Genomic DNA, 115,343 nt, shown 5'->3' on the forward strand with positions numbered 1-115,343 from the left:
GCGCCGGCGTTCGGCGAGGGAGGACTCGACGTGGTCGATCATCCGGTTGAGCGCGGCACCGACCTGGCCGGCCTCGCTGCCGGCGTCGGTGTCCCGGGAGGGGACGCGGGTGAGGCCGGTGACCTCGCCGCGGTCCAGCGGGATGCGGGAGACCTCGACGGCCGTGGCGGCGACCCTGCCCAGAGGGCGCAGTTGGCGTCGTATCACGACCGCGGAGACGACCCCCGCGACGGTCAGGCCGGCGGCCGCCACGCCCGCCTCGACCAGGACCAGTCCGCTGATCATGTCCTGTACGTCGTCCATCGGGAGGCCGGCCAGGACGCGGACGCCGTTGTCGTCCAGCGCGGTGACGCGGTACGCGCCGAGGCCGGGGACGGTACGGGTGTGCTTCGAACCGTCGGTGGCGATGCCCGCCAGGGCCCCCCGCTGGGCCGCGGTCAGCGCCAGCGGTGCCTTGTCCTGGCCGACCAGCGCCCCGGCGACGATCGCCCCCTTGTCGTCCAGGCGGGCGGCCAGCATGCCGGCGGGTTGGCCGTTCTCGTGCAGGAACCCGAGGTTCGTGTCGAGCGTCGGGTGGATCGAGGCCCCGCCCAGGCTGCGTTCGGCGGCGTCGCCGACCCGGTCGTCCAAGTTGTCGAGCAGATAGGCGCGTTGGGCGAAGACCGTGGTGAGCGCCATCGCGGCGCACACGACGACGAGTGTGGCGGTGATGTAGAGCAACAGGCGCGTGCGCAGGGAGCGGACACGCGGGCGGGCGGTCATCTGCCGTTCTCCGTGGGCCTGATGGCGTACCCCATCCCTCGTACGGTGTGGATCATCGGCGCCCGGCCCTTGTCGATCTTCCGGCGCAGGCTGGAGATGTAGACCTCGACGAGGTTGCCGCCGCCGTCGAAGGAGCTGCTCCACACCTGGTCGAGGATCCGGTCCTTGCTCAGCACCTGGCGTGGGTGGTTCAGCATCAGCCTGAGCACGTCGAACTCCTTGGCGGTGAGCTGGATCCGCGTACCGGCGCGGTGCACCTCGCGGGTCTCCTCGGTCAGGACGAGGTCGCCGAGGACGTGTACGGGATCGTCGGCGCGGCTGTGTCCGGTGCCGGCCCGGCGCAGCAGGCCGCGCAGCCGCAGCACGACCTCCTCGAGGGAGAAGGGCTTGGTCACATAGTCGTCGGCGCCGTTCTCGAGGCCGTCGATGCGGTGCTCGATCGCGTCGCGGGCGGTGAGCATGAGCACGGGGAGCTTCGGGTTCTCGTACCGGAGGCGGCGCAGTACCTGGATGCCGTCCAGGTCGGGCAGCATCCCGTCGAGCACGACGGCGTGCGGGGCGCAGTCCCGGGCGATGCGCAGCGCGCTTCGCCCGTCGGCGGCCGGGTAGGGCCGCCAGCCCGCCTCGGTGACGGCGACGGACAACAGCTCGGTGAGCCCGGGCTCGTCTTCGACGACGAGCACACGGACCCGACCGGTTCGGGACGCAGAGGTGCCTGACATGTCTCGATACTGTCCCGGTCCGCTGGGGGAACCCTGTGTTCCACCTGAGCATGGGTGATGACCTGGGAGATCCCGGCACGGAAACGACGAAGGCCGCACCCCCGGCGAACCGGGGGCACGGCCCTCAACTGCCTTGCCGTACCGCCTACTTGCGGATCAGGCTGCGCAGCACGTACTGCAGGATGCCGCCGTTGCGGTAGTAGTCGGCCTCACCGGGGGTGTCGATGCGGACGACCGCGTCGAACTCGACGCCCGTGTCGGTGGTGACCTTGACCGTGGCGGGGGTGGTGCCGTCGTTCAGCTCGGTGATGCCGCTGAAGGAGAAGGCCTCCTCGCCGGTCAGGCCGAGGGTCTCGGCGGACTGGCCCGCCGGGTACTGCAGCGGGATGACGCCCATGCCGATGAGGTTGGAGCGGTGGATGCGCTCGTAGGACTCGGCGATGACGGCCTTGACGCCCAGCAGCGAGGTGCCCTTGGCCGCCCAGTCGCGGGACGAGCCCGAGCCGTACTCCTTGCCGGCCAGGATGACCAGCGGGGTGCCCTGCGCGATGTAGTTGCGCGAGGCGTCGTAGATGAAGGCGACCGGGCCGCCCTCCTGCGTGAAGTCGCGGGTGTAGCCGCCCTCGGTGCCAGGCGCGACCTGGTTGCGCAGGCGGATGTTGGCGAACGTGCCGCGGATCATGACCTCGTGGTTGCCTCGGCGCGAGCCGTAGGAGTTGAAGTCACGACGCTCCACACCGTGCTCGGTGAGGTACTTGCCGGCCGGGGTGTCGGCCTTGATCGCACCGGCCGGGGAGATGTGGTCGGTGGTGACCGAGTCGCCCAGCTTGGCCAGGACGCGGGCGCCCGCGATGTCGGAGACCGGGGTGGTCTCCATCGTCAGGCCCTCGAAGTAAGGGGGCTTGCGGACGTACGTCGACTCGGCGTCCCACTCGAAGGTGTTGCCGGTGGGGATCGGCAGCGCCTGCCACTGGGCGTCGCCGGCGAAGACGTCGGCGTAGGACTTGTTGAACATGTCCTCGCCGATGGCGTTGGCCACGACGTCGTTGACCTCGGCCTCGGAGGGCCAGATGTCCTTCAGGAAGACCGGGTTGCCGTCCTGGTCGGTGCCCAGCGCGTCCTTGGTGATGTCCACCTTCATGGAGCCCGCGAGGGCGTACGCGACGACCAGCGGCGGGGAGGCCAGGTAGTTCATCTTGACGTCGGGGTTGATCCGGCCCTCGAAGTTGCGGTTGCCGGAGAGGACCGAAGTCACGGCGAGGTCATGGTCGTTGACGGCCTTGGAGACCTCCTCCGGCAGCGGGCCGGAGTTGCCGATGCAGGTGGTGCAGCCGTAGCCGACGAGGTTGAAGCCGACCTTGTCGAGGTAGGGGGTCAGGCCCGCCTTGTCGAAGTAGTCGGTGACGACCTTGGAGCCCGGGGCGAGGGTGGTCTTGACCCACGGCTTGCGGGTCAGACCCTTCTCCACGGCCTTCTTCGCGACGAGCGCGGCGGCGACCATGACGTACGGGTTCGAGGTGTTGGTGCAGGAGGTGATGGCCGCGACCGTCACCGCGCCGTGGTCGATCTCGTAGGTCGAGCCGTCGGGGGCCGTGACCGTGGTCGGGCGGGTCGGTACGCCGTTGGAGGAGGCCGGGGAGTCGGAGGCCGGGAAGGACTCCTTGCCCGCCTCGTCGTCCTCGGCGACGTAGTTGCGGACGTCCTGCGCGAACTGCTGCGAGGCGTTCGCGAGGACGATGCGGTCCTGCGGGCGCTTCGGGCCGGCGATCGAGGGGACGACGGTCGACAGGTCCAGCTCGAGCTTCTCGGAGAAGTCCGGCTCGGCCTTCGGGTCCAGCCACAGGCCCTGCTGCTTGGCGTACGCCTCGACGAGCGCGACCTGCTGCTCGTCACGGCCGGTCAGACGCAGGTACTTCAGGGTCTCGTCGTCGATCGGGAAGATCGCGGCGGTGGAGCCGAACTCCGGCGACATGTTGCCGATGGTGGCGCGGTTGGCGAGGGAGGTGGCGGCCACGCCCTCGCCGTAGAACTCGACGAACTTGCCGACGACACCGTGCTTGCGCAGCATCTCGGTGATCGTGAGGACGAGGTCCGTGGCGGTGGTGCCGGCGGGCAGCTCACCGGTCAGCTTGAAGCCGACGACGCGCGGAATGAGCATCGAGACCGGCTGGCCGAGCATCGCGGCCTCGGCCTCGATGCCGCCGACGCCCCAGCCCAGCACACCGAGGCCGTTGACCATGGTGGTGTGCGAGTCGGTGCCGACGAGGGTGTCGGGGTACGCCTGTCCGTTGCGGACCATGACCGTACGAGCGAGGTGCTCGATGTTGACCTGGTGGACGATGCCGGTGCCGGGCGGGACGACCTTGAACTCGTCGAAGGCGGTCTGACCCCAGCGCAGGAACTGGTAGCGCTCCTTGTTGCGGCCGTACTCCAGCTCGACGTTCTGGGCGAAGGCCTCGTTGGTGCCGAACTTGTCGGCGATGACGGAGTGGTCGATGACCAGCTCGGCCGGGGCCAGCGGGTTGATCTTCGCCGGGTCGCCGCCGAGCTCCTTGACGGCCTCACGCATGGTGGCGAGGTCCACGACACAGGGCACGCCGGTGAAGTCCTGCATGATCACGCGGGCCGGCGTGAACTGGATCTCCTGGCTGGGCTGCGCCTGGGAGTCCCAGCCGCCGAGGGCGCGGATGTGGTCGGCGGTGATGTTCGCGCCGTCCTCCGTGCGGAGCAGGTTCTCCAGCAGGACCTTGAGGCTGTACGGCAGTCGGGCCGAGCCCTCCACCTTGTCCAGCCGGAAGATCTCGTACGACTCGTCGCCCACCTGCAGCGTGCTGCGGGCGTCGAAGCTGTTCGCCGACACGACAGTCTCCTTCATTGATGTGCGCGTACTCACCACACGCCGACACTTTGCGGCTACCGCCGCGTGGTGCCGCCACGGCATCTTGGCCGATCCGCTAAGGTAGGGCTAAGTTAGGTAACCCTTACCGGGGTGGCGGCTGCGGTGCTCCTCGGCAGTTATCTCGATGTCGAGATAACTCTAGTACATGAGGCCGGGATGGTCATGCCCGGCCTCCTCATTCACTGCGCCCCGACGACTCCGGCCGCCCCACCCGCACGACCGGGCCCGCCAGGCGATTATCCGGCCGAACGGGACGTTTGGCGCGGGCGGGACGAACCATTCGCACACCGGGGCGGAATCGGGCCCATCAGTGCGCCGAGTCGGGGTATCCGACCTGAGCGGGGGAAGTCCGACCGCCACGAAGGGAGACACCCATGCCGCTCACCTTCCGCAAGAGTTTCCGGATCCTCCCCGGGGTGCGCCTGAACATCAACCGGCGCTCCTGGTCCCTGACCACCGGCGGCAGGCACGGCCCCCGGCACACACACAGCAGCTCGGGACGTCGTACGACATCGATGGATTTGCCCGGACCCTTCGGATGGCGGCGCACCCGTACCGCGAGGCGGCGTTGACGGCCCGTCACCCGAATGGACCCCCCGGACGGGCCCCATCTCATATCTGAGATAGCCTCAAGCTCATGGCAGACGACTACCTCGTACGCATCGGCAAGCTCATCCGTGACGCGCGGCAACACCGTGGCTGGACACAGGCCCAGCTGGCGGAGGCGCTCGGCACAAGTCAGAGCGCTGTCAACCGCATCGAGCGCGGCAACCAAAACATCAGCCTTGAGATGATCGCTCGAATCGGCGAGGCCCTGGAAAGCGAAATCGTCTCGCTGGGCTATGCGGGCCCGATGCATCTGCGGGTGGTCGGCGGTCGCCGGCTGTCCGGGGCCATCGACGTCAAGACGAGCAAGAACGCGTGCGTCGCGCTGCTCTGTGCGTCCCTGCTCAACAAGGGGCGCACGGTGCTGCGCCGGGTGGCGCGGATCGAGGAGGTCTACCGGCTGCTCGAGGTGCTGAGCTCGATCGGTGTGCGGACGCGGTGGATCAATGACGGCGTCGACCTGGAGATCGTGCCGCCCGCCGAGCTGAACATGGCGGCGATCGACGCCGATGCGGCCGTACGGACGCGGTCCATCATCATGTTCCTCGGTCCGCTGCTGCACCGTATGGACCGCTTCAAGCTGCCGTACGCGGGCGGTTGCGACCTGGGCACGCGGACCATCGAGCCGCACATGATCGCGCTGCGCCGGTTCGGGCTCGACGTCACCGCCACCGAGGGGCAGTACCACGCCCTGGTGGACCGGGCGGTGCGGCCCGACCGGCCGATCGTGCTGACCGAGCGCGGGGACACCGTCACCGAGAACGCGCTGCTGGCCGCCGCGCGGTCCGACGGCGTCACCGTGATCCGCAACGCGTCCTCCAACTACATGGTCCAGGACCTGTGCTTCTTCCTGGAGGCGCTCGGCGTCCGGGTCGAGGGCATCGGCACCACGACGCTCACCGTGCACGGCGTGCCGGACATCGACGCCGACGTGGACTACTCCCCCTCCGAGGACCCGGTCGAGGCGATGAGCCTGCTGGCGGCCGCGGTGGTGACGGAGTCGGAGCTGACGGTGCGTCGGGTCCCGATCGAGTTCCTGGAGATCGAACTCGCCGTCCTGGAGGAGATGGGCCTCGACCACGACCGCACGCCCGAGTACTTCGCGGACAACGGCCGTACGCGACTGGTGGACCTCACCGTCCGGCCCTCCAAGCTGGAGGCGCCGATCGACAAGATCCACCCGATGCCGTTCCCCGGCCTGAACATCGACAACGTCCCGTTCTTCGCGGCCATCGCCGCCGTCGCCCAGGGCAAGACCCTCATCCACGACTGGGTCTACGACAACCGTGCCATCTACCTCACGGACCTCAACCGCCTCGGCGGGCGCCTCCAACTCCTCGACCCGCACCGCGTGCTGGTCGAGGGCCCGACCCGCTGGCGCGCCGCCGAGATGATGTGTCCGCCCGCGCTGCGACCCGCCGTGGTCGTCCTGCTGGCGATGATGGCGGCCGACGGCACGTCCGTACTGCGGAACGTGTACGTCATCAACCGCGGTTACGAGGATCTCGCCGAGCGGTTGAACTCGGTGGGGGCGCAGATCGAGATCTTCCGGGACATCTGACAGCCCTTCGGCGAAGTGTCGCCGCACCCCATTCGACCTGTATGGATGCAGGTCCGGAAGGGGCGCGGCGGCACCTCTGGCACTTCTCTGGGACCTTGCGCCGAGAGCGAGTTGCTCCCGGTCGCCTCGCACGTCGCCCTCACCCCGGTCCGGGGCTTCGGCATGCGCACGGCCGAGACGCACGTCCGTCTCTCGTACGCCGCCTCAACCGATGACCTTCACGAAGGCGTCACCCGGCTCAGGGCGTTCGTAGCCGCGCTCCAGTAGGGCGGCCCGTCAGCCGTCCTTGCGTACCGCGGCGTCGAGGAGGGGGCCGAGTTCCCGGGCCACGGTCGTCAGGGCACGGACGTCCTGCTCGGCCCGGGCGATGAGAATCGCCCCCTCCAAGGCACTGATCATGAGCGTGGCCAACGCTTCGGCGCGCTCCTTCGGCACGCCCATCTCCGTCAGGGCGTGGGCGACCGAGCCGCTCCAGGTGCCGAAGGCGGCGGAAGCGGCCTCGCGCGTGGCCACGGTGGACTCCGCGCAGTCCACCGTGGCGGCGGCCACCGGGCAGCCGCCCGCGAAGCCGACGGCCGCGTACTCGTCGGTCCACTGGCGCACCATCTCGGCGAACAGCCCGCTCGGCGTCGGCTCGGACAGCGCGGCGAGGAAGCGGGTGACCCGGTTGCCCGCGTACCGGCCCGCCCAGCCGACGGCCTCGTTGACCAACTGCTCCTTGCCGCCCGGGAAGTAGTGCTGCAGCGAGCCGCGCGGCGCCTGTGCGTGGACGGCGACCTCGCGCATACCGGTGGAGCCGACCCCGTCGCGCCGGATGAGCTGCGCCGCGCTGAAGACCATGCGCTCGCGCGGCCCACGTCCGGACACCACTGTCGCCGCCATCCTCGACCTCCGTCACCGTTCCGTGGGCTTTCCGGAGTCCACTCTATGACCGCCGTCATGGAGTGGACTACTATGACCGCTGTCATGATCAGCGGTAACAGGGTCGGTCCGGCCCTGCCGCGGGGACAGAAACGGCGGTACATCGTGGCGTACGTGGGTTTCGTCGGCCTCGGGATCATGGGGCAGCCCATGGCGCTCAACCTCGCTCGTGCGGGAACGCCCCTCGTGGTCTGGAACCGCACGCCCTGCCGATGTGAACCCCTGCGCGCCGCCGGAGCCGAGGTCGCGGCAGACCCTGCCGAGGTCTTCGACCGGGCCGACGACGTCGTGATCCTCATGCTGGCCGACGAGACGGCCGTCGACGCGGTACTGGGCCGTGGCACTGCGGACTTCGCCGCGCGGGTCGCCGGACACACCGTCGTCCACATGGGCACGACCTCGGCCGAGTACTCGGGCAGCCTCCAGGACGACATCCGGGCCGCGGGCGGAAGGTACGTCGAGGCCCCGGTCTCCGGTTCCCGGGTCCCGGCCGAGCAGGGGCAGTTGGTGGGAATGCTGGCGGGGGACGCCGATGCCGTGGAAGCCGTACGACCCCTGCTCGCCCCCATCTGCCGGGAGACGTTCGGCTGCGGTGCGGCCCCGGGCGCCCTGCTGATGAAGTTCTCGGTGAACCTGTTCCTGATCACGCTGGTCACCGGGCTGACCGAGGCGTTCCACTTCGCCGACCGGAACGGACTCGACCAGCGCCTGCTCCGGAACGTCCTGGACGCGGGACCGATGGCCAGTTCCGTTTCCCGGGTGAAGGCCCCCAAGCTGGTGACCCGTGACTTCACCGCTCAAGCGGCGGCCGCGGACGTACTGAAGAACAACCGGCTGATCGCGGAGGCCGCCCGCAAGGCCGGTCTGGCCTCCCCCCTCCTCGACATCTGCCACACCCTCTACGACGAGACCGTCGCACGGGGCCACGGCGGCGAGGACATGGTGGCCGTACTGCGCGCACTGGAGGCCAGGACCGACGGCGCCGCACCGCCCGACGCCGTCACGCCCCCTGCGGAGGACCACGTATGAGCTGGACGATCGAGCGGCACGGCCGAGTCGCCGTCGTGACGATGACGACCAACCCGGTCAACGCGCAGAACCGCGCCTTCTTCGCCGACCTGCACGAGGCGTTCGACCGCCTCGAACGCGACCACGCGCAGTCCCCCGTCGTCCTGACCGGCACCGGCGCCCGGTTCTCCGCCGGCCTCGACCTCGGCGAGCACTTCCCTCTCTTCGCCGGCGACCCGGCGGCCGTCGCCGCCTGGTTCCAGGAGTACCGGGCGACGAACATGCGGCTGTTCACCTACCCGCGCCCGACCGTCGCCGCGGTCAACGGGCACGCCTTCGCCGGAGGTCTGATCACCGCCGCCGTGTGCGACTACCGGGTGGCCGTCACCGACGGGTCGGCGCGGTTCGGGCTCAACGAGGTACCGATCGGCATCCCGATGCCCGCGGTGTACGTCCGTATGCTCGCCCACGCCTGGGGCGACCCGGTCGCCGCCCGCACCTGCCTGCTCGGGGAGATCTTCACCCCGGATCAGGCGCACGCGCTGGGCATGGTGCACGAGCTGACTCCGGCCGGGGAACTGCTGGAGCGCGCCGTCGCCGTCGCCGAGAAGACACCCGAGGACTGCATCGAGCAGTACGCGTTCACCAAGCGGGCCTGCCAGGCCGCCGCCCTGCGTGACATCGCCGAACTCGCCGACCCGCTCGACGCCGAGCTTCCCGCCGGGATGACGAGCGAGCAGGCCCGGCACGCGCACCGGCGCTACTGGCAGGAACTCAAGGGCCGCCCCGCGCAGTGGTGAGCCGGCGACACCTGGCGCACGGGAGAGGAATGCACACCAACTCGCCTTATAGGGACGTCCCTCTCACCCGAGCAGGTGACTCACCGGCCGGCCTCCGTAGTGAACAGTGGGACCGTCCGTGGTGAGCTCGCTCAACCCGAGGCCGGCTCGTGTGCCCACCACGACGGGACGGAAGTCCCGGTCTGCGGGAATCCCACCGCCTGCGCCGGTGGGTGCCTCGACGAGGAACCGCCCCTCGGCATCGGACCAGCGCAGCGACGTGAACGTGAACTCGCCCTGCTCGTGGCCGAATCCGTCACCGGCGTCGTCGTACAGGTCGAACCGGCCGTCGGCGCCCGGATACACACGGACCTCCAGCGGAGCGTCGGGCACCTCGTCGGCGTAGGAGACCACGGGACCGAGCGGAAGCACCGAGCCGGCCCGAACGAAGACGGGCATCTGCTCGAGCGGGGCCGCGGCATCGATGGTCCGGCCCCCGGTGTGCCGCTCGCCCGTCCAGAAGTCGTACCAGTCGCACCCGGCGGGAAGGTAGACCCGCCGGGTCCGTGTGGAGTCGGTGATCGGCGTGGAACCCGGGCCGAAGTACATGGGTTCGGTCACGGGGCAGATCATCAGCGCGGGCCCGATCATCAGCTGGTCGTCGATGTCGAACACGGCAGGATCGCTGCGGAAGTCGAAGGCCAGCGCACGCATGCCGGTATAGCCGCGGTGGGCCTCCCAGCCCTGGAGTGTGTAGAGGTACGGCAGCAGTCGGTAGCGCAGATGGATGAAGGCGAGGATCGTCTCGTAGGTGGTGTCGCCGACGTCTCCGAAACGCCAGGGTTCACGCGGGGTGTCGGTGCCGTGCGAGCGGAACATCGGCAGGAACGCGGCGAATTGGAGCCAGCGGACGTAGAGCTCGCGGTATCCGAGGTCGTCGCAGCCGTCGGGGAAGTCCCCGCGCCAGAACCACTGTTCCTTGCGGTCGACGAAGAACCCGCCGATGTCGCAGGACCAGCGGGGGTTGCCGGTCATGCAGAAGTTGAGCCCGTCGGCGATCTGGGCGCGCAGCGTGGCCCAGGTCGCGGTGACGTCTCCCGACCAGGTGACCGCTCCGTAGCGCTGCTGGCCCGGGCTGCCGGAGCGGGTCAGGATGACGGGGCGCCTGTGCGGGTCGGCTCCGCGCTGGCCCTCGTACAGGCCGCGGGTGTGCATCAGCGCGTAGGCGTTGAGGTGTTCGGCGTCCAGATACTTCTTGCTCTCGTCCGTGTTGATACGGGCCCGGGTGGCGGCGTCGGGTTTCACCGTGCCGTTCCAGTCCGCTTCGAACGGCTCGGTGCAGTCGGCCCACCAGGCGTCGACCCCGAACCGGAAGTACCCCTCGTCGGCCTGCTTCCAGTAGAGCTTCCTGGCATCCGCGCTGAAGGCGTCGTAGGTGGCGTCGTTGCCGAGCAGGTGTCCCTGTTCCCGCATCTCGACCTGGTCGGGTCCGTCGTTGTGCATATCGGGCCAGACGGAGACCATCAAGCGGGTGTTCAACTCGTGCAGGTCCGCGCAGAGTTGACCCGGATCGGGATAGCGGGTCGGGTCGAAGCCCTTCTGCCCCCACTGCTCTCCGGTCCAGCTCTTCCAGTCCTGCACGACGCAGTCGAGGGGGATGTTCCGCCGCCGGTGTTCGCGGGCGATCTCGACGAGTTCTTCCTGGGAGGCGTAGTGCTCCTTGGACTGGAAGTAGCCGAGCGCCCATCGGGGCAAGGGCGGCACCTGACCGGTCAGCGCCCGGATGCGCCCGATGATGTCGTCGATCTCCGGGCCGAGGACGAAGTAGTAGTCCAGCTCGTCGTCGGTCTCGGTCCAGAAGCGGGTTCCGTCCGGGCCGTCGGCGAACGAGGCGTATGCGCAGCTGTCCCAGAGCATTCCGTAGCCGGCGGTGGAAACGATGACCGGGGCGGCCACCTTCAGGTTCTGCTGGTACAAGTACTGCTGGTGTCCTCGGTAGTTGAGGATGCCTTCCTCGTGCTGGCCCAGGCCGTGGATGGCCTCTCCTTCGGCGAGTTCCAGGCGCAGCGTGGTCGAGTACGCCGTACGGTCCACGACGCGCGGTACGGAGTCGGCCACCGCCTTCGGTCCGTCGGGTCCCTGCACGTTCGTCATGTGCGTGTTCGCGGCGCGGAGGGGGCGGTGGACGTCGATCTCTTCCAGAGTTCTCGTCTCCGCTCCGTCGTGCGGTTCGCGCACCAGCAGCCGGTCCGAGCTGTCCGTCCAGGTGAACGCGCCGCTGAGGGCGTCGATCCTGAGCCGCAGTGCGGGCGTCGAGACGAGGAGTCCGCCGTCGACTTCGGCCACGTGCGGAGCGGTGGCGGGTGCCGGGAGGACCATGAGGCTCTCGGCGGTGCCGAAGCGGTCCCGCCGCGTCTGTACCACCCGCATGATCTCGGGGCCCAGGACCTGGATCTTCATCCGCCCGGTGTCCGTGAGGACGACGACTGCGTCGGCTTCGACGCGGTAACTGGTCACGAACATCGAGGTACTTCACTCCTTGGTGGCGCCGGCCAGCATGCCGGACACCAGGGCTCGCTGGGAGAAGAGGAACACCAGGAGCACGGGCAGGACGGTGACGAGGGCGGCCAGGGCGAGTTCCGGACGCATGATCTGGTTTCCGAGGCCGGCGGAGGTGTTGAAGGCCGATGACGAGGTGAGCAGGTTGTTCAGCCCCACCTGGGCCGGGTACTGCGAACTGTTCGGCAGCATGACGAACGGCAGGAAGAAGTTGTTCCAGTTGCCGACGAAGTTGAAGAAGCCGACCAGTGCGACGACCGGTTTGGCCAGCGGCAGGGCGATGAGCCGGAAGACCTGCCACTCCGAGCAGCCGTCGATCCGCGCGGCGGCCAGCAGGTCGGCAGGGATGTTGGAGGAGAAGTAGATGTAGGTGAGGTAGACCCCGAACGGGAAGAACGAGAAGGGCAGGATGACCGACCAGATCGTGCCGTCCAGATGGACCGCGTTGATCTCGAGGTACAACGGCAGGACCAGCGCGGCCGAGGGCATCAGCATCACCAGCAGCGTGATGGTCAGCAGCAGCCGGCGGCCGATGAACCGGGTGAGTGCCAGGCCGTATCCGGCGGGGATGCCGGTGACGAGGGTGATGGCCAGCGCGCCGAAGGTGTAGAGGGCGGAGTTCTTCAGCCAGTCGAGGATGGCCCCGTCCTGGAAGCCGTACAGGTTGTGCCAGGTGTCGGCGAGCCCGCTCAGGGATCCGAGGGAGAACGGGGCGCCGCGCAGGATCTGGCCGTCACTCTTGGTCGGCGCGAGCAGCAGCCAGATCACCGGCAGCACGAAGAACAGCAGGAAGAAGCCCAGGACGATGATCCATGCGGCGCGGTCGGCCAGGCCCATCGGGCGGATCCGCCGCGATGTCGTGGGACGGCGAGGTCCTGTGCGGGGCTCGGCGGCCGTGCGCCGGGCCCGGTCGGCGGAGGGGGTGAGCGTCATGACGGCCTTTCAGTCCCGGTCGAACAGCCCGGCACGGAAGACGACGAGTGCCGCGCAGCCGAGCCCGAGGAGGAGCAGGTCGACGGAGAGCGCCGCGGCGCCGTTGAAGTCGCCCGCCTGGAAGGCGTACTGGTAGGACAGCTGGTTGGGTGACCAGCTGTCGGGGATCATGCCCCAGCTCGCGGTGGAGACCAGTTGGGGTTCGACGAAGAGCTGGGTGCCCGCCGCGAAGGCGAGGATCAGCATGTACGCGATCCACTTGGTGAGCATCGGGATCTGGATGCGCAACGCGATCTGAAGGGTGCTCGCGCCGTCGATCCGGGCCGCCTCCAGGATCTCGTCGGGGATGTTGTTGAGCGCCCCGTACATGATCACGATCCAGCCGCCTGCCCCGGTCCAGAAGGCGATGACGGTGAAGAGCACCGGCAGATGACCGGGGGAGATGACCTGGGCGAGGGTGTGCCAGCCGAGGGCGTCCAGCAGCCATCCGACCGGGCTGGAGGCCGGGTCGAGCAGGATGAGCCACAGCAGCACACTCGCCACCCCGGCGAGCGCCCCCGGCAGATAGAAGAGGAACCGCAGGGCGGAGGAGCTCCGGCGCATCCGGCCGTGCAGCATCAGGGCGAGCAGCACGACCAGGACCATCAGCACGACCAGCCAGACCAGCAGGTACAGCCCGATGTGGGCGAAGGCCGGGCCGAACCGGTAGTCGGCGAAGGTACGGGTGAAGTTGCCCAGCCCGACGAACTGGCCGCGGGAGTTGGACAGGGCCAGCCAGAGGGCGTAGCCGGTGGGCAGGACACCGAAGGCGAGCAGCAGGACGACGTAGCCGGAGACGAAGAGGTATCCGGCGCGGCCGAGCGGGTTGCGGGCGCTGCGGTCGCCCCGCTTCGGTCGGACGGCGCCGCGCTTCGGCCGTACGGCGGGGAGGGCGGAGGGGGCGGTCATGGGGTCACCTCACCGCCCGACGGTGTAGCCGAGGGACTTGGCCTTGTCGGTGATGGCGGTCTGCCAGTCGCCGAGCGTGCCGGTGAGCGACTTCCCCGAGTTGAGAGCGGGGACGACGGTCGATGCGTAGATCGCCTCCTGGCTGTACTGGGTGGCGGACCAGCCCGGCCACACCCGCTCGGCGGCCTGCTGGAGGACGGGGCCTATGTCACCGGCGAAGTAGCCGGTCGTGGCCTGGTTGGCGAGCCAGGCAGTGGCGGCCGTCTTGTAGGCGGGGTAGGTGCCGGCGGTGGCCTGGTAGTCGTTGGAGGTGGTCATCCAGGTGACCAGGTCGGAGGCCGCCTTGAGGTTCTTGCTGTGGGAGGAGACGAACCACAGGCCACCGCCGACGTTGCCGGTGTAGTTCGTGGTGTCGCCGGCGAACTTCAGGGGGGCGGCCGCCGCGATCCGGCCCTTGGGGGTCTTGAAGGTCGAGTTGAACAGCACCTGGCCGTACCAGGACGGGCCCGGCAGCATGAGCACCTTGGCGGCCTTGTTCTTGACGAAGCCGGCGCTGAAGACGGTGTCCTTGGAGACCGACCCCTTGGCGATCAGACCGTCGAGCAGCTTGGCCATCCGGGTGCACTTGGGGTCTTCGAGGTTGACGGTGACCTTCTTGCCGCTGGTCACGGTGCTCGCGGGACACTGGCTCGCCCAGAAGTACACCTCCGGGGCATAGGAGTCACCGGCGGTGCCGACCAGATAGCCCGGATGCTCCTTGGCGACCTTCTCCCCGAGAGCCTGGTACTCCTCCCAGGTCGTCGGGACGGTGTATCCGAAGGAGTCCATCAGCTTCTTGTTGTACCAAAGGACGTTCTGGGCCAGGTCGTTGCGAACGCAGTAGGTCTTGCCGTTGAAGACGCATGGGTCCAGGGCGCCGTCGGCGAAGCCACTGAGAGTGGTCTTCGGGATGATGTCCTGGCTGACGGGGGCGGCGTAGGGCGTCTTGCCCTGGGAGGCCCAGGTGCCGTCGTTGACGTTCGCGGTGAAGGCGACGTCGGGCCAGCCGCTGCCGGTCCGGTCGAAGAGCTGCACCTTGGTCTGCAGGTCGTTGGCCCCGTTGGCGTCGCCGCTGTACGTGACGATCTTCAACTTCACGTCCGGGTGCGCCTTCTGATAGGCCTTCACGCCCGGTACGCGGGTGGCGTCCGCCCAGACCGTGATCTCACTGCCCGCTTTCTGGGGCATGGGCGAGAACTTCGCGGCGGCCCCGTCGGCCGAGGGGGTGGGATCCGCGCTGGCGCAACCGGCCAGCGAGAGCAGGCACATGACGCCGAGAGCCGCGACGGCGCCTGTGACACGTGGACGAGAGGAGTGCGGGCGGGACGAGTGCGGACGGGAGGAGTACCGAACACCGTTGTTCATGGCTGACCTCGTTTGCGCTGGATTGCCGGGCGATCGTGCGTGATGAGGTTCGTGGGCGGGGACGCCGGGTGGTCATGCCTTGGGCGGGGTGACCGTCTCCGCGTCGACGTACGGCCGGAGCACGGCCGGGTAGTCGAGTCCGGCGGGCAGCGCGACGCCGGGGCCGGTGGGCGCGTGGACGATGCCGTCGGCGTCGATGCCGCTCTCCCGGCTGATGGGGTTTCCCATCACCAGGGACTCGTAGTACGTCGTGTTGGAGATGGCCATGCACAGGTGCCGGTTGGGGATCTCGGGTCCGTGCACCTCGGCGCGCAGCCGGAAGGCGTCGGCCAGGTGGGCGGTGCGCATGGCGCCGGTGAAGCCGCCCCGCAGTTGGGTGGAGGCGCGGACCCCGAAGGTGGCGGCGCCGGCCTGGATGAAGTCGGCGGAGTTCATGTGCGCCCCGTCGGAGGTCTCGGCGACGAGCAGGGGCACCCTCACCGCGTTCGCCAGGCGCTGGTACGCGGTGACGCTGAACTCGCGCATCGGTTCCTCGTACCAGAGGTATCCGGCATCGGACAGCGCGTTGCCGACATGGATGGCGTCGGGCAGATCGAAGCCCGCGGAGCCGTCGAACATCAGCGGGATGTCGTCGCCGACATGCTCGCGCAGCGCCACGGACAGCTTGGCGTCGCGTCGCGCATCGCCCCAGGCGTGCAGCTTGATGGCCGGGTAGCCGAGCTCCAACGCCTGGTCGGCGATGTCCAGATACTCGGCGACGGAGGAGTAGGTGACGGTGGAGGCGTACGCGGGGATGGAGGTGCGGTAGCCGCCCAGCACCTCCCAGGTGGGCCGGCCCGCGAGGCGCCCCGCCAGATCCCACAGTGCCGTGTCGACGAGACCGAGGAGGTACAGCGGCAGCTCCTCGATACGGTCCAGCTCCCACAGCCGGTGCCAGAGCCATTCGCGCCTCAGCGGGTCCTGACCCACCAACTCCTCGCGCAGCACCCGGTCCAGCAGGTCCGCCAGCATGACGGCGGAGCCGCGCCGCGGGCTCATCGCCACACCGTCGACCCCCTGGTCGGTGCGGATGTGCAGCACGGCGGCCTCGCCCGCCGGTGGGCTGCCCCTCAGCCCGTGCCGCCAGACGAACGGCGGGTCGGCGGCGGGTACCCGGATCGGATAGCTCGCGACATCGGTGATGCGCAACGGTGTCCCACCTCACAGAGAAGCCGAAAATGCGTTGGAAACATAATTCGTCATACGAATGTCGTCAAGGGATATGCAGCTAGAATGCGGGCACGCATCGGAGCGGAGGGGCGGTCGCCATGACGGACACGGGCACGGACACAGGCACGGACAGCGGAGGCGGTCCACCCGTGTTGCAGCCCTGGACCAGGCGCCCGGCCCGGCTGGCACACGCCGTCGTGGAGGCACTCGCCGACCGGATCGTGGCGGGCCACTTCCCTCCCGGCTCGGCGCTGCCCATCGAGCCCGACCTGTGCGAAACCTTCGGGGTCAGCCGCACCACCGTCCGCGAGGCGGTCAAGGCCCTGGAGGCCAAAGGGCTGGTCCGCGCAAGACAGGGCTCCGGAACCACAGTCACACCGCAGGAGAACTGGAACCTTCTGGACCCCGTCGTACTGGCCGCCACCTTCCAGCACGACGACCAACTCGTGGTTCTCGACCAACTCGTCGGCGTGAGATCGGCATTGGAGTCCCAGATGGCCGCCCAGGCGGCGATCCTGGCGACGGAGGACGATCTCCGCGCCATCGAGGAGCTGCTCGTGCGGCTGGACGGGGAGACCGCGACCCCGCACCGCTTCATCGAGACGGATCTCGTCTTCCACGGTCGGATCATGGAGGCGTCCCGCAACCGGCTCGCGAGCTCCATCGTCCGCAGCGTCCACACCCAGGCCCGGACCACCACCCTGTACAGCGGCGCACCCGACACCCGCGCCTGTGAGCTGGCCAACACAGAGCACCGGCAGTTGATGCAGCACCTTCTCGCCCGGGATTCCGAGGGGGCCGCGCAGGCCATGACGTCACACATCGAGGACGCCTGGCAGCGCCGCCGCTCACCGGCCGGCCGTCGGCCGACCTCGTAACCGGCGGACCGGGCAAGTTACTGCACAGTACCTATTGCCGCAATTCGTATGACGACTAATGTAACCGCCGTTTCGTTTCGGCCACTGGAAGGTGCCACGTGCGGTTCACACGTTCATTTCCCTCGCCCCAGGGCCGGGCGAGCAGAGCCTGCCTGACAGCGATCGCTGCCCTCGCCACGGTGACCGCGACGGCGCTGGGCCAGGCGACGCCCGCCTTCGCGGCGCAGACGGCGATCCTCCACGTCTCGCCACACGGCCACGGCACCGGCTGCTCAGCGGCCCACCCTTGTTCGATCGAGCAGGCCAAGGCGAAAGTGCGGACCCTCAACTCGAACATGAGGGCCGATATCGTCGTCCAACTCGCAGGCGGTACCTACCGGCTCTCCGCGCCGCTGACCTTCACCCGGGCCGACTCCGGCAGCAACGGACACACGGTCAGGTGGCAGGCCGCGCCCGGCGCCCGCCCCGTCATCTCGGGGGCACAGAAGGCCACCGGCTGGACCCGGCACGACCCTGCGAAGAACATCTGGAAGGCCAAGGTCGGCACCGGTTTCGACATCCGTCAGCTCTACGTCGACGGCGTACAGGCCACCCGCGCCCGCACCCAGCTGAACCGCGCCGACCTGACCTCCGACGCCAACGGCTACACGTTCACCAGCGACGCGCTGAAGTACCTCAACAGCCTGGCCGATCCCGGCCGTACCGAGATCGACGCCCTCGGCTCCTTCACCAACCGCTACTCCCCGGTGGCGGACATCAGCGACGGCGTCATCACCATGAAGCAGCCGGCCTGGAACAACAACACCTTCGGGTACGACACCATCGGCAACCCCTTCAGGCAGGGGCCGCTGTACATCGAGAACGCGTACGAGTTCCTGGACACAGCGGGCGAGTGGTACCTGAACACCCGCACCGGGACCCTGTTCTACAAGCCCCTCCCCGGCCAGAACATGTCCACCGTCGACGTGGAGATGCCGAGGCTCGAGTCGCTCCTGTCCGTCGGCGGCACCTACCAGGCCCCGGCGACCCACATCACCTTCTCCGGCCTGCAGTTCTCGCACACCAGCTGGCTGCAGCCGTCCACCGGCCAGGGGTACGCCAACCAGCAGACCGGCGCGTTCGTCTACGGCGACTGGCAGCGCCCTTCGGACGCGCTCGGCTCCTGCCAGTACGGCTGCAAGCTCTTCGAGGCGACCCGTCCCCACTGGCACCAGATGCCGGCCGCCGTCCAGGTGTCGGCCGCCTCCCACATCAGCTTCACCGGCAACCGGTTCACCCAGCTGGGCCAGGTGGCCCTCGGCATCGGCAACGACGCCAACGCGCACGCCACGGGCGTCGGCCTCGGCGCCGACACCGTCAGCGTGACCGGCAACGTCTTCACCCAGGGCGCGGGCGGCGGTGTCGTGGTCGGCGGTCTCCAGGCCGACGCCCATCACCCCAGTGACCCCCGGATGACCAACCGGAACATCACCATCAGCAACAACGTGATGCATGACCTCGCGCTGGACTACCGCGACATGACGGCCGTGCTGGTCACCTACGCCACCGACTCGACGGTCTCCCACAACGAGATCTACGACATGCCCTACACCGGCATCGCGATCGGCTACGGCTGGGGCACCAACGACCCAGGCGGCAGCCAGGACTACGTCAACCGCGGGCTGTACGACTTCCAGCCCGTCTACAGCACCCCCACCACCCTGAAGAACCTCAAGGTCACCGGCAACTACCTGCACGACGTGATGCGGACGATGGACGACGGCGCCTGCATCTACACGCTCTCGGACGGGCAGGGCACCCGCATCGACCGGAACTACTGCGCCGACAACAGCGGCCACTACGGCATCTATCACGACGAAGGATCACGCGACTACACCGACATCAACAACGTCTTCCGCGACACCGGCGACTGGGACCACGAGAACTCCAACTCCACCAACAACACAGGCGCGCTCACGGTGACGGACAACTGGACGAGCAACCCCTCCATCAGCCTGACCGACGGGCAGCGCGGCAACACCGTGACCGGCACCGTCGTCGTCAGCGACGGCAACTGGCCCAGCGGCGCCAAGCGGGTCATGGAGAACGCCGGCGTCCACCCCGAGTGACCCGCCCGGCAGGTCCGGGGCGTGGCCGGGCTGGGGACATCCGAGTCGCACGCGCACGCCTCCGTGGCGCCGGGCACCCTTTGGTGGGCCCGGCGCCACAGCTCGTTGCGGAGGGTTTTGTTCTACAGAACCTTGACGCCCTGCCGCTCTTCTGTAGAGGATTCCCGTATCGGTACCCCTGCGGCGCGAGGAGGCGCTCAGCATGGTGGTGGTGTCCTTCGACCGAGATCCGGACACATACCGGCACTGGAAGCTGCGGACCGACGGGCCGGTCGCCTGGCTGGAGCTGGACGTCGACGAGCAGGGTGGTCTGGTTCCGGGGTACGAGCTGAAGCTCAACTCCTACGACCTGGGCGTCGACATCGAGCTGTACGACGCGCTGCAGCGGCTGCGCTTCGAGCACCCCGAGGTGCGCTCGGTGGTGGTGACCAGCGCCAAGGAGAAGGTCTTCTGCGCCGGGGCGAACATCCGGATGCTCGCGGCCTCCCCGCACGCGTGGAAGGTGAACTTCTGCAAGTTCACCAACGAGACCCGCAACGGCATCGAGGACGCCTCCGCGCACTCGGGGCTCACCTTCATCGCCGCCGTCAACGGCTCCTGTGCGGGCGGCGGTTACGAACTCGCGCTCGCCTGCGACCGGATCCTGCTGATCGACGACAACTCCTCGTCGGTCGCACTGCCCGAGGTGCCGCTCCTCGGCGTGCTGCCCGGCACGGGCGGGCTGACCCGGCTGACCGACAAGCGCCGCGTGCGCAAGGACCTGGCCGACGTCTTCGCCACCCGCAGCGACGGCGTCCGGGGCAAGACGGCGGTGGACTGGCGGCTGGTGGACGAGGTCGTGCCGCGCCGGGACTTCCGTACGGTCGTCGCGCAGCGAGCCGTCGAGGCGGCGGCACGCAGCCCGCGCCCGGACGACGTGCGCGGTATACAACTCGCTCCACTGAAGCGGGAGTTGAGCGAGGACGCCATCGTCTACCGGCATGTGCGCGCCGAGTTCGACCGTCCGCTCGGCCTCGTCCGCATCACCGTACGCGGACCTTCCGGGGACGCGCCCGCCGACGCCGCGGCGCTCCACGAGCAGGGCGCCGACGGCTGGTTGCTGGCTCTCACCCGGGAACTCGACGACCTGATCCTGCGCCTGCGGGCCAACGAAGTCGAGCTCGGCACCTGGGTGTTGCGGACGGAGGGCGACCCCGGGCTCGTACTCGCCCATGAGCGGTCGGTGTCGGGTGCGGCGGCGGACGGGGACTGGCTCGGCAACGAGATCCTGCACTACTACAAGCGCACTCTGAAACGCCTCGACGTCACCAGCCGCAGTCTCGTCGCGCTCGTCGAGCCGGGCAGCTGCTTCGCGGGGCTGCTGACGGAGCTGGCCCTGGCCTGCGATCTGCAGTACATGCTGGACGGGCCGCCGGTCGAGGATCCCGACAGCGACGCCCGCGCCCAACTCGCGCTCTCCGAGGCGAACTTCGGCACCTTCCCGATGGGCAACGGCCTGTCCCGTCTCCAGTCCCGGTTCTACGGGGACGACGGCCACCTCGACTGGCTGCGCCGGGAGGCGGGGCAGCCCCTGAGCGCCGCCCGGGCCCGCGAGCTCGGCCTCGTCACCGACGCGCCCGACGACATCGACTGGGAGGACGAGGTCCGTCTCGTCCTGGAGAACCGGGCGGCGCTCAGCCCGGACGCGCTGACCGGGATGGAGGCCAACCACCGGTTCGTCGGCCCGGAGACCATGGAGACCAAGATCTTCGGCCGGCTCAGCGCCTGGCAGAACTGGATCTTCGTACGGCCGGGCGCATCAGGTCCGGAAGGCGCGTTGCGCCGCTACGGCACCGGGCAGCGGGCGGTCTACGACCGGAAGCGAGTGTGATCCGATGGCCACGGACATCGACTACGACGCCAAGATCCCCAACAACGTCGGCCTCGCCGACGACCGCCGGCTGCAGCGCGCGCTGGAGGGCTGGCAGCCCAAGTTCCTCGGCTGGTGGGGCGAGATGGGCCCGGCGCTGGAGAACCACGGCGTCTATCTGCGCACCGCCGTGTCGGTCGGCCGCGACGGCTGGGCGCACTTCGGCCATGTCAACGTGCCGGACTACCGGTGGGGCATCTTCCTGGCCGAGCCGGCTCCCGACCGACGCGTCGCCTTCGGCGAGCACCGGGGCGAGCCCGTCTGGCAGCAGGTGCCCGGCGAGTACCGCGCCGAACTGCAGCGGCTGATCGTCGTCCAGGGCGACACGGAGCCGGCCTCCGTCGAGCAGCAGCGTCTGCTCGGGCGCTCCGCGCCCAGCCTGTACGACCTGCGCAACCTCTTCCAGGTCAACGTGGAGGAAGGGCGGCACCTGTGGGCGATGGTCTACCTGCTGCACGCCTACTTCGGCCGGGAGGGCCGCGAGGAGGCCGAGGCGTTGCTGCACCGCAACTCCGGCAGCCCCGACGCGCCGCGCATCCTCGGCGCGTTCAACGAGGAGACCGCCGACTGGCTCGCCTTCTACATGTTCACGTACTTCACCGACCGGGACGGCAAGTACCAGCTCGGGTCGCTCAGGGAGAGCGCCTTCGATCCGCTGTCGCGGACCTGCACCTTCATGCTGAAGGAGGAGGCGCACCACATGATGGTCGGCACGACGGGTGTCGACCGGGTGGTGATGCGGAGTGCTCAACTGGTCCGGGAACACGACACGTCGGACATCGCCGCGTGCGGCGGCATCCCGCTCGACATCATCCAGAAGTACATCAACTTCCACTACACGGTCTCCCTGGACCTCTTCGGCAGCGAGACCTCCACCAACGCGGCGAACTACTACACCGCCGGGCTCAAGGGCCGCTGGCAGGAGGAGCGGCGGACAGACGACCACCAACTCACCGAGGACGGCGTCCTGTTGGACAAGCCGGACGGCGACGGCACCTGGTCGGTCGACGAGGTGCCCGCGCTGCTCGCCCTCAACCTGGACCTGCGCGACGAGTACATCGCCGACTGCCGGACCGGCGTCAAGCGCTGGAACCGCATCCTGGACGAGCACGGCATCGGCTTCCGGCTGAAGCTCCCGCACCCCGGCTTCAACCGCCATGTCGGCCTCGCCGCCGGTCACCACGTCACCCCCGACGGCACGATCGTCGACGAGGAGACCTGGGAGGCGAGCCGCCACCACTGGCTGCCGACCCCCGATGACCTGGCGTTCGTACGGTCGTTGATGCAGCCGGTGTACGAGCGGGGGAAGATCGCGAGCTGGGTGGCGCCGCCGGTGAACGGCATCAACGGCAAACCGTTCGACTACGAGTACGTCCGACTGGTGTGAGGCGGTCCGGATGCCCGAGGTGTTCAACGCGGCCGACTGGCTGGTCGACCGGCAGGTGCGAGAGGGCAACGGCGGCCGCACGGCCGTCGTCACCCCCACCCGGAGCCTGACCTACGAAGAGCTGTCCGGCGAGGTCCGCCGGGCGGCGGCCGGGCTGCGTGCCCTCGGGGTACGGCCCGAGGAGCGTGTCCTGTTCTGCATGGCGGACGACGTCGGGCTGTTCGCCGGCATCCTCGCCGCCTTCCGCATCGGCGCGGTGGCGGTGCCCGCCTCGACCATGCTCACCGGACCGGAACTGGGCAGGCTGGTGGCGGACTGCCGTAGCCGAGTGGTGCTGGGATCGGCGGAGTTCGCGCCCGTGGTGCGGGCGGCCGTGCGGGAGGCCCCGGAGGTCGAGCACGTCCTCCTGACCGAGGAGGACCGGCGGCAGCCGCTGGACGCGGGCACGGACGAGGCGCCGTATCCCACCTGGCCGGACTCCCCCGCGCTGTGGCTGTACACCTCGGGCACCACGGGCACCCCCAAGGCGGCCATGCACCGGCACGCCGACATCGCTCTCGTGGCGGAGAACTACGGGCGGCAGGTGCTGGGCATCGGGCCCGACGACCGCTGTCTGTCGGTGGCCAAGCTGTTCTTCGCCTACGGCCTCGGCAACTCGATGTTCTTCCCCCTGGCCGTGGGCGGAACGGCCCTGCTGGAGCCCGCCCGGCCCTCGCCCGCGCTGTTCGCCGAGCGGGCGGCGACCGACCGGGCCACCGTCCTGTTCGGCGTGCCCGGCTTCCTCGGGGCGCTGCTCGCGAGCCCGGACGTACCGGACGACGCGTTCGCGACCGTACGGGTCGGCGTCTCGGCCGGGGAAGCGCTGCCGGCGCGGATCTACCAGGGGATGCGGGACCGGTTCGGCGTGGAGGTCCTCGACGGGATCGGGTCGACGGAGATGCTGCACATCTTCGTCTCCAACCGGCAGGGGCGGGTCCGTCCGGGCTCCTCCGGCGAACCTGTTCCGGGGTACGCCGTGGAACTGCGGGACGCGGAAGGCCGCGTGGTGGTGGGCGAGGGTGTGCCCGGCGAGCTGTATGTGCGCGGGGAGTCGGCCGCCGTCGGCTACTGGTGCCGGGCCGAGACGACGCGTCAGGTCTTCCTCGGCGACTGGGTGCGCACCGGCGACACCTACGTCCGCAACGGCGACGGCACCTACACCTGCATGGGCCGCACCAACGACCTGCTCAAGGCGGGCGGCATCTGGGTCTCGCCCGCCGAGGTCGAGGAACGGCTGCTGGCCCATCCGGACGTGGCCGAGGTCGCCGTGGTCGGCGCACGCGACGCGGACGGCCTGGACAAGCCGGTCGCGTGCGTGGTGCCGAGAGCCGGCCGCGAGGTCGACCCGGACGCCCTCGTCGCCTGGTGCCGCGAGGGTCTGGCCGCCTTCAAACGCCCGCGCGCCGTCATCGGACTGCCCGAGCTGCCCCGTACGCCCACCGGCAAGATCCGCCGCAACGTGCTGCGCACCATGGTGCGCGACGGCTCCCGGGCCGAGGCCCCCGCGTCCGAGGAGGCGCTGTGATCGACGGCGAGACCGTGGTCGACACGCATGTCCACGTCCCGAGGCTGTCCACACTCAAGCCGGCCTGGTTCGAGTGGGCGCAGACCTTCGGCCGCGGCCATCCGTGGCGCGACGCCTACGACGAGCGCGGCGATCCCGTCCCCGAGCGGCTGGACGCCCTGCTGGAGTCCGAGGGCGTGGACCGCGCGCTGCTGTTCTGCGAGTACAGCCCGCGCGCCACCGGCATCCAGCCCATCGAGGACCTGCTGCCGATCGTCGCGCACAACCCGGTCCGCTTCCGTCTGGTGGCGAACGTCAACCCGCACCTGCACCATCCGGTCGCGGCCGAGGCCGAACGCCAGCTGGGCCTGGGTGCGGTCGCGGTCAAACTGCACCCCGTGCACGGCGGTTTCGACCCGGCCGACAAGGAGCTGTATCCGCTCTACGCCCTGTGCGCGGAGCGCGGCGTCCCGGTGATCGTGCACTCCGGCACCTCCAGCTTCCCCGGCGCCCGCGCCCGGTACGGGGATCCGCAGCTGCTGCTCGACGCCGTGGAGGACTTCCCGGACGTGCAGTTCGTCTTCGCGCACGGCGGGCGCGGCTGGTGGTACGACACCGCGGCGTTCCTCGCCCTGGCCCGGCCGAACGTCTGGCTCGACCTCGCCGGTCTGCCGCCGCGCAGACTGCCCGAGTACTACGCCCGGTTCGACCTGCCGAGGCTGGCCGCACGGTGGATCTTCGGAACGGACTGGCCGGGGGTGCCGGGCACGTCCAACAACGTAGCTGGGCTACGGCAGTTGGGGCTGCCCGAGGAGACTTTGCGGGCGGTGCTGTCGGGCAACGCGGCGAAGGTGTTTCCGGGGTTGGGGATCTGAAGGTTTTCGGGGCAACGGCACAGGCGCGCTCAGCCCTCGAGTTCCTTCCATCGCCGCTGGGCCGCCGTGCTCCACTCGGCGTGCCTGCCGTGGAAGAGTTCCGTCGCCCTGGCGCCGCTCCAGCCCGCGGGCAGCAGCTTCGGGGGGAGCCGCGGGTCGAGGAAGGGGAAGCGGCGCCACTCGTGCACCAGCCTGGTCAGGTCGTGCAGGACGGCGTCACCGTCGGCCGGACGCAGCCCCGTGAACTCGTCGACGAACGCCTCGTACCGGTCCTCCACCTCGCTCAGGTCCCAGGCACGGGCGACCATGGCCGCCTCGCTGCCCACGGCGCCGTAGGTCGCGGTGAAGGACATCGCGCCGTCGGCCAGTCCGAGTTCCTTGAGGACGCCGAGCGCCTCCCCCTCCCGGTCGGCGCGGGGCGTGATCCACACGCCGGGTTCCGGGGAGCCGAAGCCGGCCCAGCTGAGCCGGGTGCGGACGCGGTGCCGCAGGTCCCGCTTGGGCTCCGGCACCGAGACGAGGACCACCAGCCAGGTGCCGTCCCAGACGCGCTCCCCGCTGCCGAAGTCGTAGATGCGCTGCGCGCCCTCGGTCAGCAGCCGCCGCCCCGGCGGGGTGAGGGACCAGCGCACCCGGCGGCCCACCCGCTCCGAGGCCAGCCAGCCCTCCGCGGCGGTCCGGGCGAGCGACTGACGGGCCGACTTCTCCTCGACGCCGAACAGCGCGAGGGCCTCGACCAGCGCCGACGTCCACACCGGCCGGCCGCTGGGCAGGACGTACTCGCCGAGGACGGTCATCAGCAGCGACCGGGCGCTGGTGTCGCCGACCTCCCGACGCCTGCTGACCACCGGCCGTGCGGACGTGTCCTTCGCCATGCCCCGTCACTTCCCTCGCTGCCGGTCCGCGACCACCGGGTCCGTGACCACCGGTCCTTCTACACAATATCTTGTCGCTGCGCGAGCTCTCAGTAGAGTGTCGGCGAGGGGTGCGACCTGTTCACGGAGGGCCGGGGTGAGCGCGGTGCGCGCCGCCGACCACCCGGTGCGGCGGCGCGACCGAGCGGCGGTCAGTCCTTCTTGAGGGTGACCTCGTGCCGCTGTACGGCGTGGAAGCGGGGCAGGGGCAGGATGCCGTGGAAGCGGAGTTCCGTGACCGTGGCCTCCACGCTGACCCTGCCCGGGGCGATGGCCGGCGACGGCGTGCTCGTGTTCTCCCAGCGGTGCTTGGCGCCGTCGCACACGGCGATGGTGCCGCCGACGCCCTGGACCACGGTCACGGAGCTCGGGCTGATGGAGGAGCTCGTCGAGCTGTGGCTCACGGACGCGCTGACGAAGGCCGGGCCCGTGTTCTCGACGCAGCGGTAGGTGCCGGTGAGGGTGACGGTGCCGTCCTCGGCGATGCGGCCGGTCGGGTCGACGGTCACGCTCTCCTGCGGGTCCACGGCCACGGTGTCGTGCGGGGCCGCGGCCGCCGGAACGGCGGGAGCGGCGAGCAGGAACAGCGCGGCACCGGCCGCGAGGGCCAGGGCGGGACGCTTGGACATCGGAAACCTCCTGTAGGTGGGGCTTCCTGTGGTACCCGGCAGGCGGGCCCCTGGCCGTGACCGTCACCCACTCGGTGGCGAGTCCGCATCGACGGTCGTGGAACCGTCCGGGTGTTGTCCGCGTGTTGTCACGCTTCACGACCGGCCGTTCCGATGAGTTCGCGACGGGAGGATGGTCTTATCCACAGGGACCGAACGGACGGCCCCGACCGACGTGGAGGTGCGCCATGTGTTCCCACCAGTCTTCGACCCCGTCCTTCGACGGCAACCTCGTGCACGTCGTCGCCGCCCACCCCGAGCAGGGCTGGAGCCTCTTGTGCGACGGCGCGATCATGTTCGACGACACGGGTGAGCTGACGCCCGACGGCCAAGCCGTCGGGCCGCACCGGGTGCCCGTCGAGCGACTGGCCATCGCCGCCTGATCGCACGGGCCCTAGGGCAGTACGGCGAACCCGTCGAGTTCCACCATCGCCTTTTCGTCCCACAGGCGTACGACCTCCACGACCGCCATCGCCGGGTAGTCACGGCCCGCCAACTCCCGCCAGAGACGGCCCAGTTCGGGAGCCAGGGTGCGGTATGCGGCGACGTCGGTGGTGTAGACGGTGACGCGGGCGAGGTCGGCGGGGGTGCCGCCGGCCGCGCGCAGGGCGGTGAGCAGGTTGGTGAGGGCTCGCTCGAACTGCTCGGGCAGGGTGTCGCCGGTGACCTTGCCGTCGGCGTCGAGGGCGGTCTGGCCGGCGAGAAAGACGACGCGGCTGCCGGTCGCGACGACTGCGTGGGAGAAGCCGGTGGGCGGGGAGAGGTCGGGCGGGTTGACGCGCTCGGTGCTCACTGCGGTGCCTCCAGGTCGGCGTACAACTCCTTGGCGATGATGCCGCGTTGGACCTCGCTCGCGCCCTCGTAGATACGCGGGGCGCGCACCTCTCGGTAGAGGTGTTCGAGGAGATGGCCGCGGCGCAGGGCTCGGGCGCCGTGCAACTGGACGGCCTTGTCGACGACATACTGCGCGGTCTCGGTGGCGATCAGCTTCGCCATCGCCGCGCGCTTCGGGACACCCGGGGCACCTTCGTCGTACGACGCCGCCGCCGCGTACACCATGAGGCGGGCCGCGTCGGTGCGCAGCGCCATCTCGGCGACCTGGTGGCCGACGGTCTGCAGATCCTTCAACTTGCCGCCGAACGCGTCCCGTTGGGCGGTGTGAGCGAGGGTCGCGTCCAGTGCCGCCTGTGCCATGCCGACCGCGAACGCGCCGACGCTGGGGCGGAACAGATTGAGCGTTCCCATGGCGACCCGGAATCCACGGTCGAGCTCACCGAGCACGTCGTCCGCCGTGACGGGTACGGCATCGAAGTCGAGGGCGCCGATGGGGTGCGGCGAGAGCATGTCGAGGGCCGTACCGGTGAGCCCCGGGCGATCGGCCGGCACGAGGAAGGCGGTCACGCCACGGGCGCCGGCGCCGGGGGTGGTGCGGGCGAAGACGGTGTAGAAGTCGGCCTCGGGCGCGTTGGAGATCCAGCACTTCTCCCCGGTGAGGCGCCAGCGGGAACGGCCGTCGGGGTCGGCGGTGACGGGGGCGGTGGAAGGCGTGCCGCCGGGCTCTGCACTGGACGACACGGCGGAGCGCGAGCCATCGGGTCCGATGGCTCGTGGGTCGGCAGACCCCGTCTCCGGATCCGCGTGCAGGTCCAGGGCGGCCGCGTCCGAGCCCGCTCCCGGCTCGCTCAGGGCGAAGGCGGCCACCGCCGTGCCGTCCGCGACCCGGGGCAGCCAGCGCTCGCGCTGGGCCGGCGTGCCGTGCGCATGGACCGGATGGGCGCCCAGCCCCTGCAGCGCGAGCGCCGTCTCCGCCTCCGTGCAGGCATACGCGAGCGACTCCCGCATCAGGCAGAGGTCGAGGGCGCCGGAGGTGAACAGGCGGGCCAGGAGGCCCAGTTGACCGAGCTCGGCGACCAGCGGGCGGTTGACGTGACCCGGTTCGCCCTTCTCCGCGAGCGGGCGCAGCCGTTCGGCCGCGAGGGTGCACAGTTCGGCACACCAGGCGGTTTGTGCCGGATCGAGCGAGAATGCGGGCATTGCTGGTCCCCTCTCTCGGCAGGTCCCCACGACGTTATCGCGCACCGTTGACTGTCGTCACCAACACGATACGCTCGACACGCGAGCCCACCACGACGCCCAAAACGGCAAGGGGGCGCACCGCCATGAACGTCTCGGCCCACGTCGACACCTTCGCGCGCGACCACCTCCCGCCGCCCGAAGACTGGCCAGAACTTCGGTTCGACCTGCCGGAGCTCCGTTACCCCGATCGGCTGAACTGCGCCGCCGAACTCCTGGACCACGCCGACCCGGGCCGCCCGGTGTTCCACACCCCCGCCGGCCCTTCCTGGACGTACGGCGAGCTCCGCGCCCACGTCGACCGCCTCGCGCACATCCTCACCCGCGACCTCGGCATCCTCCCCGGCAACCGCGTCCTGCTGCGCGGCCCGACCACGCCCTGGCTCGCGGCCTGCTGGCTGGCCGTGCTGAAGGCGGGCGGGGTCGCCGTCACCGTGCTGGCCCAGCAGCGGCCGCACGAGCTGGCGGTGATGTGTGACATAGCACTGGTCCGGCACGCGCTGTGCGACATACGGGCCGTCGACGACCTGGCGAAGGCCGAGATTCCCGGACTGCGGATCACGACGTACGGCGGCGACGCCCCCGACGACCTCCTGCGCCGCACGGCGCCCGACACCCCGTATCCGACCGTCGCCACGGCGGCCGACGACGTCGCGCTGATCGCGTTCACGTCCGGCACGACCGGTCGCCCCAAGGGGTGCATGCACTTCCATCGTGATGTGCTCGCGATAGCCGACACCTTCGCCAAGCATGTGCTGCGACCCCGTGCGGACGACGTCTTCGCGGGCAGTCCCCCGCTCGGTTTCACCTTCGGACTCGGCGGGCTCGTCGTGTTCCCGATGCGGTTCGGCGCCAGCGCCCTCCTGCTCGAACAGGCCCACCCCAAACAGCTGTTGCCGGCCGCCGCCGAGCACCGGGTCTCCGTCCTGTTCACCGCCCCGACGGCCTACCGCGCGATGCTCGACGAACTCGACGCGTACGACATCTCGTCCCTGCGCCGCTGCGTGTCCGCCGGCGAGAACCTGCCCGCCGCCACCTGGCAGGCCTGGTACGAGCGGACCGGGCTGCGGATCATCAACGGCATCGGCGCCACCGAGCTGCTGCACATCTTCATCTCCGCGGCCGACGAGCACATCAGGCCCGGGACGACGGGCGTGCCCGTACCGGGTTGGCACGCGCGCATACAGGACAAGAACGGAGAGCCCGTGCCCGACGGGGAGCCGGGGCTGCTCGCCGTCCGCGGGCCGGTCGGCTGCCGCTACCTCACCGATCCGCGGCAGCGCGTCTATGTGCGCGACGGCTGGAACGTCACCGGCGACACCTATGTCCGCGAGAGCGACGGCTACTTCCGCTATGTCGCCCGCGCCGACGACATGATCATCTCGGCCGGGTACAACATCGCCGGACCGGAGGTCGAGGACGCCCTGCTGCGGCACCCGGACGTGGTGGAGGCGGCCGTCGTGGGCCGGTCCGACGAGGCGCGCGGGCAGGTGGTCGTGGCCTACGCCGTCCTCAAGGAGGGCGCCGAGCGGGACGCCGAGTCCCTGCGCGGCTTCGTCAAGTCCGAACTGGCGCCCTACAAATGCCCCCGCGAGATCGTCTTCCTGGACGCGCTGCCGCGCACGGCGACCGGCAAGCTGCAGCGCTTCAGGTTGCGCACCGAACGGAACGCCGAAGGTGCCGTCGAACGTGACACCGAAGGTGACCAGCACTGATGCCGACGACCTAAGATGATCAACGTGTCCGACCAGCATGCACCACGGTCTCTCATCGTCACGCTCTACGGCGCGTACGGCCGCTTCGCGCCGGGCCCCGTGCCCGTCGCCGAACTGATCCGGCTGCTGGCCGCGGTCGGCGTGGACGCGCCCTCCGTGCGCTCCTCGGTCTCCCGCCTCAAACGCCGCGGGCTGCTGCTGCCGGCCCGAACGCTGCAGGGCGCGGCCGGGTACGAACTGTCCACCGACGCCCGCCAGTTGCTCGACGACGGCGACCGGCGCATCTACGCCACGGCGCCGCCCGAGGACGAGGGCTGGGTACTCGCCGTGTTCTCGGTGCCGGAGTCGGAGCGGCAGAAGCGGCATGTGCTGCGTTCGCGGCTGGCCGGACTCGGCTTCGGCACGGCGACGCCCGGGGTGTGGATCGCTCCCGCCCGGCTCTACGAGGAGACCCGGCACACCCTCCAGCGGCTGCGCCTCGACCCGTACGTCGACCTGTTCCGCGGCGAGCACCTCGGGTTCGCGGCGACCGGGGAGGCCGTCGCCCGCTGGTGGGACCTGGCCGCGATCGCCAAGGAGCACGAGGCGTTCCTCGACCGCCACGCGCCCGTGCTGCACGAGTGGGAGCACCGGGTGGACACCCCGCCCGAGGCGGCCTACCGCGACTACCTCCTCGCCCTCGACTCCTGGCGCCACCTCCCCTACGCCGACCCCGGCCTGCCCGCCCGGCTCCTCCCCGAGGACTGGCCCGGCGTCCGCTCGGCCGGCGTCTTCCGGGACCTGCACGAGCGGCTCAGGGACGCGGGGGCCGAGTTCGCTGGCGTGTGACCTCAGCCACATCAGATGTCACTCACGCAACCCTCAGCTTGTTCTGTCCCTCTTCTCAAGTTTCTTACCTAGCGTTCGGCGGGCCGTCGCCAGGTAAGGAATGAGGACTGTTGCGCATGACCACCACGGCAAGGGCTCAGGGAGCCACCGTCTGGCTCACCGGACTGCCGAGCGCGGGCAAGACGACCATCGCCCGCCTCCTCGGCGAACGCCTGAAGGCCGAGGGACATCGCGTGGAGGTCCTGGACGGCGACGAGATACGCCGCTTCCTCTCCGCGGGCCTCGGCTTCTCCCGGGCGGACCGCAACACCAATGTGCAGCGCATCGGCCTCGTCTCCGAGGTCCTCGCGCGCAACGGCGTGCTCTCCGTCGTCCCCGTCATCGCGCCGTACGCGGACAGCCGTGAGGCGGTACGCAAGCGGCACGAGGCCAGCTCGACGCCGTACATCGAGGTGCATGTCGCCACCCCGGTCGAGGTGTGCAGCGAGCGGGACGTGAAGGGGCTGTACGCCCGGCAGGCCGCGGGGCAGTTGCGGGGGCTGACGGGCGTCGACGACCCCTACGAGCCGCCGGCCGACCCGGACCTCGTACTGCCGACGCAGCTCCAGACGCCCCCGGAGTCGGCGGACGCCGTGCACGCGGTGCTGGCGGAGCGGGGGCTGGTGTGAGCGCGACGACCACCGGCTTCACGCTCTCCCACCTGGACGCGCTGGAGTCCGAGGCGGTGCACATCTTCCGCGAGGTGGCGGGCGAGTTCGAGCGGCCGGTGATCCTCTTCTCCGGCGGCAAGGACTCCATCGTCATGCTGCACCTGGCACTGAAGGCCTTCGCTCCCGCGACCGTCCCCTTCTCGCTGCTGCATGTGGACACCGGACACAACTTCCCCGAGGTGCTCGAGTACCGGGACCGTGTGGTGGCCGCACATGGGCTGCGCCTCCATGTGGCCTCCGTACAGGACTACATCGACCGCGGTGTGCTGCGCGAACGTCCCGACGGGACCCGCAACCCGCTGCAGACCCTGCCGCTCACCGAGAAGATCCAGGCCGAGAAGTTCGACGCCGTCTTCGGCGGCGGACGCCGGGACGAGGAGAAGGCCCGCGCCAAGGAGCGGGTGTTCAGCCTCCGCGACGAGTTCTCGCAATGGGACCCGCGCCGCCAGCGGCCCGAGCTGTGGAACCTCTACAACGGCCGGCACGCGCCCGGCGAGCACGTCCGCGTCTTCCCGCTGTCCAACTGGACCGAGCTGGACGTGTGGCAGTACATCGACCGCGAACGGATCGAACTGCCGGAGATCTACTACGCCCATCACCGCGAGGTCTTCCGGCGGGGCGGCATGTGGCTGACCGCCGGTGAGTGGGGCGGGCCCAAGGACGGCGAGACCGTCGAGAAGCGGCAGGTGCGCTACCGCACGGTCGGCGACATGTCCTGCACCGGTGCCGTGGACTCCGAGGCCGACACCATCGCCAAGGTGATCGCCGAGATCGCCGCCTCCCGGCTCACCGAGCGCGGCGCGACGCGTGCCGACGACAAGATGTCCGAGGCCGCGATGGAAGACCGCAAACGCGAGGGGTACTTCTAGTCATGACCGTGGACACGCTCCGGTTCGCCACCGCGGGTTCCGTCGACGACGGGAAGTCGACTCTCGTCGGACGGCTGCTGCACGACTCCAAGTCGGTCCTCACCGACCAGTTGGAGGCCGTCGCGCACGCCTCCCGCAACCGCGGCCAGGACACCCCCGACCTCGCCCTCCTCACCGACGGCCTGCGGGCCGAGCGCGAGCAGGGCATCACCATCGATGTCGCCTACCGCTACTTCGCCACCCCGCGCAGGCGGTTCATCCTCGCCGACACCCCCGGCCATGTGCAGTACACCCGCAACATGGTGACGGGTGCCTCCACCGCCGAGCTGGCGATCATCCTGGTCGACGCCCGCCACGGGGTCGTCGAGCAGACGCGGCGCCATGCCGCCGTGGCCGCGATGCTCCGCGTGCCGCACGTGGTCCTCGCCGTCAACAAGATGGACCTGGTCGGGTACGAGGAGAGGGAGTTCGAGCGCATCGCCGAGGACTTCGCGGGCCACGCCGCGGAGTTGGGGCTGCCCGGTTTCACGCCGATCCCGGTCTCCGCGCTGGTCGGCGACAACGTCGTGGACCGCTCGGCGCACATGGACTGGTACACGGGTCCGGCGCTGCTGGAGTTCCTGGAGAACGTACCCGTCGGCACCGACGCGGCGTCCGCCGCCCCGGCCCGCTTCCCCGTGCAGTACGTCATCCGGCACGGTGAAGTCCGTTACTACGCGGGTCAGTTGGTGTCCGGTGCACTGCGGGTCGGTGACCGCGTCACCGTCCACCCGTCCGGCGAGACCTCCGAGATCACCGGCATCGACGTGCTCGGGATCCCCGAGGAGGAGGCACACGCACCTCAGTCGATCAGTGTGCGGCTGGCCGACCAACGGGACGTCTCCCGCGGCAACATGATCTCGTCGGGGGCCGAGGCTCCGGCTCTCACCCAGGACGTCCGGGCGGCCGTCTGCCACCTGGCCGACCGCCCGCTGCGGGTCGGCGACCGCGTGCTGCTCCGGCACACCACCCGCACCGTCAAGGCGATCGTCAAGGACCTCGCCGGAGCCGCCGCGTTGAGCGTGAACGACCTCGGACGGATCACCGTGCGCACCGCCGAGCCCTTGGCCCTCGACGACTACGCGGTCTCCCGCCGCACGGGTGCGTTCATCCTGGTCGACCCGGCCGACGGCGCCACGCTGACCGCCGGCATGGTCGAGCTGTCGTAGCGCGTCCGCCCCGGTACGCCCTCAAGTCCCCAGTGTCAGGCGGGGCTTGGGGGCGTCCGTGCGTCCGGTCTGGGGGCGGCGGCTGCCCGCGCCGTACGGGGCCGGCCAGGCGACGCCCGGACCGGCGTAGTCCTGTTCGGCGGCCGCGTGCAGGGTCCAGTGGGGATCGTAGAGGTGGGGGCGGGCGAGTGCGCACAGGTCCGTACGCCCGGCCAGGATCAGGGAGTTGACGTCGTCCCAGGAGGAGATCGCGCCGACCGCGATCACGGGGACGCCGACGGTGTGACGGATGCGGTCCGCGTACGGCGTCTGGTACGACCGCCCGAACTCCGGCCGCTCCTCGGCCACGACCTGCCCGGTCGACACGTCGATCGCGTCGACGCCGTGCGCGACGAAGGCGCGGGCGATCTCGACGGCGTCCTCGGCCGTCGTGCCGCCCTCGGTCCAGTCGGTGGCGGAGATGCGGACGGTCATGGGCTTCTCCTCGGGCCAGACCCCGCGTACGGCGTCGAAGACCTCCAGCGGGAAGCGGAGACGTTTCTCCAGCGAGCCGCCGTAGGCGTCGGTGCGCCGGTTGGTCAGGGGGGAGAGGAAGCCGGAGAGCAAGTAGCCGTGGGCGCAGTGGAGTTCGAGGAGGTCGAAACCGGCGCGGGCGGCCCGCCAGGCGGCCGCGGCGAACTGCTCCCGGATATCGGTGAGTTGGGCGCGGGTGAGCTCGCGCGGGGTCTGACTGTCCGGCTTGTAGGGGAGCGATGAGGCGGCCGTCAGCGGCCAGTTGCCGTCCTCCAGCGGCTCGTCCATGCCCTCCCACATCAGCTTGGTCGAGCCCTTGCGGCCGGAGTGCCCGAGCTGCACGCCGATCGCGGTGCCGGGCGACTGCGCATGGACGAAGTCGGTGATCCGTTTCCAGGACTCGCCCTGCCGGCCGGTGTAGAGGCCGGCGCAGCCCGGGGTGATGCGGCCATCAGGGCTCACGCACACCATCTCGGTCATCACCAGCCCCGCCCCGCCGAGCGCCCGTGCGCCCAGGTGGACGAGGTGGAAGTCGCCGGGGACGCCCTCGGTGGCCGAGTACATGTCCATGGGCGAGACCACGACCCGGTTGCGCAGGGTCAGACCGCGCAGCCGGAACGGCGTGAACATCGGGGGCGTACCGGGCGGGCAGCCGAACTCGCGCTCCACGGCGCCGGTGAAGCGGGCGTCGCGCAGACGGAGGTTGTCGTGGGTGACGCGGCGGCTGCGGGTGAGGAGGTTGAAGGCGAACTGGCGGGGCGGCTGGTCGAGATGGAGGCCGAGGTTCTCGAACCACTCCAGGCTGGCGCGGGCCGCGCGCTGGGTGGAGGCGACGACGGGGCGCCGCTCCTCCTCGTAGGCGGCCAACGCCTTGTCCAGGGAGGGCTGTTCCTCCAGACAGGCGGCGAGCGCGAGGGCGTCCTCGACGGCGAGCTTGGTGCCGGAGCCGATGGAGAAGTGGGCGGTGTGGGCGGCGTCGCCGAGCAGGACCACGTTGCCGTGGGACCAGCGCTGGTTGACGACCGTGCGGAAGGTGGTCCACGCGGACTTGTTGGAGCGCAGGGACCGGCCGTGGAGTGCTTCCGCGAAGATCTTGGCGCAGCGTTCGACGGACTCGGTCTCGTCGAGTTCCTCGAAGCCGGCCGACCGCCACACGTCCTCGTGCATCTCGACGATCACGGTGGACGCGTCGGGGGCATAGGGGTAGCCGTGCAGCTGCATCACGCCGTGCTCGGTCTCGGCGATCTCGAAGCGGAAGGCGTCGAAGGCGAAGTCGGCGGCAAGCCAGATATAGCGGCAGTGGTGCGTGGCCACATGGGGGCGGAACACATGGGCGTAGGCCTCGCGGGTGGTGCTGTTGACTCCGTCGGCGGCGATGACGAGGTCGTACGCCTCCGTGAGCCAGGCGGGGTACGGGGCCTCGGAGCGGAAGCGGAGTTCCACGCCGAGGGAGCGGCAGCGCTCGTGCAGGATCTCCAGGAGGCGCTTTCTGCCCAGGGCTGCGAAGCCGTGGCCTCCGGAGGTCTGGCGGGTGTTGCGGTGGACGATGTCGATGTCGTCCCAGCGGGTGAAGTGCTTCTGCAGGGCCTCGTAGACCACGGGGTCGGCGTGTTCGATGCCGCCCAGGGTCTCGTCGGAGAGGACGACGCCGAAGCCGAAGGTGTCGTCCGGGGCGTTGCGTTCCCAGAGGGTGATCTCTCGGGACGGGTCGAGGCGTTTCAGCAGCGCCGCTGCGTACAGGCCTCCGGGGCCGCCGCCGATGACCGCGACTCGTAGGGGATTCATGGTTACCGTCCCCTCCATTTGGGAGGGCGTTTCTCCGTGAAGGCCGCGTGGAACTCCGCGTAGTCCTCGCCGTTCATGAGGAGGGCCTGGGTCGAGGCGTCCAGTTCGACGGAGGCCGCCAGGGGCATGTCCAGTTCCGCCGTCAGCAGGGCCTTCGTCTGGGCGTACGCCAGGGCCGGGCCGTCTGCCAGGCGGCGGGCCAGCGTCTGTGCGGCCTCGTCCGCCCGGCCCTCGTCCGTCAGTTCGCTGATCAGGCCGATGCGCTCCGCCTCTGGGGCGCGGACCGGGTCGCCCAGCATCAGCAGCCGGGTCGCGTGGCCGAGGCCGACAACCCTCGGCAGGAGGTAGGCCGCGCCCATGTCGCCGCCCGAGAGGCCGACGCGGGTGAAGAGGAAGGCGAAGCGGGTGGTCGGGTCGGCGATGCGGAAGTCCGCGGCCAGGGCGAGGACCGCTCCCGCGCCTGCCGCCACGCCGTGCACCGCCGCGATCACCGGGAACGGGCACTCGCGTACGGCGCGCACGACCTGGCCGGTCATCCGGTTGAAGTCGAGGAGCTGGGCGGTGTCCATGGACAGGGTCGCGCCGATGATCTCGTCGACGTCGCCGCCCGAGCAGAAGCCGCGGCCCTCGCCGGCCAGCACCAGGGCGCGCACGGACCGCTCGCGGGACAGCTCGGCGAGCAGGTCGCGCAGGTCGGCGTAGGCCCCGAAGGTGAGCGCGTTGAGCTTCTCGGGGCGGGCGAGGGTGACCGTGGCGACCCCGTCGGCGTGCTCGACGCGCAGGTGCCGCCACTCGGAGGTGCGAGCGGCGGAGCCGGTGAAGGGACTCATGACGTGCGACCTCCTCGGGGGGCGGGCACTGCCTCACTGAGCTCTACCCTTGGAATTTATCACCCATCCGTGACTGTCGTCACGAGGGCGCGATAGGCGCGATGGAGCAGACCGGCTGCGGCTGCGGACATCACCGCGGATCTGACCTGGACCGGTCACATCCGTCACGGCTCGGCGATAGGCCGGTAACGGCGGGCACGGCCGCGCGAGGCAAGCCGTTGCTACGGGTAAGCCGCCCATCAACGGGGCCGAAGGTCCCGCGTACGGTGCCCGTCGGACGCCTCTGCCGGGCGGCGCCGTACCATTTCATAAGGTTGAAAGCAGGACAGCCTGCTCATGAACGGACCCGCCTTGCAAGATCGCCCCTCTGCCTCCGCCTCCTGGCGCATCGCGCTGCCGCATTCCGTCGCGGCCGTGCCCGTGGCCCGCGCACTCGTGCGCACGGCGCTGGCCGAGCTGAACCACGGGGCCGACTGCGACACCGCGGAACTGCTCACGGCGGAGCTGGTCGCCAACGCCGTGGAACACACCGTCGGGGACTCCCCCATAGAACTCGTGGTGGAGCTGCTGCCGAGCGGCTGCCGGGTCGAGGTGCACGACCCCGACCCGGTGCCGCCCTTCGGTCTCACCAGGCCGAACGGTAAGGAGCCCGACCCGTGGCAGGAGCACGGGCGCGGGCTGCTGCTGATCCGTGCGCTCAGCTCGTCCTGCGGACACCGGCCGACCACGTCGGGCAAGGCCGTGTGGTTCCGGCTGCCGGTGATGCCTGAACAGCGCCGTTCGGCGTGATCGCTTCCCTGGGGCTCCGACGGCTCACGCCAGCGTCGCGACCAGGACCGCCTTGATCGTGTGCATCCGGTTCTCGGCCTCGTCGAAGACCACGGAGTGCTCGGACTCGAACACCTCGTCGGAGACCTCCAGCTCGGTGAGCCCGTGGCGCGCATGGATCTCGCGGCCGACGTCGGTGCCGAGGTCGTGGAAGGCCGGCAGACAGTGCAGGAACTTCACGTCGGGATTGCCGGTGGCACGAAGGACGTCCATGGTCACGGCATAGGGGCCGAGGAGCGCTATGCGCTCGTCCCAGACCTCCTTGGGCTCACCCATCGACACCCATACGTCGGTGGCGATGAAGTCGACGCCACGCACACCCTCCTTCACGTCCTCGGTGAGAGTGATCCGGGCGCCGGAGGCCGCGGCGAGCCGCTGGGCCACCTCCACGATCGTCTCGTCCGGCCACAGCAGCCGGGGCGCGACGATACGCACGTCCATGCCGAGCAGGGCACCGGTGACCAGGTAGGAGTTGCCCATGTTGTAGCGGGCGTCGCCGAGGTAGGCGAAGGCCGTCCCGGTCAGCGGCTTGTCGGTGTGCTCGGTCATGGTGAGCACGTCTGCCAGCATCTGGGTGGGGTGCCATTCGTCGGTGAGCCCGTTGTAGACGGGGACCCCGGCATGCACGGCCAGTTCCTCGACGACGCCCTGGCCGTGCCCGCGGTACTCGATCCCGTCGTACATCCGGCCCAGCACGCGCGCGGTGTCCTTCACGGACTCCTTGTGCCCGATCTGTGAGCCCGACGGGTCGAGGTACGTCGTCGAGGCGCCCTGGTCGGCGGCGGCGACCTCGAACGCGCAGCGCGTGCGCGTCGACGTCTTCTCGAAGATCAGCGCGATGTTCCGGCCCCGCAGGTACTGCGGCTCGGTCCCGGCCTTCTTGGCTGCCTTCAGCTCGGCGGCCAGCTCGATCAGACCGAGGAACTCCTGCTCGGAGAAGTCGAGCTCTTTGAGGAAGTGACGGCCGGCGAGGGCGGTCGGGACTGTCGCCACGGGGCACTCCAGGAATGCGGGAACAAATACCCTGGAACTCTATACGAAGTTTTGCATTTCTATACAGCCTCACGTTCGATCTATACGGCCTCACGTTCGACCGGGCAACTCATGCAGCGCGGGCCGCCCCTGCCCCGGCCCAGTTCGCTGCCGGGGATCTCGATGACCTCGATGCCCTGCTTGCGCAGGTGTGTGTTGGTGGTGGCGTTGCGCTCGTAGGCGACGACGACGCCCGGCTCGACGGCCAGGACGTTGCAGCCGTCGTCCCACTGCTCGCGCTCGGCGGAGTGCACGTCCTGGGTCGCGGTCAGGACGCGGATCTCGCTCAGCCCGAGGGCGGCGGCGATGGCCCGGTGCATGTGCTCCGGCGGATGGTCGGTGACCTTGAGTTCCTTGTCCCCGACGCCCGGTTCGATGGTGTACGAGCGGAGCATGCCGAGGCCCGCGTACTGGGTGAAGGTATCGCCGTCGACCATCGTCATCACGGTGTCGAGGTGCATGAAGGCGCGCCGCTTCGGCATGTCGAGGGCCACGATCGTCTGGGCGGAACCGGCGTCGAACAGCTTGTGCGCGAGCATCTCGACGGCCTGGGGCGTGGTGCGCTCGCTCATGCCGATCAGGACGGCGCCGTTGCCGATCACGAGGACGTCGCCGCCCTCGATGGTGGACGGGTAGTCGGCCTGCCCCTCGGACCAGACGCGGAACGTTTCGTCACGGAAGAGGGGATGGTGGCGGTAGATCGCCTCGAAGTGGACCGTCTCGCGCTGCCGGGCGGGCCAGCGCATGGCGTTGATGGAGACGCCGTCGTAGATCCAGGCGGAGGTGTCGCGGGTGAAGAGGTGGTTGGGGAGGGGGCCGAGGAGGAAGTCGTCGAGGTCCATGACGTGGAAGCGCACGGAGGTCGGTTCCGCGTGCGCGGCCAGGAACTCGCGCTTGGTCATGCCGCCCACGAGCGCCTCCACCAGCTCCGGCGCGGGCAGGTTCTCGAAGGCGGCTCTGAGGTGGTCGGTGGCGAGGACGCCGTACTCCTTCTCGTCGAAGACCCGGTCCAGGACGAGGGTTCTGGCCGCCGGGATCTCCAGGGCCTCGGTGAGCAGGTCGCCGAAGAGGTGGACGGTGACCCCTCGGTCGCGCAGGACGTCGGCGAACCCGTCGTGCTCGGCGCGTGCCCGGCGCACCCAGAGCAGGTCGTCGAAGAGGAGGGCGTCCTTGTTGCTGGGCGTGAGCCTTTTGAGCTCGAGATCGGGCCGGTGCAGTATGACGCGGCGCAGCCGCCCGGCCTCGGAGTCGACATGCATTCCCATGCCTCCATCCTGACCACCGGGCGGCCTGTTGACCCGCGGGTCGGCGGTTTCTTCGTCTTCTTGTTTTCGTCCTCGCGACGATAAAGAGCCGCTGCGCCCGGCGGTCGTCACCGGCCGCCTGGACCTCGCTGCGCCTGGTCGGTCAGCGGGAGCGCCTGTCCCGTCTGCTGCTCCGCCCGCATCGGCGCCCACAGCGTCGCGCCGGAGACCAGGGCAATCACGGCGGACGCCACCAGGACCGGTACGTTCCCCAGCGCCCCTGCCAGCGCCCCGCCGCCCAAAGCGCCGACCGGCACCGTCACCAGAAGCACCGCCTGGTTGAAGCCCGCGACGCGGCCCTGCAGACCGGCGGGCGCGATCAGCTGCTGCAGGGTGGTCAGGGAGATGGACCAGACGGTGACGGCGAGGCCGTACGAGACCTGGTAGGCGATCAGCAGCGGGAAGGCGGGCCCGGCGGACGCCGCCGGGACCAGGAAGCCCGCGGCGCCCGCCACCAGTCCGCAGATCCTCGTCGCCCGCCACAGCCCCAGGCTCTCGCCGAACCGTTTGGCCACCACGATGCCGAGCACGGTGGCCGCGCTGAACGTGGCGTAGGTGATGCCCAACTGCCAGGAGGGCAGGTGGAGTTCGCGGCTCGTATACAGCACGTAGAGCGCGGCCGCCGCTCCACTGCCGAGGTTGAGCCCGGCGCCGGCCAGCACCATCCGGAACAGCGGCCGTTCGCGGCGTACGACGTCGAGTCCCGCTCTCAGGACGGCAGTCGGCGAGGTGCCGGGGGCGTCGCGCTGTGCGGCCCGGGTGTCGAGGGCGGCGGGCAGGGCGAACAGCACCAGCGCCTCCACGGCGTACGCGGCGCTGCCGACCACGAGCGCCGGGCCGGTGCCGGTGAGGCCGACGAGGACGCCGCCGAGGGCCGGGCCGCCGATCTGGCCCACGGTACGGGCGCCGGTCAGCACGGAGTTGGCGGCGAGCAGCCGGTCGGGGGCGACGACTCGGGGCAGCGCCGTCTGGAGGGCGATGCTGAGGGTGAAGGTCAGGGTGCCGGAGACCGCGGCGACCGCGTAGAGGTGCGGCCAGGTGATGTGCCCGGCGGCCCGGGCGAGCGGGACGGAGCCGACGACCAGGGCCTGGAGGGAGGTGGCCAGGACGAGCAGCCGGCGCAGGCGTACGCGGTCGACCAGCACTCCGGCGAACGGGCTCAGCACCGCCCCGGGCAGATACGTCAGCGCCAGGATCGCGGACGCGGCGAACGGTCCGGCGTCCAGGACGGTCACGGCCAGCAGGGTGAGGGCGAGCGCGGTGATCTGGCGGCCGACGGAGCCTGCCGTCTGCTCCACGCACAGCAGGACGAAGGGGCGGTGCCGGCGCAGCGGGCGACCGTCGGGCGGGACGGTCACCCGTCAGATTCCGGTGCAGGGCACGGGCCAGCGTCCGATCCGCGGCGGCAGCGACACCGCCCAGCCGTCGGTCAGCCGGACCAGCCCCTCACCGGCCAGGAGTGCGGCCGCCTCGCGCTGCACGTCGGTCAACTCGTCCAGTGGGGTGCGGACCTGGAGGGTGTCGAAGGTCGAGAGCAGGTCGGGGTCGTCGAGGATGTAGCGGGCCGATGTACCTCTGTTTCGGCGGTCCATGACGGTGACGAAGTCCGGGCCGCGCCGGTGGTAGAGCATCCCGTAGACATACCCCGCCGAAGGGCCGGTCACGGCGCCGTCGTCCATCCGCACCGGCTCGCCCCAGGTGGGCAGGGAGACACAGGTCCGTCCGTCGCGGAACAACAGGCCGAGTTCCAGGGCCTGTTGGAGCCAGTCGTCGAGCGCGTCGGCGGACATCCGGTGGCCGTCCTCGGTGAGCAGGCGGTGCAGTGCCGCACCGGTGCGCCCGTCCTCCAGCCGGCGCAGGGCGGCCGCCTGCCAGCCCGTGAACCGGTGGGTGCGCCTCGGCCAGCCGTGCCGTCGGTCGTGGACCACAAGCGCGTCGCCGTCCTCGGTCAGCGTCAGCCGTGAGCCGGGGTGGCCGAGCAGCCAGGCCTCGACGGCCTGCTGGAGCCGTGCCTCGGGCTCGCCCACGAGACCGGCGTCCTCCGTGTCGAACAGGTAGACCAGATCGGCGAGTTCGCCCTCGGGCAGGTCGTAGACGTGCTGGTACATCTCGGCCGGGCCGCGCTTGCCGAAGCCGAGGCCGGGGTCGTTGAAATGGGGGCTGAACCGCTCGAGTTGGATGCGGTGGGCGCCGCTCGGCGGCTGGAGGTGGACGAGCGCGGGGAGTTGGTCGACGACGCCGGTGTAGTCGTCGGCGCTCTCGCCAGGGAAGCCGTAGAGGAGGTTCCAGGAGCAGGTGAGCGAGTGGTTCTCGCACTCGCGGAGGGTGCGGATGTTGCGGGCGCCGGTGACGCCCTTGTCCATCAGGTCGAGGACCCTGCTGCCCAGGCTCTCGATGCCCGGCTGGATGTGCACGGTGCCCGAGTCGGCGAGGAGGGCCAGTTGCTCGCGGGTGAGGTTGGACTTGACCTCGTAGTGCATGCGCAGGTCCCAGCCGCTCGCGGCGGCCCGCGGCAGGAAGTCCTTGAAGTACGCCATGTCGATGATGTTGTCGACGGTGACGACGTCGAGGATGCGGTGCCGGCGGACGAGGCGGTCGACCTCCGACCACAGGCGCTCGCCGGGCTTGGCGCGGAAGGTCATGGCCGAGCCGTTGAGCCCGCAGAAGGTGCAGTGGTGCTTCTCGCCCCACCAGCAGCCGCGCGCCCCTTCGACGACGAGCTTGGGGTGCACGTACTCGGCGACCGCGGAGGCGTCGAGCTCCGTCTGCCACTGGTCGTAGTCGGGTGAGGGGATGTCGGCGGGCGCCACGGTGCGCCGCGATTCGGCGTTGGCGCGCGGCACTTCGCCGTCCCACCAGCACAGGCCCGGTACGTCCGCGGGGGGCGTGCCCTCGTCGAGGTGACGGAGGAGGGCGGGGAAGGCGTACTCCCCCTCGCCGCGCACCACGTGGTCCACGAACCGGTGGTTGCGGTGCAGGGCGTGCCCCATCGGGCCGTCGCAGTTGCTGCCGCCGAAGACGACCGCCAACTCCGGGCGGCGGCGCTTGAGTTCGCGGGCCAGCGCGAGCGAGGACACGTTCTGCATGAAGGTGGTCGTGAAACCGACCACGTCGGGCTCGTCGGCGAGTACCGCGGCCGCGCACTCGGTGATGAAGTCGGCCGCGTACGCGCGCATTTCGCACGCCGCGTCGACGTCGATCCCGTGCCGGACGGCGTAGTCCGCGAGCCGCGCGGTGCCCCAGTGGGGGTCGTCGTAGAGCACTCCCGAGAAGACCCAGTCGCCGAGGCCGTGGAAGATCGAGTCGCTGCCGACCCGCACGTAGTCGCCCGGCCGCAGCCGCCCGCCGGAGTGCTCCAGCAGGAACTCCGCCCAGCGCAGCGAACCGTGGAACTCGCGCACCTCGTCCTGCGGACGGGTGCGCGAGACCAGGGCGTGCAACAGGCCCACCTGCAGCGACGGCAGATCGATCGGATGCCAGGGCATGGTCACCAGGTGGACGCGCATGCCCGTCCGTCGCGCGGTCAGCGGGTCGGCCGCTTCTCCACGATGCGCGGCTGCCGGTTGGTCTTCTCTTCCTCGCGGACGACTACCTTCTTGATCTCCACGGGGTACCCCGCCCTCCTCGAACTGCCCTGACTGGCAAGGCTGTTCAAGTTAGGCGGGGTTACGTGTGGGACACAAGGGTTCCATGGAGCTTGTGTGAACACGGCTCACGATTGGCTCAAAGCCGTGGGTCCACCGGCTCCGACTCCAGCGCCAGGACCCCGAACACGGCCTCGTGCACCCGCCACAGCGGCTCGCCCTCCGCCAGCCGGTCCAGGGCCTCCAGGCCGAGGGCGTACTCGCGGATCGCCAGTGACCGCTTGTGGTTCAGGAAGCGGCCGCGCAGGCGGACGAGGTGGTCGGGGCGTGTGTACTCCGGACCGTAGATGATCCGCAGGTACTCGCGGCCCCGGCACTTGATGCCGGGCTGCACCAGCCGGCCCTGTTCGCTGCGCAGCAGCGCGCCGAGCGGCTTGACGACCATGCCCTCGCCGCCGCGGCCGGTCATCTCCAGCCACCAGTCGACGCCGGCCCGCACCGACTCCGGGTCACCGGTGTCGACGTAGAGCCGCCGGGTGGTCTGCAGCAGGCCGCTGCCGTCGTGCTCCACCAGCCGGTCCAGCAGGGCGAGTTGCTCGTCGTGCGGAAGGCCGGCGAGGCTGCGGCTCTGGACGGCCAGGATCTGGAAGGGCGCCAGGCGCACGCCGTCCAGGCCTTCCGTCGTCCAGCAGTAGCGGCGGTACGCGTCGGTGAACGCGGCGGCGTTCGAGGCGCGTTCACGCTGGCGGGCCAACAGGTCCGCCACCTCGACACCACGCGCCGCGGCGCCCTCCAGCGCGGCGAGCGCACCCGGGAACACGGCGCCCGACGCGGCGCCGACGGCCGCGTACTGCGAGCGCAGCAGCCCGGACGCCTTCAGCGACCACGGCATCAGCTCGGCATCCAACAGAAGCCAGTCCGTGGCGAGTTCGTCCCAGAGGCCGGCCTCGCCGATCGCCGTGCGGACGCGGCCGAGGATCTCCTCCGTCACCGACTCGTCGTCGAAGAACGGCCGTCCGGTACGGGTGTACAGCGCCCCGGTTGGTCCATCGACCCCGAAGCGCTTGCGCGCCGCCTCCGCGTCCCGGCACACCAATGCCACCGCCCGCGAGCCCATGTGCTTCTCCTCGCACACGACCCGCGCGACGCCGTCCGCCGCGTACTGCGCGAAGGCCTCGACGGGGTGCTCGAGGTAGCCCTCGACGTGCGAGGTCGCCGTCGGCGCCATGGTCGGCGGGAGGTACGGCAGCAGGCGCGGGTCGACGGCGAAGCGGCTCATGACCTCCAGGGCCGCCGCCGCGTTCTCCTCGCGGACGGCCACCCGGCCGGTGTGCCGGGTCTCCACGACCCGGCGGCCGTGCACGTCGTTCAGGTCGAGCGGCCTGCCGTCCTGCCCGCCGGGCGCCTCGGTCCGCAGCGGCTTCGCCGGCTCGTACCAGACCTGCTCGGCCGGTACGTCGACCAGCTCCCGCTCCGGCCAGCGCAGCGCCGTGAGCTTGCCGCCGAAGACGGCGCCCGTGTCCAGGCAGATGGTGTTGTTGAGCCAGGTGGCGTCGGGGACGGGAGTGTGACCGTAGACGACCGCCGCCCGACCTCGGTAGTCCTCCGCCCACGGGTAGCGCACCGGCAGCCCGAACTCGTCGGTCTCGCCGGTGGTGTCGCCGTAGAGCGCGTGCGAGCGGACCCGGCCGGACGTGCGGCCGTGGTACTTCTCGGGCAGGCCGGCGTGGCAGACGACAAGGCGGCCGCCGTCGAGGACGTAGTGGCTGACGAGCCCGTCGATGAACTCCCTTACCTGCGCACGGAACTCGTCGCTCTCGCCCTCCATCTGCTCGATGGTCTCGGCGAGGCCGTGGGTGTGCTGGACCTTGCGGCCCTTGAGGTGACGGCCGTACTTGTTCTCGTGGTTGCCGGGAACGCACAGCGCGTTGCCCGACCCGACCATCGACATCACGCGGCGCAGTACGGCCGGGCTGTCGGGGCCGCGGTCGACGAGGTCGCCGACGAAGACGGCGGTGCGGCCCTGGGCGTGCACGCCGTCGTCGTAGCCCAACTTGCCGAGCAGCGACTCCAGTTCAAAGGCGCAGCCGTGGATGTCGCCGATGATGTCGAACGGGCCGGTGAGGTGGGTGAGGTCGTTGAAGCGCTTCTCGGTGACGACGGAGGCGTTCTCGATGTCCTCCACACCGCGCAGGATGTGCACCTTGCGGAAGCCCTCGCGCTCCAAGTGCCTTACCGAGCGGCGGAGTTCGCGGATGTGGCGCTGGATGACCCGGCGCGGCATGTCGGCCCGGTCGGTGCGGCCCGCGTTGCGCTCGGCGCACACCTCCTCCGGCACGTCCAGCACGATGGCGATGGGCAGCACGTCGTACTGCCTGGCCAGCTCGATCAGCTGCCGCCGGGAGTCCTGCTGCACGCTGGTGGCGTCGACGACGGTGCGGCGGCCGGCGGCGAGGCGCTTGCCCGCGATGTAGTGCAGGACGTCGAAGGCGTCCCGGGTGGCACTCTGGTCGTTCTCGTCGTCGGAGACCAGGCCGCGGCAGAAGTCGGAGGAGATCACCTCGGTCGGCTTGAAGTGCCGGCGGGCGAAGGTCGACTTGCCGGAGCCGGAGGCGCCGACGAGGACGACGAGGGAGAGGTCGGTGACGGGAAGAACCCGTCCCTTGCGCTCTGTTGTGTTCTCTGCTGCCTCGGTCATGCTGCCTTCGCCTCCTTGTCGTTCTTCTCGGTCGCCGTCGCGGTCTTCCCGGTCACCGTGGTCTTCTCGGGCTTCTCGGTCTTCAGCACGAACACGGCCATCTGGGTGGGCGGTCCGACCTCGGGGTCGTCCGGTCCGACGGGTACGAACTCCACGCCGTACCCGTGCCGTTCGGCCACCGACCCCGCCCAGGCGCGGAACTCCTCGCGGGTCCACTCGAAGCGGTGGTCGCCGTGCCGGACGTGGCCGGCCGGGAGGGACTCCCAGCGGACGTTGTACTCGACGTTCGGGGTGGTCACGAGGACCGTGCGCGGGCGGGCCGCGCCGAACACCGCGTACTCCAGGGCGGGCAGCCGTGGCAGGTCGAGGTGCTCGATGACCTCGCTGAGCACGGCGGCGTCGTACCCCTTGAGGCGGTTGTCGGTGTAGGCGAGGGAGCTCTGGAAGAGCTTGACGCGCGAGGCCTGCCGCTCCCCCATGCGGTCCAGCTTGAGCCGCCGGGAGGCGATGGTCAGTGCGCGCATCGACACGTCGACACCGACGATCTCGGTGAACCGCACGTCCTTGAGCAGCGCCTGCACCAACTGCCCCTGCCCGCAGCCCAGGTCGAGGACGCGGGCCGCGCCGGACTCCTGGAGCGCGGCGATGATCGCGTCCCGCCGCTGCACGGCGAGCGGTGTGGGCTTCTCCTCCGCCTCGGTCTCCGCCTCGACGGCGTTGTCGATGTCCTCGACCTCGCTGTCGTCCGCCTCCGCGAGCCGAACCAGCTCCAGCCGCTCCATCGCCTCGCGGGTCAGCGACCAGCGGCGCGAGAGGTAGCGGCTGGTGATCAGCTTCTGCTCCGGGTGCGCGGGCAGCCAGCCCTCGCCGGCCCGCAGCAGCTTGTCGACCTCGTCCGGCGACACCCAGTAGTGCTTGGCGTCGTCGAGGACCGGCAGCAGGACGTACAGATGACGCAGGGCCTCGGCGAGGGTCAGCGTCTCGGACTCCAGGACGAGACGCACGTACCGCGACTCGCCCCACTCGGGGAACTCGGCGTCCAGCGCGACCGGTTCGACGGTGACCGCCCAGCCCAGCGGCTCGAAGAGACGTCGTACGAGCTCGGGGCCGCCCCGGGCGGGCAGCGCGGGCACCTCGATGCGCAGGGGCAGCGGCTGCGCGGCGCGCTCGGGGCGGGCGTTGCACACGCCCCTCATCGCACTGGAGAAGACAGCGCTCAGCGCCACCGCGAGCAGCGAGGAGGCCGCGTACGGGCGGTCGTTGACGTACTGGGCGAGCGCCGCGTCGGGGGCCCCGCCGCGGCCCTTGCCCTTCCCCCGCCGCACCAGCGCCACCGCGTCGACCTCCAGCAGGAGCGCCGCCGTGCAGCGCTCGGCGTCCGCCTCGGGGTAGAGGACGTGCGCCTTGCCGTAGGACGTGGAGAACGCCTGCGCCTTGTCGGGATGCTTGTGCAGCAGGAAGCCTAGATCGGTGGCCGGGCGTTCTGGGGTGCCGGTGGTGGTGAGGGTCAGGAACAAGGTGGGTACACCTCGGGATGGGTGGTGAACTGCTGATATTCGACTCAACGTACAGCGAATACCTGCGGCACACTCAGGATTTTTTGCTCCGTACCTCGACCCGGTCGCCCTCCTCCCGGACCAGCACCGCGTGCGTCGGGGCGGGGCGGTCCGTCGGCCAACCCGCCGTGAGATCGGGGGCGATCGTGACCGCCGAAGGGTGGACCCGGGCCTGGCGGGCGATGTGGTCCTTGACGGCGATACGGGCCAGGTCGTCGCGGGTGCGGGAGCCCGGGGGCAGGGCGTAGGCCTCGGCCACCGTGCCCGGCAGCCAGTCGAAACGGTCGACGTCCTCGGCCGCCAGCCGGGTCACCCCGTCCTCGGTCACGGACAGGCCGATGCCGTCGGCGTAGCGCCGGTCCCTGAGAAAGGCGCGGCGCAGCAGCGGATCGGCCGTGGCGATCCGGCCCTTCGGGAGGAGGATCTCCACCAGCCGGAAGGTCACCAACAGGCCGTCGGCGCAGGAGAGTTGGACGTCGAACATCGGCAGGCGGCGGTCGTCCCCGTCGAAGCCGGCGAAGCGGGCCTCGACCCGTACCTCGCCGGTGGCCGGGAGCGGTCCGTGGATGTCGAACGACGCGACGCGGTGCGGGAAAGCGGCCACGTCCGGGGCGATCTCCGGTGACCAGCGCGAGAGTCGGTCGTGCGGGACGACGTGCAGGGCCGCGTCCAACAGGCCCGGGTGCAGCAGGCCGGGCGGGACCGTGCCACGTGCGACGTCCAGGACTCCGGAGGCCGCACCGGTCGTCTCCCGCACCGAGACCAGGTACTGGAACGCGGGGCCGTGGAAGAGCGTCCCGGCGGTGTAGGGGTCGTCGGCGTGGACGGCGTCCGGCAGCGGTGCGAAGGGTTCGGGCGGCGGGGCGGCCGCGCGTTCGCCGACCAGGACCGTGGCGGTCGCCGCCGGTTCGAAGCGGGACAGGGCGGGGGTAGCCGCCGCCCGCCACGTCAGCAGGGTCACGGTCAGTTCGCCGTCGCCGGGTGCTCCCTCGACACGTACCCCATCGACGCGTACTCCCTCGCCGGATACGCCGTCGACAGGGGTGACCTCCGTTCTGAGGCGGACCGGCTCCGCGACCCGGATCCAGCGGTGCAGCCGGACGTCGCGCAGGGCCCGGACGGGCTTGCCCGTGTGCGCGGCTGCCGCCCTCGCCAGCAGGTCGAGGGTGCACATGCCGGGCAGCGTCGGGACGGTCCAGGTGGGGCGGTGGTCGACCAGCCAGGTGTCCACGGCGGGGTCGAGGACGATCTCGGTGCCGGTGGCCCCGTCCGTCGCCGCTCCTTCCGTCACGGCTCCCTCCGATACGGCCCTTTCCGCCACGGCTGCTTTCACCGTGCCCCTTTCTGCCGTGCCCCTTTCCGTCGTGCCCCCTTCTGCCCTTTCCCCTTCCACCACGCGCATCGCGAGGTCCCGTACGTGATAGATGCGGGTCCCGTCGACCCACAGCCACGCCTCGGCCACGGCGTGGTCGGTGCCCCTCTCGCGGATCTCCAGTTCGACGGTGACGCGCTGGTTGGCGGGGACCACCTGGCCCCGGTAGGTCCAGGACAACGGGCGGGTGGGGGTGGTGAGTTCGAAGCGGGGACGGCGTAGGCCGTCGGTCGCGCCCGTCTCGATCAGGTACGTCTGCAGGAGCCGGTGCATGGCTTCGATGCCGAGCGAGCCGGGCTGTACCGGGTCCGAGAAGAAGTGCGCCTTGAAGAACCACTCCCCCGGGTCCACGTCCTTCTCGGCGCGCAGGCGGCCGAGTCCCGAGGCGCCGCCGTCCGGCCAGTAGCCGGTCACGCGGTCCAGCATCAGCAGCATCGGGCCGGCGGGCGGCAGTACCGCGGTCCGCCCGCAGGGTTCCGCCAGGCGGGCGGCCTCGGCGTCCGTGGGCGGCAGGCCCGCCTGGTCGGCGAAGGCCTCCGGCGGGAAGAAGCCGAAGACGGTGGTGGCGTGGAAGACCGGCAGGCCGTCCGCGAGGCAGTCCACCTCGAAGGACACGATGACCATGTCGCCGACGCGGGAGATCTCGCGCAGTGCGGAGCGGGTGCGCACGGTGGCCGTGTCCGGGCCGACGGGGCCGCTCACGGTCGCCGTTCCGTCGAGGTTGCGGAACAGGAGATCCCGGTCCGAGGTCAGTGCGCAGCCCACGTACGTGGCGAGCCAGCCGCACGGCTGGAGGGCGATCTCCATCAGCACGGCCGTCGGCAGCACCGGGCTGTCGTTCTGCTCGAAGTACCAGCTCCCGGCGCTGACGTCGTACTCCGCGACCACCTCCACGCCGGCCTCCATGGCGCCGGGCGGGCCGTCGACCGAGACGATCCGGCTGATGAAGTGGTACGGCGGACCCGGGAGCCGGGGTACCCGACGCGCGTCCTGCGCGGGGCCGTAGAGCCCGGGGAACGCCTCCGACGGGCGGCCCAACGCGCTGGCGAGCAGGGTGGGATACCCGTACGCCGCCTCGGTCGGCACAGGCAGGAGCTCGGGTTCCTGCTCCCGCTCGGGCTCGGGTTCGGGCTCGCGGTGGTCGAGCATCCGCGAGTGCTCCAGCGGCCAGTCCCGCACCAGCCGCAGGCCGAGGCCGCGGGCGAGGAACGCCTTGACGCCGTCGACCGTGCACAGGACGTCGGCCACCAAAGTCGGCTCGTCCGCCTCACCGCCCTCGTCCCCTACCGACAGCTCGCGGACGAACACCTCGTACGTCAGCAGGCGGGCGGCGGGGGTGACCTGGCCGCGGCACAGCATGCGGTACGCGGCGTCGGGGACGGGTTCGAAGCGCCAGCCGTCGCGGTCGGCCGTGCAGCCGAGTGCCGCCAGATGGAAGGCCATCGCCTGGAAGCAGCCCTCCAGCATCAGGGTGCCCGGCATGCAGGGGTCGTCCTTGAAGTGGCCGGCGAAGAACCAGTCGTCGGGGCCGATCGGCGTCTCGGCGCGCAGATGTCCGCGTCCCCAGGGGCCGCCCGTGGGGTCGAACGCGGTCACCTCCCCGAGCAGCAGCATGCGGTCGGCGGCGATGCGCGGGGTGCGGACGTGGGCGCGGGTCGCCCGCAGGTGCGGGCCGAAGCAGTCGTACGGGCGCCCCTCGGCGAAGGCGCGTACGGCGTCCGGGCCGAACGTGCTCCGGGTGGCGGGGAGTTGGGGTTGGGGCGGGACCGGAGTGTCCGGAGCGTCGGCGGCCGGATCCCACAACACACCGCCGGTGCCCGCCAGTTCGGCGTCCGTGAAGAAGCCGGCCTGGCCGTCCCGTACGGTCAGGCGCAGCTCGTCGCCGACGTGGCAGTCGTACTCGAAGAAGAACAGCCGGACGCCGTCGTGCTCGCCGTGCCCGACGATGCGGATCTCGAAGCGGAGGGTCTCGCCGGGGGCGGGCGGGCTGCCGTGGAACGTCAACTCGCAGCCGAGCAAGCGGTATACGCGTTCGCCGGCATGCCCCTGCAGGTCGGCGCCGAGCCAGCTGATGAGCAGCAGGTCCGCCTGACCGGCCTCGACCATGAGCCCGGCGGGCATACGGCCCGTGGGGTCCAGGTACCAGCTGTCCGGCCGTACGTCGGTCTCGGTCCAGATGGTGCCGGTGCCCATGGAGGCGGGCACCGCGTCGATGCCGGTGACGCGGTCGGCGAGCAGCATGGGCGGCTGCGGCATGCGGGTCTGGCGGGGCAGGCCGTCCTGTGGTGCGAAGTGGGGGCCGAGGAGGTCGGAGATCCTGCCGGTCGCGAGCTGTTCCAGTTGGTCACGGGTGAAGCGGGGGCCGGGGTGGGGTGCGGGGCCGGGCCGGCCTGCGGGGCTGGGCCGGGATGTTGGGGCGGGGTGGGGTGCGGGGGCCGGGCGGAGTGCGGGGACGGTCGCGGGGACGGGGGCTCCGTTACGGAGGAGGGTTTCGGCTCGTCGGCGCATGGCCAGGAAGTCCTGGTGGACTTTCGACTGTTGGGCCATGAACTCCTGGAAGGCGGAGGTCAGTCCCTGCTGGTGTGTCGTGGTCGCCGTCAGCACGCGTGCCAGGCGGGCAGGGCCGACTCCTGACGACTTCGGCGGCCGGGGAGGTTCGGCCGGCGTGATCGGCGGCTGGGGAGGGTCGGCCTGTGTGATCGGCGGCAGCCACGGTGCCCTGGGCATCAACTGGTGTGCCGTGGTGGCCTGTTCGACGAGCAGGCGGGCCGGGAGGACGCTCGCGGCGACCGTGGGGAGTCGGGGTGCGCGGGGCATCTCCTGGCTGTCCGCCGTGACCGGCGGGGGTACCCGTACGGGCGACGGGTGGGCCGGGAAGGTCAGCGAGGCGGTGGTGTGTTCTGCCCGCGGTGGCGTGATGGACGCGAGGTGGTCGAAGAGCGCGTCCGCGTTCAACGGCACGCCCGCCGCGACGAGTTCGGCGACCGTTCGGACGAGCCGGCGGATGCCCTGGCCCTCGGTGGCGTCCAGGGACACGGCGAGGTGGTCGCGGTCGCCGAGGATGCGGTCGATCCAGCCCGTGCACAGCCCGCGCGGACCGTGCTCGATGAACACCCGTACGCCGTCGGCGTACGCGTTCTCCACCATGCGGTCGAAGTTGATGGTGCCGACGGCCTGCGCGGTGACGGCGTCGGCCGCCGTGTCGCGCGTCGGCGTGTACCACTCGCCGCTCGCGCCGGTGTAGAACCGCACGCCCGGCACCGGGTCGGTCGGGCGGTGGTGGAGCTGCCGCCACTCCGTGCGCACCTCTTCGACTTCGGGCGCGTGTACGGCGATCTCGTAGTCGAGGCGGATGGCGTGCCCGGTGGGCAGCGCCGCCAGCAGACGCGCGCACTCGCTCTCCTCGCCGCCGACCACGCACATGTCGGGGGCGTTGACGGCCATGAGATGCACGGCCCGACTGTCCTTGAGCAGTTCGCGTACGGCGTCGACCGGGGCGTTGACGATATGGCTCGCCCAACGGTCGCCGCGTACCCCGTACTTCGCCCAGGCGGCACGGACGGCGTCGAGGCGGCCGACCACACCGTCCGTGAAGACCGCCGAGTCGCGGATGTCGGCGACCAGCGACCGCACGTCGCGCCAGGCGCGCAGGGACACCAGCGCGGCCGACTCGCCCGAGGAGTAGCCAAGCGCGGCGGCGGGTGCGATGCCGAGCAGGTCGCGGCTGATCTCGGTGTGGAACTGGGAGAGCAGGGCCGCGCCCCAGATCTGGTCGAGGACGTGTCCGTGCGGGGGTCCTTCGGCTGCCGGGGCGTGGCGGTGGGCCCAGCCGACAGTGTCCGCCAACGGGCCGCAGCGGGACTCCAGTTCGGCGGTGATCGTGGGAAACGCCAGCATGAGTTCGCGTCCCATGCCCGGGTAGGCCGCCGAACCGTTGGTGTAGACGAAGGCGACCTCGCCGTCCACAGGACGCTCGCGGAAGGCCACTCCGTCCGGGCGGATGCTCTCGCCGGCCAGCCAGCGGCGGGCGGCACTCGCGCGGGCGGCGAGCTGTTCGGCGTCCGTGGCGACGATGACCAGGCGGGCGGGGCCGGTGTCGGACTCGTGTCCGGCCGCGAGCGCGGCCAGGGTGCCGGGCAGGTCCCGGCCCGAGAAGACGTGCAGGCGGGGGGCGGGTTCGGCCGCCCAGGCGGCGGTGTCGGTGTCCCCGGCGGCACGCAGCCGGGCCCGGGCGGGCGGTGCGTCGAGCGGGGTGACGATCACCTCCGCGGTACGGACGCCGAGCGCCGGCACGGCCGGGGCGCCCACGGCACCGGGCAGGGCCCGATGGTGCAGGGCAAGGGCGGCACAGGCCACGGCGAGCAGTCCAGTGGCGGCGTGGGGCGCGCCGAAGAGGGCGGCCGGGTCGAAGCCCGGGGTGCTCTCGCCCTGCGCTCCCGCAGCGACCCCACGAACGCTTTCGCCACGCGGCTCCACAGGCACGTCCCGACCGCTCCCGCCCTGTCCTCCCGCGGCCACTCCCCGCCTGCTCTCGTCGTGCGGACCCACGGTCTCGCCACGAACGCTCCCGTCACGCGGTCCCACCGTCTTTCGCCGGGGGCCCTCGTCACGCGGCCCCGCAGTCGCACCCCGAGCGCCTTCCTCGCCCGCCCTCGCAGACACATCGCGACCGCTCTCACCACGCACCCCCACCGTCATGTCGGCAGGACCCAGGCCCAGTTGGTCGAGAAGTGCGATCACCCGGTCGCCGTCCCTGCGGGCGTCGTCCAAGCGCTTGAGGACCAGGGCGACCGCCGCGTCGCCGGGTGCGCGGTCGATGCCGAGTTCGGCGAGCGCTGCCCGGTGCACCGGTTCGTGGGAGAGGTCGACGGCGCCGACCAGGGCGGCGTCCGCCTCGCCCGTGGCCAGTGCCCGTGCGGCGAGGTCCAGGGCGACGAGGCCGGAGGCTTCCTCCGCGCTGACCGTGAAGCTCGGCCCGCGCAGGTCGAGTTGGGCGTTGAGGCGGTTGGCGACGACGTTGGGCATCGTGCCGAGGACGGCGGCGGCGTCCAGCGGCGGGGCGAAGGCGTCCCCGGTGCCGGAGTCCCCCGACCAGGCCGCGGCGCGCGCTCGCGCGTGGTGCCGGGCGACCTCGGGATCGCAGCCCATCCCGACGAGCACCATGGTCCGTTCGCCCGGCAGGACGGTCCCGCGGGCCGCCTCCCGTGCGGCCTCCGTGACCAGCAACTGCTGGGCGTGGGCGCGCTCCAGATCGTGCGGCGGGAAGCTCAGGCCCGCCAGCTCGACGTCCACGGTGGAGCGGGGAGCCGTCGTCGGGGTGCCGGTCAGGAGGGCGTGGGTCAGGTCGTGCACGTCGCGTCCGTCACCGACGCGGGCGCCGATCGCGACGATGGCCACCGGCTCCACGGGGGCCGGGTCGGGAGTGGGTGCGTCCCGCACCGGACGGGCGACCGCGCCCTGTGTCTCCTCCCACGCGTCGACCACCAGATGCGCGTTGTTGCCCCCGAACCCGAACGCGCTCACGGCAGCCCGACGCGGCCCCTCCCACGGCTCGCTCCGCCGCAGCAGCCGTAGCGGCGTGCCTTCGAGGGCGTCGGTCGGGTCGTCCGCCCCGACGGTCGCGGGCCGGATGCCGGTCCGCATCGCGCCGAGGACCTTGAGGAGTCCGGCGAGTCCGGCCGCCGTGACGGGATGGCCGAGGTTGGACTTGACCGACCCGATCGGCAGGTCCGGGCAGCCGTCGAAGACCCTGCTCATGGCCCGGATCTCGACCGCGTCGCCGACCTGGGTGCCGGTCGCGTGGCACTCCGCCAGCGACACGGTGCGCGGGTCGATCCCGGCCGACTCGTACGCCAGCCGCATGGCGCGCACCTGACCGGCCTCGGCGGGGGTGAGCAGTCCGCCGTCCCGGCCGTCGTTGGACAGGCCGATGCCCCGGATGACGCCGAGGATCGGCCGGTCCTCGGCCACGGCGTCCGGCAGCCGCATCAGCGCCACGCAGGCAGCGCCCTCGGCCGGTACCAGCCCGTCGGCCCCGCGGTGGAAGGGCCGGCTGCGTCCGGTGCGGCTGAGCGCGGACAGGGCGCCGAAGCCGAGGTGGATGAAGAGGTCGTCGGCGCGGTTGACGGCGCCCGCCAGCATCAGGTCGGCGGTGCCGTCGCGCAGCCGGTCGCAGGCGAGTTTGACGGCGTAGAGGGAGGAAGCGCACGCGGCGTCCAGCGCGTACGCGCCCGCGCCCAGCCCCAACGCCCGCGCGGCGAGGTGCGCGGGCAGGCCGGAGGAGAAGCGGTCACGGGGGTCGGGGCGCCTGCCCGGACCGTACGCGCCGTCCCACAACTCCCTTACGGAGTAAGGCTGTTCCTCGCGCCATACGTGCTCGGCGTACCGCGCGAGTGCGGCGCTCGGGAAGGACAGGTTGCCGAGGACGAGGCCCGCCCGGGGTGCCGCGCCGTCCGAGTGTCCGCTGTTGCGCAGCGCCTCGCGGGCGCAGTGCAGGGTCCACCGGAACACCGGGTCCAGGCCGGCGAGTTGCTCGGGCCCGAGCAGATAGGCGTCGGGGTCGAAGACGGAGTCGAAGCCCCGTACGTACCCGCCCCGGGAGGCGGTGGCGGGCTTCGGCAGGCGCCAGTGTCCTTCGGGGGCGGCGGACAGGCTCACCCGGCCGGCCGCGATGTTCTCCCTGAAGGTGCCGGGGTCGAGCGCGTCGGGGAGGACGCAGCCCTGTCCGACGACGGCGATCGGTTCGAATCGTCGTGTGAGTCGCATCATGCGTGCTGTCTCGCTCTCCGATGGCGACGGGTCAGGACGGGCGCAGGACGAGGGACACTCCGAGCAGTTCGGCGCGTACGGCGCCGTCCTCGTCGAGGAAGCCGATGTCGCACAGGGCGCCCTCGTCCCGGACGTCCCGGGCCCGGACCACGCACCGCACCGGGCCGGTCGCGGGGCCCGTGCGGTGCACCCGGTACTCGGTGGCGGACATCGGCAGGGTGGCCCCGCCGAGCGCCGACTGAGCCCAGAGCACGGCGAGTTGGAGTCCGCCGTCGGTGACGGCCGGGTCGGTCCACCAGGTCGACCACGGGCGGTCCGTGTCCCAGCCCAGTTCGCGCAGTCCGGCCAGGGTGCCCCTCGCCCCGGTGGTCGAGATCCCGTCGATCGATCGCAGGGCCTGGAACAGGGGGCCGTGGAACAGGACATGACCGTCGTAGATCTCGGCGCGGTCGCAGGGGCGGAGGTCGGTCGGTTCGCTCCAGGTGCCGGGAGCGGCCGGCTCGGCGGACTCCGCGCCGTAGTGGGCGGCGCCGCCGTCGCCGAGGAGGCGGAGGGAACCGTCGTCGCGCCGCTGGACGGCGAGGCGGTGTCCGGCGCCGTGCAGGTCGTCGAGGGCCACGCGGCGCAGCACGTTCACGTTCCGCAGCATGCTCACGTTCCGCGGCCCGTTCACGTTCCGCGGCCCGTTGCCGGCTGCGGACATGCCGGTCAGCCACTCCAGGGCGAGGGCCAGGGGCAGCACCGGGGTGCCGGCGATGGTGTGGTCGAGCAGGTAGGGGTGGGAGTCACCGGTCAGCCGTAGCGCGGCGTTCGACTCCTGTCGTGCCGGACCGGCGAAGGCCTCGGCCGCGCCCCGGCCGGCGACGACGACCTGGGTGTCGGGCCCCGGGGCCGTGAAGAGTCGTACGAAGGCCTGGGCGCCAGCTTCGACCGGGATCGGCTCGACGCCCTGGCTGCGGAAGTGGTCCTCGAGCTCGGGCCCGACCATCCCGCCCTGCCAGGGCCCCCAGGCGATGGCGCCGACCCGGCAGTCCGGGCGGGCGGCCCGCTCGGCGTGGGCCACCTGGTTCAGCACCTCGTTGGCCATGGCGTAGTCGCTCTGGCCCGCGTTGCCGTAGCGTGCGGCGACCGACGAGAACACGCACAGCGTGTCGAGCGGATCGTCCGCGGTGGCGGCCAGCAGCGCCCGCAGCCCTTGGGCCTTGGTCTCGAAGACCTGGTCGAACTGGGCGTCGGTCTTGTCGCCGAGCCGCCTGTCCGCGATCACTCCGGCGCCGTGCACGATCCCGGTGACCGGTCCCCACTCCTTGCGTATCTCGTCCAGGGCCGCGGCGACGGCCGCCTCGTCCCGTACGTCGACGGCGAGATAGCGGACCTTGGAGCCGGCCGCCTCCAGCGCGGCCACGGTGCTGCGGACCTCGCGGGCGGCCAGGACCGCGGCGACGGTCGCGGGCACGTCGGCGGTGGAGCCGTTCTCCCGGCGGGCCCGCTCCATGACCGCACGCTTGAGCGCCAACTCGTCGGTGGCGTCCCGCAGTTCGGCGGGCTCCTCGTCCAGCGGGCTGCGGCCGAGCAGCGCGATCCGCGGCTGATGGGCGCGGGCGAGGGCCAGCAGCGAGGCCGCGGTGACCCCGCGGGCGCCGCCGGTGGCGACGATCACCGAGTCGGGTCCGACGGTCGTGGAGTCCGCGTCGGGCACCGGCACCTCGACCTCGGCCACGGTCAGCCGTGTGCCGTCGGCGCGCAGGCCGACGTCCAAGGTGTCGCCACCGGTGAGCAGTTCCCGTACGACGGCTTCGGCGACGGCCTCCGGGGTACGGTCCGCGCGCTCGCAGTCGATGGCCTTGACCCGAGCGCCGGGCCACTCCCGGGCGGCGGTCCGGGTCAGGGCGGCGAGCCCGCCGGACCAGGCACGGACCCCGGCGCGCCCGCCGGTGCCGAAGTCACCGCCGGTGTCCTGCACGGTGACGAACACTCCGCCGCCGTTCTCGAAGCGGGGCGCCAGCGTGCGTGCGACGCGGAACGCCTCGCGGTGGACGTCGAGTGCCTCCTCGGGCGTGGCCGGTTCGCGCAGCCCGCCCAGGAACACGACTCCGTACGCGTCGTTCGGGACCTCGGTGGCAACCGTGGCCCACAGGCCTTGCGCGTTCAGGCCTGCGGCGACGTGGGCGGCGATGCCCTGGCCGTCGTCGGTGACGACGAGCATGCCGCCGTCCAGTCCGGCCGGTTCCAGCCCGGACGCGGGGGCCGGGACGGCTCGTACGGCGTGGTGGACGAGGGGGGTGGTGGCGAGCGGCGGCGGGCTGTCCTGCTCAGGCCCGGTGTCGCCGCCCGCCCGCAGCTTGCCGACGATGTCGCCGACCGTGCGCAGCCAGCCCAGCTCCGACGTCTCCACGGCCGGCAGATCCGGCGCCTCGGACCGCAGCGCCGACAGGATCTGCACCCGCTTGATCGAGTCGACGCCCAGATCCGCCTCCAGGTCCATGTCGGAGGCCAGCATCTCCACCGGGTAGCCCGTCTTGTCCGCCACGATCGACAGCAGCAGGTCCTCCAGGTCCACGGTCGGCGGGGCGGCGGGCGGTTCGGGGGCCGGGGGTTCGGATACGGCCGGTCGCGGTGTGATCGGCGGTGCGACGGGAGCGGGCGCGACGGCCTCCGGAGGAGGAGGCGCGAGGGAGGCGAGGGAGGCGACAGGGGCGAAAGCCGGAGCCATGGCGGCCACGGGTGCGACCGGGGCCGCGGTCACGGCCGCCGGGTCCGGGTACACACCGCCGCCGTACGAGTCCTCGAAGGCCCTGAGAAACGCCAAGTGACTCTCGGCCATGAGTCGTTGATACGTCGCGTGGGCCTCGGCCGCCTGCTCCTGGTACCGCGCGTGCGCCTCGGCCGTCTGCTGCTGCGCCGCCACGACCGGGTACGCTGCCGGAGCCACGGCTGCCGGGACCGGGGCGGGTGTCGAAACCGCGGCAGGTGTCGGCGCGGGCGCCGGAACCGGGTTCGGCGGCGGGAGTTCGGCGGCGCCGCCGGCCGGCGGGTAGGGACGCCCGTGGTTGCTGCCCTGGATCGGGGTGGTCATCTGCGGCCTCCGGCCCGTCTCTGCTTGCGTCTTGTCGTCGATGGCGTACGGCGCCCACAGCGCGGCGAAGTCCACCTCGACCCCCTTCAGGGCCAGGCGGCCGAGGCCGTCGTGCAGGCTGGTCATGCCGCCTCGGCCCTTGGCGTCGAGGCTCACCGCGCAGTGCGGGCGGTCGCCGAGGATCTCGCCGACCAGCCGGGTCAGCACGGCGCCGGCGCCGACCTCGACGAAGGTGCGGACTCCCGCGCGGTACATGGCCTCGATCTGGTCGGCGAAGCGCACCGGCAGGGCGAGGTGGTCGGCGATCCGGCGGCGCGTCTCGTCCGGATCGGCCGGGTAGGGCGCCGCGTCGGAGTTGCCGTACACCTCCAACTCGGCTTCCTCGAAGGGCACTTCGCGCAGGAAGTCGAGGAAGGGCCCGCTCGCCGGTGCGACCAGCGGGCTGTGGAAGCCGGTGGCCGCGTTGAGCCGTCTGGCGGTGAGCCCGGCGGCGGCGAGCTTCCGCCCGGCCGCCTCGATGGCCTCCTCGGTGCCGGAAAGCACGGTCTGGCGAGGGCTGTTGTGATTGGCCACCCACCATTGCGCCGGGTCCGCGTCGTCCGTGAGCGCCGCCTCGATGTCCTCGCGCGAGGCGGCCACGGCGAGCATCGCGCCGGGCACCTCTGCCGCGTCCCGCATCAACTCGCCGCGCCGGCGCGCCATGCGGACCAGGGTGTCCGCGTCGAAGACACCCGCGGCGTGCAGGGCGGTCAGCTCGCCGAAGCTGTGCCCGGCGACGCAGTCCGCGCGTACGCCGACCGCGTCCAGGACGGACAGCAGGGCCAGGCTCTGTACGGCGAGGGCGGGTTGGGCCCATTCGGTCTCGGTCAGCAGGGCCTGCTGGGCGGCGCGGTCGGTGTCGTCGAAGACCGGCACGGGGAAGACCACCCGGTGCAGCGGACGGTCCCCGACGGTGAGGTCCGCCGCCCGGTCCCATACGGCCTGCGCCTGCGGGACGTGCAGGGTGACATCGGCGCCCATCCCGACGTACTGGCTGCCCTGCCCGGAGAAGAGGAAGGCGACGCGGCCGGGCTCGGCGGGTCCGGTCGCGTGGTGGATGCCGGTGGGGGTGGAGAAGGCGGTCCCCGGATCCCTGCCGAGCACGGCCGCCGCCTGACGGAGTTTGTCCGCGAGGTCGGCGGTGCTCTCGGCGGTGACGGCGATGCGGTGGGCCTTCGCCGGGTCGAAGGCGAGTTGCGTCCCGAGGGCGACGGTCGCCAAGTCGCCTTCGTCGGCCGCGAGTTGTTCCAGATCGGCCAGGATCTCCGCCGGAGAGTCGGCGGCGAGGAGGACCAACTCCGAGGGGACGGTACGCAGCAGCGGGGGCCGTCGGGCCGTCGTCCCCTCCCCCGGCACGTACTCCTCCAGCGTGAGGTGGAAGTTGCTGCCCCCGAAGCCGAAGCTGGACACGGCGGCGCGGCGCGGGTGGGCCGAGTCGCGGACCCAGGGGCGCGTCTCGGTGTTGAGGTAGAGCGGCCCGCTGCCGAGGTCGAGTTTCGGGTTGGGGCGGTCGACCTTAATGGTGGGCGGCAGCATCCGGTGGTGCAGCGCCAGGGCGGCCTTGAGCAGCCCGGCCGCGCCCGCCGCGGACTTGGTGTGCCCGATCTGCGACTTGACGGAGCCGAGCGCGCACCAGGGTCCGTCCTGCCGCCCGGTCTCGCCGAGCACACCGCGCAGGCCCGTGTACTCGGCGAGGTCCCCGGCCCGGGTGCCGGTGCCGTGCGCCTCGACGAGCTCGACGGTGTCCGGACCGTAGCCAGCGGACTCGTACGCCCGCCGGATGGCGCGTGCCTGTCCCTCCGGCAGCGGGGCGTACACGGCGGTCGCTCGCCCGTCGGAGGAGCTGCCGATGCCGCGCAGTACGGCGTAGATCCGGTCGCCGTCGCGCTCGGCGTCGGCCAGCCGCTTCAGGGCGACCATGACCAGGCCCTCGCCGAGGACGGTGCCGTCCGCCACGTCGGAGAACGGACGGCAGTCTCCGGTCGCGGACAGCGCCGGCGTCTTCGAGAAGCACATGTACATGACGATGTCGTTGAGGGTGTCGACGCCGCCCGCGATCGCCATGTCGGCCTTGCCGAGGGCGAGTTCGTTGACCGCGGCGGACAGCGCGGCCAGTGAGCTGGCGCAGGCCGCGTCCGCGGTGTGGTTGGTGCCGTGCAGGTCGAACTTGTTGGCGATGCGTCCGGCCACGACATTGCTGAGCAGCCCGGGGAAGGTCGCCTCCTGCCACGGCACGTAGTGGTCGGCGATGCGCTCACAGATGGCCTGGGCGTCCGGCTCGGGCACCCCGTGCTCGCGCAACGCCTTGAGCCATACGGGCCGTTGCTGCCGGTTGGACATGCTGTACAGCAGTTCCAGCGCGCCGGTGCCCAGCATCACGCTGACCCGGTCGCGGTCGAGGCCCGCCAGGTCGCCGCCGGTCGCGTCGGTGAGCACCTGGTCGGCGACCATGAGCGCGAGCAGCTGTGAAGTGTCGGTCGCCTCCAGGGTGTTGGGGGGCACGCCGTAGGTGAGGGCGGGGAAGTCGACGGGCGAGAGGAAGGCGCCGCGACGGCCGTAGGTGCGGTCCGGGGCCGACGGGTCCGGGTCGTGGTAGTCCTCCACGAGCCAGTGGGTGGGCGGTACGTCCGTGATCAGGTCCCGCCCGTGCACGACGGTGCGCCAGAAGCCGCCGACGTCGGAGGAGCCGGGCATGAGCGCACCGGCGCCGACGATCGCGATGGGCACCTGTCGGGGGCGATGAGGTTCGGGCATCGATTCCACCTGGGTGTGTGAGGCACGGCAAGGCCAGGCCTGTCTCAGGGCATGGCACAGCAGCGCGAACAGCGCTGAGAGAAAAGGAATGTGACTACGAGTCGGGGGACTATGAGTCGGACAGTGGGCGCGGCGCGAAGGCGAACGCCTCGGCGGGCACCGGCACCCCGTGGGTGCGCAGCTGGTGGGCCCGGGTGAGGACCGCGGCGCCCTCCAGGAGGTTGCGGGCGATCTGGACGGCCGGGCGGCGGCCGGGCTCGGCGAGGAAGCTGCCCTCGGTCCAGCGGTTGAAGGCACCCATCGCGGGCCCGCACCAGATCTGGTAGTCGGCCCGGCGCGCGGTGTCGCCGTCGATCGCCCAGCGGCTGGACAGGCCGAGGTACCAGCGGAAGACCAGGGCCATCCGGTGCTTGGGGTCCTGTTCGGCGCGGGTGAGCTCGGCCGGGTCGCGACGCCGCCAGAAGCGCAGCACCTCGGCCCAGACGTCGTCGACGGAGGCACCGAGCACCTGGCGTTCCAGCCGCTCGCGCTCCTGTGGTGGCAGGGCCTCCAGGGACGGGTACGTCCGGTAGATCTCGTAGAGGCGGCTGCCCCGGACCGCGAACATCGTTCCCCGGCCCAGCACTTGGACCTTGGCGCCGAGCTCGAACATGTCGGCGGCGGGGGCCGTGGTGACGTCGGCGAGGTCGGCCCGGGCGAGCAGTTCCTTGGCGTCCTCGGAGATCCCGGCCTCGTCGACGATCTGGTTGACCGTGCCGGTGACCACGTAGGCGGCGCCCAGGGCGTAGGCGGCGGCGACGCTCGCCGGGGTGCCGAGGCCGCCGGCCGCGCCGACCCGGACGGTCCGGTCGTAGCCGTACCGTGCGGTGATCTCGTCGCGCAGCCCCAGCAGGACGGGCAGCAGGGACACCAGCGGCCGGTTGTCGGTGTGGCCGCCGCTGTCGCCCTCGGCCGTGATGTCCTCGGCGACCGGTACACGGGCGGCGAGCCGCGCCTCTTCCTCGGTCAACTGGCCTTTGGCGACCAGGGAGTTCAGCAGCTCGGCCGGGGCGGGTGACATGAACTTCGCGGCCACCTCCGGCCGGGACACCTTGGCGAACACGCGGGTGCGCCGGTGGACCCGGCCCGTGGCGTCGGCGCGCAGCCCGGTGGCCGAGCAGCGCACGACCGCCGGGGTGAGGTCCATGAAGGCCGACGCGGAGACGATGGGCACCCCGCGCCGCAGCAGCAGCTCGGCCACCCGGTCCTCGACGGCGGGCTCGTTCGGTGAATGGATCAGGTTCACACCCCAGTTGGGGCGGTCACCGAGGGCGGTGACGAGTTCGTCGACGGCGGCCTCGACCCGTTCGGGGGCGAGTCCCCCGGCACCGAAGAAGCCGAGCATCTCCGCCCGGGCCATGGCGGTCACCAGTCGCGTGGTGGCGATGCCGTTGGCCATCTCGCCGGCGACGTAGGCGAATCGGGTGCCGTGCGTCTCGCCGAACGACCGGTCGCCCAGCCATTCCGGGTACAGCGGCGGCAGCGTCCCGACGAGTTCGCCGGGGCCGCCCACCCCCAACTGGCCGCTGTCCAGGTCCCGTACGACGTCGACGGGCTGCCGTATCGAGCGGACGGCCGCCACGATGTCCGTACCGGAGACCGCCACGCTGTCCGCGGCGGGGACACGTGTCACCGTGGTCATCGGGCACCCGCCAGGCTGTTGCGGGCGGCTTCCGCGACCGGCTTCAGATACGGGCGGGTGAACATGCTGAAGTGGTTGCCGGGCACGGTGATCACGCTCAACTCCCCCAGTTCCACGGTGTTCCAGCCGTTGGGCGAGTCGAAGTGCATCGGGACGCGGTGGTCCTGTGGGCTCAGCGGTGCGAATCCGTGCTCCGGTTTGACCAGGACCAGCGACAGGTCCGAGGGCAGCGGCCGGTACAGCGCGAAGGCCCGCAGACCGGCCTGGTAGGTGCCGACCACATTGACGAGGTGGGACTCGTACGCCTCGGGGTCGGTCGCGCCGAGGGCCCGTGCGATCTCCTCGCCCTGTTCCTCCAGGGGCTTGGCGCGGTCGACGCCGCAGCTGCAGTTGTCCGTGGCGAGACAGGCGATGTGGCGCAGGGCGAGGAGTTCCTCGACGGCCCGCAGGTCGTCGTCGGCGGGCGCGCCCCGGCCCGGCAGCGGTACGTAGCTGTCGAACAGGACGACCCGGTGGACCTTCTCGCCGGCTTCGCGCAGCTGTCGTGCCGCCTCGTAGGCGATCACCCCACCGAAGGAATGGCCGCCTAGGAGGTAGGGGCCGCGCGGCTGGATCAGCCGGATGTCCTCGACGAAGACGGCCGCCAAGTCCATGACGTCGTCAAGGGGTTCGTGCTTGCCGTCGAGGCCGGGCACCTCGAAGGCGTAGCAGGGGCGGGCGTCGCCGAGGGCGCGGGCCAGCGCGGTCAGGTAGAGCGCCGAGCCGCCGAGGCCGCCGGCGCAGAAGAAGGGGCGGGGCGAGTTGAGGGGGACCAGGCGGGTCGGCGTCGGCGTTTCCTCGCGCACACCGTCCGTGCTGTGGTCGGGTTCCACGAGGTACCGGGCTGCCTCGTCGATGGTGGGCACCTCCATGAACAGGGTGTGCGGGATGCGGTATCCCAGCCAGTCGGAGAGCCGGGCCTGCAGGGACGCGACGGACAGCGACTCCAGCGCGTACTCCTCCAGCGGCCGAGCGGTGTCGATCTCGGCGGCGGGCAGGCGCAGTTCGGCCGCGATGCTGGTGACCAGCCAGTCTCGTACGGCGGTCATGGTGAGCCCGGCACCGAGCGCGGGAGCCGTCAGCGCCAGGTCGGCGGCGACCGCGCGGGGCGGTGCCGCGAAGTGCGTGCGGGCCAGCTCCTGGGCCTGGGCGACGACACACTCGACGAGTTCGAAGGCGGGCAGGCTGCCCGCGTAGTACGTGTGGTCCCGGCCCTGCAGGGCCTCCAGCCGGTCCAGGACACCGTCGCGCAGATCGTCGGCGCCGAAGTGCGGCATGAACGCCCACTCACGGTGCAGCCGCACCTCGTCGAGGCGTCCGCCGAGCGCCGCGATGTCCTCCCCGAGCAGCGAACCGACGTCCTCGGGGCTGCCGTACGAGTAGAAGGTGTGGACGTCGCTGCCCTCGTGGCGGTGGTGGTAGGCGACGCAATGGCCCCTGGCCGTACGGCTGTCGTTGTGCTGCTTCAGGAAGTGGAAGGCGGAGTCCGGCAGGCCGGAGGCGCGGGCCACGGTGGTGTGGTACGCGTTGCCCCGGATGCGGGCGGCGAGTTCGCGCTCGTCCTCGGTGGCGTCCAGGACCGGCAGCAACCGGTCCAGAGCCACGGTGAGGACGAGGTCGTCCGCCTCGATCAACTCCCCGTCAGCGCACACCCGTACGCCGTCCGCGTGCCGCTCGACCGACTCGACGCGCACCCCGAGACGCAGGTCGTCCAGTTCGTCCGCGACCCGTTGCCACAGTGTGTCGAAGCCGCCGGCGATGGTGAACGCGCCCGGGTGGCCCAGGAGTTGTGGCTTGTTGCCCAACAGTCCGGTCATCTCCGCGTACTTGACGAAGTACAGCGCGGGGACGTCGTCGTCGAGGTAGCCGTAGCCGGCCGCCGTGTAGCCGGTGCCGAAGGAGGCGGCCATGGACTCGAGGCCGTGCTCGGCCAGCCACTGCGTCACGGGGGCGGCGAGGGCCTTCGCGGAGTGCGCGAGGCCGGGTTCGCCGATGCGCGGGAACTCGCGCTCGCGGAGCGCCTGATAGCGGCGGAACGTTTCCCTACGGAAGAAGGACGTGTCCTGCGGCGTCGGAACACCCTGCTCGACATCGAGGATCCGGTACGGGGTCGTCGCCTCGGTCGGCACACCCAGCTCGGTGGCCAACTCGGCGACCCGCTCGTACTGGTTGGTGCAGATGTGGCCGCCGAGGTCGTAGGCGCGGCCGTCGATCCGAACGCTCTCGCACTTTCCGGCCACCGACTCCCGTGCCTCCAGGACGGTGACCCGGTGTCCGGCCCGCTCCAGTTCGCGGGCGACGGTCAGCCCGCTCGGCCCGGCGCCGACGACGACCACGCGGCGGGCGGGGGCGGTGGCAGTGGTGGGCGCGGTCGTGATGGTCCTGCTGGGCCTCAACAGCGCGGTCAGTTCCGGCGGTTGACGCTCGCCGAGGCGGGCGTACGACGCGGCCTGGTAGATCAGCGCCCGCAGATGGTTCAGGGACGCGGTGGAGTGCGGCGAGCGGGCGAGGGCGATGCCGAGGTCGGGCGGGGCCAGGCCGGGGTCGAACGCGGTCCGGTTGACCGCCTCGTCGTCGGCGGGGGTGTCCAGGCGCAGGTCGCCCAGGTCGAACCAGGGGCAGCGGTCCTCCGGCCAGACGCGGGCCGGGTCGAGGGCGCTGTCGGTGGTCGCGGGCGTGCCGTCCAGGGGGTGCAGCTGGGCCTGGAGGACGTTGTGGACGCCGGTGGTGCTCAGGCGGGTGCGCAGGTCCTCGCGGAGGAAGGCGGGGGCGCGGGTGTCGCCCTGCGGGCGGGGGATCTCGTGCGGCGCGTCCGGCGGCCACCACAGGTCGCCGTGGTCGAAGTCGCCGCGCTCCAGCGGTTCGTCGACCGGGTGGACCCGGAAGCGGATCAGCCACTGGCGGCCGTCCTCGGCGACGAAGCCCTGCGGCACCTGGGAGTAGAAGTCGTAGGTGGCGTAGGACCCGGCGGTCCTGATGTTGTTCCAGATGATGGCCCGTACTTCGGGCTTCTCGCCGATGTTGCGGGCGCGTTCCTCGGGGGTGCCGAAGCTGCGGCGGAAGATCTCGGCGGTGGAGGCGAAGAAGGTCGGGCCGGTGTTGAAGGTGAGGTCGAGCAGTCCGGGTGCGAGGCCGCTCGCGGTGTCGGCGTCGCCGTCCAGCAGCCGGAGGGTGAGGCCTCGGACGGTCGGTTTGACGTCGTCGGTGCCGACCGAGTTGCTGTAGCGGGCGAGCACCGGGAAGCGGCGGCCGGGGCGGAGGAAGCCGTGGGCGGGCAGGTCTGGGGCGTCGAGCACGGTGAGGGTGCCTCGGGCCGCCGTGGACGTCGCGTGGAAAAAGCGGTCCCGGCGGGTGGCGGAGGCCACGGTCAGCGCGGACATGTCGATCAGGACGCGCCGGAAATCGTCGTCGACGTCGTACATGCGCGGGTCGCGGGGACCGGTGGCGAGGATCAGGCCGTTGCCGTCGGCGTTGCTGGGGTTCATGAATGTTCCTCGGTGAACTGGCCGGTGGACTCTGTTCCCTGCACCGACACCAGGAGCGTGCCGGTCTCGCGGTCGACCTCGCCGCTGAGCAGCGCCGCCTTGCACACCCGGCGCCGCACCTTGCCGCTGGTGGTCTTGCGCACCAGGCCCGGTCGGCCCAACACGACGGTGTGGCAGGCGAGTTGGTGGTCGGCGTAGACGAACTTGCGGACGGTCGCGCAGATCTCGGCGGCGAGGTCCGCGTCGATCCGCTTACGGGCGGTCTCGGCGAAGACGACCAGTCGTTCGGTGGAGTCGCCGTCACCCGTGAGGTCGCCGGGGAAGGTCTCGTCGGGTCCGAGGGCGAAGGCCACGATGCCGCCGGGCCGGATGTCCCGATGGCACTCGCGGACGCTGTTCTCGATGTCGGAGGGGTAGACGTTGCGTCCCCGGACGATGATCAGGTCCTTGATCCGGCCGGTCATGAACAGCTGGCCCTCGTGCAGGAATCCGAGGTCGCCGGTGCGCAGGTACTCGGTCGGATCGTCGTCGCCCGTGACGGTCGCGTGGAAGATCTCGCGGGTGGCCTCGGGGCGTCCCCAGTAGCCGGCGGCGGTGGTCGACGACCGTACCCAGATCTCGCCGACTCGCGCGGGCGGGCACGGGACGCCGGTGTCCGGGTCGACGATGCGGATCCGGTCCTCGGGCTTGCTGGAGAAGCCGCAGCCGTAGTAGTCGACGTGTCCGCCGGCGTCGTAGGAGGTTCCTTCGACAGGTGGGTCGACGGGTACGACGTCGCCCTCCGCCAGCGCCTGTTTGTCCAGACGCAGCACGCCCTGGCCGCGGTTGGTGACGCTCGCGGTGTTCTCCGCCAGGCCGTAGGCGCCGTAGAACACGTCGGGCCGGACGCCGGTGACGGCGAACGCGTCGAGGAAGGCGCTGATGGTGCGGGTGCGGATGGGTTCGGCGGCGGTGATGGCCATCTCCAGGCAGGACAGGTCCCAGGCGGCGCGCATCTCGGGGGTGGTCTTGCGGATCGCCAGGTCGTAGGCGAAGTTCGGCGCCGAGGTGATGGTGGCCCCGACCCGGGACATGACGTCGAGCCAGATCCAGGGCCGTTGGAGAAAGGTGAGCGGCGACAGGATGTGGGTCGTCGAGTTGCCGATCGCGGTGCTGAGGAACACGTTGATCAGGCCCATGTCGTGGTACTGCGGGAGCCAGAACACGCCTCTGGTCTCGTCGTTGAGGCGGAGGTCGACGACGTTGGCGGCGATCTCGTGGACGAGGTTGCCATGGGTGACCATGACGCCCTTGGGGGTGCCGGTGGAGCCCGAGGTGTACTGCAGGAACGCGGTCTCACCGGGGCCGGCGGGCTCGTACCAGGTGTCGGGATCACAGTCCGCGCCGCCTCGTCGGCCGGGGCGGCGGTCGGTGCGATACCAGGGAATGCGGGGCCAGTTGTGCTCCGAGCGGCCGAGGAGACGGCCGACCGAGGAGGCTCTGCGGGAGCGGTCGAAGAGGCCGTTGGTGAGGGCGGCCGTCGCACCCGAGCTCTCCACTATGGCGTTGAACCCGGCGAGGTCGCGGGAGAGCCGGAAGGGGTTCGGGGGGTAGACGGGCACGGGCAGCACGCCGGCGGCGAGGCAGCCCATGAACGCCTTCAGGAAGTCGAGGGAGGGCGGATAGACGAGTACCGCGCGGTCACCGGGGGCGAGTCCCCATGACCGCAGGGAGCGGGCGATCTCGTCGACGGCCTCGGTGAGTTCCCCGGCGCGGAGCGTCTCGGCGTCCTCGCCATGGTCGTCGACAAAGGTGAAGAGGAGCCGGTCCGGCTCCTTTTCATAGAGGCGCCACAGAGCGGATAACAGTGAATTTCGCTGTGCGATGACGAACGTCATTGGGCCGTCCTGTAAAGGGGAACACCAAAAGACCGATCACGCCGGCGAAGAATCAGCCAGACGTTGTTGCACGCTCAAGAAGTTACGTGTGGTCCAGTCCATTGTCAACGGCGACCGGAGCGGCCAACTCCCCCTTCTCATCCCGTTTTTCACCCCCATTTCAGACATTGAACCGACCGCGGATCGGGGTCGGCGTTCGACTTTTCCTGTGGGTTTCCCAAGCTGTGAGACGGCTTTGCCGCGCACGCCATCAAGCAAATTTTTGGAGCATTTATCCGCCATTCCCACAGGCCAGGTAAAAACCCGATGACAAATCGCCTGGTGGGGTTTGTGATCGACGGCCGCGCCGCGCGCGACGCTCCGTGGCGGGCTTCGGTTCCCGCCGACCGGTGTGGCTCGTCCCACTCCCGTACGGCCGAACCGCCACGGGTCGCCTCCCGTGTTGCCGTCGCGTTCCCCGACACGGGGGAACGGACCGAGGCAGGCACGGAAGGTGGCAACGAGATGAAGGCTCTGCGTATCGTCCTGATGACCCATGGCACCCGCGGCGACGTCCAGCCGCTTGTCGCCCTGGGCCGGGAGTTGGTCCGGCGCGGGCACGCACCCGTGCTCGCGGTCCCGGCCGGATCCGCGGACATGGTGCGGGCTGCCGGGCTGCCGCTGGAGCAACTGCCGGTGGACTGGCGGGAGTTCCTCGCCTCGCCGCCCACGCCGGAACGCAGCTGGGTCACCTCCAGCGACAGCGCGGAGTTCCTCGCCGGGCTGCGTACGGTGATGGCGGCCCACATCGGCGACATCGCCCGGACCCTGTTCCGGGTGTGCGAGGGCGCCGACCTCATCGTCTCCGGTTCGCTGACCGAGGACATCGCGGTGCTGATCGCCGAGGCCCAAAAGATCCCGCTGGCCCTGCTGCACCTCTTCCCGGTGCGGCCCAACCATGTGGTGCCGAACCCCTTCGTGACCAGCAAGGCGTCCACGGCCCCCGGCGCCAACTGGAAGACGCACATCGAGTACGAGCGCGCCTCGTGGGAGATGCGCCGCGCGGGCGTCAACCAGCTGCGCGGCGCCTTCGGCCTGGCACCGACGGACCTGTCCACCCCGCTGCGCGCCCAGCAGCTCGGGGCGCTGGAGATCCAGGGCTACAGCTCGCTGCTGATGCCCGGCATCGAGTGGCCGGAGCAGCGCCCGTTCGCCGGCTGGCTGGAACTGGAGGGCGAGGACCGCGCACTGGCCGCGGAACACGGCCTGGACGCGGAGCTGGAGAGCTGGCTGGACGCGGGCGACGCCCCCGCCTACTTCGGCTTCGGCAGCACGCCCGTGGCCGATCCCGCGGCGGCGGTGGCGATGATCGAGCGCGCCACCGGGGAGCTGGGACTGCGCGCCGTGGTGACCGCCGGCTGGGCCGGGCTGCCCGCGGCGGCGGTCGGTGATCCGTCCCGGATCCGCGTGCTGGACAGCGCGGATCTCACGGCGCTGCTCCCCCGGTGCCGGCTCGCGGTGCACCACGGCGGCTCCGGCACCACCGGGTCGGCCGTCCGGGCGGGCGTGCCCTCCCTGGTGGCGTCCGGGATGCTCGACCAGCCGATGTGGGGCGAGCTGGTGCGGCGGCGGGGTGTGGGCATGCATGTGCCGCTGCACCGGCTCGACACGGTCGGGCTGCGCTCCGCGCTGTGGAAGCTGCACGATCCGCGGATCGTCGGGGAGGCGCGGGAACTCGGGCGGGCCGTACGGGCGGAGGGTGACGGGGTTGAACAGGCTGCGGATCTCGCGCTCGACTTCGTCCATCGTCCGTTCCTCAAGGCGTGTGCCTAGTGCCGCAACAGGCAACGGCACTAGTTGCGGTCGTTGAGCGGCTGTTCGGGTCGTTGTGGCTGGTCGCGCCCCGCGGCCGAGCCCCCGATCGACACGGACCCGCGCCTGTGTGGGGCGCTTCCGTGGGCCGTCTTCTCCCACTTGTACGGGGCGCGAATGAGCTGCCAGAGGCCGCGCCAGCCGGCGAAGGCGTGCAGGAGCCAGTACAGCGGGACCAGGGCCGCCGTCCACCAGGACATCCGGCGGCGGCGGGCCGCGATCAGCATCGATACGGCCATGACGGCGCCGCTGGTCCACATGGCAGCGGCCTGAACACCACCCCCGCCGGTCAGGGGCAGCACGAAGGCGATCGGCCAGCACATGAAGACGACGGGGGTGCCGAAGACGATGCCCAGCAGCGACACCAGGCCGGTCCAGCCGAACCGCCGGACGGTGTCGGCAGGTCGCCTCGTGTAGACGAGGCCCGTCAGTAGATAGCCCTTGAGCCAGCGGGTGCGCTGGGTGATCCAGGCCCAGGGACGGGCGGGGCACTCCTCCCAGGTCGTGGAGTCGGCGATGTCGACCCGGTGGCCGGTCGAGGCGAGCCGCAGACCGAGGTCGGCGTCCTCGGTGACGTTCCAGGCGTCCCAGCCGCCGACCCGGCGCAGGACGTCGGTGCGCAGGTGGTTGCTCGTGCCACCCAGCGGGATCGGCAGGCCGAGCCGGGCCAGGCCCGGCAGCATCAGGTCGAACCAGAACGCGTACTCCAGGCTGAACAACCGGGTCAGCAGGTTGCGGTGTTCGTTGTAGTAGTTCAACTTGGCCTGCACACAGGCCAGTTCGTCGCCGCCGGCCGCGAACTGCCGGGCGACCTTGCGCAACTGGTCGTGCTCCGGCCGGTCCTCCGCGTCGAAGATCACCAGTAGTTCGCCGCGGGCCAGCATCAGCCCGAGGTTGCAGGACCGCGGTTTGGTCTGCGGCTTCCCCGGGGCCAGCGGGACGATGCGGACGAAGTCCGGGGGCTCGGCCTCCCGAACCGCACGGGCGGTCGCCTCGTCGCGGCGCTCCACCAGCACCAGGATCTCCAGCTTGTCCTCGGGATAGTCCAGTTCCGCGAGCCAGCGCACGGTGTCCCCGATGACGGCCTCTTCCTCGTACGCCGGCACCAGGACGGTGTAGGTGGGGAGTTCGGCGTCGGACAGCTCGCCAGACGGTGCGGGCGGCCGCCGCGAGGACACCGCCGCGAGGAACACCTTGAACAGCAGCCCGAGGCTGAAGAGCGAGGAGACGGCGGTGACGACGACGCCCAGGCCGCCGGCCGCCGACGCGCCGGCCACCGTGAGCGCGAGGACGTACGCCGCCGCCTTCTGCCACGGTCTGACGCCGGTCCGGGCGGCATGTTCCGGGAAGTTCCGGGTGAACGCGTTGGCCATGTCGTCGGCGACCTCGTCGAGACGCGTGTCGACGACGAGTTCCTGCAACTCGCGCCGCCCGGCGTCCCGGAACACCAGTTCCTCACCGGGGAACCACCGGCTGAGCGCGGCCCGGTCCGGTAACGGGTCGGCGGTGGCGACCAGGACTCCGGCGGCGGTCCGGCGGAGCGGGAGCCAGTCGTCGGCGAGCATCTCGGCGGCGGGGATGTGGGCAGAGCAGGCCGGATCGACGTCTGCTGACAGGTCAGGCGTCGACCGGCCTGCCGTGATGGGGTGCATCAGGGCATGCCTCTTCATCGCAGGGAGCAGGGGAAAAGGGAAGGGAAGGACGGGGAAGGACGGGGAAAGTCGCGGGGGGTTCAGTGGAACGGGAGCAGGGAGCAACAGCGGGCCTGCGTCAGGCGCCTGCGTTACACGGATCTCTGGTAGGCGCTGAAGCCCCGCAGGGAAACGGCCACCAACAGCACCGCGAGCGCGGCCAGTCCGCCGCACCGGGTGAGGACGGTGATCCAGTCGGGGGTGGCGCCCAGGGCCGAACGCCCGGCGACCAGCGCCCAGTTGACGGGGTTGAAGCCCGCGATGGCGCGCATCCAGTGCGGCATCAGCTGCGCCGACATGAACGCCGACGACAGGAAGGTGAGGGGAAGGAGCAGGAAGGTGTTGAGCGCGATGACGGTCTCGCGCCGTCGCACCAGCAGCCCGATGGTGTGGGACAGGGCGCTGAAGACCATGCCGAGCAGCACGGCGGCGGTGATCAGTACGACCACGCCGGGGACGCCGCCCGCGTAGTGCGCGCCGCCCGCCCGGCCGAGCAGGACGATGATCAGCGACTGCACGACCGTACTGAGCCCGTGCTCCACGACGACGCAGCTCACCATCGCGCTGCGGCGGACCGGAGTGATCAGGAAGCGGTTGAGGGTGCCGCGCTCGATCTCGTCCAACGTGCCCATGCCCGCCCAGGAGTTGAACGAGAGGGCGTTCATCACCACGATGCCCGGCACGAGATAGTCCAGGTACGAGGTGACGCCGAAGCCGGGCAGTTCGACGATCCTCTTGAACAGGCTGCCGAACAGGAAGAGCCAGATGACCGGTTGGACCATCGTGATGGCCAGGTATCCGGGCTGACGGACGACCACGCTCAGTCGGCGGTGGGTCAGCCACAGGGTGTCGACGAGCGCGCCGTTCATGCGAGGGCTCCGATCGGCTCGACGGTCGCGGGGGGACGTCGGCCCACGTGGCGCAGATACACGTCGTCCATCGAGGGCCGGGCGACGGTGACGGCGGCGACGGGCAGACCGGCCTGGTCGAGGGCGGCGAGCGCGGCCGGTACGGCGGCCGCACCCTCGTCGGCGCGGGCGCTCAGCCTGCGCCCCTCGACAGTGATCTCCCGGAGGCCGGGCAGGGTGGCGAGCGCCTGACGGGCGAGCTGTTCCGCGCGGGCGTCGGGAGTGGACCGCAGTTCGATGCGTACGGCGTCGCCGCGCAGCTCGCCCTTCAGCTCCTCGGGCGTGCCCGCGACGACGATCCGCCCGTGGTCGACGATGGCCAGCCGGTGGGCGAGCCGGTCGACCTCCTCCAGGTGGTGGGTGGTCAGCAGGATGGTCAGGGCGTTGTCGGCGACCAGCCGTTCGATCTCGTCCCACATCGCCGTGCGGGACTCGGGGTCGAGCCCGGTCGTCGGCTCGTCGAGGAAGAGCACTTGGGGCGTGTGCACCAGGCCGAGGGCGACGTCCAGTCGGCGCTGCATGCCTCCCGAGTAGGTGCGCACCTCCCGTCCGGCGGCGTGACCGAGGTCGAACCGGTCGAGCAACTCCCCGACTCTGCGCGAGAGTTCGGCGCCGCGTAACCCGTAGAGCCGCCCCTGCAGGACGAGGTTGTCGCGTCCGGTCGTCATCGGGTCCGCGCCGGACCGCTGGGCGACGACGCCGATGGCGCGGCGTACCAGGTCGGGGCGGCGCAGTGCGTCATGTCCGGCGACCCGCACCGAACCGGAGTCCGGGCGGGCCAGGGTGGTGAGGATCTTCATGGTGGTCGACTTGCCGGCGCCGTTGGGGCCGAGGAGTCCGAAGACCTGGCCGGGCTCGACGGTGAACGAGAGACCGCCGAGCGCGCGCACGCCTGACGGATAGGTCTTCACCACGTCGTGCACCTCGATGGCGTGGACTGCCGGCGAGGGGACTCTCTGCGCTGGGACCGTCTGTAAGGGGATCGGCTGCGGGGGGACGGGCTGCGGGGGGACTGACATGAAACGCCTCATGTCCGATCGAACGTGGTGTGCAGGACGGTGTGGGCCGCTCCCTGTGCGGAGGAGACGGCCAGGGTGATCTCCAGGACGTGCAGGGCGTGCCGGGCGGTGAGTTGTGGGGTCGTGCCGCCGCGGATCGCCGCCGCCAGGTCGGCGATGCCACGGGCGAAGTCCATGTCGTGCCCGTGGTGGCGCTCGTAGCGGAAGGGGTGGTCCGCCGGGAGGACGAGGGGCACCTGTTGGGGCTCGGACAGATAGTGGGGCGTCGACTCCGACATCTCCGTCCTCGTGCGGACCGTGACCTCGGCGCCGTAGTCCCAGCATTCCGACACGGACAGCACTCCGTCGTCGCCGACGATCCGCAGCGAGTGGTCCTCGGGGGCCACGGTGCTGCAGGTCAGCCGGGCGACGACACCGGAGTGGAAGCGGATCAGGGCGCAGGTGAAGTCGGGGGCGAGTGCGGAGGGTTCCACCTCCGGGGTTTTGTCCGGCTGGAGCAGACCGCCGTACGACATGACCTCCGACGCCGGTCCGAAGAAGGCCGTGAGCCAGGTGAGGTAGTAGCCGGCGTGCTCCAGGGTGGGTCCGACGCGGAACTCGTCGGCGTACGGCCAGGGCGCTCCGGAGGGGCCGGCCCAGCTGCGGAAGTTCATCTGGTGCACCGCACCGTCGTCCAACTCGGCGTAGACGAGACGCGGTTGACCGATGCGGCCCTCGGCGAGGGCATGCGCGAGGGTTTGCGCCGTTTCACCGAGGAATGAGCAGGGGGCCGACGACAGGATCAGGCCGTGCCGCTCTGCGTACTCGACGAGTTCGGTGGCCTGCCCCAGCTCCTCGGCGAAAGGTTTCTCCGAGTAGACGTGTTTTCCCGCCTCCAGACAGCGGCGGGAGACCTCGTAGTGGCTGTGGGGATTGGTCAGGTTGACGGCGATGGCAACCGAGTCGTCCGCCAGCAGTTCGTCGAGCGAGGCGTACGGACGCAATCCGTGGTGTTCGGAGAATTTCTTGGCCCGTTCGGCGTCGGAGTCGTGGACACCGCGGAGGGACAAGTCGGGGTGGTTGGGAAGAGTGGCGATGTAGAAGTCGGCGACATAGCCGCAGCCGATGAAAGCGACACCCGTCGCCTTCGAGTTGGAGCCGTCCATGCGTGTCGTACCTGCCCTTCGGGAAAACGGCAGCGCGCAGCCAACGACGAAATTGCGGGGAAGAGCCGGCCGCGCAGAATTCCTGCGCGGCCGGAAAGGGTGATCAGACCTTCAAGGAGACGTATTCCTTGCCCTGTTCGTTCTCCACCAGGACCTTGGCGACGTCGTCGCTTGCGATGGCCGCCGAACCGTCGAGGTTGGCGCCCTTGTCCTCGTCCGCGACGACCCAGCTGCCGGCCACCTCGCGTTTGCCGTCCTTGCTCTCCACGATGAGGCGGCAGTGCTCACCCACCGGGATCCCGTTGACCGAGGCGTTGACCCGGACCCAGGACGCGGCCGGGGTCACCCGTACCGTCATCCGGCTGCCCGTCGAGGCGCTGGTGCCCGAGGCGACCCGGGTGCCGGCGGGCGGGGTCGCGGGGGCCGTGACCGTGGTCGCCGGGGGGTCCGCGACCTGGTTCGTGCCTCCGCCGGCCTGCCGGCCGATCAGCACACCGCCGCCCAGTACGGCAGCGGCCGCGACCGCGGCGACCGCGACCAGGGCCGTCCGTCGTCGGCGTTCCACGCCGTCACGTTCGTTGCGCACCTGCCGGATCGTGCGCTGCAGCAGCAGATCGCCGCCCTCCGGCGGACCGTCGAGGAACGCCTCCGGCGGCACTTCACCGAGTGCCGCTTCCATCTCCCGCAATCCGTCCAGTTCTTCACGGCACCGGTCGCACGCGGCCACGTGTTCGTCTACGGCCCGCACCTCCCGCTCGTCCAGCGTGCCGAGGACGTAGGCGCCGAGCAGTGCGCTGTCGTGTTCCTTGATGCTCATGCCGCCACCTCCTTCAGCGCGACGAGCTTCGCTGTCTTCGGTTTGTCTCTGTACAGGTCCCGTAGCTGTTTCAAGGCATAGTGTGAACGGGATTTCACGGTCCCGGGAGGTATTCCCAGAGTCTCCGCCGCCTCGTTGACGCTCCGGCCCTGGAAGTAGATCTCGTTCAGCACGTCCCGGTGGTCCGGGGAGAGCCGGTCGAGGGCCTCCATGACGAGCATCGAGTCCACGACGCCGTCCGCGTGGTCGTTCGCCACCGGGGTGGTGCCCGCGGACTCGGCGACCTCCTTCGGACGCGCGGCCTTGGCCCGGAACCGGTCCGTGATGATGTTGCGGGCCACGGTGAGCAGCCAACCGCGCACCGAGCCCTTGCCGTTGACCAGGGCCTCCTGGTTCTTCCAGGCCCGGATCAGGGTCTCCTGGACCACGTCCTCCGCGGCGGCATGGTCACCCGTGAGCCGCTGGGCGTAAGCGAGGAGGGCCCTGCCGTGTTCCTCGTACAAGGAACGGATCAGTACCTCGTCGCTTGTTCTCTGCTTGTCCCGAGCGCGGGACCACAGCGCCGCCATTCACTTTCTCCCGTCCTCTCCTGAGCTGACGCGCTGTACACGAGTGGCAGCCGGAGTCGGTTCGATCCGAGTTCGGAATTTTTTTCTCCGCTTCACGCGGGCCGCGTCGTTCCGGCCGCGTCACGCGGGCGACGTCACGCCGGACGGCAGTGGCGACCCTCGTTCAGGCAGCCGACCAGCGCGGACATCCGACGGTCCGTCATCACGTTGATGAACTGGGCGTGATCCGTCTTGGGATCGCGCTTCTCCTCCGGGAAGGAGTCGACCGCGTACGGCGTGCCGTGGGGCAGGGCGTACGTGAGGGTGACGCGCAGTTGCGGCACGGCGAAGGTGGCGTGCGGGCAGACTCCGTCGGCCGCCGGGAACACCACGTGCGTACGGTGGTCGGGGCTGTCCGTGGACAGACCGTCCCAGCAGCTGGGGAAGTCCAGGGTGCGGGTCGGTCCGCTGCCCCTCGGACACAGGGTGTACTTGGTCGTGAAGCGGTCCCGGTAGCCCGAACAGCCCCACTGCGCATGCACGTTGGTGTCGCCCGTGTAGAGCGCGACCGGGTCGCCGGTGACCAGGCGCAGGAACCGGGGCATGGCGACCACCTTGCTCACCGGGTTGCCGCGGAACTCGATCGCGACCGAGGACGGCGTCAGGATCGCACCGGTGTTGCCGTCCGTCCCGCCGCCCATGGCGTGGGCGTCCGCCCCCGTCCGGTCCAGCCGCCGCAGCACGGGCCAGTAGTACGTGGAGCGGTCTCCGCCGACACAGGTGGTGCCGGCCGCGGCCAGGCTCTCGTTGCTCGACAGGGCGGTGGTCGACACATTGCCCACGTAGTCGTGGATGTGGTGGGCCGAACCGGAGACGCCGGGCGAGACCACGAGGTTGTCCGCGTTGCGGTGAGCGTTCTCATTACGGCCGCAGTCCTCGCTGTACGTGCCGGTGGAGGCGTCCGGCAGAACGGCGGCCAACGGGGTCCGGGCGACCGAGACGATGTCGACGTAACGGTCGGCGGCGGGCGCCGCCTGTGCCACGGCCGGACGGCCCGCAACGAGGAGACCGGCCCCCAGGACGGCCGACACACCGACGGCCGCGGGCACACATATCCGGAGTAGACGGGCTCTTGAACGGAAGAGTCGGATCCACACGTGAAGCAGCGTGGCAGCAATGTCTAGACCAATCAAGTCCCCTTTTGAACCATGGCGGAATCTTGGGATTCGTTGGCCGGGAAGCCGCCTGTTGTTGAACGGCGGTTCAGCGGAACAGCTGTCCTCGGACCGCTCCGTCGGGGAACTCCGCGGTGTGCAGGTTGGCGTAGAAGCCGGTCGGGGCCTTCTTGATCTGCGCGAGGACCGACGGGTCCTGGACGCTGACGGTGCCGGAGATCGCGAAGATGTTCTGCGGGACCGGGGTGACGAACAGCGGGACCTTCACGTCGCCGTTGCGGCCCAGCACCCCCTGGTGGACGTGACCGGCCAGCGGGGCGCCGATGTTCACCCAGGCCACGGAGTAGCCGACCCGGCCGGTGCCGGGGTACAGGAACGTGACGGCGTGGCCGTCCGGGTCGCCGACCCGCTTCGGGTCGCCGGTCGGCACCTCCTGGCCGCCGTCGGCGAGCGCACGGAGCTTGCCGCCCCGGATGATGCTGAGCGGGTTGACGGGCTTGGCCAGCGTCCGCAGCTGGCCGCGGACGGCGCCGCCGGGGAACTCCTTGGTGTGCAGGTTCACGTAGAAGTCGGCGGGATCGGTGCGCAGTTGACGGGCGAGCGCGGCGTCGGTCACCGAGGTCTGGCCGGCGGCGGACTGCACGGTGGACGGCATGGCCGTGGTGAACAGGCCGACCTTCACATCGCCGTTGGTGCCCGTGGCGCCCTCGTGGATGTGTCCCAGCGTCGGGTGGTCGATGCCGTTCCAGGAGAGGGCGAACGTGATGCGGTTGCCCTTGACCTTGACCAGCGCCACGGCCTTGCCGTCCGGGTCGCCCACGGCGGGACCGCCCTTGACGGGCACCTCCTGGTCGCCGGAGAGCTGGGCGATGAGGGAGACGGCCGGTTCGTTCGGCGAGACGGCCTGCGGGGGTGTGGCCGACGCCGTTGCGGCCGAGCCGCCGGCGCCGTGCATGCCGTGTCCGTCGTGGGCCAGCGCGGGTGACGCGGCGAACAGGCCGGTGGCGAGCACGGTGGCGGACACCGCGAGAGAGAACTTGCGCATTCTTTTCGTCCTTCCGGGATTGGGTCTCATTGATGGGGTCCCATTTGCTGCCCGAATCACGAGCGGGCGCCGCCACCGGTTCAATTCAGGGCCGTAGAAGAAAACTGAACCCACTACCCCCTCGGCACGTGTGGGACGCGGGGATGCGACCCCTTCCGATTCACCGCTGAGAGAGGTCACCACAATGCGCGCACGGACGGCTCTGATCGCGATACCGCTGGCTCTGGGGCTGGTCGCCTGCGGCGGGGGGAAGGACGACGGCGGCACGGCGAAGGGGTCCGGCGGCAGGAGCGAGGCCATCGCGGTCAAGGACTCCGGTGTCGGCTCCATCCTGGTCGACGGCGAGGGCCGGACCCTGTACGCCTTCACCAAGGACAAGGGCGGCGCGAGCAGTTGCGACGCCAAGTGCATCGCGGTCTGGCCCGCGCTGACCGGCAGTGCCAAGGCCACCGCCGGCAAGGGCGTGAAGTCCTCGCTGATCCAGGTGGCCAAGAAGTCGGGCGGCGCGGTGCAGACCACGTACGGCGGCTGGCCGCTGTACTACTACGTCGGTGACGCGGCGCCCGGTGACGTCAACGGGCAGGGTCTGGACGGGCAGTGGTTCGTCGTCGGGGCGGACGGCAAGCTCGTGCGGAACGGCACCTGAGAGCACCCCTTCAGCACGCGGATGGCACGCGAGAGCCGGTCGACGGCCCGCGTGCCGTCCGCGTTCTGCTGTCCGCCCGCTGAACCGCCTTTTCGTGCCGGCGCGTTGAACCGCTGCGCTGCGGGAGGCGTTCCTGGTGCGAGGCAGGACACACCCGCCGATCCACGCCCCCCAGGGAGGAGCCCCATGGCCGAGATCAACATGCCCGGAGACGAGGTGGAGCGCCTCGGCACGCTCCTGCGGCAGGTGATGGACCTGATCGACACCAAGTCGAGCGGCTTCGACGCCACCGCGGTGGGCCGGCCCCTGGTGGACGCCGGCGACAACTTCGACCGGAAGTGGAACGACGGTCGCACCCAGCTCAAGCGGAACAGCAAGGACCTGCGGGACGCCTGCGAGGCCATCGTGAAGGCGTTCGCGGACGCCGACAACCAGCAGGCGTCGGCGCTCGACGGCAATGACGGAAGCAAGTGAAGCCCGTCCCGGGACGGCGACGGCCGGACGAACAAGAGGAGCACGGTCCATGACCAACGGTTCGCAGAGCTTCGGGATCGCCATCCCGGACAACTGGACGGAGTACGACCTCAGCGGCGACACGCTCGCCGAGCGGCGGGCCGAGATGCTGCGGCAGACCCCCGACAAGCCAACGCGGGACGTCGTCAACCAGGCCTTCCGCAATGCGCGACGGATCATGGACGGCGCCCGCCGGCGCGGCGCCGTGTACGCCGCGGGCACCACGACCATGTACGAGGACGGCCTGCTGATGGCCGGTCTGCTGATCTTCAGCATCACGCCGCCGCCCGGTGAGGACTTCTCCGCGCACGGCCTGGCCAAGCAGTTCTCCGCCACCGGGGAGAGCCGCGGCGAGGGCACGACGCGGACGTTCACCACGGAGACGCTGCCCGGTGCCGGGCAGGTGGGCCGGCTGGTGGGCATCGAGGAGAGCGAGGTCGCCGCCGGGGTCTCGTACAAGCTGGTGGTGATGCACACGGTGGTGCCGGTGCCCGACAGCAGGCGGGTGCTCATCGTCACCTGCTTCAGCCCGAACATCCCGGTCGCCGACCAGCTGTACGACCTGTTCGACGCCATCACGTCGACGTTCGCCTTCGGTGAGGAGGCGCCGGTCGCGGCGGCGAGCTGACCGACCGCACGAGAAGGCCCGGCCCATGTGGCCGGGCCTTTTTCTTGTGTCGGGCACCAACTGACCTCTACGGCAAAGACGTTCGCCCCCGACCGGGACCGGCCGGGGGCGAACTGTCGTACAGGGCCTGTTGTGCGGGGTGCTAGTCCACCGTCGTGTGCGGCACCCGGACCGTGAGGAACCGGCCGTCGCCGAGCTGGAGGTGGGCGCGGCCCGGTTCGCTGTCCTCGCCGAGGATGCCGCGCGGGACGCGGGCGCCGACCAGTTCGCCGTCGCTCGCCGAACGGGGCGCGAGCAGCGCTCCGCAGCGGTTGCGGCGGACGATCGCCTGCCAGCCGGAGAGGCCGCCGAGCAGAACCTCGTTGTTGCCGGCCACGACCAGACCCCAGCCGTCACCGGCGCCGCCCCGGGCGAGGGCGGCAAGATCGCCGTCCAGCTCCGAGTTGATCATCAGTTCGGCGTCGTCGACCAGGATCGCGCCGGCCGGTGAGTCCACCTTGCCGAGCGCCGCGCGGAAGGCCGCCACCTCGACGTCGGAGTCGGTGAAGACCTCGACCACCCCCGGGTGTCCGGACAGCTTGCGCAGGGGCGAGATGCGGGGCGTGATCACCACGAGCTTCGTGCCCGCCTCGATCAGCGAGCGGGCCATGGTGAGCAGCACGGTGCTGCGGCCGGAGCGCGGCGGTCCGCCGATCACGAAGGACGGGACCAGGGACATGTCCGTGCCCTGGGCGGAGAGTTCGTCGCCGCCGACGCCCACCATCGCCCACAGCGGGGAGACGCCCCGCGGCCTGCGCTCCAGGGCCTCCTCGAAGCCGAGCCGCTCGGGCAGCACGTCGACCCTGAACGGCCGCCGCGCGTCCGGGACTTGGGCGTCCCGCTCGGTCGTGCGCTCGGCCAGGGCGACCAACGCGCGGGCCTGCGCGGCGCCGCTCGGGTCGGTGCCGTCGACGAGCGCGATCTGGGCGTTCGTCGTGTCCTTGGGCTGGATGGCGCGCCCCGCCGCGAGGTCCTCCGGGACGGAACGGGCGGTCAGGCCCACCATCGAGTAGTCGTTGCGGTCGTTCAGCCGCAGCACCAGCTTGTCCTCGGTGGTCGAGGAGAACCGGCTCTGGCTCAGCACCCGGTCGCCCGCCAGCACCAGGTGCACTCCGACGCTCGCGCCCTCGCGCATCAGCAGCGTCATCGCGTCCATCACACTGCCCTGGTCGTACGCGCCGAAGTCCCGCTCGAACGCCTCGAACCGGTCGACCAGCAGCAGCACGTGCGGCGGCCGCTCCTGCTCGGGCAGGATCCTGCGCAGCTCAGTGAGGTCCGCGACGCCCTGCCGGCCAAGCAGCGCGCGGCGCCGGCCGACCTCTCCGGTGAGCCGGGACAGCAGCCGCACCACACGCTCGGTCTCACCCCGGTCCACCACCGCGCCGCAGTGCGGCAGTCCGGTGAGGGCCTGCAGGGCGCCGTTGCCGCAGTCGAGGCCGTAGAGGTGGACGTCGGCGGTGCCGTGCGCCCCGGTCAGCGCGGCGGCCAGGGTGCGCAGCGCCTGGGAACGGCCGCTGCGCGGTGAACCGATGATGTGCAGATGGCCCGTCCGGTCGAGGTCGAAGACGAGTTCGCGCTGCGCCTGCTCGGCGGGGACGTCGACCAACCCGTAGGCGACGGGGGCGAGTTGACCGGCATCGGCGGGTGCGGAGACCAGGTCGGCGAGCGCCATCGAGTCGGGCAGCGGCGGCAGCCACGGGCGGCGGGCGGGCGGGACGGCCAACTGTTCCGCGGCGCCGCGCACCGCCTCCACCAGCACCGACAGATCCGTGACCGGCTGTACGGCGCGCTCGGCGACGGCCGTTCGGGGCAGCGGGTCGCCCAGTTCCTCCCAGTGGAGTTCGGTGAGGACCGGGGCCCGGTGCTCCTCGTCGAGGTCCGAGGAGTCGAGGCGCCGGCCGCCGATCCGGCCGGTCTGGAACGGCAGCAGCGCCGCGTGTCCGAGCCGGGCGTAGGCACGTCCCGGGGTGCGGGGCGAGAGCTGGCCGGAGTCGGGGGCGTCGATGATGTCGCGGCTCTCGCCGGTGTCGGTGGTGCGCAGGGCGATCCGCAGGTTGGTGTTGGCCCGGATGTCGGCGGTGACCGCGCCGGAGGGGCGCTGGGTGGCCAGCATCAGGTGGATGCCGAGCGACCGGCCCCGCTGCGCGATGTTCACCAACCCGGAGACGAAGTCGGGCAGTTCGCGGATCATCGAGGCGAACTCGTCGATGACCAGCACCAGTCGGGGCATCGGGACGAGCTCGGGGCGCCGGGTGCGCTTGTCGGTGTAGTCGTCGATGTCCTTGGCGGCGGCCTGGGCCAGGATGTGTTCGCGGCGCTTGAGTTCGGCGCCGAGGGAGACCAGGGCCCGCTCCACGAGATGGGTGTCCAGGTCGGTGACCATGCCCACGGTGTGCGGCAGTTCCTCGCACTCGGCGAACGCGCTGCCGCCCTTGTAGTCGATGAGGACGAAGTTCAGCTCGTCGGGGCGGTTGGCGACGGCGAGGCTCGCCACCAGGGTCTGCAGCAGTTCGGACTTGCCGGAGCCGGTGGTGCCGGCGATCAGTCCGTGCGGTCCGTCGGCGGCGAGGTCGACGGAGAACGGCCCGTCGACACCCTCGCCCAGAATCGCCCTGGTGCTACGGCCGTTGACGACCCATCCGGCGGCCACCCCGTCCGGCACCGGCGGTTCCAGACCGAGCACGTCGAGCAGTCGTACGGAGCCGGGCAGCAGGTTCTCCTCGGCGTCGTCGCCCACGTCCCGCAGCGGGGCGAGGGCGCGGGCGACACCGACGGACCAGGCGCGGCTCGGCGCGTCCATCAGGACGCCGTCCACCGGGTCGGCGCCGGTCTGCTCGACGCGCAGCCGCCCGTCGGAACCGGCGACCGCCACGGCCTGGCACTCCTCGGGCAGCAGCCGCGCCTCGTCGTCCACGCACACCGCGTACACGCCGACCGCCGGGCCCTCGCGCAGGATCTGGATGACGCCGGGGAGGGCGCGCAGCCGACGCGCCCCGTCGAGGACGACCAGGACGTCGGGCTCGCCGGCCGCACCGCCGCGTGCCCCGCGGCTGCCGGCGGCCTGCCGGGCGGCGATCACGGCGCAGATCTCGGCGATACGGCGGCCCACCGACTCGGTGGTCGCGCCGACCAGGCTGCGGGTGTCCTCGCCGAGCGGGGCGGTGTGCGGCAGCCAGTGCACCCAGGACCAGCGGTCCTCGCCGCTGCTGCCCGCGAGTATGCAGATCCGCAGGTCGGAGGGGCTGTGCAGGGTCGCGGCCTGCGCGGTCAGCCAGCGCACCAGGGGTACGGCGGCCTCGCCGCCCGCGACGCCCAGCACCCCGGCCGCGCGCAGCGGCACGGTGACGGGTACGGCGCGCGTGGTGCGGGTGATCCGGCGGCGGTGCTCCGCCTCGGCCGGGTCGTCCAGTTCCACGTAGGCCGGCCGGTCGGCCACACCGAGCCGCAGCAGCAGGAAGTCGTCGTCGCGCCAGCGGCGTTCCCACAGCCGCAGCCGCGGTCCGGCGGCGATGAGCAGCGCGGCGGCCGGGTCGGGGCCGGCGCTGCGGCGGGCCCGCTGCTCGGCGAGCACCGCCTCGTCCACCTCCCCCTCCAGCTCGGCCTTCCTCCGCTCGTACTCGGCGACCTGCTCCTGGTGGTTCTCCTTGCCGCGCTTCTTGTTGGAGAGCTGGCTGACCAGGGCGATGACCGGGGACAGCAGACCGAAGACGAGGAAGCGGAGGTTGCCCAGCAGCAGGACGGAGACCCCGGCCATCACCAACGGGGCGAAGATCAGCGGCAGTTGGAGCTTGTTGCGAGCCGGCTTGCCGGGCGGTATCGGCAGCTTGAACCGGTTCTGCACGGGCGGCGGCAGCAGCCGCGGCGGACGGTTGTAGTCCAGGCCGACGCCGTCCTCGGAGGGGACGAGGGCGGCGTCGGGGTAGGTGGGGGCGGTCAACTCCAGCAGGGTCGGGCCGACTTCGAGGACACCGCCGGCCGGCCACTCGGTCCACTCGGGTACGGCGGTGTCGTCCAGCAGCGCCTGCTCCCCCCGCGCCGAGCGCACGGTCGCGGTGCCGTCGGCGGAGACCTTGAGGTGGGCGGCCGTCTTGGCGAGACCGTCGGCGGTCAGCCGGATCCGGCAGGCGTGGGCGGCGCCGATCTCGTAGTCGCCCGGCGGCAGCCGGAACACGGCCCCGGCGTCGGCGCCGCCGACCGCCCGCACCTCCGCGACCCCGTCCGGCTCCCGGCCGGGCGTGGCCACCGGTGCGTCCAGGGACAGCAGGCTGCCGGCCCGGAGGCCGGTGGCGCCCACCGGCTGGTCGTACGGCAGCGGGGTGTCGCTGTGGAAAAGGACCGGCTGCGCGTCGGGGTCACCGCCGCGCAGCCGCCGGCGGAGTTCCTCGGCGAGCTCGCCGACCGGAACCGATGGATCGGCCTCGATCACGATGTCCGCGGTCTGGCCCTGCTGCGGGTCGACGGCGGTGACGGTCAGACGCATGGTCGGTGCTCCTCGGTGCACGCGGAGGTATGCGGGGGTGTGCTGTGGGGACGGCGACGGCCGGCCGGACCGGACCGTGGTGGCCCGGCCCGGCCGGCGTGAGTGAACGGGCCTACTTGGAGAGGCTGTTGCCCATGTCGGAGTCGAGCTGGTTGAAGCCCTTGCCGACGCCGTCCACGTACTTGGAGATGCCCGTCAGGCCCTCGACGACCGAGCGGTAGCCCTTGGAGAAGTCCTCGACGAAGGGCTTGAACTTGGTCTTGGCGGCGGGGGTGTTGTAACCGTCCTCGGTCAGCGCGTCCAGGTCCCGCTTGATCTTCTCCAGCTGGGCCACGGCGGTGTCGTACTCGTTCATGGTGCTGGAGGCGGTCGCGGAGGTCTTCTCGTCGTTGACGATGTAGTCGGCCATTGGAATTCTCCCGTTTCTTGATAGGTAATTCGCCGCGGTGCGGGTTTCTTCGGTGGCTTTTCTTGGTCCGGCGCCATACACACGTGGGGCGCGCGGAAGTGGTTCAGAGGGTGACGGGCTTTTCGTCGTTCGAATGCGCGAAGTCGACGTCGGCGTTGTTGTTCAGGCCGCCGAGCACCTTTGTGGGCAGGCTGGAGACGGCCGTCTCCGGGCCCTTGGTCTTGAAGATGTAGGAGTTCTCCAGCTTCGTGCCGGCGAGCGAGCTGCCCACGCCGTTGCCGAGCCGGATGCCCGCGTTCTCCAGGGTGGTCATCGGGTCGGCGCCGTTGGCGCCGATCTGGTAGGCGGCGCTGATGCCCGAGTTGAAGACGCCCTTGAGGACGCCGGTGACGGCCTCGTAGCCGTACTCGCGCAGCTCGGTGACCGAGGTGGGGCCGCTGGTGTGGGAGTAGTACTCGTGGACCGGTGAGTGCTGCTCGTTGACGGAGCCCGCCGCGTCCACGTCGGTGACGGTGTTGCCGGTTCCGTCCTTGACCTTGGCGGCGCCGCTGTCGCCGACGTCGACGCCGAAGTTGGTCTGGTTGCCGCCCTGGCCGGTCTTGGTGACGGTGCCGTCCACGCCGTTGCCACCGACGTTGAGGGTGGTGTTCTCACCGCCGGCGTTGCTGTTGAACGTGGCGTTGCCGTCCGGGTGTTGGGTGATGGTCACGCCGTTGCCGGGGTCGGTCGTGGTCGCCGTGCCGTTGTTGAAGGTGCTGGTCGGGCCGTTGCCACCGGGCGGGACGACGGTGGGAGCCGCGCCCGGGGCGTGCGGACCGTAGACGGTCGTGCCGTTGCTGAGCGCGGCGTGCGGGGGCTGGACCGGTCCCTGGTGTCCCGGGGGGAGGGTCGGTGTGTTGACGCCGGGCCCCGTCAGCGTGCCGTCCTTGCCGATGGTGACCGTGTCGGCCGGGCCGTTGCCACCGCCGGGCGGGGAGACCTCGAAGGTGCCCTGGCCCTTCGAGGTCACGTCGAAGCCGCCGCCGCGCACGGTGGACTTGTCGCCGCCGACCGGGACGTCCACGCTGGGGCCGCCGTTGTTGCCGCCGACCTTGAAGGTCTCGGGGCCCGGGGCGTCCTGGGGGTTGATCGGGTTGTGCGGGCCGTCGACCACACCGGACTTCTGGCCGGCGGTGCCCGCGTTCTCCTGGCCGCCGGGGGTCTTGGTGACGGTGACGTTGCCGGTGTCGACGGTGGTCTTGCCGCCGAAGAAGCCCTCGTGGTGCACGGTCGGGCCGCCGCCCGGCGTGGTGACGGTGACGCCGCTCGCGCCGTCGCCGTGGATCGTGCTGATCGGGGTCTGCCCGGGTCCGTTGCCGATCGGGTTGCCCGCGGTGTCGATGGGTGCGCCGGTGTTGGGGTCCACATGGGTTCCGGAGGGCCCGAGTTCGTGGACGCCGCCGGGGCCGAAGGTGCCCTGGGCCGGTCCGTAGGTGGTGGTGAACTCGCCCTCGTGGCCCGGGTTGTCGTTGTGGGTGACCGTGCTGCCGGGCTCGTGGATCGGGTCGGCGCCGTGGGTGGTGATGGTGGGGCCGTTCGGGCCGTTGGACAGCGTGTTCTGACCACCCGTCATCCCGGGCTTGCCGAACAGGCCCCAGCCCTCCTGCTGCGGGGTGGTGACGTTGACCTGGCTGTTGGTGCCGCTGATGTCGGCGCCGCTCGGCGAGTTGTGGACGGTGGCCTGGCCATTGCTGTCGACGCTGTGCCCGATGCCGGACCCCTCGTGGACGGTGGCGGTCACCGGGCCGTTCGGACCGTCGGTGATGGTGGTGGTGAAGCCGCCGTCGGAGTGGGTGATGGTCTGCCCGTTCGAGGTGATGGTGTTGCCGTGCGTGTTGATGACGGTCGTGTCGGCCGGGTTGAGCTGGGTCGCGCCGTTGGGGTGTTGGGTGATGCCCGACGGAACGTTGGCGATGGAGCCGTCGGGTCCCTGCGCGGTGAGACCGCCGTCGGGGCTCACCGTGGCGCTGGTGGGCAGTCCGTTGCCGTCCGGCTGGTGGGTGAAGACGACGTCTCCGTTGCCGTTCACCGTGGTGGAGACGCCTTGCGAGTCGATGCCGTTCGGGCCCAGCGTCGCCTGGGCTCCGCCGTCTCCGGTGTTGGCGATGGTCGCGACGGGGGTGTTGCCTTCGGTGGCCGGGTGAACGGTGATCGGGCCGTCTGCGACGGTGCCGTTGTTGTCGACGCCGAAGGTGCCGCCGTTGTCCGTGGCGACCGTGCCGTTCGGGCCGTGGCCGACCGTGGTGTTGGGGCCCGCCGGGGCGGTCGTGGAGACGGAGCCGTCGTTGTTGACGGTGCCGTTCGCGACGTTGCTGCCGCCCACGTCGGTCTGGGCGCCGTTCTTTGTCAGGGTGGAAGTGCTGCCGTCGGTGGTGACCTGCGTCGGGGCGCCCCCCTTCGGCGGGGTGACAGTGACCGCGGGCGGCTGCCCGGTGCCGTGGTTGCCGACCGTGGTGGGGGCGTTGGCGCCGGTGCTCACGGTGGTGCCGCCGTGCGAGACCGTGGAGATGCCGTCGGTGCCGTGGCTGACCTGGATCGGGTTGGCGCCGGTGGTACCACCGTTGATGCCGTTCGGGCCGTGACTGACCTGGAACGGGCCGTGGTTGACCGTCGTGGTGCCGTTCGTCACGGAGGCCGTCGTGCCGTTGTTGCCGGTGACGGTGACGGTGTGGTGGCCGCCCCCGTCCACGCTGATGGTGGTGTTGCCCAGGGTGACCGGGTTGCCGGGAGTGGGCTGCGGGGCGCCCTGGACGCCGGTGTTGCCGGGGCCCGGGGTGACCGTGATCCGGCCGTCCGGGTCGACCTTGAACTCCTGGCCGTTGTGCGCGATGGCCGCGGAGCCGTCCTTGTTCAGCGTGGTCGAGCCGGAGGTGATGACCCCGTCCGGTGTCTGGTGGATGCCGTCGACGTTGAAACGGCCGTTGGGACTGACGTTGAAGCCCTTGCCCTCCGGCCCCTTGAACGTGACGTTGTCCGGTGAGAACTCCACCGAGTGGGTACCGTCCGTGACCGAACCGCCGCCCGTGTGGTCGGTCTTGAGACCGCCGACCGAGACGTCGCCGTTCGGGGTCACCGTCACCGGCGGGTGTCCGCCGGCCGGCGTCACGTCGAGCGTGCCGTTGTCGCCGTGGAACTGCACGGTGTCCGGGTTCGGGCCGCCGGTGTTCACCGTGAAGCCGTTGTCGCCGAGGGTGGTGGTGTGCCCGCCCGGCGTGGTGATGGTCGCGCCGCCGCCTCCGGGCAGGGTCGTCGTGGTGGCGCCGTCGGTGACGGTGACAGGGTTGTTGGTGTGCGTGGGCGGCACCGTGACGCCCTGGCCGCCCGGGCCGCCGTTGTCGACGTGGATGGTGCCGCCGGCGTCGATCGAGGTCTGGGTGCCACTGGGCAGCGTCACACCGTGGTCGAAGTGGCCCGCGTCCGCGTTGATCGTGGTGTGGTTGCCCAGGTCCACGCCGATGGTGCCGTTGCCCGGGTTGTGGGTCACGAGCGGCGCGGCGCCGTCCCCGGGGTGCGCGGTGTTGAAGACCGAGTGGGTGCCGTTCTGGTTGTTGACGGAGAGGCCGGGACCGTGCACCCCGGAGAAGCCCGGGCCGTTGGTCGCGCCCACACCGCCGGGCGTGGAGATCTCGTGGCCGTTCACATGGAACTGCGGCCTCGGACCGGCGCCGTCCACACTGGGCGTGCTGATGGTGGTGACACCGCCCTGGTGGTTGACGTTGCCGAAGGAACCGGACGTCTTGAACTCGCCGTTCGGCGTCAGCTCCGTACTGATCGTGGGCTTGTCGGCGCCGACCCCGAAGTGCTCGTTGATGCCCGGCCCGAACTCGCCGCCGACCGTGTTGATGCCGTTCTCGAGCTTGCCGGGACCGGTCAGCGGGGTCTCGATCTTGGTCGTCGTACCGTTCGAGGAGATCTTGTCCCCGTCCGGCGACTTGATGGTGTTCGCGCCGTCCTTGGTCTCCGAGGTGAAGCCGTCGGGGGTGGTGGTCTTCGTGGCGGTCGGATTGTCGTTGGCGAAGGGCAGGTCGGTGCCGCCCACCGGGTCCGCCTTGGGCCCGCCCGGGTCGATCTTCGCCTCGGTCTTGGTCCCGTCCGGCGTGGTCACCTTGGTCTTGAGCACACCGTCGGCCGGGTCCGAGCTGGTCGAGCCGTTAATGCCGTGGAAGCCCGTCTTCTGCGGCTGCCCCTTGCCGTCCACGTGCAGGATGCCGCTCGGTTTGAACTTGCCGTCGACGATGCCGAGGCTCCCCTTGGAGAACGCCTTGTCGATGTTGCTCTTGAACTTGCCCTTGGTGGTGAAGGCGTCCTTGATGCTGTTGGCGAACTTCGTGCCGCCGAAGACCGAGAGCACACCGCCCGAGGCTGCACCGATGAGCGAGCCGATGGCGGCGGGTCCCAGGTCGAACTTCTTGCCGTCGGCCGCCGCCGTGATACCGGCCGCCGCGAAGCCGAGCGTGAACTCGGTGCCCACGTCGAGCGCCACCTTGCCGGCGAGGGCAAGCCCCGGTTTCGCGCTGAGCCCCACCAGGCCCTTGCCCAGCGGGTTGATGACCTTGCGGACCAGCGTCGAGCCCTGGACGATCTTCGTCAGGGCGGCCGAGACGGTCCCGGCACCCTTGCCCAACTTGGCCAGCGCCGGGGCGAGTTTCGCCAGTTTGGCCACCGCCCCGCCGACCTTGCCCAGCGCGCCGAGCAGCACACCGCCGGGCACCAGGGTCAGGATGCCGATGACCAGATCGCCCACGTCGATCTTGCCCTGCGAGACCATCCGGATCACCGAGAGGCCCAGCAGGAGCGCGCCCAGCAGCACGCCCACGACGGGCAGGAAGACCGCGATGATGCCGACGATGATGCCCGCGATGATCTCGATGAACGGGTTGTCCGCGAGGAAGTCGCCGATCTTCTTGAAGAAGCCCCGCTCCGCGATCGCCTCCCGTGCCGCGTCGTCCAGGACGACCGAGGCCCGACGTGAGCCGTCCTCCCGCAGCCGCTCCGCGTCACGGCCGAGCGCCTCGGCCGCCGACAGCCGGTTCTTGGCCTGGTCGACCTGGCCCTGCTGACTGTTGTGCGCGTCGACCTGGTCCGGGGTGGCGTCCGCGGCCAGTGCCGGTACGTCGGTCTTCGCGGTGTCCGCCACCTCCTGCCCCTCGTCGATCGCCCGGTCCAGCATCTCCTGGGCGTTCGTCAGGGTGTCGGCGTACGTCGTGTAGGCCTCGGCGGCGTCCCGGAAGGAGTCCCGGGTCTTCACCAGCATCCCCGGCAGGTCCTTGTTGATCCGTTCCCGCAGGGCGTCCATCGCCTTGCCCTGGCCCTGCCGGATCGCTCCGCCGTCGCTGAGCAGGTCGACGGCCTCACCTGCCCCGTCACCGAGTTCCTGGTAGGTCTTGGCCAGCGTCCGGATCCGCTCCGGATCGCCGGGGGTGGGGTCGCTCGCGAACCCCAGGATCTCCCAGCCGGTGGTGTGCCGTCGTGCCATCTCAACGCCTCCCCGCTTCTCGTTCGTTCGGCGCCCAGAGCACGCGCGTCGCCGCGGAACGGTTCAGAACGTTTGAACCGGCCGCCCGCCCCGCCCGTGTGACGGCCGACGCGCTCGCAGCGGCGCGTCGACGGCCCTGACGGAGGAGGACGAGAAAGATGCGAGACGCACCAGCGGCGGGCACACGGGCGACCACAACTCGGGTACGGCGCACGGACGTTCAGCGCAGAACGGCACAGGCGATGGCGGTGTGCTCACTCGCGCTCGTCACCTGGCTGGCGCTGCCCACGCCCGCCCATGCGGCGGTGCCTCAACAGGCGGGCAGTCAGGTGCTGTTGGCCGCGGACGTGACGAAGTTCTACGTCGTCAAGGATCCGAAGGACAACGGCGGCAAGCCCGACACGCTGTTCGACATCGCGCAGCGCACCCTCGGCGACGGCAACCGGTTCGAGGAGATCCTGGTGCTGAACAGCGGCCGGGTGCTGCCGGACGGTTCGGTGTTCGTCAGCCCGGACCAGCTGACCCCCGGGTTCGCGCTGGCCCTCCCCGAGGACGCGACCGGCGCCGGTGTCCAGGTCGGTGTGCTGCCGCAGGCGAAGACCACCACCGGGTCCGGGCAGACCGCGGCCACGCCCAGCGCGGCGCCGACGGCGACGGCGACCAAGGCCTCGGGCGCGGCGAGCGGTCCGTTCGCGGCCGTCGGCAACAAGGTTCCCCTCCCCGCACTGGTCGGCGGCATCGCCGGCGTCACCGCGCTGACCGTGGTGATCGTCGCGCGCCGCCCGCTCGGCCGGGCCGCCCGGGCCACCGGTTCCGGGGTGGCCCGGGCGGGCCGGGTCCTGCGCCCGCGGCTGCCGCGCGGCATGGCGCTCGCCCTGCGCCGGCGTCGCCGGGGCGCCCTGGCCAGGCGGCTTGCGGCGGACACCCGTACGCCCGTGGTGGTCCGTCAGGCGCTGCGCGAGATCGTCCCCGCGAACACCTCGGAGACGGCCCGTTCCGTCCGGGTCTACAGCGTGCTGGCGGAGCCCACCAAGCTGCTCGCCTCGGTCTCGGGCACCGACCGGGCCCCGGCGCCGTGGACCGCCGTCGCCCCGACCCGCTGGGAGCGCACGGGACTGCCCTCGGTCATCGAGGGCGATCCCTCGGCCGACCTGGGGCTCGCCCTGCCGCACCTGGCCCGGGTGGGCGTGAGCGAGCGCGACGCGCAGGTCATGGTCGACCTCGGCCAGATCAACGGCGCGCTGAGCGTCACCGGTGATCTGACGGTCGCCCAGGACACCGTGGCGGCGCTGGTGCGAGGTCTGCTCGAACTCCCCCGGCAGCGCACGGTGGTGGTCTCGGTGGACCCGAGCGCGAGCGCCCTGCCCGGACTCAACGGCCTGGTACGGGTGCGCTCGGTGTCCGAGGTGAAGGGCCGGGCGCCCGAGGAAGTGCTCAACTGCGCCGAGGAGTTGGGGGTCGGGCTGGTGCGCGGTGCGGCCCGGACCGGTGAGGTCACCGGGTTCGTCGTACTCCTGGACCCGCCGACCGCCGACGAGGCACGCGCGCTGGCGGACCTGTCCGCACCCGACGCCGGCGGCTGGATCGTGCTCACGGTCGGCGACGTCCCCGGAGCGCACTGGCGGTGGTACGCCGAGTCCGACGGCACCGTGGACCTGGGCGTGCTCGGCCTGCAGGTGATCGTGCCCACGCAGACGCTCGCCGGTGCGGGCACCGGCCGCGTCTGACCTGTCGTAACAAGCGAAACACCCCTGTCTCCGCCCCGGCGGCCGGTCGACCTCCTCCCCGGCGGCCGGGGCGGTTCCGCACCCGAACGAACCCCTTACCCGAACAGAGTCGAGGTACAGCCATGCGCGCATTCACCTACGTTCCGGTCGCGTTGACGTTGGCGGCGGTCATGTCGACGGCCGCGTGCGGGAGTTCACAGGTTCCGGCCTCTGAGGCGAACGCCGCGGTCGCGGCCGCGGCCGCGACCACCGTCCAGGACGCCGGGGCCCAGCCCACCCAGGCGGGCCGGCTGAGCGTCTGGCAGAGCGCCGAACTGGGCCCGGTCGTGACCGACGGCGCCGGATTCACCCTGTACCGGTTCGACGACGACACGGCCTCACCACCGGCCTCCACCTGCACGGGCGACTGCGCCGCGGTCTGGCCACCGGTCCCCGCGGACGGGGCCACAGCGGGACAGGGCATCGACTCCGCGCTGCTCGGCTCGGTCACCCGGCCCGACGGCACCAGGCAACTCACCGTGGCCGGCCGACCGATGTACCGCTACACGCAGGACACCCAGCCACGCCAGGCCAATGGGCAGAGCGTCGGCGGGACCTGGTTCGCCACGGCACCCGACGGAAAGCGGGCCGGCCGAACGGAGAAGCTGCCCGCGCTCTCCACGGTGGCCGACCCGAAGCTCGGCGACATCGTCCGGGACGGCAAGGGCCGTACCCTCTACCGCTTCACCAAGGACACCGCCTGGCCCATGAGGTCCAACTGCCAGGGCGACTGCCTGAAGCTGTGGAAGCCGGCCGAGCCCGTGGACGTGCAGAACCTCAAGGGCATCAAGTCCAAGCTGATCAGCACCTACACCCGTCCGGACGGCGAAAAGCAGCTCTCGCTCAACTGCTGGCCGCTCTACTGGTACACCGGCGACGAGAACCCCGGCGACACCCTCGGCCAGGGCATCGGCGGCACCTGGTTCGCGGTCCGGGCCGACGGCGAACTCTCCAAGTGACGTGCCGGGAGCCGAACCGCGCCGATCCCGACGAGCGCGGTCACAGTCTCCCGGCCCCCGGTGTGAGCGCCACGCAACTGAACCTCCCACACGGCCTAACAGACCGGAAACCGCCCGGCGCGACGGTCGGACTAGCGTCGTGACACATGAGGGTGTGGGAGCGGTGGCAGCCAGTACGGCCGATGCCCGGCTGGCGCAGTATCAGGGGCCGGGTGGCGGTGGTCATCACGGTTCCGATCTGCCTGCTGCTGGCGGTCGCCGGTCTCGCCGTGAACGGCCGGGCCGAGGCCCTCGGCGACGCCCGGACGACCCGCGCCGAGGTCGGACTCAGCCTGCGGGTCCAGGCCCTGGTGCACCAGCTGCAACGCGAACGGGGCCTGACCAACGGCCTGTTGGGCGGTGAGAAGGAGTTCCGCACGCCGCTGACCGCCACGCGCACGCGCGTCGACACGGCGCTGCGCTCGATGCGCGGCGAGAGCGCCGTCGAGGGCGTCGTCCGCAAGCGTCTGGGACGTCTCGCCGGCATCCGCGCTGCTGCCGACCGGGGAAGCGCCGACCGGGCCGCGACGCTCACCTTCTTCACCACCGCCGTCGACGCCCTGAACGCCGTCGACCCGGTGGCGCGGACCGCGACGCGCGCCGACGGTCGACTGAGCGACGGGCTCGCGGCGCTGAGGGAGCTGGCCGCGGCCAAGGAGTCCGTCGCCCTCGAACGCGGGCTCCTCAACGGCGTGTTCGCCGAAGGAGCCTTCCACGGCCGTGAGTACCTCACCTTCACCGAGGTCCGCGCCACCCGCGTCGCCGCCCTGGCGCGCTTCCGGCAGCTCGCCACCGCACCCCAGCGCGCGGCCCTGAAGAAGGCCTTCGCGACCGAGGACGCCCAACGCGCCACCGCCTACGAACGTCGGGCGGAGGACGCCGCCGACGGCTCCGCGCTGCGTGCCGACGCCGGCACCTGGTGGACCGCGATGACCGTGCTCGTCGACGATCTGTACGCCGTCCAGCAGTCGGTCGGTGACGCTGTGCGGGACCGGGCCGACCGGCTCAGCCACGACGCCGAGACGGACCTCGCCGCCTACCTCGTCGCGGGAGCGCTCATGGCCGCGCTCGTCGCCGGCCTCGCCGCTTTCGCCTCCCGTTCCCTCACCCGCCCGCTCCGCGCGCTCGCCGAGGCCGCCCACGACGTGGCGCGGCACCGGCTGCCCGCGACCGTCGCCCGTATCCAGCAGTCTCTGCAGGACCAGGCGGAGCTCCTCCCGCCGGCGGACGACGCCCCGGACACCCCCGATGCGCAACGGCTGGGCGGTACGGCGGAGATCGCCGCGGTCGCGGCTTCCCTGCACCAGGTGGAACACACCGCCCTCCACCTGGCCGCCCAACAGGCCGGCCTGCGCCGCAACACCACCGAATCGCTCGCCAATCTCGGCCGCCGCAACCAGAACCTCGTGCGCCGCCAACTCGGCCTCATCACCCGCCTGGAACGGCAGGAACTCGACCCGGACGCCCTCGCCGAACTCTTCGAGCTCGACCACCTCGCCACCCGTATGCGGCGCAACGCCGAGAACCTGCTGGTCCTGGCCGGGCAGAATCCACCGCGGCCGACGGCGGCACCGGCCGACGGACTGGAAGTCGTCCAGTCCGCCGTCGCCGAGGTGGAGCAGTACCCGCGGGTGCTGATCGCGGCCGTGGAGCCGGTGCGGGTGCGTGGGCACGCCGTCGCCGATGTCGCCCATCTCCTCGCCGAACTCATCGAGAACGGGCTGACCTTCTCGCCGCCGGCCGAACCCGTCGAGGTGCACGGCTGGTACGACACCGAGGACGACACGTACTGCTTCGCCGTCGTCGACCACGGCGTCGGCATGTCCGAAGCCGACAAGGAGCGCGCCCACGCCCGGTTCTCCGGCTCCGGGGAGGAGGCCCTCCTCGCCGCGCCCACCCGGTTCCTCGGCCACCTCGTCGTCGGGCGCCTGGCCCACCGCCTCGGCGAAGGCACCCAGGTCCACCTCTTCGACACCGCCGGCGGCGGCGTGTCCGCGCTCCTCGCCCTCCCCGGGCGCCTGCTCGCCCCCGCCGAGAGCCCCTCCGCCGCACCTCCGCCCGCCAGGCCCGCCGTGTCCTCGCTGCTCAACGGTTTCCGAGCAGGGATCGCTCGCGCCGAAGCCCGAACCACTCAAGGAGCGTCATCGTGACCACCGCCGTCCAGAGTTTCGGCTGGCTCATCTCGGAGTTCGTACGCACCGCCGACGGTGTCACCGACGCCGTCGCCGTCTCCTCCGACGGCCTGCTCATGGCCGCCTCGGACAGCCTCGGCCGCGATCGCGCCGACCACCTCGCCGCCGTCGTCTCCGGCATCACCAGCCTCGCTCAGAACGCGGCGACGACACACGGCTTCCGCGGCATGAAACTCGTCATGATCGAAATGCTCGGAGGCTTCCTCATGGTCGGCCGCATCCGCGACGGAAGCTGCCTCGGCGTCCTGGCCGCCGAGGGCTGCGACGTCGGCCTGGTCGGCTACGAAATGGCCGTACTCGCCGACCGCGCAGGCGAGTTGCTCACCCCGCAGCTGGTTCGCGAACTCCACTCCGCACCCGTGGCGGCGCGATAGCCGGTCATGAGTTCCTGCTGCGGAGAACCTCTGCGGGCGGGTGGCCGGATTGGGTCGCCGTACGTGCGAAAGCCCCCAGGGTGGTGATCCTGGGGGCCTCGGCGCTTCGTGGTTACGACAACTGCGACTGGACCTCGGAGGAGATCTGTTCCAGGTGGTCCAGGTCGGTGAGGTCGAGGACCTGGAGGTAGAAGCGGCGGGAGCCGATCTCCGCGTAGCGGCCGATCTTGTCGACGACCTCGGACGGGGTGCCCGCCAGGCCGTTTTCCTTCAGTTCGTCGACCTCGCGGCCGATCGCGGCGGCGCGGCGGGCGACCTCCTGGTCGTCCTTGCCGACGCAGACGACCAGGGCGTTGGAGTAGGTGAGGTCGCCGGGCGCCCGGCCGGCCTCCTCGGCGGCGGCGCGGACCCGGGCGAACTGGCGCTCGCTGTCCTCGATCGAGGCGAACGGCATGTTGAACTCGTCCGCGAAGCGTGCTGCCAGGCGCGGGGTGCGGGTCGCGCCGTGGCCGCCGATCAGGACCGGGATCCTGTCCTGGGCGGGCTTGGGCAGCGCGGGCGAGTCGGTGAGGTCGTAGAACTTTCCGTGGAAGTCGAAGGTCTCGCCGATCTTCGTCTGCCACAGGCCCGTGACGATCTCGAGCTGCTCCTCGAGACGGCCGAACTTCTCCTTCGGGAACGGGATGCCGTACGCCTTGTGCTCCTCCTCGAACCAGCCTGCGCCGAGGCCCAGTTCGACACGGCCGCCGGACATCTGGTCGACCTGCGCGACCTGGATGGCGAGCACGCCGGGCAGGCGGAAGGTGCCGGCGGTCATCAGGGTGCCGAGGCGGATGCGCCTGGTCTCACGGGCCAGGCCGGCCAGGGTGAGCCAGGCGTCGGTGGGGCCGGGCAGGCCGTCCGCGGAGCCCATACGGAGATAGTGGTCGGAACGGAAGAATGCGTCGAAGCCGAGGTCCTCGGTGGCCTTCGCCACGGCGAGCAACGTGTCGTAGGAGGCCCCCTGCTGGGGCTCGGTGAAGATGCGAAGATCCATGCCTCCATCCTGCACGCCCGGGTGCCGGTCAACCCCACTGGTCCCCCCGACCACTCCCGTCCTCGGTCGGGTGAAAATCCGTCAACGCCGCGCCCGGGGCGCTCTCGCCCCAGTGACCCGGCCCGGTAGTGATCGTTGCTCGTGCGGAGCCGGACCGCCCGGCGCCCGCACCGGCCTGTCGTCGCCGGAGTGTCACCCACATGGCCTCCCCGCGGGGCCTGGGGCCGAGGAGGCCGTCATGTCCGAAGAGTCCGTTCCGCAGCAGGGCGGGGGCGCCGGCCGGCCGAAGGGATTGCTGCAGCAGATGGAGGAGCTGATGGCGGCGCTGAACGCGGACCTGTCGGCACTGGACGCGGACCTGCAGTCGGCGGGGCGCGGCACACAGGAGGGTGAGGTCGGCCGAGGTCCCGGCCGCTAGGGCCCTTCTGATGGATCTCCGTGGAAGAAGGAGCGGCGTTCGGTGCGTGCGATCGGCGTGCGGCGTGGAGGGTCAGGTGGCGGAGCCACCTGGCCCTCCACGCCGTGCGGTGAGCGTGCGTGCCGAACGCCGCGACGCCGCGGAGATCCATCAGAAGGGCCCTAACCCGCCTCCTTCTCCGGTAACGCCTCCTCCCGGTCCGCGAGTCTGCGCAGCATCTCCCGCACCCGGTCCCTGGATTCGTCCGCCGCGTCGATGGCCTCCATGCACTGCCAGTAGGTGCCCTCCTCGTCCGCGGCGCAGGCGAGACCCACAAGCGCGATGCCCACCTCGCCCAGGAGGCCGCCGAGGCAGAGCAGGGCCTGACGGGCGTCGCCCAGGTCGGTGAGCTGGGCCGCGCGCAGGTCCTCGGTGGCGAGGTGCGGGGTGTCCAGTACGCCGCAGCCGCGGCCCGCCAGCTCGGTCAACCCCAGTGCCTCGCCCCGCAGTTCGGGTGGGCCGCTGACCGCGAGGCGGCTGCCTATCGCCTGTGCGAGAGCCTGCGCCTGCCACACCTCCGTCATCGTCTCCGGCGCGCCGCCGCTCCCCGCCAGGGCCCGTCTGCTCGTCACGATGAGCCGCACAGCGTCCATGCGCTGCCCCCGTCTGTCACGACGCGCTGCCCGCACGTCCGCCCGAACTCCGTTGTCCACTACCCAGAGTGAGGGCGTGCGGGACGAAACGCCAGAGGTAGACGGAAATCTGTGGACAACAAATCGGTTTCTGGCGGGATTTTGACTCCGGAGAGTGAAAGTGGACTGAACAGCTCCCTACGGCGCCGGAAACCTCCGCTCGTTGCGGTCGATCTTCGCGTCCAGCGCCGTCAGCGGGTCGATGCCCAGCACCTCGCACAGCTGCAGCAAGTAGGCGAGCACATCGGCGACCTCGTCCGTCACGCGGTGCGCCGTGTCCGGGTCGTCCATGACCCGGGACGACTCCTCCGGCGTCAACCACTGGAAGATCTCCACGAGTTCGGAGGCCTCCACACTGAGCGCGGCGACGAGGTTCTTGGGGGTGTGGTACGGCTGCCAGTCGCGGGCGGCCGCGAAGTCGGCGAGCCTGCGCTGCAGTTTCGCCACGTCGGGGGGTTCGTGCGGGGGTTCGTGCGAGAGCTCACGCGAGGGTTCGTGCAGGGGTTCGCCCAGGGGATCGGTCACGGTTCCAGGTGTACCACCGTGACTCCGTCCGCCCCGTCGGTCCCGTCCGTCCCGTGGACGGCGTCCACCCCGGCGACCCACGACGCGTCGCTCACCGCCGCCACGAGGCGGATGTGACCGCGTCCGCCCATCCGCGCGGCCAGCCGCAGCAGTTCCCGTCGCTGCCGCGGGTCGAGTGAGCGGTCGAAGCCGTCGGCGAGGACGGTGAGCGTCTGCATGGCCGCGGGCACCTCCCCGGCGGCGTCCACCTCCAGGACGCCCGGCCCGGTGAGCAGGACCAGGGCGAGGGCCACGTACCTCAACTCGCCTTCGCCCAGGCGCCGCAGGGCCGTCCGGAAACCGTCGCCGCGGTCGAGCAGGGCCCGGACGGTCCCGTCGCCCAGCGGCTCGGCGAGCACGTCGGCCACGGGCCCCGCGCATCCGGCGCGCACCGCGTCGACGAGCTGGGCGTGCCGTCGCCGGCACTCGGCGCGGGTGCGCCACAGGACGTCGGCGAGGTTGTCGCAGCCGCCGAGGAGCCGGCCGGAGCCCAACGGCACCGGGGCCCGCATCCGACCGGGGCGCGGATCGCAGGCGAAGACGGACCGCAGGGCGACGACCATCTGCTCGGCGGCGGCGAGCACGCGGCGCTGTCCGTCGGTCTTGCCGGCCACGCGCAGGGGCAGCAGTGCGGTGCCGAGCCGGTCGTCGGGCAGCGGGGCCCGCGTCACGGGTGCCGAACCGGCGGTGTGCCAGGCGGCCTGCACAGTGCGGCGGGAGGGGTCGCGCAGGGCGGTCTCCAGCAGGACCAGCCCGCCGGCCGTCAACCGCTCCCCCACGATGCGCAGTTCGGGCTCGGCCTGCACGGCGACGTCGAGCCGGACCGGCCCCTCGGGCCCGTCGGCCGTAGCGCCGATACGGAACCCGCGCCGCCGCTGCGCGTCGGGCCGCGCCCGCTCGGGCACACAGGCACCCGGATCGGGAAACGCCTCCCCCACCTCGGCACCCCCACCGAGCCGGGCCAGCGCCTCGTACGCCCGCAGCGCACTCGTCTTCCCGCACCCACTGGCCCCGGCGAACAGCGTCACCGCCCCGAGCCCGAAGCTCACCCGCCGATGCCCCGCAAAGGCGGACAGCCGCAACTCGGCGACACAGGGCCGATGAGACCCCGCGACATCCGGTTCCGGCGGCGGGCCCGGTTCCGGGGGCGGCATTCCGGATGGGTCCCAGGCGGGTGAGCCGTATGTCTTCGTCTCGGGTGGCACAGGTGACGCGGTCATTTCCGGACCGTAGGGCTCCGGCCGGGAGGCGAACCGTTACGGCGTCGGGAGCTTCCTACGATCGGGGGATCATGCTCACGTACCGGACACGCCAGCGCTTTCCGTGAGGCCGCTGACCTCGGTGTCCGCCGGGGTCAGCAGGAAGACGTTGCGGTCGACGCGGTGCATGCCGCTCGCCAGGCCGAAGACGACTCCGGTGCTGAAGTCGAGGACCCGCTTGGCGACTTCGGGCTCCGCGCTGCTCAGGTCGAGCAGGACGGGGATGCCGGCCATCAGCGTCTCGGCCACCTCGCGGGCGTCGGCGAAGACGTTGACCCTGAGAACCACGAAACGGCGGCGCACCTCCGTGTCGGAATCCGGGAGCGAACGATGCCCCACCGCGGACGGCCAGGCGTCGCGCCCACGCAACGGCACCACCTGGGCGAGCCCTTCCCACTGCTCATCGGTGACGTCGTGGCTGTTCACCGGTTCCCCCCGAACTGACCGAACTGACCCGCACTCATTGCCTGCACCAGCCAATTCTTACGCCAAGTCACCCGTTCGGCCCAACAGCGACACGATCCGCCACCGTCACAACCGTTTTCGCGGCGATCGACACAGGTCTGGTATGACCGGTTTCCTGCCCGATCGAGGCTTCTTACCTGGCTCACACCGGACTCTTCACCTCCCCCGACATCTCGCTCACCGGGCCCGACTAGCGTCCCGTGACGTGCACTTGGCAGAAACACAGCTGGTGGCACCCGGCCGGCGGATGCAGTCGGCGGTGTCCGCCGCCCCGGAACCCCCCGCCCAGTGGCATCGCGTCCTGACACTGCTCGCGGACGTCAGCCTCTTCATCGGCACGCGTTCGGTGTGGACGCAGGCGGCCAGTCACCGGCTGCCCGTGGCCGCGGTGATCTCGGTCTGCTACGCCTCGATCCTCGTGTGCGGAGTACTGACGCTGGTGGTGCGCAGAGCCCGGTCGCTGGCGCGTCTGGACCTGTGCGTCCTGGTGACCGCCGTGGCCCTCGCGCTGTGTACGTGGGTCATGAATCACGGCGGTTCCGACGAGGCGCTGCTGACCACGCAGGCCGCCAAGGAGCTGGTCGCCGGGCACGCCGTCTACGGGCATCCGTGGCCCTGGCTCTTCACCCGCGGCGTCGCCCTCACCCCGACGATCACCGGCGGCTACGACTTCACGTACGGCTATCCGCCCCTGGCCCCCCTCCTCACCGTCCCCCTGCTGTGGCTCGGCCACGGCGGCGCCCCGGCGACGGCGGTGAGCACCGGCGCACTCGTCGTCGGCACGGTCGTGCTGTGGCGGATGCTCCCCGTGCAGTGGCGGTCGGCGGCGACCATGGCCTGCCTCGGCTTCGGTTTCCTCCCGACGTACGCCCGGCTCGGCTATCCGGCGATCACGGCGCTGGCCCTGCTGATCCCGGTGGTGGTGCGCTGGCCGCGGATCGGGCGGGGCGGGCGCCTGGGGGCGGCCGGTGTGGCGCGGGCCGCCTGTCTGGGCGCCGCCTGCGCGGCGCAGCAACTGCCGTGGTTCCTGGCGCCGTTCCTGCTGGCCGGGATCTACGCGGTGCGCCGGGGCGAGCTGGGCGGACGCGCGGCGACGTTCGTGATACTGCGGATCGCCGGCGTTGCCGCCACCGTGTGGCTGCTGATCAACACGTACTTCCTCGTGAGCGAACCGGGCACCTGGATCAGCGGCATCGCGCTGCCGCTGATCCAGGGGGCGACGCTGCACGGGCAGGGCCTCGGGGACATCTCCCTGTACTTCACCAACGGCAGCGACCGGCTCGACTGGTACTCGCACGCCAGCCTGCTGTTGGCCGCGGCCCTGCTCGCGCTGCTGGTCCTGTTCATGCGCCGCCTGGGACCCGCGGCGACCGTCCTGCCCTGGTGCGCCTTCTTTCTGGCGACCCGTTCCCAGGACGGCTACTACCTGATGATGACGCCGCTGTGGCTGGCGGCGGCGGTGACCGCTCCCCCGTCGGAGTTCGTCCGCGCCTGGCAGCCGCGCCCGCGTCCGCTGAAGGGCCCGTACCGCCGTACGGCACTGATCGCGACGTCCGCGCTCCTGGTCTCGCCGGCGCTGGTGAGCGCCGCCGTCGCGGTCACCGGTTCGCCGCCGCTGCACCTGCGGGTCACCGCGGTGCGACGGCTGTCGGCGAACGTCATCTCACGGCTGACCCTCCAGGTCACGAACGTGGACGACACCGCCCTGACGCCGCACTTCATGCTGACCACGAACCAGGGCTCGAGCAAGTACTGGTCGCTGGTGCGGGGCCCGGCGACGGTTCCCGCCCACAGCACCGTACGGATCGAGATCAGGCCCGCCGCCGGGAAGTACGCCCTGCGCACTCAACCGAGCACCCGTGTCCGCCTGCGGGCCTTCACGGCGACGCCGCAGACCCTGTCCAGTGCCGACGTCCGGCTGGTGACCCCTACTGCCGACTCCCGGTCCCACCGGGCCGGTTGACGCAGGCTCTCAGGCCGCCGTACGTACGAAGCGGAGCGTGGCGGCGACCGTGGTCAGGCCGCGGATCATGCCCATCTGGTTCCAGTCGAGGCCGAACTCGGAGCGGTCCACGGTGAACTCCGTGTCCAGGGTGAGCGCGTCGGAGTCCGCGCCGACCAGGCGTGCGGTGAGGGTCTGCGGACGGCTGATGCCGCGCACGGTCAGCTGACCGGTGACCTCGACGGTGTCGGCGGCCCGGACCTGCGCACCACGGACGGCGAAGGCGATCTCGGGGTGGCTCGCGACGTCGAAGAAATCGGCGGAGCGCAGGTGCTCGTCACGCTTCTTGTTCTTGGTGTCGAGGGTGGCCGCGTCCAGGGTCAGGGTGCCCGTGGCGGAGCCGTCGGGCCGCACCTCGCCCTGTCCGCCGACGGCGCCGAAGGTTCCCTTGACGGTGACGAGGCCCCACATCGTCTTGTGGCGCAGGGCGACGGTGGAGGCGGCGGCGTCGAGCTGCCACACACCGGTTTCGACGGCGACGGTCATGATCTTCTCCAGGGAGTGCCGAGCGGGGAGCCAGCCACGGAATGATTCAAATTTGGATGACTGCACTGCACGCTAGTCCATTATCCAAATCTGGACAACCACCTCGTCCAAAATTGAACAACGGGTAGACTCGGCACCATGGCCGACCCCGAGGAGCACCCCACCGACCTGCCCGAATGCCCGTCCGCGCAGGGTGCGGGACTGCTGCCGAGGGAACTGCGGGCCTGGATGGTGATGCTGGCGGCCGTGGGGGCGGTGGAGCAGCGGCTGGGCTCCGTCGTGAAGGAGCGGCTGGACGTCTCGCACGACGAGTTCCTGATCCTCTGCCTGCTCGCCGAGCAGCCCAGGGCGGGTCTGCGCATGACGCGCATCGCGGAACTCCTCGGCCGCCCCAAGACCCGGCTGACCTACCAGATCGCCTGTCTCCAGCACGCCGGGCTCGTCACCCGCAAGTCGGTCTGCGGCGACAAGCGGGGCGTCGAGGTCGCCCTCACCGACAAGGCCCGCCGTCTCCTGGAGGAGGCCTCCGGCACCCTTGCCGCGACGGTCACCGGCGCCCTCTCCCACGTCATGGGCCCGGACCAGCACGAGGCGATGTACGGTCTGCTGCCGGACCTCGCCGCGGAGCCGGCCAAGCCCGAGGCGCGGTAGGAGTCGAAGGGCGGGTGGGCCCCTTCCCGCTCGGACGGTACGCCCCGTGGGCTGCGGCGGTGCGGGCCGCCGCAGCCCGGTCGGCTACTGAGCCCCGCCGGAGCGGCTCCGCACGATCGCGAACGCCGCCGCTGCCAGGCCCAGTACGCCCACGATCAGTCCGGCGACACCGAGCCCGCGGGCGGTGGAGTCGCTGCTGTCGGAGGCGGCGGCCGACGTGGAGTTCTTCGCCGCCGTCGCGGAGGCGGCCGACGTGCCGGCGTCGTCCGACGCCCCCTTGGCCGTCAGCTTGAGGACCGGTGCCGGGTTCTCCGGCTCCTCGTCGCCCTTCGCGGCCTCCTCGATCCAGCGGACGGTCTTGCCGTCGGAGTACGTCTGCAGGGTCTTGAAGGTCAACTGGGCGGTGTCGTCGGGCAGTTGACCGAAGGCGACGTTGAAGTCCTCGTACTGTCCGGCGCCAATCCTGCCGCCGGTCCAGGTGATCTCGGAGACGGCGTCGGTGATGGTGCCGTCGTCGGTCTTGACCGGAGTCTTCAGCTTCGTGTTCGTGACCTTGGCGGTCCAGCCCTCCTGCGGCGTGACGAGCACGCCGAGGACGGGGTGGTCGGTGGGCAGGAAGACCTGCACCTTGGTGGTGCTTGCCGTGTCCTCCTCGTTGGGGACGCGGAAGGTGAGGACGCCGTCCGTGGCGCCCTTCGCGTAGCTCTCGGGGTGGACGGTGACGTGCGCGGAGGCGATGCCCGCGGCGGTCAGGACGCCGGCGGCGGCCAGAGCGGTGACGACGCCGACGCGGCGCAGGGTGGTACGTGCGCTGGACATGGGTGGGTGAATCTCCGTACTGGGGAAGGGATGTCGAGGTCAGATCGCGTACGACATCCCCGGCGGCGGGCCGCGCCGCTGCACCGCGTGCCGCAGCAGGAGCCGCCGCAGCGGCCTCGCACCATCGGCACACAGGCGTACGGCGTCCCGCGCGACCGGCAGGCGCCACGCCCCGGCGCGGACCTGCCACCAGGCCACCAGGCCCGGTACGAACGTGGCGGCCCGGCGCAGCAGCGACCACAGCGCGGCCTCGCCGCGCCGCAGCCACCAGGTCAGCACCACGGCCGCACCGACATGGGCGGCGGTGGCGTGCGGGGTCAGGGCGTGGGTGTGGGCCATGCGCATGCCGTCCATGCCCTGCATACCGCGCATGAGCGTCATGGCGTGCGGCCGTACGGCGTCGAAGGCGAGGTGCAGCCCGCCCTGGGCCGTCAGCGTCCCCGCGCCTATGGCGAACAGGGACCGCTCCCGGCCGCCCAGCAGATACCCGGCCCCGAAGAGCGGCACGAACCCGACGGCCTGCACCCCCACGGGCGGCGCCGTCCCGGTCGCCAGTGCGTGTCCCCCGGCGGCGAGCAGAACGCACAGCGCGGCGAACACCGCCGCGCGCAGCCCGCGTACCGAAGGAGACGCCTTCATGGCGCCCGATACTGCCACGCGCGGGGGCGGCCCCGCGCTGCGGATGGCCAAGCGCACAGGTGCAGACTGGAGTCCCGACCGGACGACGTGGCGAGGTGGTGAAGGGATGGCGGCGGACCTGCGCATCCGTATCGAGGGCGTCGACCTGCCCGGCCGCTCGTGCGGGCCCGACGACGGCATCCCGTCGTACACGAACATCCATGTGGCCGTGCAACGCCGGGACCGGCCGGGCGAGTTGCTCGACCCGCAGCCCGGCGACGCCTCGTCCGCGAGCTGGACCCTGGAGTGCGCGGTCACCGGTGCGGACGTCAAGGGGCCGTATGTACAAGGGCGTTCGGGTGGCCGGTTCGTCTATCTGTCGTGGGGGACGGTCGACGGCTCCGGTGCCTTCGACATGTTCCGGCGCGCGAAGCTGATGCTCGACGCCGTGCCCGCCGACGTGCTCGACACCGCCGTACGCGAGGGGCTGTTGGTGGGGCGTCTTGGGCTGACCGACGGGCACAGGCACCCGCTGTGCGCGCGGGTCGTGCCGCCGCGGATCACCTGGACCGCCGGGCCTGCCGTTCAGGGGTGAGCGTCGGTGTGCCCGGAGCGGGCTGCGCAACACGGGCGCCGTGACAGCCCGCGCTACTGGGCATGCAGGCCCTGGCGCCCGGCGGCGCCGTCCACCACGAGGCCGCTCCCCGGCACATGACGGCGGCGGTCGCCATGCACGCCGACTGCAGGGGCGACGACTGCGGCGGCGGCCATGTCCAGCACGCCGACCAGATGTGTGCGTCGGCGGCGCTCAGCGGCGGGCCGACGCTGCCCGTGCCCGTCGCCGACCCGGTGACCGTGCCGGTACCCGCCGACATCGCCTGCCCGTACGCGGGCACGGCCCCGGACGGCGCAGATGGCGAAGACGGAGAAGGCCAAGGGCGTCTACTCCCCCGCCACCTCCATGGCCGGCGACATCGTCAGTGGACAGACCGCCGAGATCACGGAGATGAACAAGCTCCTCGGCAAGGGCTGACCGTGCCCGAGGGAGGGGACTCCGCTCAGGCCCAGGAGCTGTAGCCGCCGTCCACCCGTATCGCCGTGATCCCGCTGATGTAGCGGGCCCCGCAGCGGTCCTGCGGCAGCACCAGCTGGGATCCGGCGCGGTCGAGCGGGGTGTCGTCGATGCTCACCGCGAGCAGCACGGGCGCATGCGCGAAGTCGGGGTCGATCTCGGCCCAGGACAGCAGGGCGTGATGACCGTCCGTGCCGGTGACGGCGATCAGGAAGCGCAGCCGGTCCTTGCGCCGGGCGGGGTCGAAGCCGGGGCCCGCGTCGAACAGCACGTCGTACAGGAGCGGCCCGGCGAAACGGTGGTGCTGCACCCCGCTGGTCCGGCACTCGAAGGCGACCCGCGCCCGGTGCTGCGGCCAGCCGAGCAGGTCGGGCACGGTCAGTCGGGCCGGGCGGGCGAGATCACCGGTCAGGGCGAGCTCGGCGACCGGCTGCGTCAGGGTCTGGCTCACGGGCTACCACCTCCCGGGTGACGGTACCCGGCAGGGCGCTCCCCACAAACGCACATGCACACCAAAACCAGCGATGCCCAAGCTCATGCGATGCCACAAGGCACTCACACCTTGCATTTGCGGTCGAAGAGATGCCCGGCGAGAGGGATGTTGATGAGGGGAATGCCGGTGAGGGGGGATGCCGGTGAGGTGCTATCGGTCCAGGGCCGACAGCACCTCCGCGCAGATCGCCAGCGCCGTCTCCGTCGGAGTACGCGCGCCGATGTCGAGGCCGATCGGGCCGTGGATGCGCCCGAGGAGCTCGTCGTTCAGGCCCGCCTCCACGAGCCCGGTGGCGCGGCGCTCCTGGGTGCGGCGGGAGCCCAGAGCCCCCACGTACGGGAGGCCCGAGGTCAGCGCGGTGTGCAGGGTGGGGACGTCCACGTCGGGCTCATGGCTGAGCATGATCAGGCAGGTGGCCGCAGGACGCTCGGCGAGCAGCTCGGCGGCGTCCCGCGCGGCCGCCGTGACCGTGGCACCCCAGCCGAGCAACTCCGCCTGGGCGACGAGGAGTTCGGCGAGTTCGCCGCCGCCTACGATGACGAGGCGGGGGACCGCGGGGCAGGTCTCGATGAGGACGAGTCCGGCGTCCGTGGAGTGCACCTCGCGGTCGGCGCGATGACGGGCGAGCAGGTCGCGGGCACGCGCGGCGGCCTGCGGCGGCAGGTCCGGGTCGTCCGGCGGCGGGCCCGGGGTGACCACGGTGCTCACGGCACGGACGCGCCGCTCGTCGAGCCAGGTGATCAGCGCGGCGTCGGCGCCCGCGGCGAGCAGCTGCCACCAGCGGGCGGGGACGGCGGGCAGCGGCTGCAGCAGGATCTCGGCCTGTCCCCCGCAGGTCAGCCCCGCCTCCTTCACCCCGTCCTCGTGGACGGACACCGCGCACACACGGGCGGTGTGCCCGGGCGGGAGCGCGGCGGCCTCGGCGGCCAGCTGCCGGTCGAACGCACCCCCGTAGAGGGTGCCGTGGCAGGTCCCGTCCGCGTCGATCAGGAGCGCGTCGGCCGGGCGCCTGGGCCCGAAGCCCCGCTCGGTGACCGGCCGCGCGAGGACCGCCGTACGGCCGCCGGGGCCACCCTCCCTCAGAGGGGGGACCCCCAGCCGTGCCATGTCCGCCAGTTCACGCATGTGCCCAGCGTAGTCAGTACACGTCCCGCACGTACCTTTTGTCGGTGGTGAGCTGCTTGACGTAGACCGCCGCGCCCGTCTCGTCCAGGCCGCCGTGCACCACGGCGATGTCCTTGAGGGCCTGGTCGACGTCCTTGGCCATGCGGGAGGCGTCGCCGCAGACGTAGAAGTGGGCGCCGTCCTGGAGCCAGGACCACAGCTGCGGGCCGTGTTCGCGCATACGGTCCTGGACGTAGACCTTGGCCCGCTGGTCGCGGGAGAAGGCGGTGTCCAGACGGTCGAGGGTGCCGTCGGCGAGGAAGCCGGTGAGCTCGTCCTCGTAGTAGAAGTCGGTGGCCCGGTGCTGCTCGCCGAAGAACAGCCAGTTGGGGCCCCGGTGGCCGAGGGCGCGGCGCTGTTCCAGAAAGCCGATGAAGGGGGCGACTCCGGTTCCGGGGCCGACCATCACCATCGGCGTACTCGGGTCGGCGGGCGGACGGAAGTGCGCGGAGCGCTGCACGTGGACGGGGACGGGGGTGTCCGGTTCGGCGTCGGCCATGAACGGGGAACAGACGCCCTGGCGGGGGCGGCCGTCCAGGTTCTCGTAGCGGACGACGGAGACGGTCAGGGAGACCAGGTCGGGGTCGGTCAGCGGGCTGGACGATATGGAGTACAGGCGGGGCTGCAGGCGGCCCAGCACCTCGGCCCACTCCTGGGCGTCGGCCCGGACCCCGTGCTCGGCGACCACGTCCACGGCCTGCCGGCCCCAGGACCACTTCGCCAGCTCGCCCTTGTTGTCCGGGCGCAGCAGCTTCTTCAACTCCCTTGGGTCGTGGGCCCGTTCGGTGACGAAGCGGAGCAGGCCCGGGGTGATGCGGGTGATGTCCAGGTGGCGCAGGAGGGCTTCGCCGACCGGGACCTCGCCGGCACCGTTCAGGTCGACCGCGGTGTCGGTGTCCAGGCCGGTCACGGACAGCCATTCCTCCACCAGGGCACGGGAGTTGAGGGGGCGGACGCCGAGCGCGTCACCCGCCTCGTAGCGGAGCGGGGTCTCGCTGTCGCGGGTGTCGAAGGTGAACCGGCGGACCTCCTTGCCCGCGCCGGGAAGGCTCAGCAGGCGGTTGCCGGTGAGGCGGGCGGTGACGGGGGCGGGCTTCTTCGGACGGGGAGCGGGCGGTGTCGTGGCGGAAGCGGCCGGAATGGCCGGAGGGAGGCCGGATGCCTGTTCCGGAGCCCCGGTCGGGGCCGGCTCCGATGTGTCCGCCAGCGCGCCGAGCACCTGGTCGAGCCAGGCGTGCGCCGCGTCCTCGTAGTCGGGCTCGCAGTCCGTGCGCGGTGCGAGGCGCAGCCCGCCGAGCTCGTCCAGGCGCTGGTCGAGGCGGCGGCCGTGGCCGCAGAAGTCGCCGTACGAGGAGTCCCCGAAGGCGAGGACGGCATAGCGGCGCCCGTCCATGCGCGGGGTGTCGGGCGCGGCCAGGGTCTCCCAGAATCCGGCGCCGTTGTCCGGGGCGTCGCCGTCGCCGAAGGTGCTCGTGATCACCAGCAGGTCGGCCTCGGCGGGCAGCGCGGCGGGGTCGGTGTCGTCCATGCCGACGAGGGACGCGGCGTGGCCGATCGTGGTGAGCCGCTCGGCGGTGGCGGCCGCGAACTCCTCGGCGTTGCCGGTCTGCGAGGCCCAGAGGATCACGACCTCCCGGCGCGGCTCGGCCACCGCACCGGACGGCACCGCGAGGGGGGCCGCCGACCGCGAGTACATCCCGGCGAGCACGCCGTTGACCCACAGCGCGTGCTCGGGGCTGAAGGGCGCGGACGGCGGCAGCACCGGCACGCCGGGGGCGCCGGACGGGATGCCCGCGAGGAACCCGACGAGGTACTGCCGTTCCTGCGCGGTGAGCGCGGGCGGCGCGGCGGGCGCAAGCCCGAAGGGATCGGCGGCCGGAAGGGACAGGGGCGCGGGTACGAGTGCGGGTGCGACCTCAACTGCCGGTTCCACGACCGGCGTACGCACCGTCACCGGGGTCGACACCTTCGTCAAGGACACCGCGCACACCTTCAACTCGGGCTGGAAGGAGAGCGGATCGACGGCGTCACTCGTCACGGCGTTGACGCTCAGATACTCGCCGAACAGGTCGTTCCAGTGGAACGGCGCGAAGCAACTCCCGGGCCGCACCCGGTCGGTGACCACCGCGGGCAGCACGGCCCGCCCGCGCCGCGAGGCGACCTCCACCGAGTCGCCGTCGGTGACACCGAGGCCGGCGGCGTCCTGCGGATGGAGTTCGACGAAGGGGCCGGGGTTGAGCTTGTTCAGCTTGGGCACCTTCGCCGTCTTGGTCAGCGTGTGCCACTGGTGCTGCAACCGCCCGGTGTTCAGTACGAACGGGTAGTCGTCGTCGGGCATTTCGGCGGCCGGGATGTGCGGGCGGGCGAAGAAGGCGGCGCGACCGCTCGCGGTGGGGAAGGTGAGGGAGCCGTCGTCGTCGACGTACCGGATGGGGTTTCGGTCGGGCCCGTCCTCGCTCGCGGCGGGCCACTGCACGGGCGTCTCACGCAGCCGTTCGTACGTCACCCCGCGCAGGTCCCATCCCGTCTTCGGGTTCCAGGCCTGCTTGATCTCCTCGAAGATCTCCTCGGCGCTCTCGTACGAGAACCCCTTCTCGTACCCCATCTCCCGGGCGACGGCCGCGATGATCCGCCAGTCCGCCGTCGCCTCGCCGGGCGGGTCGGCGGCGGGACGGGCGAGGGTGAGGTTGCGCTCGCTGTTGATCAGGACGCCCTCGGTCTCGGTCCACAGGGCGGCGGGCAGGACGACATCGGCGTACGCGTTGGTCTCGGTGTCGGCGAAGACGTCCTGCGTGACGACGAACTCGGCGGCCTCCAGGCCCTCGATGACCGTCTTGCGGTTGCCTACGGAGGCGACGGGGTTGGTGCAGATGATCCAGCAGGCCTTGATCTCCCCGTCGGCCATCTTCCGGAACATCTCGACGGTGCCCTTGCCGACGCCGTCGGCGCGCAGGCTGCCGGGCTCCAGCTCCCACAACTCCTCTACGAACGCCCGCTCTTCGTCGACGAGCACGGACCGCTGACCGGGCAGCCCCGGACCCATGTAGCCCATCTCCCGTCCGCCCATGGCGTTGGGCTGACCGGTGAGGGAGAAGGGACCGCTGCCGGGGCGGCAGATGGCACCGGTGGCGAGGTGGAGATTGACCAGGGCGTTGGTGTTCCAGGTGCCGTGCGTGGACTGGTTGAGACCCATGGTCCAGCAGCTGGTCCACTCCCCGGCCTCGCCGATCAGCCGGGCGGCCTCGCGGATGTCGTCCTCGGGGATGCCGGTGATCTCGGCGACGGCGGCGGGCGGATAGTCGGCAAGGAAGTCGGGCATCGCGTCCCAGCCGTCGGTGTACCGCGCGATGAACTCCGGGTCGGTGTGCCCGTTCTCGTACAGGAGATGCAACAGCCCGTTCAGCAGGGCCAGGTCGGTGCCCGGTTTGATCTGCAGGAACAGGTCGGCCTTCTCGGCGGTGGCGCTGCGGCGCGGGTCGACCACGACGAGCTTGGCGCCGGCCGACTTCACCCGGTCCATCATGCGCAGGAAGAGGATGGGGTGGCAGTCGGCCATGTTGGAGCCGATGACGAAGAAGACGTCGGCCTTGTCGAGGTCCTGGTACGAGCCGGGCGGTCCGTCGGCGCCGAGCGACAGCTTGTATCCGGTGCCCGCGCTGGCCATGCACAGCCGCGAGTTCGACTCGATCTGGTTCGTCCTGACGAACCCCTTGGCCAGCTTGTTCGCCAGGTACTGCGCCTCGAGGCTCATCTGCCCGGAGACGTAGAAGGCGACGGCGTCGGGACCGTGCTCGTCGATGACGGACCGCAGCCTCCGGGCGGTCTCCCCGACGGCCGCGCCCACGGCGTCCGGCACGGGCTCCTCGCCCCGCTCGTGCCGGACCAGGGCCGTGCTGAGCCGTCCGGGAGCGGCGAGCAGGTCGGCGGTGGTCGCACCCTTGGTGCACAGCCGGCCGAAGTTCGCCGGGTGCTCCTTGTCGCCGGACGCTTTGAGGACCGTACGGCGTCCGTCCGGTCCGAGCCCGACATCCAGCACGATGCCGCAGCCCACACCGCAGTACGAGCAGACCGTCCGCACCTTCGTCGCCTTCGTCGTGTCGGCGTTCCGCGAGTCCGGCGCGACCACGGGCACCCCCTGTCTCTCCTGATCGTCCCGTGCGAGTCGAGCTTCCGTGACCGTACGAAATGCCCATTACACGGGTGTCTCCTGAGCCGGTCATCAGGGGTTACGCCCGGCGCACAGGGGTGGGGCGGGCAGTGTGAGAGGGGGATGCGGCGAACTCCGGGGCGGTGACGCTGCCCCTTTCAGGGGCGCGGCTGTATCGATGTGCGGCTCCGACGCGTGGGCGCGGCCGGCCGCGGACGCCCGCCGTCGATCGACCGCCGTGCCGTCGCCAGCTGCGGGTTCGTCGTGGCCGGTCGCGCAGTTCCCCGCGCCCCTTCGGGGGCGCGGTCGAACCGCCGTGGACTTCAACAGGTGGCCGGATACGGCCAGGGCGGCGGCGGAGAGCGTCGGTGGCCCATTGCCGACGCTCTGCCCTCCCGCATGGCCGCCGCCCTGCCGAGGTCCCCTCACCTCCGAGGCATTTCACCAACAAGTGTTGGTCTTATTCGGGTGGGGGTCAAGGGAGGCGACGCAAGGACTGCCGGTCGGAGTTACCGTGAGCGCGTGACGTCCGATTCGACCGCCGGCGCGGCGGAGCCTCCCCGCGTCGACCCGATGGCCGCGCTCGCCGTCCTCGGCGACGAGTCACGGCGGCAGCTGCTCGACTTCGTACGGCGGGCCCGGCGGCCGGTGACCCGCGAGGAGGCGTCGGCGGCGGTCGGGATCTCCCGCAAGCTCGCGGCCTTCCACCTCGACAAGCTGGTGGCCTCGGGCCTGCTCCAGGCCCGGCACGGCGGCAACGGCCCACGCCGGGTGGGCCGCGCACCGAAGGTGTACGAGCCCAGCCCGCACGCCCTCTCCCTGAGCCTCCCCCCACGCCGCCACGATCTGCTGGCCTCACTCCTGACCGAGGCGCTGACGGCACAGAAGCCGGGGGAAAGCGCACAGGAGGCGTCTTTCCGCGTGGCCCGGGAGAGGGGCGAAGCTCTCGGCACCGAGACCCGCTCCGGCGATCTCACGGCCACCCTGGAATCGCTCGGATTCGAGCCCGCCGACGTGGGAGCCGGCCGCACGGTGCTGCACAACTGCCCCTTCCATCCGGTCGTCGCACAGGCACCGGATTTGATCTGCGGCATGAACCACGCCTTCCTGAGCGGCTACCTCGCCGCCTCGGGACGGCCCGGGACCACCGCCGTACTGACCCCCCAACTGGGTATCTGCTGCGTCGAGTTGCGCACCGAGCGATAAGGCATATGCGTTCACGGTGATTTAGTGAAGAAGAAATGCCGTGCGCGTTCGAATTCACGATCCCTTCCGTTTCTTCACGGAATGCGGACGGAATGTAATGCGCCCATTGAGGCGGGGAGGTCCGATCTCACAGACCACCCCCGGTCGAAAATGAGGCAACGAAACGACCGATTAACGGACGCGTAGTCGTCGGGAATCGTCACCCCGGTCCACTCCTGTGCACCGCCGTTCACACAGCGTCAGGAGAGGCTATGTCCTTCTTCGCCAGGGCGTCCTGGCCAGGAGACCATCGCGACGAGCTCGTCGCGGGCGCGCTCGTCGCGGCCGTGGTCGTCGTACTCGGATACGCCTCGGGCATCGGCGCATCCCTACCGACCACCGTCGACACAGCGTCCCCGCCGACCGCCGGGACTCCGTCCCCGTCCCGCCAGCCCACGGCCGGCTCCGCCACCGGTCCCCCCGACACCTCCGCCGGGAATTCGGGATACGGATCGTCGGGCGGTTATTGGGCAGGGGGCGGCGACAGCGGAATTCCCGTGGCCGGTGACACGTCTGTGCCGAGTGGGGAAAACGGCCACGATCACGGTACGGGCGGCACAGGCGGCGGACACGGATCCACTCCGTCAACCTCCCCTTCCCCGACCCCGTCACCCACCTCTTCGGACAGCTGCGACGACGGCGAAGTGCGGCTCGTACAGCCGCTGTTGAACGGCGTGGTCACTCCGGTGACCGGTCTGCTGGACGGCCTGCTCGACTCGGCGTCCACCAGTCCGTCACCGTCACCCTCTCCGTCGTCGACGTCGGCCTCGACCGACACCCTCTCGTCGCTGTGCGTCGGCGTGGCCTCCTCGCCCTCGGTCCTCCCGGAGGTCCTGCCGTGAGACGCCGCGCACCGTCCCTGCTCGCCGCCCTCCTGACCGCGTTCGCGGCCCTGCTGCTCGCCGCACCCCCCGCCTCGGCCCACACCGAACTCGAGTCCTCCGCCCCCAAGAACGGCTCCCGCCTCGCGCACACCCCCACCACCGTGCGGCTCACCTTCAGCGAGCCGGTCGAACTGGCCGACGTACACGTCAAGGCGGCCGGCAAGCAACTGACCCTGTCCCGGGGCACGCACGGCAACGATGCCATCGAGGTCACCGTCCCGAAGTCCGCAGGCCTGGACCGCCTTGCCCTGGTTTGGCAGGTACTTGACATGGAGGACGGGCATCCCACATCCGGGACGCTCTCCTTCCGGCTCACGGCGAAGGCGAAGGCGGCGACGACGGCGAACCACGCGGCCGAAGCCTCGGCGGCGGT

General features: G+C 71.1%; 81 protein-coding genes and 1 pseudogene (2 of these 82 only partly in view). 33 read left to right on the forward strand and 49 right to left on the reverse strand.

Translation table 11 applies throughout. The annotated features are described in order from the left end of the window. From OG303_RS14230 to acnA, 3 genes are all read right to left on the reverse strand, one after another. Positions 1-762 carry the start of an ATP-binding protein gene (locus OG303_RS14230; RefSeq protein ID WP_405868474.1) on the reverse strand. The gene continues 774 nt to the left of window position 1, outside the view, so the window shows 762 of its 1,536 coding nt (coding positions 1-762); its start codon is at positions 760-762; its stop codon lies beyond the left edge, outside the window. Beyond that, positions 759-1,484 (reverse strand): response regulator transcription factor, encoded by a 726-nt coding sequence (locus tag OG303_RS14235; protein WP_405868476.1) that lies wholly within the window; start codon positions 1,482-1,484, stop codon positions 759-761. Before OG303_RS14235 ends, OG303_RS14230 begins: the two co-directional genes overlap by 4 nt. 145 nt (positions 1,485-1,629) lie before the next feature. Beyond that, positions 1,630-4,344, reverse strand: a complete 2,715-nt coding sequence (acnA, locus tag OG303_RS14240) for an aconitate hydratase AcnA (protein ID WP_405868478.1) — start codon at positions 4,342-4,344, stop codon at positions 1,630-1,632. A gap of 413 nt (positions 4,345-4,757) precedes the next feature. On the opposite strand from acnA, the gene OG303_RS14245 reads away from it, so the two are divergent. Beyond that, positions 4,758-4,955, forward strand: coding sequence for a DUF4236 domain-containing protein (locus OG303_RS14245; RefSeq protein ID WP_405868480.1), 198 nt, complete (start codon positions 4,758-4,760; stop codon positions 4,953-4,955). Positions 4,956-5,020: 65 nt separating this feature from the next. Further along, complete coding sequence (locus OG303_RS14250) at positions 5,021-6,550, forward strand: helix-turn-helix domain-containing protein (protein WP_405868482.1); 1,530 nt, start codon at positions 5,021-5,023, stop codon at positions 6,548-6,550. 276 nt (positions 6,551-6,826) lie between these two features. Here the strand turns inward: OG303_RS14250 and OG303_RS14255 are convergent, their stop codons facing one another. Next, the gene (locus OG303_RS14255) at positions 6,827-7,432 is read right to left on the reverse strand and encodes a TetR/AcrR family transcriptional regulator (RefSeq protein ID WP_405868484.1); all 606 of its coding nucleotides are present in this window, start codon (positions 7,430-7,432) and stop codon (positions 6,827-6,829) included. A gap of 144 nt (positions 7,433-7,576) precedes the next feature. Here OG303_RS14255 and OG303_RS14260 point away from each other — a divergent pair, with 144 nt between their 5' ends. Next, positions 7,577-8,500, forward strand: coding sequence for an NAD(P)-dependent oxidoreductase (locus OG303_RS14260; RefSeq protein WP_405877263.1), 924 nt, complete (start codon positions 7,577-7,579; stop codon positions 8,498-8,500). After that, the gene (locus tag OG303_RS14265; protein ID WP_405868486.1) at positions 8,497-9,279 is read left to right on the forward strand and encodes an enoyl-CoA hydratase/isomerase family protein; all 783 of its coding nucleotides are present in this window, start codon (positions 8,497-8,499) and stop codon (positions 9,277-9,279) included. Before OG303_RS14260 ends, OG303_RS14265 begins: the two co-directional genes overlap by 4 nt. A gap of 63 nt (positions 9,280-9,342) precedes the next feature. Here the strand turns inward: OG303_RS14265 and OG303_RS14270 are convergent, their stop codons facing one another. From OG303_RS14270 to OG303_RS14290, 5 genes are all read right to left on the reverse strand, one after another. Beyond that, positions 9,343-11,781 (reverse strand): TIM-barrel domain-containing protein, encoded by a 2,439-nt coding sequence (locus OG303_RS14270; RefSeq protein WP_405868488.1) that lies wholly within the window; start codon positions 11,779-11,781, stop codon positions 9,343-9,345. Positions 11,782-11,790: 9 nt separating this feature from the next. Further along, positions 11,791-12,750 (reverse strand): carbohydrate ABC transporter permease, encoded by a 960-nt coding sequence (locus OG303_RS14275; protein WP_405868490.1) that lies wholly within the window; start codon positions 12,748-12,750, stop codon positions 11,791-11,793. 9 nt (positions 12,751-12,759) lie between these two features. Continuing rightward, the gene (locus OG303_RS14280) at positions 12,760-13,698 is read right to left on the reverse strand and encodes a carbohydrate ABC transporter permease (protein ID WP_405868492.1); all 939 of its coding nucleotides are present in this window, start codon (positions 13,696-13,698) and stop codon (positions 12,760-12,762) included. A 9-nt stretch (positions 13,699-13,707) separates the two neighbouring features. Continuing rightward, positions 13,708-15,102 (reverse strand): ABC transporter substrate-binding protein, encoded by a 1,395-nt coding sequence (locus OG303_RS14285; RefSeq protein WP_405868494.1) that lies wholly within the window; start codon positions 15,100-15,102, stop codon positions 13,708-13,710. A 72-nt stretch (positions 15,103-15,174) separates the two neighbouring features. After that, positions 15,175-16,290: an enolase C-terminal domain-like protein gene (locus OG303_RS14290; protein ID WP_405868496.1), complete on the reverse strand. Its 1,116-nt coding sequence runs from the start codon at positions 16,288-16,290 to the stop codon at positions 15,175-15,177. 119 nt (positions 16,291-16,409) lie between these two features. Between OG303_RS14290 and OG303_RS14295 the strand changes: the two genes are divergently transcribed. From OG303_RS14295 to OG303_RS14320, 6 genes are all read left to right on the forward strand, one after another. After that, the gene (locus OG303_RS14295; RefSeq protein WP_405868498.1) at positions 16,410-17,189 is read left to right on the forward strand and encodes a FadR/GntR family transcriptional regulator; all 780 of its coding nucleotides are present in this window, start codon (positions 16,410-16,412) and stop codon (positions 17,187-17,189) included. A gap of 179 nt (positions 17,190-17,368) precedes the next feature. Next, positions 17,369-19,297: a right-handed parallel beta-helix repeat-containing protein gene (locus OG303_RS14300; RefSeq protein WP_405868500.1), complete on the forward strand. Its 1,929-nt coding sequence runs from the start codon at positions 17,369-17,371 to the stop codon at positions 19,295-19,297. Between the two features lie 202 nt (positions 19,298-19,499). After that, positions 19,500-21,167, forward strand: a complete 1,668-nt coding sequence (boxC, locus tag OG303_RS14305; RefSeq protein ID WP_405868502.1) for a 2,3-epoxybenzoyl-CoA dihydrolase — start codon at positions 19,500-19,502, stop codon at positions 21,165-21,167. Between the two features lie 4 nt (positions 21,168-21,171). Continuing rightward, complete coding sequence (boxB, locus tag OG303_RS14310; protein ID WP_405868504.1) at positions 21,172-22,593, forward strand: benzoyl-CoA 2,3-epoxidase subunit BoxB; 1,422 nt, start codon at positions 21,172-21,174, stop codon at positions 22,591-22,593. 10 nt (positions 22,594-22,603) lie between these two features. After that, positions 22,604-24,157, forward strand: coding sequence for a benzoate-CoA ligase family protein (locus OG303_RS14315; protein WP_405868506.1), 1,554 nt, complete (start codon positions 22,604-22,606; stop codon positions 24,155-24,157). Then, positions 24,154-25,011, forward strand: coding sequence for an amidohydrolase family protein (locus OG303_RS14320; RefSeq protein WP_405868508.1), 858 nt, complete (start codon positions 24,154-24,156; stop codon positions 25,009-25,011). Before OG303_RS14315 ends, OG303_RS14320 begins: the two co-directional genes overlap by 4 nt. 29 nt (positions 25,012-25,040) lie before the next feature. On the opposite strand, the gene OG303_RS14325 is transcribed toward OG303_RS14320, so the two are convergent. Further along, on the reverse strand, positions 25,041-25,886 hold the full coding sequence (locus tag OG303_RS14325) for a PaaX family transcriptional regulator C-terminal domain-containing protein (protein ID WP_405868510.1): 846 nt from the start codon (positions 25,884-25,886) through the stop codon (positions 25,041-25,043). A 191-nt stretch (positions 25,887-26,077) separates the two neighbouring features. Further along, complete coding sequence (locus OG303_RS14330; RefSeq protein WP_405868512.1) at positions 26,078-26,554, reverse strand: DUF6299 family protein; 477 nt, start codon at positions 26,552-26,554, stop codon at positions 26,078-26,080. 227 nt (positions 26,555-26,781) lie between these two features. Between OG303_RS14330 and OG303_RS14335 the strand changes: the two genes are divergently transcribed. Beyond that, a complete protein-coding gene (locus tag OG303_RS14335; protein ID WP_405868514.1) occupies positions 26,782-26,976 on the forward strand; it encodes a DUF5999 family protein in 195 nt (64 codons plus the stop codon). 11 nt (positions 26,977-26,987) lie between these two features. On the opposite strand, the gene OG303_RS14340 is transcribed toward OG303_RS14335, so the two are convergent. Both OG303_RS14340 and OG303_RS14345 read right to left on the reverse strand, forming a co-directional pair. Further along, positions 26,988-27,386 carry a RidA family protein gene (locus tag OG303_RS14340; protein ID WP_405868516.1) on the reverse strand — a complete coding sequence of 133 codons (399 nt, stop codon included), beginning with the start codon at positions 27,384-27,386 and terminating at the stop codon, positions 26,988-26,990. Next, a complete protein-coding gene (locus tag OG303_RS14345) occupies positions 27,383-28,627 on the reverse strand; it encodes an acyl-CoA dehydrogenase family protein (protein ID WP_405868518.1) in 1,245 nt (414 codons plus the stop codon). Before OG303_RS14345 ends, OG303_RS14340 begins: the two co-directional genes overlap by 4 nt. Positions 28,628-28,752: 125 nt before the next feature. Here OG303_RS14345 and OG303_RS14350 point away from each other — a divergent pair, with 125 nt between their 5' ends. The 5 genes from OG303_RS14350 to OG303_RS14370 all read left to right on the forward strand — a co-directional run bounded on the left by OG303_RS14350 (position 28,753) and on the right by OG303_RS14370 (position 33,996). Beyond that, on the forward strand, positions 28,753-30,381 hold the full coding sequence (locus tag OG303_RS14350) for an AMP-binding protein (RefSeq protein WP_405868520.1): 1,629 nt from the start codon (positions 28,753-28,755) through the stop codon (positions 30,379-30,381). 15 nt (positions 30,382-30,396) lie between these two features. After that, positions 30,397-31,209 carry a PaaX family transcriptional regulator C-terminal domain-containing protein gene (locus tag OG303_RS14355; RefSeq protein ID WP_405868522.1) on the forward strand — a complete coding sequence of 271 codons (813 nt, stop codon included), beginning with the start codon at positions 30,397-30,399 and terminating at the stop codon, positions 31,207-31,209. A 116-nt stretch (positions 31,210-31,325) separates the two neighbouring features. Beyond that, the gene (gene cysC / locus OG303_RS14360; protein ID WP_405868524.1) at positions 31,326-31,877 is read left to right on the forward strand and encodes an adenylyl-sulfate kinase; all 552 of its coding nucleotides are present in this window, start codon (positions 31,326-31,328) and stop codon (positions 31,875-31,877) included. Beyond that, a complete protein-coding gene (cysD, locus tag OG303_RS14365) occupies positions 31,874-32,788 on the forward strand; it encodes a sulfate adenylyltransferase subunit CysD (protein ID WP_405868526.1) in 915 nt (304 codons plus the stop codon). Before cysC ends, cysD begins: the two co-directional genes overlap by 4 nt. A gap of 2 nt (positions 32,789-32,790) precedes the next feature. Then, a complete protein-coding gene (locus OG303_RS14370; protein ID WP_405868528.1) occupies positions 32,791-33,996 on the forward strand; it encodes a sulfate adenylyltransferase subunit 1 in 1,206 nt (401 codons plus the stop codon). A 21-nt stretch (positions 33,997-34,017) separates the two neighbouring features. On the opposite strand, the gene OG303_RS14375 is transcribed toward OG303_RS14370, so the two are convergent. Both OG303_RS14375 and OG303_RS14380 read right to left on the reverse strand, forming a co-directional pair. Beyond that, on the reverse strand, positions 34,018-36,312 hold the full coding sequence (locus OG303_RS14375; RefSeq protein ID WP_405868530.1) for a bifunctional salicylyl-CoA 5-hydroxylase/oxidoreductase: 2,295 nt from the start codon (positions 36,310-36,312) through the stop codon (positions 34,018-34,020). Beyond that, on the reverse strand, positions 36,297-37,124 hold the full coding sequence (locus OG303_RS14380; protein WP_405868532.1) for an enoyl-CoA hydratase family protein: 828 nt from the start codon (positions 37,122-37,124) through the stop codon (positions 36,297-36,299). Before OG303_RS14380 ends, OG303_RS14375 begins: the two co-directional genes overlap by 16 nt. Before the next feature lie 336 nt (positions 37,125-37,460). Between OG303_RS14380 and OG303_RS14385 the strand changes: the two genes are divergently transcribed. Then, a complete protein-coding gene (locus OG303_RS14385; RefSeq protein ID WP_405868534.1) occupies positions 37,461-37,913 on the forward strand; it encodes an ATP-binding protein in 453 nt (150 codons plus the stop codon). Between the two features lie 24 nt (positions 37,914-37,937). Here OG303_RS14385 and argF read toward each other — a convergent pair whose 3' ends face one another. The 12 genes from argF to OG303_RS14445 all read right to left on the reverse strand — a co-directional run bounded on the left by argF (position 37,938) and on the right by OG303_RS14445 (position 69,217). Then, positions 37,938-38,945, reverse strand: a complete 1,008-nt coding sequence (gene argF / locus OG303_RS14390) for an ornithine carbamoyltransferase (RefSeq protein WP_405868536.1) — start codon at positions 38,943-38,945, stop codon at positions 37,938-37,940. 80 nt (positions 38,946-39,025) lie between these two features. Beyond that, on the reverse strand, positions 39,026-40,249 hold the full coding sequence (locus tag OG303_RS14395; RefSeq protein ID WP_405868538.1) for an arginine deiminase: 1,224 nt from the start codon (positions 40,247-40,249) through the stop codon (positions 39,026-39,028). Between the two features lie 107 nt (positions 40,250-40,356). Continuing rightward, on the reverse strand, positions 40,357-41,646 hold the full coding sequence (locus OG303_RS14400) for an MFS transporter (RefSeq protein WP_405868540.1): 1,290 nt from the start codon (positions 41,644-41,646) through the stop codon (positions 40,357-40,359). A 3-nt stretch (positions 41,647-41,649) separates the two neighbouring features. Beyond that, positions 41,650-43,794 (reverse strand): RiPP maturation radical SAM C-methyltransferase, encoded by a 2,145-nt coding sequence (locus OG303_RS14405; RefSeq protein WP_405868542.1) that lies wholly within the window; start codon positions 43,792-43,794, stop codon positions 41,650-41,652. 17 nt (positions 43,795-43,811) lie between these two features. Then, positions 43,812-43,943, reverse strand: coding sequence for a hypothetical protein (locus OG303_RS14410; RefSeq protein WP_405868544.1), 132 nt, complete (start codon positions 43,941-43,943; stop codon positions 43,812-43,814). Between the two features lie 68 nt (positions 43,944-44,011). Beyond that, complete coding sequence (locus OG303_RS14415; RefSeq protein WP_405868545.1) at positions 44,012-46,570, reverse strand: polynucleotide kinase-phosphatase; 2,559 nt, start codon at positions 46,568-46,570, stop codon at positions 44,012-44,014. Next, a complete protein-coding gene (locus OG303_RS14420; protein WP_405868547.1) occupies positions 46,567-48,087 on the reverse strand; it encodes a 3' terminal RNA ribose 2'-O-methyltransferase Hen1 in 1,521 nt (506 codons plus the stop codon). The genes OG303_RS14415 and OG303_RS14420 overlap by 4 nt, the downstream gene beginning before the upstream one ends. 73 nt (positions 48,088-48,160) lie before the next feature. After that, positions 48,161-56,266, reverse strand: coding sequence for a beta-ketoacyl synthase N-terminal-like domain-containing protein (locus tag OG303_RS14425; RefSeq protein ID WP_405868549.1), 8,106 nt, complete (start codon positions 56,264-56,266; stop codon positions 48,161-48,163). Positions 56,267-56,297: 31 nt separating this feature from the next. Further along, positions 56,298-62,135, reverse strand: coding sequence for an SDR family oxidoreductase (locus tag OG303_RS14430; protein WP_405868551.1), 5,838 nt, complete (start codon positions 62,133-62,135; stop codon positions 56,298-56,300). Between the two features lie 109 nt (positions 62,136-62,244). Beyond that, a complete protein-coding gene (locus tag OG303_RS14435) occupies positions 62,245-63,816 on the reverse strand; it encodes a PfaD family polyunsaturated fatty acid/polyketide biosynthesis protein (RefSeq protein WP_405868553.1) in 1,572 nt (523 codons plus the stop codon). Next, positions 63,813-67,340 (reverse strand): alpha/beta fold hydrolase, encoded by a 3,528-nt coding sequence (locus tag OG303_RS14440; protein ID WP_405868555.1) that lies wholly within the window; start codon positions 67,338-67,340, stop codon positions 63,813-63,815. The genes OG303_RS14435 and OG303_RS14440 overlap by 4 nt, the downstream gene beginning before the upstream one ends. Then, complete coding sequence (locus OG303_RS14445) at positions 67,337-69,217, reverse strand: fatty acyl-AMP ligase (protein ID WP_405868556.1); 1,881 nt, start codon at positions 69,215-69,217, stop codon at positions 67,337-67,339. Before OG303_RS14445 ends, OG303_RS14440 begins: the two co-directional genes overlap by 4 nt. Before the next feature lie 504 nt (positions 69,218-69,721). On the opposite strand from OG303_RS14445, the gene OG303_RS14450 reads away from it, so the two are divergent. Next, a complete protein-coding gene (locus OG303_RS14450; protein ID WP_405868558.1) occupies positions 69,722-71,029 on the forward strand; it encodes a glycosyltransferase in 1,308 nt (435 codons plus the stop codon). 20 nt (positions 71,030-71,049) lie between these two features. On the opposite strand, the gene OG303_RS14455 is transcribed toward OG303_RS14450, so the two are convergent. From OG303_RS14455 to OG303_RS14490, 8 genes are all read right to left on the reverse strand, one after another. Continuing rightward, positions 71,050-72,738, reverse strand: coding sequence for a glycosyltransferase (locus OG303_RS14455; RefSeq protein ID WP_405868560.1), 1,689 nt, complete (start codon positions 72,736-72,738; stop codon positions 71,050-71,052). A 113-nt stretch (positions 72,739-72,851) separates the two neighbouring features. After that, entirely contained in the window at positions 72,852-73,628 is a 777-nt protein-coding gene (locus tag OG303_RS14460) for an ABC transporter permease (protein ID WP_405868561.1), read from the reverse strand. Next, the gene (locus tag OG303_RS14465) at positions 73,625-74,581 is read right to left on the reverse strand and encodes an ATP-binding cassette domain-containing protein (protein ID WP_405868563.1); all 957 of its coding nucleotides are present in this window, start codon (positions 74,579-74,581) and stop codon (positions 73,625-73,627) included. Before OG303_RS14465 ends, OG303_RS14460 begins: the two co-directional genes overlap by 4 nt. 113 nt (positions 74,582-74,694) lie before the next feature. Then, a complete protein-coding gene (locus OG303_RS14470) occupies positions 74,695-75,831 on the reverse strand; it encodes a Gfo/Idh/MocA family protein (protein ID WP_405868565.1) in 1,137 nt (378 codons plus the stop codon). 103 nt (positions 75,832-75,934) lie between these two features. Beyond that, entirely contained in the window at positions 75,935-76,648 is a 714-nt protein-coding gene (locus OG303_RS14475) for a zf-HC2 domain-containing protein (RefSeq protein ID WP_405868567.1), read from the reverse strand. After that, the gene (locus OG303_RS14480) at positions 76,645-77,217 is read right to left on the reverse strand and encodes a sigma-70 family RNA polymerase sigma factor (RefSeq protein WP_405868569.1); all 573 of its coding nucleotides are present in this window, start codon (positions 77,215-77,217) and stop codon (positions 76,645-76,647) included. Before OG303_RS14480 ends, OG303_RS14475 begins: the two co-directional genes overlap by 4 nt. Before the next feature lie 134 nt (positions 77,218-77,351). Further along, entirely contained in the window at positions 77,352-78,305 is a 954-nt protein-coding gene (locus tag OG303_RS14485) for a DUF1996 domain-containing protein (protein ID WP_405868571.1), read from the reverse strand. Positions 78,306-78,459: 154 nt separating this feature from the next. After that, positions 78,460-79,416: a CHRD domain-containing protein gene (locus tag OG303_RS14490; protein ID WP_405868573.1), complete on the reverse strand. Its 957-nt coding sequence runs from the start codon at positions 79,414-79,416 to the stop codon at positions 78,460-78,462. 184 nt (positions 79,417-79,600) lie between these two features. Between OG303_RS14490 and OG303_RS14495 the strand changes: the two genes are divergently transcribed. The 3 genes from OG303_RS14495 (at position 79,601) to OG303_RS14505 (ending at position 81,203) form a co-directional block, all read left to right on the forward strand. After that, entirely contained in the window at positions 79,601-80,062 is a 462-nt protein-coding gene (locus tag OG303_RS14495; protein WP_405868575.1) for a hypothetical protein, read from the forward strand. A gap of 186 nt (positions 80,063-80,248) precedes the next feature. Next, a complete protein-coding gene (locus tag OG303_RS14500) occupies positions 80,249-80,536 on the forward strand; it encodes a hypothetical protein (RefSeq protein ID WP_405868577.1) in 288 nt (95 codons plus the stop codon). 49 nt (positions 80,537-80,585) lie between these two features. Further along, positions 80,586-81,203 (forward strand): hypothetical protein, encoded by a 618-nt coding sequence (locus OG303_RS14505; protein WP_405868579.1) that lies wholly within the window; start codon positions 80,586-80,588, stop codon positions 81,201-81,203. Between the two features lie 142 nt (positions 81,204-81,345). Here OG303_RS14505 and OG303_RS14510 read toward each other — a convergent pair whose 3' ends face one another. The 3 genes from OG303_RS14510 to OG303_RS14520 all read right to left on the reverse strand — a co-directional run bounded on the left by OG303_RS14510 (position 81,346) and on the right by OG303_RS14520 (position 91,646). After that, a complete protein-coding gene (locus tag OG303_RS14510; RefSeq protein ID WP_405868581.1) occupies positions 81,346-85,722 on the reverse strand; it encodes an FtsK/SpoIIIE domain-containing protein in 4,377 nt (1,458 codons plus the stop codon). A 112-nt stretch (positions 85,723-85,834) separates the two neighbouring features. Next, complete coding sequence (locus OG303_RS14515; RefSeq protein ID WP_361260604.1) at positions 85,835-86,131, reverse strand: WXG100 family type VII secretion target; 297 nt, start codon at positions 86,129-86,131, stop codon at positions 85,835-85,837. A gap of 103 nt (positions 86,132-86,234) precedes the next feature. After that, complete coding sequence (locus OG303_RS14520) at positions 86,235-91,646, reverse strand: hypothetical protein (RefSeq protein WP_405868583.1); 5,412 nt, start codon at positions 91,644-91,646, stop codon at positions 86,235-86,237. A 158-nt stretch (positions 91,647-91,804) separates the two neighbouring features. On the opposite strand from OG303_RS14520, the gene OG303_RS14525 reads away from it, so the two are divergent. The 4 genes from OG303_RS14525 to OG303_RS14540 all read left to right on the forward strand — a co-directional run bounded on the left by OG303_RS14525 (position 91,805) and on the right by OG303_RS14540 (position 96,976). Next, on the forward strand, positions 91,805-93,373 hold the full coding sequence (locus tag OG303_RS14525; protein ID WP_405868585.1) for a hypothetical protein: 1,569 nt from the start codon (positions 91,805-91,807) through the stop codon (positions 93,371-93,373). Between the two features lie 122 nt (positions 93,374-93,495). Further along, positions 93,496-94,371, forward strand: a complete 876-nt coding sequence (locus tag OG303_RS14530; protein WP_405868587.1) for an SCO0930 family lipoprotein — start codon at positions 93,496-93,498, stop codon at positions 94,369-94,371. Positions 94,372-94,583: 212 nt separating this feature from the next. Continuing rightward, complete coding sequence (locus tag OG303_RS14535; RefSeq protein WP_405868589.1) at positions 94,584-96,560, forward strand: nitrate- and nitrite sensing domain-containing protein; 1,977 nt, start codon at positions 94,584-94,586, stop codon at positions 96,558-96,560. Then, entirely contained in the window at positions 96,557-96,976 is a 420-nt protein-coding gene (locus OG303_RS14540; RefSeq protein WP_405868590.1) for a roadblock/LC7 domain-containing protein, read from the forward strand. Before OG303_RS14535 ends, OG303_RS14540 begins: the two co-directional genes overlap by 4 nt. Before the next feature lie 112 nt (positions 96,977-97,088). On the opposite strand, the gene OG303_RS14545 is transcribed toward OG303_RS14540, so the two are convergent. Then, positions 97,089-98,012 (reverse strand): LLM class F420-dependent oxidoreductase, encoded by a 924-nt coding sequence (locus OG303_RS14545; RefSeq protein ID WP_405868592.1) that lies wholly within the window; start codon positions 98,010-98,012, stop codon positions 97,089-97,091. A 238-nt stretch (positions 98,013-98,250) separates the two neighbouring features. Here OG303_RS14545 and OG303_RS14550 point away from each other — a divergent pair, with 238 nt between their 5' ends. Beyond that, positions 98,251-98,430, forward strand: a complete 180-nt coding sequence (locus tag OG303_RS14550) for a hypothetical protein (RefSeq protein WP_405868594.1) — start codon at positions 98,251-98,253, stop codon at positions 98,428-98,430. A 161-nt stretch (positions 98,431-98,591) separates the two neighbouring features. On the opposite strand, the gene OG303_RS14555 is transcribed toward OG303_RS14550, so the two are convergent. The 4 genes from OG303_RS14555 to OG303_RS14570 form a co-directional block, all read right to left on the reverse strand. Continuing rightward, complete coding sequence (locus OG303_RS14555) at positions 98,592-99,062, reverse strand: DUF6099 family protein (RefSeq protein WP_405868596.1); 471 nt, start codon at positions 99,060-99,062, stop codon at positions 98,592-98,594. A 177-nt stretch (positions 99,063-99,239) separates the two neighbouring features. Beyond that, positions 99,240-99,602 (reverse strand): nucleotide pyrophosphohydrolase, encoded by a 363-nt coding sequence (locus OG303_RS14560; RefSeq protein ID WP_405877265.1) that lies wholly within the window; start codon positions 99,600-99,602, stop codon positions 99,240-99,242. A 20-nt stretch (positions 99,603-99,622) separates the two neighbouring features. Further along, a complete protein-coding gene (locus tag OG303_RS14565; RefSeq protein WP_405868598.1) occupies positions 99,623-100,885 on the reverse strand; it encodes an ATP-binding protein in 1,263 nt (420 codons plus the stop codon). A gap of 75 nt (positions 100,886-100,960) precedes the next feature. Beyond that, on the reverse strand, positions 100,961-101,350 hold the full coding sequence (locus OG303_RS14570; RefSeq protein ID WP_405868600.1) for a cell division protein SepF: 390 nt from the start codon (positions 101,348-101,350) through the stop codon (positions 100,961-100,963). 286 nt (positions 101,351-101,636) lie between these two features. Here OG303_RS14570 and OG303_RS14575 point away from each other — a divergent pair, with 286 nt between their 5' ends. Further along, complete coding sequence (locus tag OG303_RS14575; protein WP_405877267.1) at positions 101,637-103,352, forward strand: hypothetical protein; 1,716 nt, start codon at positions 101,637-101,639, stop codon at positions 103,350-103,352. 9 nt (positions 103,353-103,361) lie between these two features. On the opposite strand, the gene OG303_RS14580 is transcribed toward OG303_RS14575, so the two are convergent. Then, complete coding sequence (locus OG303_RS14580) at positions 103,362-103,877, reverse strand: YceI family protein (protein ID WP_405868602.1); 516 nt, start codon at positions 103,875-103,877, stop codon at positions 103,362-103,364. 138 nt (positions 103,878-104,015) lie between these two features. Between OG303_RS14580 and OG303_RS14585 the strand changes: the two genes are divergently transcribed. Continuing rightward, positions 104,016-104,528, forward strand: coding sequence for a MarR family winged helix-turn-helix transcriptional regulator (locus tag OG303_RS14585; RefSeq protein WP_405868604.1), 513 nt, complete (start codon positions 104,016-104,018; stop codon positions 104,526-104,528). Between the two features lie 84 nt (positions 104,529-104,612). Here OG303_RS14585 and OG303_RS14590 read toward each other — a convergent pair whose 3' ends face one another. Both OG303_RS14590 and OG303_RS14595 read right to left on the reverse strand, forming a co-directional pair. Then, complete coding sequence (locus OG303_RS14590; protein ID WP_405868606.1) at positions 104,613-105,347, reverse strand: YcnI family protein; 735 nt, start codon at positions 105,345-105,347, stop codon at positions 104,613-104,615. Between the two features lie 39 nt (positions 105,348-105,386). Continuing rightward, positions 105,387-105,986: a hypothetical protein gene (locus OG303_RS14595; protein WP_405868608.1), complete on the reverse strand. Its 600-nt coding sequence runs from the start codon at positions 105,984-105,986 to the stop codon at positions 105,387-105,389. A 106-nt stretch (positions 105,987-106,092) separates the two neighbouring features. Here OG303_RS14595 and OG303_RS14600 point away from each other — a divergent pair, with 106 nt between their 5' ends. Together OG303_RS14600 and OG303_RS14605 are read left to right on the forward strand one after the other, a co-directional pair. After that, positions 106,093-106,560, forward strand: a complete 468-nt coding sequence (locus OG303_RS14600) for a DUF5990 family protein (protein WP_405868610.1) — start codon at positions 106,093-106,095, stop codon at positions 106,558-106,560. 62 nt (positions 106,561-106,622) lie between these two features. Next, a pseudogene (locus tag OG303_RS14605) lies at positions 106,623-106,814 on the forward strand (DUF6153 family protein); the annotation flags it as partial. Between the two features lie 209 nt (positions 106,815-107,023). Here the strand turns inward: OG303_RS14605 and OG303_RS14610 are convergent. From OG303_RS14610 to OG303_RS14620, 3 genes are all read right to left on the reverse strand, one after another. Further along, positions 107,024-107,488 (reverse strand): hypothetical protein, encoded by a 465-nt coding sequence (locus tag OG303_RS14610; protein ID WP_405868611.1) that lies wholly within the window; start codon positions 107,486-107,488, stop codon positions 107,024-107,026. A gap of 192 nt (positions 107,489-107,680) precedes the next feature. Then, positions 107,681-108,655, reverse strand: a complete 975-nt coding sequence (locus OG303_RS14615; protein ID WP_405868613.1) for an XdhC family protein — start codon at positions 108,653-108,655, stop codon at positions 107,681-107,683. 13 nt (positions 108,656-108,668) lie between these two features. Next, a complete protein-coding gene (locus OG303_RS14620; protein WP_405868615.1) occupies positions 108,669-112,826 on the reverse strand; it encodes a molybdopterin-dependent oxidoreductase in 4,158 nt (1,385 codons plus the stop codon). A gap of 537 nt (positions 112,827-113,363) precedes the next feature. Here OG303_RS14620 and OG303_RS14625 point away from each other — a divergent pair. The 3 genes from OG303_RS14625 to OG303_RS14635 all read left to right on the forward strand — a co-directional run. After that, complete coding sequence (locus OG303_RS14625; protein WP_405868617.1) at positions 113,364-114,047, forward strand: helix-turn-helix transcriptional regulator; 684 nt, start codon at positions 113,364-113,366, stop codon at positions 114,045-114,047. 251 nt (positions 114,048-114,298) lie between these two features. Further along, the gene (locus OG303_RS14630) at positions 114,299-114,928 is read left to right on the forward strand and encodes a hypothetical protein (protein WP_405868619.1); all 630 of its coding nucleotides are present in this window, start codon (positions 114,299-114,301) and stop codon (positions 114,926-114,928) included. Beyond that, positions 114,925-115,343, forward strand: partial view of a CopD family protein gene (locus OG303_RS14635; RefSeq protein WP_405868621.1) — the beginning only. Its footprint extends 919 nt past the window's final position; 419 of the gene's 1,338 nt are visible here — the first part of the coding sequence; the start codon lies at positions 114,925-114,927; the stop codon falls past the right edge of the window. The genes OG303_RS14630 and OG303_RS14635 overlap by 4 nt, the downstream gene beginning before the upstream one ends.

The sequence above is a fragment of the Streptomyces sp. NBC_00005 genome, from assembly GCF_045160215.1.
Lineage (GTDB): Bacteria > Actinomycetota > Actinomycetes > Streptomycetales > Streptomycetaceae > Streptomyces.

Coding starts and splice junctions, on each gene's coding strand:
- OG303_RS14235 (WP_405868476.1), bottom strand. CDS start 1,484: ATGTCAGGCACCTCTGCGTCCCGAACCGGTCGGGTCCGTGTGCTCGTC.
- OG303_RS14245 (WP_405868480.1), top strand. CDS start 4,758: ATGCCGCTCACCTTCCGCAAGAGTTTCCGGATCCTCCCCGGGGTGCGC.
- OG303_RS14250 (WP_405868482.1), top strand. CDS start 5,021: ATGGCAGACGACTACCTCGTACGCATCGGCAAGCTCATCCGTGACGCG.
- OG303_RS14255 (WP_405868484.1), bottom strand. CDS start 7,432: ATGGCGGCGACAGTGGTGTCCGGACGTGGGCCGCGCGAGCGCATGGTC.
- OG303_RS14265 (WP_405868486.1), top strand. CDS start 8,497: ATGAGCTGGACGATCGAGCGGCACGGCCGAGTCGCCGTCGTGACGATG.
- OG303_RS14270 (WP_405868488.1), bottom strand. CDS start 11,781: ATGTTCGTGACCAGTTACCGCGTCGAAGCCGACGCAGTCGTCGTCCTC.
- OG303_RS14275 (WP_405868490.1), bottom strand. CDS start 12,750: ATGACGCTCACCCCCTCCGCCGACCGGGCCCGGCGCACGGCCGCCGAG.
- OG303_RS14280 (WP_405868492.1), bottom strand. CDS start 13,698: ATGACCGCCCCCTCCGCCCTCCCCGCCGTACGGCCGAAGCGCGGCGCC.
- OG303_RS14285 (WP_405868494.1), bottom strand. CDS start 15,102: ATGAACAACGGTGTTCGGTACTCCTCCCGTCCGCACTCGTCCCGCCCG.
- OG303_RS14295 (WP_405868498.1), top strand. CDS start 16,410: ATGACGGACACGGGCACGGACACAGGCACGGACAGCGGAGGCGGTCCA.
- boxC (WP_405868502.1), top strand. CDS start 19,500: ATGGTGGTGGTGTCCTTCGACCGAGATCCGGACACATACCGGCACTGG.
- boxB (WP_405868504.1), top strand. CDS start 21,172: ATGGCCACGGACATCGACTACGACGCCAAGATCCCCAACAACGTCGGC.
- OG303_RS14315 (WP_405868506.1), top strand. CDS start 22,604: ATGCCCGAGGTGTTCAACGCGGCCGACTGGCTGGTCGACCGGCAGGTG.
- OG303_RS14325 (WP_405868510.1), bottom strand. CDS start 25,886: ATGGCGAAGGACACGTCCGCACGGCCGGTGGTCAGCAGGCGTCGGGAG.
- OG303_RS14330 (WP_405868512.1), bottom strand. CDS start 26,554: ATGTCCAAGCGTCCCGCCCTGGCCCTCGCGGCCGGTGCCGCGCTGTTC.
- OG303_RS14335 (WP_405868514.1), top strand. CDS start 26,782: ATGTGTTCCCACCAGTCTTCGACCCCGTCCTTCGACGGCAACCTCGTG.
- OG303_RS14345 (WP_405868518.1), bottom strand. CDS start 28,627: ATGCCCGCATTCTCGCTCGATCCGGCACAAACCGCCTGGTGTGCCGAA.
- OG303_RS14350 (WP_405868520.1), top strand. CDS start 28,753: ATGAACGTCTCGGCCCACGTCGACACCTTCGCGCGCGACCACCTCCCG.
- OG303_RS14355 (WP_405868522.1), top strand. CDS start 30,397: ATGATCAACGTGTCCGACCAGCATGCACCACGGTCTCTCATCGTCACG.
- cysC (WP_405868524.1), top strand. CDS start 31,326: ATGACCACCACGGCAAGGGCTCAGGGAGCCACCGTCTGGCTCACCGGA.
- OG303_RS14370 (WP_405868528.1), top strand. CDS start 32,791: ATGACCGTGGACACGCTCCGGTTCGCCACCGCGGGTTCCGTCGACGAC.
- OG303_RS14375 (WP_405868530.1), bottom strand. CDS start 36,312: ATGGAGGGGACGGTAACCATGAATCCCCTACGAGTCGCGGTCATCGGC.
- OG303_RS14380 (WP_405868532.1), bottom strand. CDS start 37,124: ATGAGTCCCTTCACCGGCTCCGCCGCTCGCACCTCCGAGTGGCGGCAC.
- OG303_RS14385 (WP_405868534.1), top strand. CDS start 37,461: ATGAACGGACCCGCCTTGCAAGATCGCCCCTCTGCCTCCGCCTCCTGG.
- OG303_RS14395 (WP_405868538.1), bottom strand. CDS start 40,249: ATGGGAATGCATGTCGACTCCGAGGCCGGGCGGCTGCGCCGCGTCATA.
- OG303_RS14405 (WP_405868542.1), bottom strand. CDS start 43,794: ATGCGCGTCCACCTGGTGACCATGCCCTGGCATCCGATCGATCTGCCG.
- OG303_RS14415 (WP_405868545.1), bottom strand. CDS start 46,570: ATGACCGAGGCAGCAGAGAACACAACAGAGCGCAAGGGACGGGTTCTT.
- OG303_RS14425 (WP_405868549.1), bottom strand. CDS start 56,266: ATGATGCGACTCACACGACGATTCGAACCGATCGCCGTCGTCGGACAG.
- OG303_RS14430 (WP_405868551.1), bottom strand. CDS start 62,135: ATGCCCGAACCTCATCGCCCCCGACAGGTGCCCATCGCGATCGTCGGC.
- OG303_RS14435 (WP_405868553.1), bottom strand. CDS start 63,816: ATGACCACGGTGACACGTGTCCCCGCCGCGGACAGCGTGGCGGTCTCC.
- OG303_RS14440 (WP_405868555.1), bottom strand. CDS start 67,340: ATGAACCCCAGCAACGCCGACGGCAACGGCCTGATCCTCGCCACCGGT.
- OG303_RS14445 (WP_405868556.1), bottom strand. CDS start 69,217: ATGACGTTCGTCATCGCACAGCGAAATTCACTGTTATCCGCTCTGTGG.
- OG303_RS14450 (WP_405868558.1), top strand. CDS start 69,722: ATGAAGGCTCTGCGTATCGTCCTGATGACCCATGGCACCCGCGGCGAC.
- OG303_RS14455 (WP_405868560.1), bottom strand. CDS start 72,738: ATGAAGAGGCATGCCCTGATGCACCCCATCACGGCAGGCCGGTCGACG.
- OG303_RS14460 (WP_405868561.1), bottom strand. CDS start 73,628: ATGAACGGCGCGCTCGTCGACACCCTGTGGCTGACCCACCGCCGACTG.
- OG303_RS14470 (WP_405868565.1), bottom strand. CDS start 75,831: ATGGACGGCTCCAACTCGAAGGCGACGGGTGTCGCTTTCATCGGCTGC.
- OG303_RS14475 (WP_405868567.1), bottom strand. CDS start 76,648: ATGAGCATCAAGGAACACGACAGCGCACTGCTCGGCGCCTACGTCCTC.
- OG303_RS14480 (WP_405868569.1), bottom strand. CDS start 77,217: ATGGCGGCGCTGTGGTCCCGCGCTCGGGACAAGCAGAGAACAAGCGAC.
- OG303_RS14490 (WP_405868573.1), bottom strand. CDS start 79,416: ATGCGCAAGTTCTCTCTCGCGGTGTCCGCCACCGTGCTCGCCACCGGC.
- OG303_RS14495 (WP_405868575.1), top strand. CDS start 79,601: ATGCGCGCACGGACGGCTCTGATCGCGATACCGCTGGCTCTGGGGCTG.
- OG303_RS14500 (WP_405868577.1), top strand. CDS start 80,249: ATGGCCGAGATCAACATGCCCGGAGACGAGGTGGAGCGCCTCGGCACG.
- OG303_RS14505 (WP_405868579.1), top strand. CDS start 80,586: ATGACCAACGGTTCGCAGAGCTTCGGGATCGCCATCCCGGACAACTGG.
- OG303_RS14510 (WP_405868581.1), bottom strand. CDS start 85,722: ATGCGTCTGACCGTCACCGCCGTCGACCCGCAGCAGGGCCAGACCGCG.
- OG303_RS14515 (WP_361260604.1), bottom strand. CDS start 86,131: ATGGCCGACTACATCGTCAACGACGAGAAGACCTCCGCGACCGCCTCC.
- OG303_RS14520 (WP_405868583.1), bottom strand. CDS start 91,646: ATGGCACGACGGCACACCACCGGCTGGGAGATCCTGGGGTTCGCGAGC.
- OG303_RS14525 (WP_405868585.1), top strand. CDS start 91,805: ATGCGAGACGCACCAGCGGCGGGCACACGGGCGACCACAACTCGGGTA.
- OG303_RS14530 (WP_405868587.1), top strand. CDS start 93,496: ATGCGCGCATTCACCTACGTTCCGGTCGCGTTGACGTTGGCGGCGGTC.
- OG303_RS14545 (WP_405868592.1), bottom strand. CDS start 98,012: ATGGATCTTCGCATCTTCACCGAGCCCCAGCAGGGGGCCTCCTACGAC.
- OG303_RS14550 (WP_405868594.1), top strand. CDS start 98,251: ATGTCCGAAGAGTCCGTTCCGCAGCAGGGCGGGGGCGCCGGCCGGCCG.
- OG303_RS14555 (WP_405868596.1), bottom strand. CDS start 99,062: ATGGACGCTGTGCGGCTCATCGTGACGAGCAGACGGGCCCTGGCGGGG.
- OG303_RS14565 (WP_405868598.1), bottom strand. CDS start 100,885: ATGACCGCGTCACCTGTGCCACCCGAGACGAAGACATACGGCTCACCC.
- OG303_RS14575 (WP_405877267.1), top strand. CDS start 101,637: ATGCAGTCGGCGGTGTCCGCCGCCCCGGAACCCCCCGCCCAGTGGCAT.
- OG303_RS14580 (WP_405868602.1), bottom strand. CDS start 103,877: ATGACCGTCGCCGTCGAAACCGGTGTGTGGCAGCTCGACGCCGCCGCC.
- OG303_RS14585 (WP_405868604.1), top strand. CDS start 104,016: ATGGCCGACCCCGAGGAGCACCCCACCGACCTGCCCGAATGCCCGTCC.
- OG303_RS14590 (WP_405868606.1), bottom strand. CDS start 105,347: ATGTCCAGCGCACGTACCACCCTGCGCCGCGTCGGCGTCGTCACCGCT.
- OG303_RS14595 (WP_405868608.1), bottom strand. CDS start 105,986: ATGAAGGCGTCTCCTTCGGTACGCGGGCTGCGCGCGGCGGTGTTCGCC.
- OG303_RS14600 (WP_405868610.1), top strand. CDS start 106,093: ATGGCGGCGGACCTGCGCATCCGTATCGAGGGCGTCGACCTGCCCGGC.
- OG303_RS14615 (WP_405868613.1), bottom strand. CDS start 108,655: ATGCGTGAACTGGCGGACATGGCACGGCTGGGGGTCCCCCCTCTGAGG.
- OG303_RS14630 (WP_405868619.1), top strand. CDS start 114,299: ATGTCCTTCTTCGCCAGGGCGTCCTGGCCAGGAGACCATCGCGACGAG.